The sequence below is a fragment of the Lentilactobacillus parabuchneri DSM 5707 = NBRC 107865 genome (assembly GCF_001435315.1).
Taxonomy (GTDB): Bacteria; Bacillota; Bacilli; order Lactobacillales; family Lactobacillaceae; genus Lentilactobacillus; species Lentilactobacillus parabuchneri.
On sequence record NZ_AZGK01000006.1, the window covers coordinates 1 to 115,343 of the forward strand.

Annotated in this window: 104 protein-coding genes and 1 other annotated feature; of the genes, 25 read left to right on the plus strand and 79 right to left on the minus strand. The window is 43.4% G+C overall.

Features of this window, described 5'->3' with window-relative positions:
- Positions 1-175: 175 nt before the first annotated feature.
- Positions 176-1,432, minus strand: coding sequence for a tyrosine--tRNA ligase (tyrS, locus tag FC51_RS06935; protein ID WP_057910754.1), 1,257 nt, complete (start codon positions 1,430-1,432; stop codon positions 176-178).
- A 303-nt stretch (positions 1,433-1,735) separates the two neighbouring features.
- The gene (locus FC51_RS06940) at positions 1,736-2,389 is read right to left on the minus strand and encodes a snapalysin family zinc-dependent metalloprotease (RefSeq protein WP_057910755.1); all 654 of its coding nucleotides are present in this window, start codon (positions 2,387-2,389) and stop codon (positions 1,736-1,738) included.
- A 230-nt stretch (positions 2,390-2,619) separates the two neighbouring features.
- Here FC51_RS06940 and FC51_RS06945 point away from each other — a divergent pair, with 230 nt between their 5' ends.
- Positions 2,620-2,829, plus strand: coding sequence for a hypothetical protein (locus FC51_RS06945; RefSeq protein ID WP_057910756.1), 210 nt, complete (start codon positions 2,620-2,622; stop codon positions 2,827-2,829).
- Between the two features lie 84 nt (positions 2,830-2,913).
- Here FC51_RS06945 and FC51_RS06950 read toward each other — a convergent pair whose 3' ends face one another.
- The gene (locus tag FC51_RS06950) at positions 2,914-3,354 is read right to left on the minus strand and encodes a MerR family transcriptional regulator (RefSeq protein ID WP_057910757.1); all 441 of its coding nucleotides are present in this window, start codon (positions 3,352-3,354) and stop codon (positions 2,914-2,916) included.
- Positions 3,355-3,473: 119 nt separating this feature from the next.
- On the opposite strand from FC51_RS06950, the gene FC51_RS06955 reads away from it, so the two are divergent.
- Positions 3,474-3,674, plus strand: coding sequence for a hypothetical protein (locus FC51_RS06955; protein WP_057910758.1), 201 nt, complete (start codon positions 3,474-3,476; stop codon positions 3,672-3,674).
- A gap of 94 nt (positions 3,675-3,768) precedes the next feature.
- Here FC51_RS06955 and FC51_RS06960 read toward each other — a convergent pair whose 3' ends face one another.
- From FC51_RS06960 to FC51_RS06975, 4 genes are all read right to left on the minus strand, one after another.
- On the minus strand, positions 3,769-4,635 hold the full coding sequence (locus FC51_RS06960) for an NAD(P)-dependent oxidoreductase (protein ID WP_057910759.1): 867 nt from the start codon (positions 4,633-4,635) through the stop codon (positions 3,769-3,771).
- 12 nt (positions 4,636-4,647) lie between these two features.
- On the minus strand, positions 4,648-5,631 hold the full coding sequence (gene rfbB / locus FC51_RS06965; protein WP_057910760.1) for a dTDP-glucose 4,6-dehydratase: 984 nt from the start codon (positions 5,629-5,631) through the stop codon (positions 4,648-4,650).
- Between the two features lie 140 nt (positions 5,632-5,771).
- Positions 5,772-6,278 (minus strand): hypothetical protein, encoded by a 507-nt coding sequence (locus tag FC51_RS06970; RefSeq protein ID WP_057910761.1) that lies wholly within the window; start codon positions 6,276-6,278, stop codon positions 5,772-5,774.
- Between the two features lie 272 nt (positions 6,279-6,550).
- Entirely contained in the window at positions 6,551-7,720 is a 1,170-nt protein-coding gene (locus tag FC51_RS06975; protein WP_057910762.1) for an iron-containing alcohol dehydrogenase, read from the minus strand.
- 607 nt (positions 7,721-8,327) lie between these two features.
- Between FC51_RS06975 and FC51_RS06980 the strand changes: the two genes are divergently transcribed.
- The gene (locus FC51_RS06980; RefSeq protein WP_057911248.1) at positions 8,328-9,458 is read left to right on the plus strand and encodes a trans-sulfuration enzyme family protein; all 1,131 of its coding nucleotides are present in this window, start codon (positions 8,328-8,330) and stop codon (positions 9,456-9,458) included.
- A 73-nt stretch (positions 9,459-9,531) separates the two neighbouring features.
- Here the strand turns inward: FC51_RS06980 and FC51_RS06985 are convergent, their stop codons facing one another.
- The 7 genes from FC51_RS06985 to trhA all read right to left on the minus strand — a co-directional run bounded on the left by FC51_RS06985 (position 9,532) and on the right by trhA (position 16,170).
- Positions 9,532-10,257: a DUF975 family protein gene (locus FC51_RS06985; protein WP_057910764.1), complete on the minus strand. Its 726-nt coding sequence runs from the start codon at positions 10,255-10,257 to the stop codon at positions 9,532-9,534.
- A 27-nt stretch (positions 10,258-10,284) separates the two neighbouring features.
- Entirely contained in the window at positions 10,285-10,989 is a 705-nt protein-coding gene (locus FC51_RS06990) for an MIP/aquaporin family protein (protein WP_057910765.1), read from the minus strand.
- Between the two features lie 35 nt (positions 10,990-11,024).
- On the minus strand, positions 11,025-12,212 hold the full coding sequence (locus tag FC51_RS06995) for an MFS transporter (RefSeq protein ID WP_057910766.1): 1,188 nt from the start codon (positions 12,210-12,212) through the stop codon (positions 11,025-11,027).
- A gap of 318 nt (positions 12,213-12,530) precedes the next feature.
- Positions 12,531-13,052, minus strand: a complete 522-nt coding sequence (locus FC51_RS07000; protein ID WP_057910767.1) for a hypothetical protein — start codon at positions 13,050-13,052, stop codon at positions 12,531-12,533.
- A 94-nt stretch (positions 13,053-13,146) separates the two neighbouring features.
- Positions 13,147-13,578 carry a hypothetical protein gene (locus FC51_RS07005; protein WP_057910768.1) on the minus strand — a complete coding sequence of 144 codons (432 nt, stop codon included), beginning with the start codon at positions 13,576-13,578 and terminating at the stop codon, positions 13,147-13,149.
- Positions 13,579-13,798: 220 nt separating this feature from the next.
- Entirely contained in the window at positions 13,799-15,079 is a 1,281-nt protein-coding gene (gene hisD / locus FC51_RS07010; protein WP_057910769.1) for a histidinol dehydrogenase, read from the minus strand.
- A gap of 440 nt (positions 15,080-15,519) precedes the next feature.
- Positions 15,520-16,170: a PAQR family membrane homeostasis protein TrhA gene (trhA, locus tag FC51_RS07015; RefSeq protein ID WP_057910770.1), complete on the minus strand. Its 651-nt coding sequence runs from the start codon at positions 16,168-16,170 to the stop codon at positions 15,520-15,522.
- Between the two features lie 134 nt (positions 16,171-16,304).
- Between trhA and FC51_RS07020 the strand changes: the two genes are divergently transcribed.
- From FC51_RS07020 to FC51_RS07030, 3 genes are all read left to right on the plus strand, one after another.
- A complete protein-coding gene (locus FC51_RS07020) occupies positions 16,305-16,778 on the plus strand; it encodes a DUF1836 domain-containing protein (protein WP_057910771.1) in 474 nt (157 codons plus the stop codon).
- A 73-nt stretch (positions 16,779-16,851) separates the two neighbouring features.
- Entirely contained in the window at positions 16,852-17,649 is a 798-nt protein-coding gene (locus tag FC51_RS07025; protein WP_057910772.1) for a DUF975 family protein, read from the plus strand.
- A 231-nt stretch (positions 17,650-17,880) separates the two neighbouring features.
- Positions 17,881-18,900 carry a sugar kinase gene (locus FC51_RS07030; RefSeq protein ID WP_057910773.1) on the plus strand — a complete coding sequence of 340 codons (1,020 nt, stop codon included), beginning with the start codon at positions 17,881-17,883 and terminating at the stop codon, positions 18,898-18,900.
- 92 nt (positions 18,901-18,992) lie between these two features.
- On the opposite strand, the gene uxuA (FC51_RS07035) is transcribed toward FC51_RS07030, so the two are convergent.
- A complete protein-coding gene (uxuA, locus tag FC51_RS07035; RefSeq protein WP_081037562.1) occupies positions 18,993-20,072 on the minus strand; it encodes a mannonate dehydratase in 1,080 nt (359 codons plus the stop codon).
- A gap of 170 nt (positions 20,073-20,242) precedes the next feature.
- Between uxuA (FC51_RS07035) and FC51_RS07040 the strand changes: the two genes are divergently transcribed.
- The 3 genes from FC51_RS07040 to FC51_RS07050 all read left to right on the plus strand — a co-directional run bounded on the left by FC51_RS07040 (position 20,243) and on the right by FC51_RS07050 (position 22,712).
- The gene (locus tag FC51_RS07040) at positions 20,243-20,908 is read left to right on the plus strand and encodes a GntR family transcriptional regulator (protein ID WP_057910775.1); all 666 of its coding nucleotides are present in this window, start codon (positions 20,243-20,245) and stop codon (positions 20,906-20,908) included.
- A 109-nt stretch (positions 20,909-21,017) separates the two neighbouring features.
- Positions 21,018-22,208 (plus strand): D-alanyl-D-alanine carboxypeptidase family protein, encoded by a 1,191-nt coding sequence (locus FC51_RS07045; RefSeq protein ID WP_057910776.1) that lies wholly within the window; start codon positions 21,018-21,020, stop codon positions 22,206-22,208.
- 243 nt (positions 22,209-22,451) lie between these two features.
- Positions 22,452-22,712, plus strand: a complete 261-nt coding sequence (locus tag FC51_RS07050) for a hypothetical protein (protein ID WP_057910777.1) — start codon at positions 22,452-22,454, stop codon at positions 22,710-22,712.
- 516 nt (positions 22,713-23,228) lie between these two features.
- Here the strand turns inward: FC51_RS07050 and FC51_RS07055 are convergent.
- The 3 genes from FC51_RS07055 to FC51_RS07065 form a co-directional block, all read right to left on the minus strand.
- On the minus strand, positions 23,229-23,963 hold the full coding sequence (locus tag FC51_RS07055) for a glucose 1-dehydrogenase (RefSeq protein WP_057911249.1): 735 nt from the start codon (positions 23,961-23,963) through the stop codon (positions 23,229-23,231).
- An 85-nt stretch (positions 23,964-24,048) separates the two neighbouring features.
- On the minus strand, positions 24,049-25,020 hold the full coding sequence (locus FC51_RS07060; RefSeq protein ID WP_057910780.1) for a quinone oxidoreductase family protein: 972 nt from the start codon (positions 25,018-25,020) through the stop codon (positions 24,049-24,051).
- Positions 25,021-25,263: 243 nt separating this feature from the next.
- Positions 25,264-25,506, minus strand: coding sequence for a hypothetical protein (locus FC51_RS07065; RefSeq protein ID WP_057910781.1), 243 nt, complete (start codon positions 25,504-25,506; stop codon positions 25,264-25,266).
- A gap of 234 nt (positions 25,507-25,740) precedes the next feature.
- Between FC51_RS07065 and FC51_RS07070 the strand changes: the two genes are divergently transcribed.
- Both FC51_RS07070 and FC51_RS07075 read left to right on the plus strand, forming a co-directional pair.
- On the plus strand, positions 25,741-26,607 hold the full coding sequence (locus tag FC51_RS07070; protein WP_057910782.1) for a DUF3737 family protein: 867 nt from the start codon (positions 25,741-25,743) through the stop codon (positions 26,605-26,607).
- Positions 26,607-27,779 (plus strand): MalY/PatB family protein, encoded by a 1,173-nt coding sequence (locus FC51_RS07075; protein WP_081037563.1) that lies wholly within the window; start codon positions 26,607-26,609, stop codon positions 27,777-27,779. The genes FC51_RS07070 and FC51_RS07075 overlap by 1 nt, the downstream gene beginning before the upstream one ends.
- A gap of 201 nt (positions 27,780-27,980) precedes the next feature.
- Here the strand turns inward: FC51_RS07075 and FC51_RS07080 are convergent, their stop codons facing one another.
- From FC51_RS07080 to FC51_RS07100, 5 genes are all read right to left on the minus strand, one after another.
- Entirely contained in the window at positions 27,981-28,799 is an 819-nt protein-coding gene (locus tag FC51_RS07080) for a sialate O-acetylesterase (RefSeq protein WP_057910784.1), read from the minus strand.
- A gap of 48 nt (positions 28,800-28,847) precedes the next feature.
- Complete coding sequence (locus FC51_RS07085) at positions 28,848-30,899, minus strand: glycosyl hydrolase 115 family protein (RefSeq protein WP_057910785.1); 2,052 nt, start codon at positions 30,897-30,899, stop codon at positions 28,848-28,850.
- A gap of 32 nt (positions 30,900-30,931) precedes the next feature.
- Positions 30,932-31,291 (minus strand): hypothetical protein, encoded by a 360-nt coding sequence (locus FC51_RS07090; RefSeq protein ID WP_057910786.1) that lies wholly within the window; start codon positions 31,289-31,291, stop codon positions 30,932-30,934.
- 126 nt (positions 31,292-31,417) lie between these two features.
- Positions 31,418-31,792, minus strand: coding sequence for a hypothetical protein (locus tag FC51_RS07095; protein WP_057910787.1), 375 nt, complete (start codon positions 31,790-31,792; stop codon positions 31,418-31,420).
- A gap of 44 nt (positions 31,793-31,836) precedes the next feature.
- Positions 31,837-33,432 (minus strand): MFS transporter, encoded by a 1,596-nt coding sequence (locus FC51_RS07100; RefSeq protein ID WP_057910788.1) that lies wholly within the window; start codon positions 33,430-33,432, stop codon positions 31,837-31,839.
- A 272-nt stretch (positions 33,433-33,704) separates the two neighbouring features.
- Between FC51_RS07100 and FC51_RS07105 the strand changes: the two genes are divergently transcribed.
- Positions 33,705-34,547, plus strand: coding sequence for an AraC family transcriptional regulator (locus FC51_RS07105; protein ID WP_057910789.1), 843 nt, complete (start codon positions 33,705-33,707; stop codon positions 34,545-34,547).
- 172 nt (positions 34,548-34,719) lie between these two features.
- On the opposite strand, the gene FC51_RS07110 is transcribed toward FC51_RS07105, so the two are convergent.
- The 3 genes from FC51_RS07110 to FC51_RS07120 form a co-directional block, all read right to left on the minus strand.
- On the minus strand, positions 34,720-35,280 hold the full coding sequence (locus tag FC51_RS07110) for a hypothetical protein (protein WP_057910790.1): 561 nt from the start codon (positions 35,278-35,280) through the stop codon (positions 34,720-34,722).
- A 95-nt stretch (positions 35,281-35,375) separates the two neighbouring features.
- Positions 35,376-36,314: a phosphoglycerate dehydrogenase gene (locus FC51_RS07115; RefSeq protein WP_057911250.1), complete on the minus strand. Its 939-nt coding sequence runs from the start codon at positions 36,312-36,314 to the stop codon at positions 35,376-35,378.
- Positions 36,315-36,336: 22 nt separating this feature from the next.
- Entirely contained in the window at positions 36,337-36,789 is a 453-nt protein-coding gene (locus FC51_RS07120) for an NUDIX hydrolase (protein ID WP_057909710.1), read from the minus strand.
- Positions 36,790-37,124: 335 nt separating this feature from the next.
- Between FC51_RS07120 and FC51_RS07125 the strand changes: the two genes are divergently transcribed.
- Entirely contained in the window at positions 37,125-37,475 is a 351-nt protein-coding gene (locus FC51_RS07125; protein ID WP_057909711.1) for a hypothetical protein, read from the plus strand.
- Between the two features lie 300 nt (positions 37,476-37,775).
- Here the strand turns inward: FC51_RS07125 and FC51_RS07130 are convergent, their stop codons facing one another.
- Entirely contained in the window at positions 37,776-39,233 is a 1,458-nt protein-coding gene (locus FC51_RS07130) for an MFS transporter (protein WP_057909712.1), read from the minus strand.
- Between the two features lie 94 nt (positions 39,234-39,327).
- On the opposite strand from FC51_RS07130, the gene FC51_RS07135 reads away from it, so the two are divergent.
- The gene (locus FC51_RS07135) at positions 39,328-39,825 is read left to right on the plus strand and encodes a GNAT family N-acetyltransferase (RefSeq protein ID WP_057909713.1); all 498 of its coding nucleotides are present in this window, start codon (positions 39,328-39,330) and stop codon (positions 39,823-39,825) included.
- A gap of 108 nt (positions 39,826-39,933) precedes the next feature.
- Positions 39,934-40,764 (plus strand): M57 family metalloprotease, encoded by an 831-nt coding sequence (locus tag FC51_RS07140; RefSeq protein WP_057909714.1) that lies wholly within the window; start codon positions 39,934-39,936, stop codon positions 40,762-40,764.
- Between the two features lie 454 nt (positions 40,765-41,218).
- On the opposite strand, the gene FC51_RS07150 is transcribed toward FC51_RS07140, so the two are convergent.
- From FC51_RS07150 to FC51_RS07165, 4 genes are all read right to left on the minus strand, one after another.
- Complete coding sequence (locus tag FC51_RS07150; protein ID WP_057909716.1) at positions 41,219-41,677, minus strand: hypothetical protein; 459 nt, start codon at positions 41,675-41,677, stop codon at positions 41,219-41,221.
- 200 nt (positions 41,678-41,877) lie between these two features.
- A complete protein-coding gene (locus tag FC51_RS07155) occupies positions 41,878-42,651 on the minus strand; it encodes a CPBP family intramembrane glutamic endopeptidase (RefSeq protein WP_057909717.1) in 774 nt (257 codons plus the stop codon).
- Between the two features lie 75 nt (positions 42,652-42,726).
- Positions 42,727-43,524 carry an alpha/beta hydrolase gene (locus FC51_RS07160; protein WP_057909718.1) on the minus strand — a complete coding sequence of 266 codons (798 nt, stop codon included), beginning with the start codon at positions 43,522-43,524 and terminating at the stop codon, positions 42,727-42,729.
- Between the two features lie 116 nt (positions 43,525-43,640).
- A complete protein-coding gene (locus tag FC51_RS07165; protein ID WP_057909719.1) occupies positions 43,641-44,591 on the minus strand; it encodes a sugar kinase in 951 nt (316 codons plus the stop codon).
- A gap of 155 nt (positions 44,592-44,746) precedes the next feature.
- Between FC51_RS07165 and FC51_RS07170 the strand changes: the two genes are divergently transcribed.
- Entirely contained in the window at positions 44,747-45,385 is a 639-nt protein-coding gene (locus FC51_RS07170; RefSeq protein WP_057909787.1) for a bifunctional 2-keto-4-hydroxyglutarate aldolase/2-keto-3-deoxy-6-phosphogluconate aldolase, read from the plus strand.
- A gap of 187 nt (positions 45,386-45,572) precedes the next feature.
- On the opposite strand, the gene uxuA (FC51_RS07175) is transcribed toward FC51_RS07170, so the two are convergent.
- Positions 45,573-46,649 carry a mannonate dehydratase gene (gene uxuA / locus FC51_RS07175; protein WP_057909720.1) on the minus strand — a complete coding sequence of 359 codons (1,077 nt, stop codon included), beginning with the start codon at positions 46,647-46,649 and terminating at the stop codon, positions 45,573-45,575.
- A 215-nt stretch (positions 46,650-46,864) separates the two neighbouring features.
- On the opposite strand from uxuA (FC51_RS07175), the gene FC51_RS07180 reads away from it, so the two are divergent.
- Positions 46,865-47,533: a GntR family transcriptional regulator gene (locus tag FC51_RS07180; protein WP_057909721.1), complete on the plus strand. Its 669-nt coding sequence runs from the start codon at positions 46,865-46,867 to the stop codon at positions 47,531-47,533.
- A 58-nt stretch (positions 47,534-47,591) separates the two neighbouring features.
- Here the strand turns inward: FC51_RS07180 and FC51_RS07185 are convergent, their stop codons facing one another.
- From FC51_RS07185 to FC51_RS07225, 9 genes are all read right to left on the minus strand, one after another.
- On the minus strand, positions 47,592-48,452 hold the full coding sequence (locus FC51_RS07185) for a DUF5776 domain-containing protein (protein WP_138491134.1): 861 nt from the start codon (positions 48,450-48,452) through the stop codon (positions 47,592-47,594).
- A 29-nt stretch (positions 48,453-48,481) separates the two neighbouring features.
- Positions 48,482-50,377: a CBM96 family carbohydrate-binding protein gene (locus FC51_RS07190; protein ID WP_057911251.1), complete on the minus strand. Its 1,896-nt coding sequence runs from the start codon at positions 50,375-50,377 to the stop codon at positions 48,482-48,484.
- Positions 50,378-50,561: 184 nt separating this feature from the next.
- Positions 50,562-52,448 carry a DUF2264 domain-containing protein gene (locus tag FC51_RS07195; RefSeq protein ID WP_057909724.1) on the minus strand — a complete coding sequence of 629 codons (1,887 nt, stop codon included), beginning with the start codon at positions 52,446-52,448 and terminating at the stop codon, positions 50,562-50,564.
- A gap of 190 nt (positions 52,449-52,638) precedes the next feature.
- On the minus strand, positions 52,639-53,595 hold the full coding sequence (locus FC51_RS07200) for a beta-galactosidase small subunit (RefSeq protein WP_057909725.1): 957 nt from the start codon (positions 53,593-53,595) through the stop codon (positions 52,639-52,641).
- Entirely contained in the window at positions 53,579-55,465 is a 1,887-nt protein-coding gene (locus tag FC51_RS07205; RefSeq protein WP_057909726.1) for a glycoside hydrolase family 2 TIM barrel-domain containing protein, read from the minus strand. Before FC51_RS07205 ends, FC51_RS07200 begins: the two co-directional genes overlap by 17 nt.
- A 322-nt stretch (positions 55,466-55,787) precedes the next feature.
- Positions 55,788-57,083, minus strand: coding sequence for an MFS transporter (locus FC51_RS07210; protein ID WP_057911252.1), 1,296 nt, complete (start codon positions 57,081-57,083; stop codon positions 55,788-55,790).
- Between the two features lie 578 nt (positions 57,084-57,661).
- Positions 57,662-58,525, minus strand: a complete 864-nt coding sequence (locus tag FC51_RS07215; RefSeq protein WP_057909728.1) for a tyrosine-protein phosphatase — start codon at positions 58,523-58,525, stop codon at positions 57,662-57,664.
- Positions 58,526-58,654: 129 nt separating this feature from the next.
- Positions 58,655-59,563, minus strand: a complete 909-nt coding sequence (locus FC51_RS07220; protein ID WP_057909729.1) for a magnesium transporter CorA family protein — start codon at positions 59,561-59,563, stop codon at positions 58,655-58,657.
- Between the two features lie 98 nt (positions 59,564-59,661).
- A complete protein-coding gene (locus FC51_RS07225) occupies positions 59,662-61,047 on the minus strand; it encodes an Nramp family divalent metal transporter (RefSeq protein ID WP_057909730.1) in 1,386 nt (461 codons plus the stop codon).
- A 252-nt stretch (positions 61,048-61,299) separates the two neighbouring features.
- Between FC51_RS07225 and FC51_RS07230 the strand changes: the two genes are divergently transcribed.
- Positions 61,300-61,941: a TetR/AcrR family transcriptional regulator gene (locus FC51_RS07230; protein WP_057909731.1), complete on the plus strand. Its 642-nt coding sequence runs from the start codon at positions 61,300-61,302 to the stop codon at positions 61,939-61,941.
- Positions 61,942-62,329: 388 nt separating this feature from the next.
- Positions 62,330-63,718: a uracil-xanthine permease family protein gene (locus FC51_RS07235; protein WP_057911253.1), complete on the plus strand. Its 1,389-nt coding sequence runs from the start codon at positions 62,330-62,332 to the stop codon at positions 63,716-63,718.
- A 53-nt stretch (positions 63,719-63,771) separates the two neighbouring features.
- On the opposite strand, the gene FC51_RS07240 is transcribed toward FC51_RS07235, so the two are convergent.
- On the minus strand, positions 63,772-64,269 hold the full coding sequence (locus FC51_RS07240; protein ID WP_057909733.1) for a DUF1440 domain-containing protein: 498 nt from the start codon (positions 64,267-64,269) through the stop codon (positions 63,772-63,774).
- A 235-nt stretch (positions 64,270-64,504) separates the two neighbouring features.
- On the opposite strand from FC51_RS07240, the gene FC51_RS07245 reads away from it, so the two are divergent.
- Entirely contained in the window at positions 64,505-64,711 is a 207-nt protein-coding gene (locus FC51_RS07245) for a cold-shock protein (protein WP_057909734.1), read from the plus strand.
- An 88-nt stretch (positions 64,712-64,799) separates the two neighbouring features.
- Here the strand turns inward: FC51_RS07245 and FC51_RS07250 are convergent, their stop codons facing one another.
- Positions 64,800-65,450 carry an endonuclease III domain-containing protein gene (locus FC51_RS07250; RefSeq protein WP_057909735.1) on the minus strand — a complete coding sequence of 217 codons (651 nt, stop codon included), beginning with the start codon at positions 65,448-65,450 and terminating at the stop codon, positions 64,800-64,802.
- Positions 65,451-65,599: 149 nt separating this feature from the next.
- On the opposite strand from FC51_RS07250, the gene FC51_RS07255 reads away from it, so the two are divergent.
- Positions 65,600-66,217: a sugar O-acetyltransferase gene (locus FC51_RS07255; RefSeq protein WP_057909736.1), complete on the plus strand. Its 618-nt coding sequence runs from the start codon at positions 65,600-65,602 to the stop codon at positions 66,215-66,217.
- Between the two features lie 169 nt (positions 66,218-66,386).
- Here FC51_RS07255 and yjeM read toward each other — a convergent pair whose 3' ends face one another.
- The 4 genes from yjeM to FC51_RS07275 all read right to left on the minus strand — a co-directional run bounded on the left by yjeM (position 66,387) and on the right by FC51_RS07275 (position 71,002).
- Complete coding sequence (gene yjeM, locus FC51_RS07260; protein ID WP_057909737.1) at positions 66,387-67,883, minus strand: glutamate/gamma-aminobutyrate family transporter YjeM; 1,497 nt, start codon at positions 67,881-67,883, stop codon at positions 66,387-66,389.
- A 248-nt stretch (positions 67,884-68,131) separates the two neighbouring features.
- A complete protein-coding gene (locus FC51_RS07265) occupies positions 68,132-68,821 on the minus strand; it encodes a 2,3-diphosphoglycerate-dependent phosphoglycerate mutase (protein WP_057909738.1) in 690 nt (229 codons plus the stop codon).
- A gap of 99 nt (positions 68,822-68,920) precedes the next feature.
- The gene (locus FC51_RS07270; protein ID WP_171031864.1) at positions 68,921-69,913 is read right to left on the minus strand and encodes an AI-2E family transporter; all 993 of its coding nucleotides are present in this window, start codon (positions 69,911-69,913) and stop codon (positions 68,921-68,923) included.
- Between the two features lie 186 nt (positions 69,914-70,099).
- Positions 70,100-71,002, minus strand: a complete 903-nt coding sequence (locus tag FC51_RS07275; RefSeq protein ID WP_057909740.1) for a hypothetical protein — start codon at positions 71,000-71,002, stop codon at positions 70,100-70,102.
- Positions 71,003-71,198: 196 nt separating this feature from the next.
- Here FC51_RS07275 and FC51_RS07280 point away from each other — a divergent pair, with 196 nt between their 5' ends.
- Positions 71,199-71,579, plus strand: a complete 381-nt coding sequence (locus FC51_RS07280) for a YueI family protein (RefSeq protein ID WP_057909741.1) — start codon at positions 71,199-71,201, stop codon at positions 71,577-71,579.
- Between the two features lie 513 nt (positions 71,580-72,092).
- On the opposite strand, the gene FC51_RS07285 is transcribed toward FC51_RS07280, so the two are convergent.
- The 25 genes from FC51_RS07285 to FC51_RS07400 all read right to left on the minus strand — a co-directional run bounded on the left by FC51_RS07285 (position 72,093) and on the right by FC51_RS07400 (position 100,050).
- Positions 72,093-72,425, minus strand: coding sequence for an AzlD domain-containing protein (locus tag FC51_RS07285; RefSeq protein WP_057909742.1), 333 nt, complete (start codon positions 72,423-72,425; stop codon positions 72,093-72,095).
- A gap of 11 nt (positions 72,426-72,436) precedes the next feature.
- On the minus strand, positions 72,437-73,228 hold the full coding sequence (locus tag FC51_RS07290) for an AzlC family ABC transporter permease (protein WP_057909743.1): 792 nt from the start codon (positions 73,226-73,228) through the stop codon (positions 72,437-72,439).
- Positions 73,229-73,354: 126 nt separating this feature from the next.
- Positions 73,355-74,611: a D-alanyl-D-alanine carboxypeptidase family protein gene (locus FC51_RS07295; RefSeq protein WP_057909744.1), complete on the minus strand. Its 1,257-nt coding sequence runs from the start codon at positions 74,609-74,611 to the stop codon at positions 73,355-73,357.
- Positions 74,612-74,623: 12 nt separating this feature from the next.
- A complete protein-coding gene (locus FC51_RS07300) occupies positions 74,624-75,790 on the minus strand; it encodes a sensor histidine kinase (RefSeq protein WP_057909745.1) in 1,167 nt (388 codons plus the stop codon).
- Positions 75,791-75,819: 29 nt separating this feature from the next.
- The gene (gene croR, locus FC51_RS07305; RefSeq protein WP_013727423.1) at positions 75,820-76,509 is read right to left on the minus strand and encodes a response regulator transcription factor CroR; all 690 of its coding nucleotides are present in this window, start codon (positions 76,507-76,509) and stop codon (positions 75,820-75,822) included.
- Between the two features lie 463 nt (positions 76,510-76,972).
- Positions 76,973-77,194, minus strand: a complete 222-nt coding sequence (locus FC51_RS07310) for a hypothetical protein (RefSeq protein WP_057909746.1) — start codon at positions 77,192-77,194, stop codon at positions 76,973-76,975.
- Between the two features lie 11 nt (positions 77,195-77,205).
- Complete coding sequence (locus FC51_RS07315) at positions 77,206-78,975, minus strand: oleate hydratase (RefSeq protein ID WP_057909747.1); 1,770 nt, start codon at positions 78,973-78,975, stop codon at positions 77,206-77,208.
- 182 nt (positions 78,976-79,157) lie between these two features.
- Complete coding sequence (locus tag FC51_RS07320; protein ID WP_057909748.1) at positions 79,158-80,591, minus strand: nicotinate phosphoribosyltransferase; 1,434 nt, start codon at positions 80,589-80,591, stop codon at positions 79,158-79,160.
- A gap of 113 nt (positions 80,592-80,704) precedes the next feature.
- Positions 80,705-81,478 carry an NUDIX hydrolase gene (locus FC51_RS07325; RefSeq protein ID WP_057909749.1) on the minus strand — a complete coding sequence of 258 codons (774 nt, stop codon included), beginning with the start codon at positions 81,476-81,478 and terminating at the stop codon, positions 80,705-80,707.
- A 108-nt stretch (positions 81,479-81,586) separates the two neighbouring features.
- On the minus strand, positions 81,587-82,336 hold the full coding sequence (locus tag FC51_RS07330; RefSeq protein ID WP_057909750.1) for a matrixin family metalloprotease: 750 nt from the start codon (positions 82,334-82,336) through the stop codon (positions 81,587-81,589).
- A gap of 300 nt (positions 82,337-82,636) precedes the next feature.
- Positions 82,637-83,788: an IMP dehydrogenase gene (guaB, locus tag FC51_RS07335; RefSeq protein WP_057909751.1), complete on the minus strand. Its 1,152-nt coding sequence runs from the start codon at positions 83,786-83,788 to the stop codon at positions 82,637-82,639.
- Between the two features lie 322 nt (positions 83,789-84,110).
- Complete coding sequence (locus FC51_RS07340; RefSeq protein WP_057909752.1) at positions 84,111-84,851, minus strand: DUF1129 family protein; 741 nt, start codon at positions 84,849-84,851, stop codon at positions 84,111-84,113.
- A gap of 27 nt (positions 84,852-84,878) precedes the next feature.
- A complete protein-coding gene (gene ychF / locus FC51_RS07345) occupies positions 84,879-85,979 on the minus strand; it encodes a redox-regulated ATPase YchF (RefSeq protein ID WP_057909753.1) in 1,101 nt (366 codons plus the stop codon).
- A gap of 23 nt (positions 85,980-86,002) precedes the next feature.
- Positions 86,003-86,188, minus strand: a complete 186-nt coding sequence (locus tag FC51_RS07350) for a DUF951 domain-containing protein (protein WP_057909754.1) — start codon at positions 86,186-86,188, stop codon at positions 86,003-86,005.
- A gap of 72 nt (positions 86,189-86,260) precedes the next feature.
- The gene (locus tag FC51_RS07355; RefSeq protein WP_057909755.1) at positions 86,261-87,145 is read right to left on the minus strand and encodes a ParB/RepB/Spo0J family partition protein; all 885 of its coding nucleotides are present in this window, start codon (positions 87,143-87,145) and stop codon (positions 86,261-86,263) included.
- Positions 87,135-87,902: a ParA family protein gene (locus FC51_RS07360; protein WP_057909756.1), complete on the minus strand. Its 768-nt coding sequence runs from the start codon at positions 87,900-87,902 to the stop codon at positions 87,135-87,137. The genes FC51_RS07355 and FC51_RS07360 overlap by 11 nt, the downstream gene beginning before the upstream one ends.
- A gap of 13 nt (positions 87,903-87,915) precedes the next feature.
- On the minus strand, positions 87,916-88,653 hold the full coding sequence (gene rsmG / locus FC51_RS07365) for a 16S rRNA (guanine(527)-N(7))-methyltransferase RsmG (RefSeq protein ID WP_057909757.1): 738 nt from the start codon (positions 88,651-88,653) through the stop codon (positions 87,916-87,918).
- Positions 88,654-89,020: 367 nt separating this feature from the next.
- On the minus strand, positions 89,021-89,152 hold the full coding sequence (locus FC51_RS12640; protein WP_257786595.1) for a hypothetical protein: 132 nt from the start codon (positions 89,150-89,152) through the stop codon (positions 89,021-89,023).
- A 125-nt stretch (positions 89,153-89,277) separates the two neighbouring features.
- Complete coding sequence (gene pepT, locus FC51_RS07370; RefSeq protein WP_057909758.1) at positions 89,278-90,564, minus strand: peptidase T; 1,287 nt, start codon at positions 90,562-90,564, stop codon at positions 89,278-89,280.
- Positions 90,565-90,573: 9 nt separating this feature from the next.
- Positions 90,574-92,223, minus strand: coding sequence for a peptide ABC transporter substrate-binding protein (locus tag FC51_RS07375; RefSeq protein ID WP_057909759.1), 1,650 nt, complete (start codon positions 92,221-92,223; stop codon positions 90,574-90,576).
- Between the two features lie 137 nt (positions 92,224-92,360).
- Positions 92,361-92,591 (minus strand) — a binding site (T-box leader).
- A 234-nt stretch (positions 92,592-92,825) separates the two neighbouring features.
- On the minus strand, positions 92,826-93,740 hold the full coding sequence (rihC, locus tag FC51_RS07380) for a ribonucleoside hydrolase RihC (protein WP_057909788.1): 915 nt from the start codon (positions 93,738-93,740) through the stop codon (positions 92,826-92,828).
- 92 nt (positions 93,741-93,832) lie between these two features.
- Positions 93,833-95,146 carry an NCS2 family permease gene (locus tag FC51_RS07385; RefSeq protein WP_057909760.1) on the minus strand — a complete coding sequence of 438 codons (1,314 nt, stop codon included), beginning with the start codon at positions 95,144-95,146 and terminating at the stop codon, positions 93,833-93,835.
- 29 nt (positions 95,147-95,175) lie between these two features.
- Positions 95,176-96,453 carry a NupC/NupG family nucleoside CNT transporter gene (locus FC51_RS07390; RefSeq protein WP_057909761.1) on the minus strand — a complete coding sequence of 426 codons (1,278 nt, stop codon included), beginning with the start codon at positions 96,451-96,453 and terminating at the stop codon, positions 95,176-95,178.
- A gap of 124 nt (positions 96,454-96,577) precedes the next feature.
- Positions 96,578-97,408, minus strand: a complete 831-nt coding sequence (locus tag FC51_RS07395) for an alkaline phosphatase family protein (RefSeq protein WP_057909762.1) — start codon at positions 97,406-97,408, stop codon at positions 96,578-96,580.
- Positions 97,409-99,012: 1,604 nt separating this feature from the next.
- Complete coding sequence (locus FC51_RS07400; protein WP_057909763.1) at positions 99,013-100,050, minus strand: prolipoprotein diacylglyceryl transferase; 1,038 nt, start codon at positions 100,048-100,050, stop codon at positions 99,013-99,015.
- A gap of 198 nt (positions 100,051-100,248) precedes the next feature.
- On the opposite strand from FC51_RS07400, the gene FC51_RS12545 reads away from it, so the two are divergent.
- Together FC51_RS12545 and FC51_RS12550 are read left to right on the plus strand one after the other, a co-directional pair.
- Positions 100,249-100,590 (plus strand): hypothetical protein, encoded by a 342-nt coding sequence (locus FC51_RS12545; protein WP_225355043.1) that lies wholly within the window; start codon positions 100,249-100,251, stop codon positions 100,588-100,590.
- A 117-nt stretch (positions 100,591-100,707) separates the two neighbouring features.
- Positions 100,708-101,454, plus strand: a complete 747-nt coding sequence (locus FC51_RS12550) for an SGNH/GDSL hydrolase family protein (RefSeq protein ID WP_225355042.1) — start codon at positions 100,708-100,710, stop codon at positions 101,452-101,454.
- A gap of 58 nt (positions 101,455-101,512) precedes the next feature.
- Here FC51_RS12550 and FC51_RS07410 read toward each other — a convergent pair whose 3' ends face one another.
- From FC51_RS07410 to FC51_RS12115, 6 genes are all read right to left on the minus strand, one after another.
- A complete protein-coding gene (locus FC51_RS07410) occupies positions 101,513-102,529 on the minus strand; it encodes a DUF5776 domain-containing protein (RefSeq protein WP_375710462.1) in 1,017 nt (338 codons plus the stop codon).
- 46 nt (positions 102,530-102,575) lie between these two features.
- Complete coding sequence (locus tag FC51_RS07415; RefSeq protein WP_057909765.1) at positions 102,576-103,403, minus strand: C39 family peptidase; 828 nt, start codon at positions 103,401-103,403, stop codon at positions 102,576-102,578.
- Positions 103,404-103,777: 374 nt separating this feature from the next.
- On the minus strand, positions 103,778-105,391 hold the full coding sequence (locus tag FC51_RS07420; protein ID WP_057909766.1) for a hypothetical protein: 1,614 nt from the start codon (positions 105,389-105,391) through the stop codon (positions 103,778-103,780).
- A 687-nt stretch (positions 105,392-106,078) separates the two neighbouring features.
- Positions 106,079-107,698 carry a hypothetical protein gene (locus FC51_RS07425; protein WP_057909767.1) on the minus strand — a complete coding sequence of 540 codons (1,620 nt, stop codon included), beginning with the start codon at positions 107,696-107,698 and terminating at the stop codon, positions 106,079-106,081.
- A 461-nt stretch (positions 107,699-108,159) separates the two neighbouring features.
- A complete protein-coding gene (locus FC51_RS07430) occupies positions 108,160-109,737 on the minus strand; it encodes a hypothetical protein (RefSeq protein ID WP_057909768.1) in 1,578 nt (525 codons plus the stop codon).
- 371 nt (positions 109,738-110,108) lie between these two features.
- On the minus strand, positions 110,109-111,977 hold the full coding sequence (locus FC51_RS12115; RefSeq protein WP_065203871.1) for a hypothetical protein: 1,869 nt from the start codon (positions 111,975-111,977) through the stop codon (positions 110,109-110,111).
- A 200-nt stretch (positions 111,978-112,177) separates the two neighbouring features.
- On the opposite strand from FC51_RS12115, the gene FC51_RS07440 reads away from it, so the two are divergent.
- On the plus strand, positions 112,178-113,044 hold the full coding sequence (locus tag FC51_RS07440; RefSeq protein WP_057909769.1) for a DNA/RNA non-specific endonuclease: 867 nt from the start codon (positions 112,178-112,180) through the stop codon (positions 113,042-113,044).
- Positions 113,045-113,348: 304 nt separating this feature from the next.
- Here the strand turns inward: FC51_RS07440 and FC51_RS07445 are convergent, their stop codons facing one another.
- Positions 113,349-115,277 carry a hypothetical protein gene (locus tag FC51_RS07445; RefSeq protein ID WP_057909770.1) on the minus strand — a complete coding sequence of 643 codons (1,929 nt, stop codon included), beginning with the start codon at positions 115,275-115,277 and terminating at the stop codon, positions 113,349-113,351.
- Positions 115,278-115,343: the final 66 nt, after the last annotated feature.

Consider the following 115,343-nt stretch of genomic DNA (forward strand, 5'->3'; position numbering starts at 1 on the left):
TCGCTTTTGACAACTATTTAATATTATCATGACACACAATCTGTGTCAACGACTTTTTTTAAAATATCATTGATTGAAAAAGTGATTCCTACGAAAGCCGCACTGAATAATATACCGGCTTTTTGAATCATTGTCAACAAAAAAAGACAGACCTTCGATCGGCCTGCCTCAAGTTCTATTTAACTCTTGCTAAAAAGTACTTCTTCTTACCCCGGCGAACGATGACAAATTTGCCGTCAAACTTATTCGCTGGATTAATCTCAAAGTTCACATCTTCAATTCGCTCTCCGTTAATCCGAATTGCGCCATTGGTAATGTCTTCTCTTGCTTGGCGACGGGACTTTTCAATCTTAGTCACATCGGCCAGCCATTCAACAATGTTTAACGGATCTGATGAAACATCCACTGACGGCATATTCTTAAATCCCTGTTCGATTTCATTGGTCGTTAGTTCTGCAACGTCCCCGGAGAATAACGCTTCGGAAATGTGTTCTGCCTGCTTGACTGCTTGCTTGCCGTGGACAAATTCAGTCAGTTCTTCAGCCAGCTTACGTTGTGCCTCACGCTTCTCTGGGTGAGTAGCCACTTTTTCCGCCAGCTCATCGATTTCATCTTTATCAAGAAAAGTAAAGTACTTCAGGTATTTGACAACGTCATGGTCATCTTGGTTAATCCAGAATTGGTAAAATTCATAAGGGGTCGTCTTTTCCGGATCCAGCCAAACATTGCCGCCTTCTGATTTACCAAACTTTGTACCATCCGCCTTTAGCAGTAGCGGAATCGTCAGTCCAAAGACCTTGGCTTCCTGTCCTTCCATCTTGTGGATGAGATCAATTCCCGAGGTGATATTTCCCCATTGATCAGCGCCGCCAAGCTGAATCTGAACGTCATTATGTCTGTACAAATGGAGAAAATCAATTGCCTGAAGAATCTGGTAAGTAAATTCCGTAAACGAAATTCCAACTTCCAATCGGCTGGCAACAATTTCCTTGTTCAACATGGTATTGATATTAAACAACTTACCGTAGTCACGAAGAAAATCCAACAGCGATAATTTGGAAAGCCACGTGTAGTTATTAACGATTTCAAACTTTCCGTCCTGTCCAAACAGTTTTTCCATCTGTGCCGTCAATTTGCGTTCATTACTGCGAACCTTATCCATTGACTGCAGGACCCGCTCCGACTTCTTACCGCTTGGATCACCAATTGAGCCAGTTCCACCACCAATCACAATCACTGGGTGGTGCCCAGCCAACTGGAACCGCTTAAGAATCATAAACGGAATTAAATGACCAATGTGCATACTGTCGCCAGTTGGATCAATCCCAACGTAAATCCCAGCTGATTGTTTGTTGACCAAGTCGGTTAACCCTTCATGATCAGTTTCCTGGTTGATGGCACCTCGCCACTTCAACTCATCCAAAATATTCATCAATAATTTCCTCCTAATAAAAAAGTCCCTAACAATTAAATTGCCAGGGACGAAGTTTTTCCGCGTTACCACCCAAGTTGTTGCCGATATGTCGACAACCTCTCGATTCATCGGTAACGGGATGATCCGTCTAACATTATTAAGACTCAACAGCTGTATGTTCGTTGGCCAAGCGCTCAGCTCACATTCCCGCTGAGTTTCTGAATTCTCACGTTGACCAACTACCGGACTGTCTCAACGTCCATGAAACAATAAGTTAATCATAGTGTCTGAACAATCGGTTGTCAATGGATTCTAAAGAAATTACAGGCGGCCATTGAGCATTTGTTGATAGTAAAGCCCAGTGTTAGAACGGTAGTGACGAAACTCTGTTTGAGACATACTTCTGGTTTTCTTTAACGACCACTTTGCGAGCTTCTTGTCAAACGGCTTAATACTCGTGGCGTAATTACCACCCATGATGGTTTGAGCTTTGAACAAACTGCGTAAAGACGCGTTTGGATATTCGTACAGGTCTTTGGTGCCAAAAGTATGACCCAGCTCGTGGATCACAACCGCACGCCGCTTTTGCTGATTGTATCGGCTCATCCATGACGTATTGAGTGCAATAACGCCGCTATTTATTTCTGCTACCCCAGCATAACTTGCCCCAAGCTTATTTGTTCCGGTAAATACTAATCGGGAACGGCTGATTGAATTGGTCCGTTGGAAAACTTTCTTACCGAGCGCGTTGTTCCATTTTTTGGTTGCGTAGGTTATTTCAGGTGTGTATTTTTTAGCGTCGGATTTAACATAGTACTTGATTGTTCCGTTGTAAGTCAGGTTCTTGCTGGTGTGCATCTCACTGGTAAATTTAATCGTCTGTGCGGAACTGGATTGGCCAAAAGCTGCGGCTAATCCGATGACAAAAATCAACGTGGTTAACACAAGAACAAAAACATGCTTAAACTTAAACATTCAATTCCCCCTAATTAAACGTCGTGTTCAAAATATTTAGTTGTAGGATGTTACGACAGCCATCCCCTCACTCATAATATATCATGACAGAAATAAGCGGCCAAATTTAAAGTCTCAAAAAAGTCATCAATTCTTCACACTAAATTCACAATGCAGTTAGTTGTATTTTAAAATGGAGCCATTAGAATTAAGTCGTAAACAAAATCATTATATAGAAGGAAAGTGACACCATGTTAAAAATTACTTACGAAAATGGCGGCGCAACTGAATCAATCGAGTACCAATCGGCCGCTGATTTTCTGGCTAACCAACGTCTGGAAGTTCCCGATTTGGAAGATTACTACAAAATCGTTGAGGTCACTTTGGATGGCAAACCCGTTGAGTTGACCGATAAAACAATTATTGGCTTATATAAGAAGTTTGATAACGAACAAGACTAATCTAAATGACGCAAAAAAGGTTGAGACATCTATGAGCAAAGATGTCTCAACCTTTTATTCATTTCTTAAAAATATTTGTGCAGATTACTCATCATGAACTTCTTCAATCTTAAACGCCGTTTTGCCGTCTTCAATCACACCATAAACGCGCTTTGTATGCGACTCGTCGAGATAGCCAAAATCAATCAGGCTTTTATCCGCGTCACTGGAAACCCCCTGAAGCTGCGATTTTAAAAATTGACGCAACACCGGCAGCTGCTGATCAAGTTGTTTCGCTTTATCAACGGCTGCCTGCAGGGTAAATCCCTGCTCCAAAAACCGGGATACGTGGAAAATAAAAAATAAGGTATGCATTGAATATTCTCTGGCAGCCCCTTTCTTCTGACTGAGAGAGTGAATGTAACCCTGCTCCTCCCAGTAGCGAAGCTGACGCCCAGAAACGCCGGTGATTTGTTGGACCTGGCCAATCCCAAATATTAATTTGTCTGTGTCGATGAAGGCATCGTTATTATTTTCTTCTGCCATTGTTGCCACCCTTTTTGATTTCTACAGTTAATTATATCAGTTCGGCCAAACGGGATTCAAAATATTCCGGTGATTTTCAAAATCATTTGTTATAATGCTTTTTGAAAGGTGTGAATGAAATGAGTTTTTCTCCAAAATTAATTGTTGCAGATGTATCACTAATCATATCGATTGCCCTTGGGCTCTTTATTCAAAAGGCATCGTTGGCCGATGACGTTAAAATCGGCTTGGTGATTCTTGCCGGCATCTTTTTGATGGTTTCAGTCGTTATCAATTTGGTTGTCGCAACTCAAAGACGAAAAGAAAAGCGGCAAAAATAACTGGCGGGCTCAACACACTTTGAGCCTGGAATTAAACCAAGACTTACCGTATGAGCGTGAGACATGAACCATTTAAATGTCTTAGGCTTATTTTTTATTGGCGTTCATAAACTTTCATCAACCCTTGGGTGCCAAGATCGCCCAACTTCATCTGGTCGACCATCTTCTGGTACAAATCACGGGCAACAGTCGTAGCTGGGAGCTCAATGCCCATTTCATCAGCAGTATCCAGTGCGATTCGAAGGTCCTTTAAGAAATGCTTAGCCGCAAAGCCCGGCTTAAAATCATTCCCCAGAATTCTTGGCCCATAGTTGGTCATGCTCCAGTTGGCCGCAGCCCCACCATTAATTGTTTCAATCATCTGTGTTAAATCCAAGCCGGCCTTTTTTGCATAAACCAGTGATTCAATCATCCCGGTCATCGTCCCTGCAACCATAATTTGGTTCGCCATCTTGGCGTTTTGTCCCTGACCAGCATCCCCAAATCGTTTAATCGATGTGCCCATTGCCTGCAATATCGCCGATGCACGGTCAAATGCTTCAGCGGTTCCGCCGACCATAATCGTCAAGGTTCCCTTTTGGGCACCGACATCGCCTCCGGAAACGGGGGCATCAAGAACACTAATTCCATTCGGTGACCCGGCTGCCGCAATTTTTTGCGCCAACTTTGGTGAACTGGTCGTCATATCAATTAACAGTTGGCCCCGATGAGCGGTTTCAAAAATACCATTTTGGCCAAAGTAGACTTCTTCAACATCCTTGGGAAAGCCAACGATTGTGATGACCGCATCGGTGGTTTTCGTTACTTCAGCCGGTGTATCCCGCCAGGCAGCGCCCGCCTTTAAGGCGTCGGCCGCGTGATCCTTGGTCCGATTATAAACGACCACTTCAAAGCCGGCCTTCAACAAATTCCTGATCATCCCAGTGCCCATGACACCAGTCCCAATAAATCCAATTTTCATGCTCTCACCCCATTATCGATTTTTAACTTGCCGCAACAACGGCCGCCACCACGTTTCATGATCGACGTACCAGGCAATTGTTTCATTCATCCCGACATCAAATTCAATCCGCGGTCGCCACCCCAACTCATTTCGAATTTTGTCATCATTAATTGAATATAATTGGTCATTGGCTGGACGGTCACGGACATATTCAATCCGTGATTCCGGTAACTGCAATTGTCGAATAATGCCTTCAACGATTTCGTTGTTTGTTTTGTATTGATGCGCAGCAATATTGTACACCTCGCCGGCCCGGCCCCTTTTCAAAACGGCCGCAATTGCCGCACAATTGTCTTGGACGTGCAGCCAATCGCGACTATTTTGGCCGTTTCCATAAATTGGTAAGGATTCTTCTTGGAGGCCGTGTGTGACCATCAGCGGAATTAATTTCTCAGGAAACTGATACGGTCCGTAATTATTTGCGGAACGGGTAATCGACACATTTAAATTGTATGTCTTAAAGTACGACAGTGCCAAAAGATCAGCGCTGGCTTTTGTCGCCGAATAAGGTGAGCTTGGATTCAACGGGGCCGATTCGCTAAATTGCTGGTGTGGCAAAGAGCTGCCATAAACTTCATCGGTTGAAATCTGGACGAACTTATCGACGTTGAATTTTTTAGCGGCAGCCAACAAGACGCCGACCCCATCAAAATTGCTGTGGATAAACGCCGCTGGATTTAAGATGGAACGATCCACGTGAGACTCTGCAGCAAAATTCACAACCGCATTAATGTTAAAACCGTCAAAGACCGCTTCCACAGCACTGCGATCGGCAATGTCCCCTTCGACAAATTGATAGTGGGGATCTGCTTTGATATCGTCAAGATTATTCAAATTCCCAGCGTAGGTTAATGCATCAAAGTTGATCACATGATCGCTTCGGTCTTGCTTCAGCAGATAGTGAATAAAGTTAGCACCAATAAACCCGGCACCACCCGTAACTAAAATATTCAAGCTGGACCTCCTTTTGAAACCCTTGTTAGACTCATTTTACAATATTTGGCAACTGATGATACGACAATATCGCAAAAGACAACTTAAATAAGGCTGGAAAATCGTTTTGATACCCCGATTTTCCAGCCTTATTTGGATTCTTAATCATCAATTGCGTCTTCATTCACCCAATATTTTGTCGCTTTATGACTTGCCGAGACCCGAATTCTGTAAAAGTCTTCACTTTCACGCTCGCCGTCATCGTCACGATAGTAGGCCTTCGCCTTTTTATCCACGTATACCCGTTTGCCGGTCTGAGCTTTAATCTTTTTCCAGCTGTACGTGCGATTCTTTTTCTTGCTTCCCGGCACATACCGGTATAATTTTTCTTCACGATAATCTTCATCCAGAACCGTTTTAAAATTGACCGTCCGATACTTGATGCTAAATACCTTTGAGGCCTGGAAATATAGCGGCCGAATTGCCCCTTTGCCGGCATTGGAATCAGCTGTGTATTCAATATCAATATTTTTGCCGATTTTGTTGGCCTGAGCCGACTGCGTGGTTGAAATGTCAGCATTATGGGTGTGAATGCTGGCAGAAATTCCCACCATCGTCAATGGAATTAGCAGAAGCATTGCCGTATCGGTGAAAACTGATTTTGTCATTGTATGCACCCTCCCGTGTTAATTAGTCATTCATCCCTCAATTTGTCGTTATCTTATCTACACCATAATTTTATCTTAATATCCGATTGAAGTTGTGAAGAAAGTGTGAAGATTTTTAGCAGATTTATCGGCGACCGAATTGACCGCTTCATTTGGATTGATCGCAACAAAAAACCGGCGACTGAGTTAAAAGCGTGCACTTTTGACTCAGTCGCCGGTTTGGTGATTTCATATGATCGAACTAAAAGATCTGCTTCAACTTGATCAGCAGTCTACTTCATGTCATATGCCTTTTGGAACAACTGAACTAATTCTTCTTTTGTTCCCTTACGAGGATTCGAGAAAGCATTTCCGTCCTTCAAAGCATTTTCTGCCATTAATTCAAAGTCTTCCGGCTTGGCACCAATTGCCTTGATACTACGTGGAATGTGGACATCATCAGCCATCTGGCGCATTGCTTTGATTGCCAATTCAGCTGCGTCTCTGGTGGACAAACCATCGGTATTTTCACCCATTGCCTTTGCTAATTCAGCAAATCGTTCTGGGCAGGCAACCAAGTTATATTCCTCAACAATTGGCAACAGCATTGCACAGCAGACACCATGCGGTGCGTCGTATTGACCACCCAATTGGTGAGCCATTGCGTGAACGTATCCTAAATCGGCATTGTTAAAGGCCATTCCACCTAACATTTCAGCCTCAACCATCTTGGTTCGAGCTTCCAGGTTATGACCATTGGCAACTGCTTCTCTCAAACTTTCTTCACACAATTTGATTGCTTCAATACATTGACCATCCGTAATTTCATTGCGGTTGGTTGAAACATATGGTTCGATCGACTGAACAAACGTGTCCATTCCAGTAGCAGCAGTCAATCCTGCGGGAACATCTAATTCCAGCATTGGGTCATTAAACGAAACCAACGGAACGTTTCGCCATGATACAACCACAAACTTTAATTTCGTCTTTTCATTGGTAATCACACAGTGACGGGTCAATTCTGATGCCGTTCCGGCAGTGGTGTTAACGGCCATCAGTGGTGGCAGTGGGTTTTCCAATGTTTCGATGCCGGCTAACTTCGTAATATCATCGCCGTTTGTTAAAATAATTCCGGTTCCTTTTCCGGCATCATGTGATGAACCGCCACCAACCGTAATAATACTGTCACAGTCGTTCTCTAAATAAACTTTTTTGGAAGCTTCAATATTTCGAATTTTTGGATTGGGTTCAACGCCATCATAGATTGCGTAAGGCACACCTGCTTCATCCAGTGATGCAAGGGTTTGGGCAACTGGGCCGTTATCCATCCCCCGAAGGAACTTGTCAGTCACAATCAAAGGCTTCTTCATATTGAGCATCTTGGCACGATCACCAATCTTCTTAATAACCCCTTTACCAAAGAAGTTAACACTTGGCATTAAAAAATCGAAATTTTCTTTCATGAGTTCTTCCTCCTACGAAGTAAATAATTTTCTAACCGCTTTCATCCTAACACCTTGTGAAAAATATGTAAATAGGGGCAACAACTATTTCGATAAAATACGTTTTACTAAAACGGTGGCTAATTCCTTGTAAACAAAAGGTTTTTACTAGAGTTTCATTTACATCAGTGATCAAACGCCAGATGAATCAATACACGAAACAGCCAAGATTGTGAATTTTTAAACCATATTTGTCCGATACGTCATTGATTTTTCCTGAAAATTATTCTACAATAAAATAAATTTTAATTTACTTAAGTGTTGATGAGAAGAGTAGTGTTTTTTTTGGCCTGCCAAAGAGAGCTTTGATTTGGTGAAACAAAGCCAGGCATAAAACATGAAGATGATCTCTGAACTCCGATGCGGTCAGTTGGCCAATTCGACGTCAGCAAGCGTTACTTTGCCGAGTATCCCACATTTTGGTGTGGCGTACTTATTGAGGCTGAAATTGTGAGATTTCAGTGAAGACAGGTGGTAACGTGCACAAAACCTTCACCCTGGATGATGTTGAAAGACATTATCTGGGATGAAGGTTTTTTTAATACATTTTTTAAAGGAGAGATTGATAATGACACAGAAACAATTTGACATTGATACGTTACTTGCACAGGCTGGAAACCGCGACAACAATGACCAGTACCACTCGGTTTCAACTCCGATTTACCTAACTTCCAACTTCCGCCACCGGGACTTGGAGGATGCCGAGACGTTTGATCCCCATCAACAATATTCTTATTCACGGCTTTCGACGCCAACTCGCAGTGTTCTACAAAAAATGCTGGCAGAACTTGAAGGCGGCGCCAATGCCTTTGCGGTCAGTTCAGGAATGGCAGCGATTCAATTGGTGTTCTCGCTTTTTAACTCTGGCGATGAAATCGTGACGTCAGACGATCTTTACGGTGGATCGTTTCGTTACTTCGATTATTTGGCCGAGCACTATGGTATTAAATTTAGTAAGTGGAACGGTCAAGATTACGATGAACTAACTAAATTGGTGAGTGCCAACACCAAATGCGTCTGGCTGGAGACCCCTTCCAACCCCACCATGAAAATTATCGATATTCAAAAAGTCAGCGATATTGCCCATCGTGCCAACCCCAACATCCTTGTTTGTGTGGACAACACGTTTTTGACGCCCGTTTACCAACAACCACTGCGTGAAGGTGCCGATATTGTGGTTCACAGCGCCACCAAGTACCTTTCAGGCCACAATGATATGTTAGCCGGCTGTGTGATCGCCAAATCAAAAGAAATTGCAGACACATTGGAATTTAACTTTAACACGACTGGCGTCACGCTGGATCCGTTTGATTCCTGGCTACTGTTACGAAGTCTGAAAACTTTATCGGTTAGAATGGCGCGACACACCAGCAACGCTAAATATGTCGCAGCGTGTTTGGCTAAACTGCCTCAAGTTGAAAAAGTCCTCTACCCTGGCGTTGGCGGCATGATCAGTTTTTATTTAAAGGACATGAAGCAAGTCGACAGACTCTTCAAGCATCTTAAAATTATTTCCTTTGCCGAAAGTCTGGGCGGAATTGAAAGTTTGTTGACCATTCCGTCACTTCAAACCCACAGTGACATGTCAAAAGAAGCCCGCTTAAAATTAGGGATCACCGACGAGCTACTCCGATTATCAACCGGGCTCGAAAATCCCAAGGACTTGGTTAATGATTTGACACAGGCATTGGGAGATTAGTCTGATTACGCAAAATACTAGATACTGTCAATCTAAAAAGGGGCTGAGCAAAACGATTCGTTTTGTCTCGGCCCTATTTTGGTGCACGTTCATTCAATGTTTGCTGTTGAGAAATTTTGACGTAGAAGTTGGCAAATGACAATTGGAAATAAGGCTGCAGCCATATGAGCAAGATGCCATACGTAAAGGAATTTAAGATGTACCAGCCAATAAAGCTGAGTTGCATCACGAAGTAATCCATTTTGTGTCCAGCCATCAACTGCCGGCTTCGAGTAATGGCTTCCAGATACCCAATCGGTTTGCCGGCATCAACGGAATCACGATAAATATTGAGCGCCTGCGAATAGGCAAATCCCTTAATGATGCCTGGAACAATCAATAAAATCGACCAAAGAAGGGTCAACACGGTTGTCAAAATTCCGATCACAATCGCGCCCATGAAATATTGTCCGTTATTTAAAATAGTAAATGATTTAGTAACCGGCTGGTCGAATTTGGTTTTGTTGCGAATGATGTCGATGCAGACAAACATCATTCCGGACAATAAGAGCCCCGTAATAATTGAAATAATCGTCGACAACAAATAGACATTCATGAGTTCATTGCTGCCCAAGCGAGCAGTCCCAGCCGCAATTTGATTGGCTTCGGTCATGATCTCATTTGGATCCAGCGGGTTCATCGTATAGGCCGCGGCATATCCAATCTGAATAATGATAACCGGTAAAAACAACAAAATAAAAAATGGAAAATGGCTTGAAACAATTCGTTTTGCTTCTAATTTAAGTCCAACGCGATCCATAGCTGCCTCCAAATGAATTAATAATGTCTATTTAAACATAACTTGAACAGCAGCCGCAAGAATTCCACCAACTAATGGACCAAACATCGGAACCCAGGCGTAATCCCACTCGCCGCCGCCTTTGTTTGGCACAGGAATGATGGTATAAGCAAACCGGGGGCCCCAATCACGAGCCGGGTTTAAGGCAAATCCGGTCGTGGTTCCAACGCCTAGGCCAACGACCATAATTAATAGGCCAACCACCAACGGTTTCAATCCCTGGGTAAAGTTGCCCAGATTTAATAGTGCAAATATAAAGATAAAGGTGGCTACAACTTCCGAGAGAAAATTTGAAAGTGGTGCCTTAATTGCCGGCCTCGTCGCAAAAATCCCGACGGTGTTGCCGTTTTCCGGGTTGGTTGTTTTAAAGTGCGGATAAAAAATCATCATGATCGTGGCGGCCCCCAGAAAGGCACCGATAAATTGGCCCAAAAGATACGGCAACACTTGGCCCCACGGAAATAGGCCAAAGATAGCGTAGGGAATGGTCACCGCCGGATTCAGATGCCCCAACGACCCCAATGATGACGCAACGTAGACACCCATTGTAACGGCCAGACCCCAAGCCAGACTGACAAACGTCCAGTCGGAGCCCTTTGCATACGTCCGATTCAGGTTAGTGCCGGCACAGGCGCCAGTCCCCAACACAATTAAGACATACGTTCCAAATAATTCGCCAATAAATCCATTCATATTCTCACCCACATTTTTTTGTATTCAATCACATTCTACAAAGAATTTTGATCAGATGAAAGCCCTTTCTGGGTCATGTGGTTTAACCAAAGTACCAATCCCAGTGAAACCAAAGCATAAACGGCCCCACCAGGCCCTACGCCGTTTAGGCTCAAGTGACTCACGATGATCCCACCAGTTGCCGATCCCAGTGCAATTCCAAAATTTGAAAAAATCGAGTTAAGTGATGATGCCAGAACGATTGACTGTGGATATTTCTTTTCAGCAATCGACAGGAAAAATAATTGAATTGGAGAATTGATGAGTGGCATGGTGAAAATAACTAGAAATAGCAGAACAGCTCCCAGCCAACTGTAATGAAATACCAAGGGCATTAAGGCCATCAGGATCAGTTGTGAAATGTAAACAAACGGCATTGCCCGCAGTCCGGGTCCTTCGCTAATGAGTCCACTAACTCGATTACCGATAATGTTGGAAATTCCAAATACGCCGAGTAAGATCGTTAACATCTGAACTGAAAAATGAAGTTGATTGGTGATAATGGGACGTAAGTACGTGTAGAAGACGTAAATGGCCGCCAAATTAAACATTGGCAGTAACATTCCCACTTGGATTTTGTGATCTTTGAGTAATGCTAATTGACCCGAAATCGTGCTTTCTTTTTGTTTGAAATCACGTGGCAGGCTGAAGAAGACCAACCCCATTGTCATGATCGATATAACAATAACCGTTAAGAACGAAATCCGCCAACCAAACTGAGTTGAAATCCAGGTACCAAGGGGAACGCCGACCACCGAGGCGATGGAGAAGCCTGAGAAAACCCACGAAAGCAACCAACCCCGTTTTGACATTGGGGCAATGTAGCCAGCAAATGTCAGGCCCAGTGAGATTGAAACGCCGGCAACCATCGCCGTGACAACCCGTGAAATTGCCAAGAAGACAAAGTTGGTAGCGACAAAGCTGAGTATGTTTCCGAATGTAAAGATGGCCATCATTACCATCAGATCCCAAAACAAATTGTATTTCCCAATCATAATGGTAATTAACGGTGTGCTAACCGCATAAACCATCGCAAAAATTGTGACAAGGTAGCCGACTGTGGCCACCGGCACGTTAAATTGTGTCCCAAGATCATCCAAGATTCCGACAATTAGGAATTCACTGAATCCCAAGATAAATGCAATAAGAACTAAGACAAAGCTTTGAAACTTGAATGTTTTCATTGATTTCTCATCCCCTTTATGTTTTATAAAATGCAGACTGTTTCATATTACAGGTTTTGAATCAATATTTCTATAAGTATTCGGTGTTTAATTGAATTAATTGACGATTTAACCCCGATGTAACATTGCCAAGTACCAGTGCACACAAAAAGACCCGCGAGTTTTATTTCGCGGGCCCTTTCTTAAATACATCAACTATTTTAATTCGTTCTCCACAGCTGATGCTTTAAGAGATATTCCTGAAGTCAAAAAGCATCACCTCCTTTTTTGATTGTCAATAGAATACAACCAACAACCAGAAAATGCAAGCCCTTTGAACTAATCATCGTAATCGGTCTCATGATCGTTTTGAAGAACGTCGTCATTGACCCAATATTGTTTGGAAGATTTTCCATTATCGAATTTGATTCGGTAAAAATCCTCGTGGTCGTACTCGTTATCATCGTGATCTTTGAACGTTGCGATCGCCTTTTTATCGACATGTACTTTCGTGTTGGTCGAAACGTTCAACCCATCCCAGTGGAAGATTTGATTCGAAGTGACGGTTCCCGGGACGTAACGATAAAGGTGTTCTTCTTGATACTCATGATCAAGAGTTGTCGTAAACTTCAAATTTTCGTAACGGACTTTAACCGCCTTTCGACCCGTCACCGTGGTCACCTTAGACGAGCTGGATGAAGCGTCAGAGGCAGAGGCACTGCTGGCCGTCGATGAACTGGACTGAGCAGTGTTTTGAGTACTGCTGGAACTGGATTTGTCGCTGTTAGAATTTGTGGAACAGCCAAATAAACTTACCGGCAGCACAACTAACAAACAGGCAGTCATTAATAATTTTTTCATGGGGAACCTCCTTTTTAGTCAGTAAGTTGAATATCTGTCTTTATTATAAATGATCAGGCAATCTTATCCTAACAAACTGATTCAAGAAGCTCCACTAATCAAGTACCTTATATGAATATCGGTGTTCGTATTTGTGACTCGGGAAAACGTGGTAAGTCCCGATTCCATGGTATTTAACCAAAACCTTTTTATACGATCCGTTGATCAGCTTCTTAGTGGTCTTATATTGTCCCAAGTCCTTAGAAGGCGATTTACTCTTATTAAAGAGGTACCATGAGCCCCATTTGTTAACCTGAAGTTTGCGGTCGGCTTTCTTTGAAGGGGTATAACTTCTACCATTATACGAAACGCGGTGCGGCGTAATCTTGATAACGTTAAACTTGCCGCTGCCACGGTACTCAAACCAAGTCCCACGAAGCGCCTTTGGAGTTGTTGCCGAACTTGCATGCGCCTGTGCTGGAAGAGCTGTTAATTGGACGCCAAAAATTACGACTAATGCGAGAATGAACAGTCTCATCTTTTTCATGTTTTTGCCTCCCTGTATGACTAAAAGTATATCATTGATTACCCCCACGTTATTTTTCTATCAGACTACAATTACTTTACAAAAAAAGCCTTTGACATATTGAGACTGCCAAGGCTTTACAATAGTGATCCACGCCGACTTTTAAGTAACAGCATTATCTGAATCACCAATATTTAACTGGTTTTGTAAACTGTATTACGGCATTAAGACAAACAATCCGCTAGTCATCAAACCGACTTTCGATTGCCCGGGCGTGAGCTTCTAGTCCTTCAACTCTTGCCAACGTGGTAATGGCATCCTTTTCTTCACGCAAAGCGGATCGGGTATATGAAACAAATTGGGTTCGTTTGACAAAATCCTGTACGCCAAGCGGTGAGAAGAAGCGTGCCGTGCCACCTGTTGGCAGAATGTGATTGGGGCCAGCAAGATAGTCGCCAAGCGGTTCGGATGCTGAAAATCCTAAGAAGACCGAACCGGCATTTTGAATTTGATTCAGATATTCAATGGCGTCGGGCAATTGGACCTCTAAATGTTCTGGTGCCACGGCGTTCATTAACGTAAAAGCATCATCAATATCGTCGACAACCGCAATGAAGCCTTCATTATCCATTGCTGCCTTGGCAATTTCCTTTCTCGGTAATAACGCGACTTGCCGATCCATTTCCTTGCTGACATCCTCGGCCAATTTCCGGTCGTCCGTCACGAGGATTGGTCGGGCAAGCTTGTCATGTTCAGCTTGAGAAAGCAAATCAGCGGCTACTTGGCTTGGAACTGCTTGGGATCCTGCAATCACACCAATTTCGGATGGGCCGGCGATCATGTCGATATCGACTTGTCCGAATACTTGTTTTTTGGCTGTCGCAACGAAGACATTACCAGGACCGGTAATTTTATCGACGCGGGGAATCGTTTCTGTCCCGTACGCTAAGCTGGCAATTGCTTGGGCGCCACCAACCATATAAATCTCGTCAACGCCGGCAATTTTGGCTGCTGCGAGGACTGCTTTGTTCAAACCGTCCTTTTGTGGTGGCGTCACCATCACGATCCGTGGAACGCCAGCAATCTTGGCTGGAATCACATTCATCAAAATTGAGGAAGGATAAGCAGCGGTGCCGCCTGGAACATACAACCCCACTGCTGCTAACGGCGCAATTTTTTCGCCGCGAATGACGCCTTTTTTCTTCGCATCGATGAAGCTGTCTTCAACTTCCATTTTGTGAAATGACACGATGTTTTCCTTGGCCAGATTAAGGGCATCAATGACTTTTTGATCGGTTTGCGCATAAGCGTCATCAATTTCTGCTTGAGAGACTTTCAAGTTATCGAGGTCAACGTTGTCAAACTTCTTTTCATAGGCTTTGACTGCTTGATCCCCATCCTTAATCACGTTGGCAATAATCTCACGGACAGATTTTTCAACGGCTTCCCGATTGGCGACGGCGTTCGTTCTGATAGCGACTTGTTTTAATAATTGGTCCAAAGAATCTTCAATAATTTGCATATGATCTACACTCCATTTCCGTTGACTAAAACACTTCATCTTGATTAGCTGACACCTATGAACAGCAATAAAAAAATCCCCAGACATTGCCTAAGCAATATCTGAGGACGATCGTTCGCGGTTCCACCTCACGTTTGCCGTTCCCTTACGAAAACGACCTTACGCTGCTCGCAACTCGTCGTCCACAAATGTGGAGAACAGTTGCAGTAGCCGTGGTAACGCTTGCTAGCGGGATAACCTACTTGGTTCAATTACCCAGTTCATAGATGTGTGTTCGCCGCTTGCCACCACTCCTTCTCACCGACGGAGTTCTCTTTATGTGAACCAAACGGTTACTTTTCTAATCGTAACTTCATGTTTATTATTATTTTTTAATTTGTTGATACTTGTAATTTACCACCATCAATAATTAAGTCAAGCCTTTTTAAAAATAAAGTGAATTAAATATTAAAGTAGATCGACAAAAACATGGTCAAAGTCCCACCCATAACGAAAAAGTGCCAGATTAAATGCATCCCCGGAATCCTCGGAATACTATAGATCAACGCACCGACTGTGAAGGTCACGCCACCGGCCACCAACAGCCAAAAGCCACTGGTGCTCAAATTAGCGTAAAGTTGCTTGCCTAAAAACATGCAAAGCCACCCCATTACGACATAAATCGTCGTTTCGGTCTTTTGAAATCGGCCGTGAAAGACAACGTGGCTGACAATTCCTGCAATTGCTAATGTCCAAACGCTGGCCAGCATCACGTTACCTGCCCAGTTATGCACAAAAATAATGCAGTACGGCGTGTACGTCCCGGCGATTAAAATAAAAATATTGCTATGATCCAGAATTTGGAAAATCCGCTTGGCGCGCGTAAAGACAAAGCAGTGCAGCAGCGTTGATGCCAGATACAGTGAAAGAACCGACAGACTGTAAATCACCAGGCTGGTAATCGCAATCCCCGAAAGGCCGTTATGGACCGCTTTAGTTAGCAGTAAGATTGAAAACCAAATGGCAACCAAAAACGACACCCCATGGGTCACGGCATTTAAGACCTCGTAAATAATCTGCTGGTGACGCATTTTTAATGTTTGCTGATTCATCATGACACCTCCTTAGCAACATAATAAGATAATGCAGTCTCAAAGTCAACGTAACATAGTTTTTAATACTACGTTCTTTATTTTTTGATTCACATATGTAATAATACAAGTACTTATATTGAAGGGGCAAGACAATGGCAAAAGAAAATTTCACCAAAAAATTAGCCGGCATGACAATGCCACATTTTTCTGACCTTCCCAACCTGGATTTGTACATGGACCAGGTTATCGATGAGGTCAATCAATACTTGGCACCGATCACCCACACAGACATTACCAAAGCAATGATCAACAGTTACGTCAAAAAAGGAATTGTGGATCGCCCAACCAAGAAACGGTATTCACGGGTTCACTTGGCAAAAATCCTGGTGGTGAGCCTGCTCAAACCGATTTTATCGCTGGATACCATCGATCAGGCAATGAAAATTGCCTTGAAGTTGGACGCACCCGACAAAGCGTATGATCAATTTATCGATCTGTTTAATCAAGAACTGACCGATGTCGATATTGATGACCTTTCAGCTAAACAGTATCAGGCGATGGCAATCCGCTCACTGCTCTACAAGTTAGTCGTTGATGATCTGATTACAAATAGCCAAAAAGCTTAACGACTTTTTATTAAATGAAAACACAGCGTTGCACTATAATGAATTTGTAACTAAATATATGGGGGTTGATATTATGAATCGAGCAGCATTAAAGTTGGACGCGAAAAGTTTATTAAACGCCCATTTCAAATTTTTCTTTTTGCTATTTTTACCGGTATTTATTCTTGAATTGGTTGGCGGCTTTATGTCGGCACCTAGAGAAGACTATTATGACGCGCAGTTAAATGCCAATATGCCGGTGTGGTCTGGCGAACAAACGCTGGGGACCATTCTGATCTACGTTGGTGCATTGGTCTCCATGGGTGTCTTCTTTGTCTGCGTCGACGCCATGCGCCAAAAATTGACTTACGACCACCCGTTCCAAAAATCAATGACCATCTTTAACAATGTTGATTATTTCTTAGGCAGCATTGTCATTTACATCTTAGAATTCATTTTCGTGATGTTGTGGATGATTCTCCTGATCGTTCCTGGAATCATCAAAGCAATGGCCTATTCGCAATCATTTTTCATTTATCGTGATGCCGTTGATTGCGGCGAAAAGATCAGCTACTTGGATGCAATCACCCGCAGTCGTAAACTCATGGACGGACACAAGTGGGAATACTTTGTAATGGCGTTGAGCTTCATTGGCTGGGGCCTGTTAGTGACAGTGACCTTAGGAATCGCTGCAATTTGGGTTCAACCATACATGGCACTCAGCTTTGCTAATTACTACCGTGAATTGGTTGATGAACACGAAGCAGAAGTCACACAAGAAGCCCAAACAATTAACAACACGCCAGTTATGGCTTCTGAAAATCAGCCAACCACGACTGAAGATTCGAGTGACCAATCAGATGATCATTCAAACGATGCCCCAAAAGAATAAGAAAACGGGATCGAGATTAGTTGACCTCAGAATTTAAACAATTACCGTGATGATTCCAGGATCTGGAATGGTCACGGTATTTTGTTATTGGCAAAAATTTTATCAAACCAACATTTGGTTAAAAAATGTGCGGGATGCTCGCCCGTTGCACCCCTTCCAACACCGTTTCGAACAACGCAGACAATATGGTATGATACAGTTACAAGTTTTTAACGATTGGAGATTTTCGTGATGCGGGTAACCACTTTTGGTGAAATCATGCTGCGGCTGACGGTCCCAGATAATAAGAAACTCATTCAAACAGACACCTTTCAGGCAAACTATGGGGGTGCCGAAGCCAACGTTGCGGTATCACTGGCTTTACTGGGCGATTCAGTAAATTTTGTGAGCAAGCTGCCGGAAAATGAATTAGGCAATGCAGTTATCCAAAAGCTCAAAAGTTTTGGCGTTGACACCTCGGCAATTTCTCGTGGTGGTAATCGGTTGGGTATCTATTTTCTCCAACCAGGAATCGGGAATCGGCCCAGCAAGGTCATTTATGATCGTGGCGAAAGTTCCTTTACTGCTTCGGACGATTCAGATTATCCCTGGAAACAACTATTAAATGAAACTGATTACTTCTATATTTCCGGAATCACACCAGCACTCTCCGACAAGCTCAAAGCCACACTTCTTTCAGCGGTTGAATTTTGTCGCAATCACGCCATCAAAGTGGTTTACGATGCCAACTTTAGAGGGAAATTGTGGACGCCGGCCCGAGCACAACAGTTCAATCGGCAGATTCTCCCCTTTGTCGATATCTGCCTGGTTCATGACGAAGATCTTGAGCAGGCTTTTGGCCTTCAGGCATTTAAAAGCACAAACCATCAAGCGATTGATCAAAAGGCATCCTTTAAACAGGCCATGTCCACGCTTACTGCTCATTACCCAAATATCTCAACGGTGGCAAGCGTTCTGCGAAATAGCCACTCCGTTCAAAGCAGTCAGTGGATGGGCGTGATGTTAACCGGCGACAGCTTTTATGAAAGCCCCATCTACAACGTGGCAATTTTACCGGAAGTCGCCGGCGGTGATGCGTTCGGCGCGGCAATTGTCCATGGCATTCTCAATCATTTCAAGCCTCAATACCAACTTGATTATGCGATTGCAGCCGCTGTTTTGAAGCTGACAATCCCGGGTGATTTCAATCTTTCTTCCGATGGAGAAATTAAAGCAGCCATGATTGACGATAATCAAACCATTAGTCGATAAAAAATGATCCAAACATCCTGGACCTGGATGCTTGGATCATTTTTGTTTTACGCCGGAAGCTGTTTTTCTGCGCCCAGTTCAGCTAGGCGGCATCATTTTTTGTTGTCCTTATTAATTGCCTCCCAAAGCCCATTGAGATAAGTCACACCCAAAGCCCGGTCGTATAGACCGTAACCGGGGCGACCATTTTCACCCCAAATGTTTCGGCCGTGATCTGGCCGGATATAGCCATCATAGTGATTATCAGCAAGTGCCTTCATAATCTCATACATATCAAGCGAACCCTCGGTCGACAAATGAGCCGACTCGTGAAATGCGGTCTTGTCCGCATTCATGAACCGGATATTTCGGGCATGGATAAACGGTGCCCGGTCTTTTTGAACAAATTCACGAATAATTGCCGGCACATCGTTAGCAGGATTCTCCCCCAAGCTGCCGGTACAAATCGTAAACCCATTGTAGCGTGATTCGTAGAGCTGCTCGATTTTCAGCATGTCGTCTCGGCTCTTATAAATCCGTGGCAAGCCAAACAACGGAAATGGTGGGTCATCGGGATGCATGGCCATTCTGACATCATATTTTTCACAGGTCGGCATAATGGCATCAAGGAAATATTTTAAATTAGCCAACAGCTTTTCGGCGTCAACGTTTCGGTACTCGTCAAACAAGTGTTGAATGCGTGCCAAACGATCCGGCTCCCAGCCCGGCATCTCAAAGCCCTTGGAACCATTCAGAATGCTTTGAATCATTTCGTTAGGATCATCGGGCAACTGATTCGGTTCATAAGCCATCGCATTGGTGCCATCCGGGAGTTGGTAGTGCAAATTGGTCCGCAGCCAATCAAAAACGGGCATAAAGTTGTAACAAATAACCTTTATGCCATATTCGGACAAGTTCTGAATGGTCTGTTTATAATTTTCGATATACTGATCGCGAGTGGGTAGGCCAATCTTGATATCATCATGAATATTAACCGATTCAATAACCTCAAATCCCAAGCCACTTGCTTGAACCTGCTGTTTTAACTGGGAAATTTTTGATTTTGGCCAAACGTCCCCCACGGCAACATCGTATAATGCGGTAACGGCCTGTGAAACCCCAGGAATCTGCTTAATTTCCGATAAATGAACCGGATCGTCTTCCTCGCCAAACCACCTAAAGCCCATCTTCATGGCATTTCGTCCCCTCATGTTTCTCAAATTCCACATTAATACATCATTTTTGGAACAAACCGTCAAAACCAGTCGTTCACGGTTTTACTAAGTTTTATGTTCTTGGAAATGATTAATATGGTAACATGTTCTTGGTATTTGTATTTTAAAATAAAGAAAGATGAGATGACATGGAAAGTTTACAGGACAAGGCTTATAACGCAATCTATTCAAAAATAATGAACTTGGACCTCTATCCAGGCCAACAGGTTTCTGATAAGCAGTTTGAAGAAGAAATCGGTGTGAGCAGAACGCCCGTCCGCGAAGCCATGTTACGGCTGCGGCGGGATGATATGTTGTATTCACTGCCTCAAAGCGGCACTTATGTCACTCGGATTGACTTAAAAAAATCGTTGGATGCCCGCTATGCCAGACAATTGTTGGAGTCAAACATTGCCGGATCGATTGGTGACCAATTAACCGACGACCAAATTCAGACGCTTTCTGACATTACATCCAAACAAACAACCGCCTCGAGCCGAGACCAGATTCAACGTTTCTTCCAAATGGATAACGCCTTTCATGAACAGATTTATCGGTTTGCGGACAAGGGCAACATTTGGAACTGGCTGTTAACCTTTAGTACTGATCTTAACCGTTACCGTTTATTACGGGTATACGATGCTAATTTACCAATGGATCGCCTGACGGATGAACATAAGGCCATTATTGCGGCCTTTGCGGCCCACAATGCCGATAAAGTCAGACAATTGGTATATAGCCATTTAAACTTAATGCTGAGCGAACAACAGTCCGTTTTGGATAAGTTTCCAAATTATTTCACGAATATTAAGTAGCCTCCACAGCGTTACTCCGATGGCACAATTCTTTTACAGTTCTGTTAAAAGGGCGTGTGAGCAGACGTTGAATGTTACACTTTTAACGTAATGAGGAGGAGATTCGTATATGAAACTTAATCAATTTTTGCGTACGGCACTCGTTGCCTGCGCGGCAGTCTTTACAATTGGAGTGAGCTTGTCGACACAAGCACCAACGGTTAGTGCCAGTTCAGCGACATACAAAACGGTTGCCACGACTAGCATTAAAAAAGCTCCCTACCACAAAAAGTCATCTGCCGGGGCGATTTACAATGCGTCACACACCAAGAAAGTCGCTAATCTAAAGACGTATCCCTACACAACCTGGTACGCAACTGCTAAAGTAACCCTGAAGCATGGAAGCTCCAAGGCCCTGTATTATAAGGTTAAGAATGCTTCAGGCAGCGTTTCCGGAATTGTTTGGAACAAGTACGTCACGCCCGGTAAATCACCATTTGGCTTAAAGTATGCCAAGTCAGCGGTTGCCCTTGACGTTAACACGAATAACAACGTTTGGACTAAGAATCCAAATACGGCTCGCCCGATCGCATCATTATCAAAATTAATGACGTTGTATCTGGTTCGCCAAAAGATTGCCCAGGGCAAAGGCACTTGGTCAAGCAAGGTCAATACCAGCAATGCCGGTCTGAAGCGATTGGGTAAATCGAACGTTTTTGGCGGTTTCAAATTTAACCACAACAGCTATACGGTCCGTCAATTATACTTAGCCGGTCTGATTGAGTCATCAAACAACGCGGCAATTGCGCTTGGCCAATGGGTTGCCGGTGGGTCGACACCTGCCTACAACAAAAAATTCATTGGGATGATGAATAATCAAGCCAGTGAATGGCATTTAAAGCATTCATCATTTGTCTCCGCATCCGGAATGGAACAAAATAGTTTGCAGCCTTATGGTTATAGCATTGGTGCTTCCAAGAATGCCAATTATGTTTCAGCCAGTGACATCGCACAGATTTCGCGTCACTTCATCGTAGACTATAACGATATTTTGACTGATGCCTCTGTTAAATCAATGAAGGTTGACGGCCAGACGCTTCACAATTACAACAACTTGTTACCTGGTCGAAAGTACTATCAAAAATCGCTCAAGGTTGATGGCTTGAAGACGGGTTACACTGACCCTGCAGGCTATTGCTTCGTTGGAACCGGTCGAAAATCCGGTCATGATCGCATCGTTACCGTTGTTTTGCATGATGAAAATGAATTTACAGAAACTCGTTCATTAATGAATTATGTTTATAACCAGAATTTAGCTTAACAATTCCACTTATTGATCAACAAAAGCCGGAAGAAAAGTGCAAAAACTTTTCTTCCGGTTTTTTGTCTTTTCTATTAGCCGGCCAAAGTTGGAAATTATTTGTCAGTCATTAAAACAGATCCCCGAAAGAATTCCGATACACCTGTACTGTCAGGATTGACTTCTCACATAAAAAATCATATTCTTAAATATGTTGGTTTCATTATACAAGATGTTGAATTTACGGGGAGAATTTACATAATCATGGAAAACGAAAGTAATTATGACTTATATCTACGGCTAACCCCAACAAGTTGGGCAACCGGCCTACTCGCGGCTGCGGCTCGCAACGAATTGACCAGACGGGCTGCTCACGGTGATGGCGAGGCCAAAATGCTATTGGAGATCCACAGACTAGAGCCTGCCAAGAAGCAGATTCATGGTCGGGTGATGAACCGAACAAACTTGTCACATCAAAAAGCAGGTCACAAGTTCATTTATACACTGCATTTTAGACTTGACTAGTATCAGATAAATGAGGCATTGGAAACGGCTTAACGGATTGGTTGCTGAGTTCTAATGCCTTTTTTGGTGGGATCTTGCGGCAATCTGTCGGCATTTAGTTTCCATGACATCAAACCAAAAGCACCAACGATCCGACAAAGTGATGATCGTTGGTGCTTTTTAATAATGATTACATTTAAATTCCATCTTAGATTGGAAAATGCTACCAAGCTTGCTCCGACGGCCGCAAACGCAGTGCAGCGCCTAGTCCTGTGGACGACGGCCATGAAATGCCAAGTAGCTAACCGGCTTGTTACGCACTCCCGAGAACCTCAATCTTAGATGTAGATTAGGTTAATGCTCTGCCGTTACTTGGAGAAAACGTGCTCCGACGGCCGCAAACGCAGTGCAACGCCTAGTCCTGTGGACGACGCAACTGACGCTGACTTCTAAGCCAGCTTTAATCGAAGCCCCAAACCCAGGGACTTCAATCAAAGCTGGCTTAGAAACCGCGTCACCCGTTGCTCGTCGCACTCTCTACATTGCCGTCATTCCGCCATCTATCACGAACTCTGATCCCGTTGAGTAGCTTGAATCATCTGATGCCAGGAAGAGAACCTTCTTCGAGACCTCTTCCGGTTCCGCAACTCTTTGTAGTGGGATCGATTTAGCGAATTGTTTAATCACTTCTTCGCTGTCTCCTTGGTGAATCATTGGTGTTGAAATGACACCTGGATGCACGGAGTTAACCCGAATATGGGATCCAGCCAACTGCAGCGCAGCCGCCTTTGTCATCCCACGAACCGCAAACTTCGTGTCCGTGTAGCCAATCGCACCACCTACCAAACCGTTCATTGATGAAATATTAACAATACTGCCGCTGCCGTTTTTCTTCATTGCTTCAGCCGCATACTTCATCCCCAAGAAGACCGAAAGTTGATTAATCTTGAAGATCTTCATGTAATCATCAGTGGTGATGTCAGCCAGCGATTTGTTAAAACTAATCCCTGCATTATTCACCAAAATGTCCAGCTTACCAAATTTGTCAACTGTTTCAGCGATCACTTTTTTCCAATCATCTTCACTGGAAACATCTTGCTTAATAAAAATCACGTTATCGCCTAAATCATCGGCCAACGCATTTCCCTTTTCAGCATTAATATCAGTAATGGCCACCTTAGCGCCCTCTTCAACGAAGAGTTTGGCGTGACTGGCACCCATTCCTTGTGATGCACCTGTAATAATGGCAACTTTATTATCTAACTTTCCCATAAGTGATACCTCCTATTGAAAACGGTTACTTACATCTACGCTTATAGTATAACTGATCCATTCTAAATAACTAAACATTATGATTTTAAAATTTTAGGAGAATCTTTTTCTTTTTTGCGTTTTCTTCAAGCTTCTGGTGGGCCCAGGCTGCTTGTGTATACGACTTCTCCAAAACGTCGTCTTCTAAGAGGTACCCGTCAGCCATCATCCGATTAATAAATTTCCCGGCTTCTTGAATTTGATCTAGCGAAGCGTTACTAATCACAAAACCATGAATAGTCTTTGATTGTGTGTAAAATTTACGAACGTTAAAGGTCGCCTTTTCGAGTTTGGGGGCAGTGATTAGACAAACCTGGCCTCCCAGTTTAAGCGCCCGGAGATTATCTGCCAGCGACACCTTTCCCGAGGTGTCAACCGCGTAATCGACCTGGCTGATAGTGGACTTTTCCAGCTGCTTGGACAGTGACTTGGTGTAGTCGAGACAGTCATCGCTACCCAATCGATCCAAGAGGTCAAAATCTTTTCGTTGAGAGGTTGTGACAACCTTCAATCCCAGAATATGGGCCATTTGGACAAACTTCGTCCCAACGTGGCCAGCTGCGCCTTCGATCAAAATCGCTGATCCTGATTGGACCTTAAAAATATTTTTGAGAACAATAGCCGCTGTCGCTGACGAGTGAATAGATGCGACCAGTTGAATGGGGTCAACGTTTTCGGGAACGTGAAACAAACGGTCTGCCGGAATCGCCGCAAATTCGCTGGTGACTCCCTGCCGTCCCTGGTAACCCATACTGTTGGTCCAAACCCAGTTTCCCTCAGAAAAGCCCGTCACATTGGCACCAGTTTCAACCACTTCACCAACGGCATCCCTGCCGATGACAAACGGAAAACTGGTGTCTGTTTCAAACGATCCTGAACGAACAAATGTATCCACATGATTAACCGAGACTGCGTTCACTTTTATCAAAACCTCATCTTCTGCAATCTGTGGTTTTGGTAGATCGCCAATAATAATATCCTTGGCACTTCCGTTTTGCGTAATATATGCTGCTTTCATAATCCTTCCTCCATTCCAGAGCTACCAGTACTTACAATTTAATTATAAGTCCATATCAATGCCAAGATAAGCATAGTGACGTTTGAATTCCCTTTTGTCCAGCCCGCTTTCCCGCAAATAAAAAGCACACCCCAGAAGCTATCTGGTTGTGTGCCATTAAAAGTAAGTCGTTCGCGCTCCCCGCAGTCAAAAGCTTGTATATTCCCGCATTGATGCATGCGGCCATATACAAACTCCCGAATGCTAGTGTTTGGACAGCCACTGAATTTTGAACCGCTGCTCACCGTCAATTGAATGAACGTTTTCAACATCCCCGTCAATCGGTGCATGCGTCATCAAAAAGTTGGGGTGTAAGTGCGCCGTAAAAGAAAATTTGTAAGCAAGGCCGCCCTTTTCCTTCATTGCAGTCATCACACCATAGGTCCCATCTGACAGCTTAACGATCTGTTCCTTTTTTTTTGAAGGGTCAATATAAATTGTTGTCATTTTCCACACCTCCAGTTCTATTATAGCAGTGGTTAAGGCATTCGAAAGAAGTCAAAATAATTTTTTTGGGCCTCAAACACTTTTTGAATCGATTAGACTTGACTTGAAGTGCGCTTCAACGTTTATAGTGGATATAGTCGTTGCCAGACAACTGGTAATGACTTGCAAAAAGCGCGTATACTGAAAATAAATTACTTCCAAAACGATCATTAACCAACTCACAAAGGAGTCACAATGAAAAAATATCAAAATCAATATTTCGAAGGTGAACGCTCATTATTCGCGGAAACAAACGCGGATATCGATGGCACCACCTTTGGGATGGGAGAATCCCCCCTCAAAGAAAGTCGAAACATCCATTTAACCGATTCAATCTTTACTTACAAATACCCGCTTTGGTACAGCACCCATATCAAAGTCGATCATTCCATTTTGGAAACCATGGCCCGATCTGGGATTTGGTACACCGATGATATCGAAATTAACGATAGTACAATTCAAGCACCCAAGATTCTTCGCCGCAGCAGCCGCATCACGCTGAACCATGACCACTTTTCCGACGCCGAAGAAACGCTTTGGAATTGTCGTGACATCAAGATGACCCATGTCCAGGCGAATGGCGATTATTTCGGGATGAACAGTGAAAATATCTACGTTGACCACATGAATCTGGTCGGTAATTACGTCTTTGACGGTGCCAAAAATGTCGAAGTTCACAATTCGACGTTTGTTTCCAAAGATGCTTTTTGGAACTGTGAAAATGTGACCATCTTCGATTCAACAATTAACGGTGAGTATCTGGCGTGGAACACCAAGAATATCACGTTCGTGAACTGTACGATTGAAAGCGATCAGGGGCTTTGCTACATCGATCATCTGACCATGCGAAACTGTCGCCTCCTCCGCACAGATTTGGCGTTTGAATATTGTTCCGACATTGATGCCGATATTAATTCGACCATCATGAGCGTCAAAAATCCAATCAGTGGCACGATCCACGCCCATGCAATCGACGACGTCATTTTAGATCCAACTAAGATTGACCCAAGTCAGACCAAAATTATCACTGATAACAAACTCAACAAAAAGGAGACGGCATAATGTACGATTTTACATCAATGATTCCCCGGCGAAATACCGACTCAATTAAATGGGATGTGCAACCCAATGAGCTGCCAATGTGGGTGGCTGATATGGACTTCAAAGTGGCACCGGAAATTCTTTCCGCAATGCGGCAAAAAGTCGACTTTGGCATCTTTGGTTATGAGGAACCTCACGACGACTACTTCGATGCAGTCGCAAATTGGTATGCCAGCGAACACCATGCCAGACCCGAAAGAGATTGGATGATCTTTTCAACCGGAGTTGTCCCAACCATTTCCTCTGCAGTTCGGCGGGTGACCAATGTTGGGGATAATGTGGTGGTCCAAGCACCTGTTTACAACATTTTTTATAATTCTATCATCAATAATGGCCGTCACGTCCTCTCCAGCGATTTGGCTTATGACGATACCGAGCACCAATATCACATCGACTATGCCGATTTGGAACAAAAATTAGCCGACCCATTAAGTACCATGATGATTTTATGTAATCCCCACAACCCCATTGGTAAGGTTTGGACGCGTGATCAGTTAATCAAAATTAATCAACTATGTCTCAAGCACCACGTGACGTTGTTGAGCGATGAAATCCATGGCGACTTGGTTTTTCAAGGAAATGACTACACACCAATGTTCTCGCTTCCTAGTGAGCTGATTCAAAACATAATTGTCTGTGTCTCGCCCAGCAAAACGTTTAACGTTGCTGCACTTCACGCCGCAACCGTGATTATTCCAAATGAAGATCTAAGAAATAAAGTCAGCCGCGGGATTAATACTGATGAGCTCGGTGAACCTAATTTACTGGCAATTCCTGGAACCATCGCTGCTTACACACAGGGCCACCAGTGGGTGCATGAATTACGTGAACAAATTCAAAAGAACGTATTGCTGGTGACGACATTTTGTGAGCAATCGATCCCAGAGGTCGCAATCGTCCATGGAACCGCTACCTACCTCATGTGGATTGATGTTAGCCAGCTTACCAATGACGCCACCAAACTTGAAACTTTCATCCGTCAAGAAACTGGATTGTTTGTGTCAGACGGCTCGGTTTACCGTGGAAATGGCCACTTATTCTTGAGAATGAACGTTGCCAGCCCGACTTCGATGGTTAAAGATGGGTTAAATCGCTTAAAAACCGGGATTGAGAAATTTAAGAACCTGCAATAAATAAACGCGATAATGTCAAAATGAGGTGCCCATCTTGTGGACACCTCATTTTTTGTTCTCAAATCCAAAGCTTAGGATTGTTGTTTAACTGTTATCATGCTTAGGCCATTCGCTATCCGCCACTGTGACGTTTCCGCAAACGTGAGAGAAAGGACTTAAATTCTGGGTTCAAAACGCCCTTTCCACGCTCGTTTGATGTCATTAATAAACGCGGTATTCACCGCCGTCAACTCGTGGTGCATCAATAATGTGTTCATTGATAAGCGAGTTATAAATTGCCTTGCCAAAGTAAACACTGGATTTCGGATCAAAATGGAATTGATCCAACAGGGTTCCGTTTTGCATGTCAACAACGTGAACGTCCGCATCCTCATTGGCAATTTTAAGCAAGCCTGCTTCGACTTTGGGATCATATTGCTCAGAGTTATGACTCACCGTTCCACAAAAGATTGGCAGGTCTGGTTTGCCCACAAATTTTCGGCAAGCTTCAAATACTGCTTTTAAATTTTGATAGTAATGATCAGCGGCTTCTTGAGAAAATGATGCCCGATCACCTTCACCCTGATGCCAAATCATTGCTTTGACGTCCAAATTCTGTTGGGCATTCTTCATGCAAGCCTCAATAATTTGCTTGAATTGAAGCAGCAATGAGTTGCTTGGACTATCCAGTTGATCAATTTCAGTCGTCCAGTGATTATGTCCTTGATGCCCGCCTTCACCGGTTGGCGCAACTGAAGTGCCACCTTCAGAGCATTTCATCACGTATAAATCATACTTGGCAACCTGGGTCAGGTAATAGTACGTAACCAGATCAAAGCCCCAACGGTTGTCCGACAAATCACTGACTTTCAGTGAGTCCTGAAAGACACCCTTTTCGTGATCCGGTGTGTAATTACTGCAGTAGTGACAATTGGTCAACGGCAAAGAAATCATTTTGGGTAACTCTGCCACTGGCACCCGGCCGTCAATATTGGATTGGCCGGCAGAAATAATCGTTAGTTTTTTTGATTCGTTTTTCAAAATTTGCTTCCTCTCTCAATTAAAATGGCACTTCAAACAAATTGTCAATCAAAGTTTATCAATCAGCTTTTCTCGTAATTTCTTTGCCAAATGGTCATCAGACATTTCTCGAGATGTCGTCCAAAGCGTCATCACTCTGGCTTCCCCTGGAGTCTTGATGTAGTTTCGTTCCCAAGCATCCTCATCTTCTGTATCACCCAAGGTTCTTAGATAATGTCTTAAGAACTTTAGTTTGATTGCCGTCAAAGGCATATCGTCATAGCCATCATTTTTGTAGAAATCATACCATTTCGTGGACTTATGATGATCCTGTGCAAAGACAATATCGCTCATGGCATGATATGCCTCATCAGCAAGCAAGAATGGCTTTAAATAATCATCATCTTTTTGAGCGGCCATTGATAAATTGTATGCCTGAATAACCAAATGCATCGCATTTAAGCCATTTGCTTGATAAAGGACGCTCAAGTACAGATCACCATACAATGTTTTGGCATCCTGCTCACTTAAATCCAACATGAGCTTCTTAATATCTAGAACCAGTGATTGCCATTCTGGCAGCTTTGGTTCGATCAAGCCATCGATTTTTTTGACGGCTTCAGGTAGTGAAACATCACCGACAACCCAGCCTGTATCAGACATCTTTTCGCGGTGACCAACCCAAGCCTTAATGATTCTTCTAATCATAAATGGTGCAAATTCGTCGCCAGCGGTTTCATCTGAGTGGGAGCCATACTGAACAATTGCTTGCCAATAACGCTTGTACAGACTAACAATTTCTGCTTGATGACTGCCATAGTAGTTCGCCACGTAATCATCTAAAATTTGATCATTTGTCCGTGCTTGATAGCCATCAATCCAAGATTTAGCGGCCTCTCTCAAGTAAAGAACATGTGGCTTAATGTTTCCGGTATTGACTAATTCAAGGGTATCAAAGTGTTTTTCGTGAGCCTTTGTCAGCTCTGATGAAACGAATTCCGGGCTATTGGATAATAATCCCAAGAAATTAGATGCCTGTAAATCATGGAACGCAACGTGATAATACAAGCCACGTTGACGATGATGTGGATTAGGAACATCAAGTAATGGCAATCTTGGATTATCCAGGTTTTGCCGTCTTGAAACCAACTTACCATAACCACTGTCAGCCCAAATTTCAATCACGTCATCTGGCACTTTAATTAAGTCTTTGCGATACAGACCAGCCAGTTCGCCATAGATGTTCAAAGCCATTGGGGCTTCAGGATCCAACTCCCTAACCATGTCATATTGCTCTTGAATAATGCCATTCACCACGTCAGCGATGGATTGGTCGTTCCATTCTCGACTATTGTCATCCTCACAGAACGGCTTGTCACCCTGGCCACGGAATCCCAGACTATAAATCGTTGGGGTCCCTTTTTGGTCCATGATGGCATCTCGCCAAAGTTTTCTGAATAGATCGGGATACTTAATAAATGATGCGGTTAGGTCTGGATATTCACGAGCAAACATCTTAGCACCCAATGGTTCGGCATGATGTTGTGCAATTGCTAACCCAAACGACTTGGCAGGATTTCGATTAATCTGTGAGCTAACATCAGTTCCCGGAACGATCACGTTACAGCCGACTCTTAAAGCAGTTTCAAACACTCGGTTCCAAACGTATCGATCGGAGTCATGATCCTTCCAGCCGCGGAGCAACAGCTCATCGTTCACGAACCAGCCACGGTACTTGGTGCGATAATCCGGAATATGAAGATCAAAATTTGTCCACTTGATCGATTTTTGAACTGACGGAACGGTATCCATCCAGTACCAAAAGTCATCAATCTTTAAAATGTTCCGAGAAACTGCTAAGGCGCCGTACATCACGCCGAGAGAAGTTTTTGCGGTAATGGTGATACGTGAATCAGTGGACTGATTAATTTGAAAGTCGTCACCCTCAACTGCCGCATGATCATCAACTGTTAAATAAATTTCGTTGTCGCTTTCTTTTTGGGTCGTCACTTTTTGAATATCTCGCTGCAAAATTTCCGTTGCGTTTTTAAGAATATTGTTGCGAAAATCTTCAGCTACGACTCGTGTTGCTTGCGAGATGATAAATTCTTTTTCAGGCAATTCGCTTCTTCCTTTCTAAGCTTACATTACGATCAGTTATCCTTATTGCTTGGAACCCCAGCGACTGTTTGAAACACATCAGCTAATGACATGTTTTGATCCGCAAATTTCTTATTCAAAATCAGGGTTCGAAAATCCTCAATGGACATCTTCTCTTTTTCTTTGGTTGGCAGCGTCATTGGTGCGTTACCTGATGTCTGATTCATACCGGTTGTCAACGAGATAATAATGCCATCACTGTTGTCAAGACGGACAACGTAATGTTCATAATATGACGGAATATCGTACGTTCCCGTTAATTCCTTGTGTGCTTTGAAATAATTGATAATAAACTCGTGGAAAGCTTTCTCGGATTTTAAGGATTCTTTCCATTCGTCATTAGATTCTGTCATTTGATTGACCTCTTTTTCGTCCATTTAATTCTCAGTGAACATGGTCGGTCCACTGACAAAAAGAAACACCACACTAACAACATTCGTAAATGCAATTAATCTGATGTTACTTTTTGACATCAAGCCTTAGTTATTATCGTCGTCACTCGCATCAGGGACACCAGCGACAGTTTGAAAGACGTCAGCCAATGACATGTCCTGGTCAGCGAACTTCTTGTGCAGAATTAAATTCCGGAAGTCTTCGATTGACATGCTTTCCCTTTGTTTAAATGGCAGTGGTGCTGATACATTACCGCTCCCACCAGTTTGGTTCATACCGGTTACCAGTGTAATGACAATGCCATCGTGACTGTCCAGTGTAACCGTGTAGTGCTCATAATACGACGGAATATCGTAAGAGCCGGTCAACTGCTTGTGTTCTTTGAAATAATTGGTAATCAAGTCTTTAAACGCATCCGGTGAGTTTAAAGCTTCTTTCCAGTCATTATTACTATTAGTCATAATTATTTACCCCCTTTTAGCTGTCTCAAATCATTCTTTAAAGCTTACGATAGCTTCTGGAATTTAGGATCATCATTCTTCTTCCAGAAATCAATGGAATCGTATTTCACACCAGTTAAGTCTTCACAAACTTCCTTGGTATGTGGGTCAACATCTTTCATGCTGCCACCCTTTTGAAGACGACCCAATTCTTGAGCCAATACCTTAAAGGTCTTCTTACTCAAGTGGAATCTAGCAGCAAAGAACATTGCCAGCAGAATCATGAAACCAACACCGCCAGAAACGATGAAGATGATCATGTTAGTGGCACTTGCCGGTTGGGCAACGGCACCACTTGCTGATTGACGGAAGTGGGCAAAATCAAGTAAGTAACCTGCCACAACTGAAGCCAAACCTTGACTAATTTGGTTAATGAAAGTCATAACTGAAGCGAACAAGCCGGCACGGTTTTTACCAGTTACCAACGTATCCAAATCAGGAATGAATGGGAAGACGTTCCATGGTGCGAAGTACAGGATGTACAAACCAACTTCGTAGAATGACATTCCGACAATCAACCAAACCATCATGTGGGCTGGGCGGGTAAAGGCAACGAATGCCCAGTTAGCGGCACTGATTAAAATCAGAGAGTAACCAAACAGGTAAAGTGAGCGGTAAGTAAATTTCGTAACCGCAAACCCAGCGATGATCGTAACTGGAATGGAAACGATACTCAATGATTGTAAGAATCCTGATGTACTTGTAGACATCTTCAAAACATAAACAATGTAGTAAACAAACACTGTTGAGAACAAGATAGTTGCAAAGTATGAACTTAAGTAGATCCCCATGTGAAGTCTGAAAGTCTTAATCTTAAATGTTGAGAAGTAGTTCTTCAATTCAGATTTCAAGTTTGGCTTTTCGCCATTATTTTCTTCAAGGGCTTCTGCTTCCAACTTCTTGGCTTCAGCCTTGGTAACAAAATGCTCCCAAGTGGTGTGATAAGTGATCAGAACCAGGAAGAATGTGGCAACTGAGAAGATAACCTGCATCAAGATATATGGTTCTGGAGAAGTCTTAGGGAAGAACTTGAATAATTGAGCTGGCACAAATTGGGTTAACATTCCACCTAATCCGGCAAGCACCATTCGAGTGGTCGACATCTTCGTACGCTCGTTGAAGTCCTTGGTCATTTCGTTTGGTAATGTCTCCCAAGGAATCTGTAGGGTTGACATCAAAACCGTCACGATCAGGTACGTAATTAAGTAGTACCAGAAGCTCATGCCGGCAACCCACATTGTGATCGCAACTAATACTGATGGTGCAGCGATCAAAATGAAAATGTGACGACGACCAAACATTCGTCCGAGCTTATACTTGTAAATATTATCGGAAATATTTCCCATGACCAGTGAAACAATGGCATCGGCCACCCGGCCAATCAGGAAGATGGTGGCACCTTGACCGGCACTCAACCCGGCAAATGTCGTGTAGAAGAACATCAGCCAAGCACCAACTAATCCCTGCATTGAAATACTGAAGAATGAGAAGACCCCAAACCCTAGTGATCGCCAAATTCCGATCTTCCCACGACTCTTATAAATTCGTTTGTTGGCATATTCATCCCAACCGTCGTGGACAACTTGTTTTTGATTATCCATCGTGAAACCTCCTAATAATATTTTCTAGTGTGTATCCGCTTACAAACAATCGTGCAAGAATTTGCTTACATGACCAATCATCTCCACTGGATTTTCATAAACAGTATTGATACTTTTATAAGGGGCTTATATACCAGAACAAAATAATGGCTAAATCAACCCATACTGTTTACTTAATACCCAAACTTTTGTACAATTTAAATTGTAAACGCTTAATAACGCATATTCTTTGCTTAAATTGACAAAAATATTGCAAAAAGGTAGGTGGTTGTATGATCATTGATTTACCGCTTGATGGAACGCTTCCAACGGATATTGTTTGCTCTCATAATCGTAATCGGCATCATGACAGTCCATTTCATCAGCATACCGATCACATTGAACTGATCTTATTTATTTCCGGAGATGTCATTTTTTACACGCCTCACAAGGCTTTTCCAGTTAAGCCGGGATACTTGGTTGCAATTCCAAATGGGATTTGGCATCGGGTGGTTACGACAACATTTGAGCCGTATGAACGAATCTTCCTGAATATCAATGTTGATTTAATCAAGCAGTTATCGACGCCAACTACTGATTTAATGAAATGTTTTCAAACCGATGGAAATAATGAAGTTAACATTTTCAATTTGAATAAAGATTTTTTTGATGATTACATTTCACTCTGTGACCAGCTGATTTCAACCATGGACCACAAAGGTTTTGGCAGTGATGTTAATGAACGAATTTTGCTGTCGCAGATATTACTGGTCGCAAATGAAGTCGTCCCCGTTCATCATCAGCCAAAAAACATTATCCCACCATTCTTGGAGAAGGTAACTTCCTTTATTGATAATAATTTGGAAAATGATCTGAGTTTATCAGCATTCAGCAAGGAATTCTTCATGAATCAAAACTATTTAGATCGCTATTTCAAGAAATACACTGGGCTATCGATTCATCGATACGTGATTGAGAAACGAATTGAGCTGGCCAAACAACTACTGCGTAGCGGCCACAATGTCACCACCGTTTGTGAGAAATCAGGCTTTGGAAACTACAGCAACTTTATTCGAACCTTCAACTCATGTGTCGGTATCTCTCCAGGTAAATACAAGAAAAAGTACCATGGATAAGTAAAAGACTGAGTCAAAAGTGTCAACTTTTGACTCAGTCTTTTGTTTGGTGCTTTTAGACGATCCAGCCAAAACGTGCTCCCCAGGGCAGAATCCTGCACCTAAACCAACGGCCAGCGAAATCAAACTCGATTTCACTGGCCGTTAATTTAGGCTCCGGCTTCTAACCGCCCTAGTCCGCACTCTTTATTTTTCCCACCGCAATCGGTAGCGTCGTATGTTGGTCATACTTGCCAACCGCGCCTTGAATCGTATCTGGTAGTTCCATCGATTCTGGGACGCCATGAATATAGATAACCCGCTTTTCCAAGTGGAGATCATCGTCATTAAAGACTTCTTTGAATTTGTGGCTGATTTCTGCCAATGGCACTTCCTTTTTATAATGGAAATGACCGTTAGCATCCGACGTTGGGTAGGTGTCCGTGGGGATATCCATCTTCTCAGGTTTGTCGTTAAATGGCACCATCGTGGTTCCCGAAACGGGTTCCGTCTCCGCCAAATCCACGTAGCCATCCCCATTAGTATCTTGGGCAATCGTTGCCGGTTGCGCGTCTTTACCGTCTGGGAACCCATGGAAATGCATCCAGTGCTGGGTATTTGGCGACGTGTGATCCATTGTAATTTCAACCATTAACGTCTCATCATCAACCGTAAATGTTGCTTCACCGGTTGGATGTGTTCCAATCTTGTCACCATTCAATGATGTAATCGCTGCAACGTACTTTTTAACCATGATTGACACTCCCTTTTATCTTTTTTAACCGCCTCAAATATAGCACGATTATAAGTTGTGCACAATCTAATTAGTGACATTCTACGATTTTATTTTTAAGGTCGGTTAACTGGCCATTGTGGTGCTTGACCGCTTAGTACCCGCACGACTTCACTGGCAGCGTCCGTTGCCATCCGAGAGAAGCTTTCAACCGTGCTTGACCCAATATGTGGCGTTAATAACACGTTATCGAGCTTGAATAACTCACTATCCAGCGGTAACGGTTCCTCATCAAACACGTCTAACGCGGCACCAGCAATCTCCTTTGATTTCAAAGCATCAATCAGCGCATCCTGATCGACCAGAGCGCCACGACCCAAATTGATTAGCACGCTGCTAGCTTTCATTTCGGCAAGCTGTTCTTTTCCAATCGTGTGATAAGTGGCCGGATTCGAAGCTAAATGCAGGGTTAAAACGTCTGATTCTTTTAATAAGGTCTCCAAATCCACAAACTGGCCATAACTGGATTCACGTGGCGTTCGATTGTGAATTAAAATCCGCATTCCCAAACTTCTGGCCTTTTTGGCAACCAACTGACCAATCTTGCCATACCCTAAAATACCAAGGGTCTTGCCTTCAAGGTCAAAGCCAAGGTGGGCCAGCGGATAGCCAAAGTTGCCATTCCGCATTTCAAGTGAGTCTTTCGTCAAATTTTTGGATACGTCTAAGATTTCAGCAATCGTCGTCTCTGCCACGGTGGCTGCATTGGCGTTCGGGGTGTTTGTTACCCAGACTCCATGCTTGGCACTGGCGTCAAGATCAACACTGTCATAGCCAACGCCGTGGCGGGCAATAATTTTTAAGTTGGGCATCTGAGAAATGACATCTTCTCCAATCGGATCAACAAATAAAATCATTCCGTCCACATCTTGGCCATATTTTAGAATATTTTCTTGATTGGCTCGAGGCACCTCGATCACTTCAAGACCATGGCCTTTTAAATAAGCTTTGCCATCTGATGATAATTGAGCGGGTACAAGTACTTTTTGAGTCATTTTACAGTTCCTCCTTTAGTCATTAAACATTCTTGGCAGCGTAAGCGAGCATGTCTTGGGTTTGCTGGTTCAATAATGGTGGCAATTTGTCAAAATCAAAGTAGTCCAACTCCAAGGTTTCATCAGTTGCAGTTGAAAGTGTCTGCCCGCCGACTTTCTTTACCAAAAAGAGTTGGGTAATTGTTTGAACCTCGTCACCGTTTGGGTAGGTAAAAATTCCCTGATCAAATATTTTAAGCGGCTTAACAATCTCAACGTCTACCCCACTGTCTTCTTTGTATTCCCGGACGCACGTTTCAGCAAACGTTTCGCCGAATTCCATATACCCGCCAGGCAAGCTCCAATTGTGGGTATCCGTTCTTAAATTCAGGAGAACTTGGTGCTGGTCGTTGAGTAGAATCCCGCCGGCTGTGTTTAAAATTAAAGGCATATGACCGACTAACGAACGAATGGTTTCAATGTATCCAACTGGCATTTAACCACCTCTTTCAAAAATTTGAATTCTGTTAGTGTTATCGTCTTACAAAACAGTGTTCAAATCAAGCAAGGAGGAATCCTTTTATGCTTAACTAACATATTAGTCATTAATTGGTATCATTGATGCCGATTTAATCAAGATATCGATTTCAATTATAAAATATCGTTAAATCCAGTGTTGCCAACGTTTTCATAAGTATTTTCACTTGTTTTATTTTAAAAAGTGTTTAGAATGATAATTGAAGTAAGGAAGCAATACAAGCCTCTAACATATTAGTTTTAATTCCTTACCAGACTCTCTGACACTGCTTTGACTTGAAAGGAAGCTTTAAAATGACAACTAAAGACTGGAAAGCATCACTTGAATCAAGCGACGCGTTTAACGATTTCATCACCGATTACTTCAAAGACCACAAGCAATTAACCGGAGATTACGAAACCCCATCGTATTATGAGTACTACACCGTAACGCTGAACAGTAAGAAAGGACTGGTCATCACAATGACTAGTGCTGTTACCAGCGTTCCTAACGCCGAGGTTCCAACCATCCCATTCAAAAACGTTGAGATCATTTCTGTCGAAGAATTTCGTCAACTCATTCTTCACAAGAAGTTCGCAGATATGCATACATCCCTGGCCGACGTCTTTCAAACAGTCGCAGGCGTTCCCGGTAATTCCAAATAAATTCCGGGATCAACTGATTGTCACATGTTTTCTGCCAGATCATATGAAATCCCCCCCGAAAAAGGCCGAGTCAAAAGTTAATACTTTTGGCCCGACCTTTTTTCGGTGGTGGCATCTTTTTACCTTTTGGAAACGTGCAGCGTCTAGTGTCTAAACGGTTTGAGTCGCACTTTACTTTGATGTGGATGGTCATTTTGGGTGCTTATTTTACCTTGTGGAAACGTGCTACGCGAACCAACTTCCTCCGCTTAATCCGATAACCATGAAATGCCTACTAGTTACCCGGTTCGCTCCGCACTCTTACTTTATAACCCTTCGATTCGGATCCAGCACATTTATCAACAGCACCACGACCAGCATCGTGACCACGCCCACAAACACCATATGAAGCGCTGTGAGGATGATTGGGTCGATTAGCGCCTGATTGACCGCAACCTTGGCACCCTTCGAACTGATCACACTATTGACCTGTGAGAAGGTCACATTTCCGTGCAGTTGAAGTCTGATCACCAAATTCAAAATGGCACCGTACGCGCCTGCCATCACAGTTTGCCCCAAGGACCGGCCCAACGTTAACACCGATGTCGCCGAGCCAACCATTTCGTTTGGAACCAAATGCTGGCTCAGAATCGTGTTCATGCTAACGACGATTCCCATGCCCATTCCATTGATCATTGCAATCACATAAAACGCCCACACCGGAAATGTCGGTCCAGCAAAGATCAGTGACACATAACTCACGAGCATTAAGCTAATTAAGGCAATCGCAATTTGTTTGGGAACAAACTTGGCAATTAATTTACCCACAAAAAACGACGCAATCAGCCACATAATCGAACTAGACGTAACCACCAGCCCGGCAGTGGTTGCCGACACCCGATAAAGCGATTGAAGCCAAATTGGAAAATACATCTGATAACCAATTAAAACACCGCTCAAAATGGTCGCGGTTAGGATCTGAATCGTAAACGTTTTTGATTTAAACATCGTCGGAGAAATTAAGGGATCAGAGAAACGATGCTCCTGCTTGATTAATAGCCAACCAGCAACCGCTGCGACAACTAACAGCATTGTTCCGAAGACCGGCATCGTATCCAGCGCTTGAATCCCAAGTAGCAGGCTAATCAATAAGACTGCTAACCAAAGAATCCCCAACCAATCGATGACAAGTTTGCTGTTTAATTCAATCGTTTCGTGATAACCCAGCCAAATTAAAATTGCAACAATGATTCCCAACGGCACATTAACGAAAAAGACCCAGTGCCACGAGAGCTGATCAACCAAAAAGCCGCCAATGAGTGGCCCGACCAACGCCGATAATCCCCAGGCGGTGTTATTTAACGCCAAGACGTTTGCCCGCTCCTTAAAGCTGAAAATATCGGCGATGATCGTAAATGTCAACGGCATCACGGCGCCAGCGCCGATCCCTTGAACGGATCTGGCTAAAATCAGGAAGAGAATTGATGGTGACAAACCACTTAACAATGACCCCAGTGAGAAAACAATCACACCCCAGAGAAATATATTCCGCCGCCCTAACGTATCCGCCATTTTGCCGTATATTGGCGTGGTGATGGCCGTTGTCAACAGGTAGGCACTCATAATCCAGCTTTGGTAAGCTAAGCCATGGAGTTCACTGATGATAGACGGCAGGGCCGTTGTGACAATCGTCACTTCAACTGACGTCATAAAAGTCGCAATAAATACTGCGGTCATAATGACCCAGCGCTTATTGTGAACTTGATTGGTTTGACTCATTTTTGACCAGTCTCCTTTCGTGATATGATGAGTTTATTCAATCTCTAAAATTGCACACAAGAAAATAATACCACACGTATTTGGAGGACAGCTGATGAATTTAGACTACCGATCCGCAGCATTAAGTGAACTGCCAGAAATCATGGCGATTGAAACAAGTGGTTTTTCTCCTGCTGAAGCTGCCACTGAAACGGCAATGGCCCAACGGATTAAAGAATATCCAGACACATTTATCGTTGCTAAAGCCGACCACCAAATAGTCGGCTACATTGTAGGCCCGGCTTCTCATCAACGCTATATTGACGATGACCTTTTTGAACATGCGCAGCCAAATGATCCAACGGCAGCCTACCAAACCGTGTTGAGCTTGGTCGTACACCCGGATTTTCGTGGTCACGGAATTGCCAGCCAGCTCCTGGAAAAACTCAAACGGGTTGCGACCGCTCAAAACCGGCAGGCAATCACTCTTACTTGTTTAAAAGATCTGATTGCCTTTTATGAACGAAACGGCTACAGAAACGAAGGCGTATCTGATTCCGGTCACGCTCACGAAATTTGGTATAACATGGTTTTAATGCTTCATAAATCATAAGGCTTCATTAAGTCCCTTATATTCCAAGCAAGTTTGCTTGAACGATGATTACCTGAATGCTATTATTCAAACGAAATGTTTTTTTATTCAGTTCTACTGGAGGTTCTTATGAAAAAAAGAAGTTTTGTTGTCACTGCATTAGCCAGTGTCACCGTTGCTTTGGCAATGCCGCTGGCCATCTCGACACCAGCTAGTCCGATTACCTATGCAAAATCAACCAAGAAGGTCGCTGGCAAAACCGTTGCCAAGGCCATTCGAAGTACCCCGGATTTAAACCCGACTGCGAGTGTTCGTAAATTTCCCGCTTCAGTTTATGACAAGTATTGGCAAGTCTTTGACCGCTGGTATAATGTCCAGCCGATGAGCCAACCCGGAACGTTTAAAAATCACACAGCAAAGGTTTACGTTGCCAACAAGGCCTTAAAGAGCTATACCTACGCTGCAATGCAGAATTGGAACAAGGCCCTCAAGGTGAAGGCTTTTAAGCTGGGAACGAAAGCAAATCATACGATTACCGTCGGCTTCAAGAACGCTGGTACCGGCGAAGGCAGCTGGGATGGTTACTACATTACCAACCGACTTTACATTAACTATAACTTCTTTGATAATACACAGTACCTGCCGGCCGTCTATAAGGCGGAAACGGGAACGCCACTGCCGACGGCCAGCCAGCAGCCGACAAGCGCAGAATACAAGTCGCTGTACGCAACTTACTGGAAATCAGTCTTGACCCATGAATTAGGCCATAGTTTGGGATTGGATCACACCCCGTATTCAAACGATATCATGGCTGCCGATTCAGGAACAAAGAGCGGCGATGCCAAGTATTCGTGGGATAATTTAAAGGTCGTCAACAATGATTTCGCGGAGTTCCAGAACCAATTGTCAACAAGAGATATTAACAGGGCAAAGCTGACAAAGGTGCTGGGGTATTGGTAAAGAGCAGAGTGCGAAGAAAGACGTTTTGACCCCAGAGTGTAAGTGAATTAAGCGAATATTCTGGTTTTGAATGTTTGCTTAATTTGCTTACACGGCCGGGGTCAGTCTTTCTGAGCACGTTTACGCCAAGTAAAATGAAAGCACAGAAAACAAGGATCCCCACCAAGCCACAGTGCGACGAAACCGGGGGCAGGGTCGTCGGAATACGTTTTCCAGGTTAAATGAAATACGAAATTTTTATCTACATCAAAACAGAGGAGCCAACCAGCGACAACTTTATTGTCAATGGTTGATTCCTCTGTTTTAATATCACGAATTGGTGTCAGAAGTTTACTAAGCACGCTAACTATTGACGTCCCCTAACTAATGGCATCTGAAATCGCCTCTCACACATTATCCATCAGTTGCTAAATTTTCTAGAGTTGTTGAATGAATCGGACTAATTTAATTTAATTTAATTAATGTTGCCCGTTTTCTTTGCATTCGACTTATTAGAAGATTTGATAACCTGTTTTTTCGATTGGGATTTTTTTGTTTTCTTGGTACTTAAGACGTAAACAGTTTTCATACCCTTTGCTTTTTTAGCACCAACTTTTTTGGCCAATTTCTGTCTGACTTGTTTTTTACTGGGTGCCTTTATACGCTTCAGTGTTTTCTTGAGCTCCTTTTGACTCATAACTTTCTTTTTAGTTTGAGTCGCATTAGGATCCGAAGCTTTTTTAATATTAGATATTGATTGAGTCTCTGACTGACCTTCTGCTTTACCGTGTCCCAGAACTACTTCCGGGTTATTAGCTCTAACAGTTTCGTCGATTGACTTGCTGGCATTGGCAGGCTGAGAAGAAAAGATCAACGCTCCTCCAACAACGATTGCAATTCCAAACGACTTCAAAAAAACGCGACGCTTAATCATAATAAAATCCCCCCTGTTTATGATGAGAAGGCTCAACAGATAATTCCTACTGATACCCCCATACTCAGGTTTAACCTTATGTACACAAGTTGTCAATACTTAAATGTTATCATATTATTCATAAAGGTTGATGGTATGTTATATATATGAAAAATACCTTTGCATTTATTACCAAGATCTTCAAAATATAAAGAAGATCTTTAAGATGTCTCTTCATCTCGTTTTACTTTAACAGCACTCCTGTCAAACCCAACCAAAAATACAACCGCAACCGCCAGCAAGACACCCCAAACCGCTAGAAAGATCGGCCATGACGTGATCGTACTAACCGCATGATCCACGGAAATACCTGGCTGCCAATCAATCAGTGCATGAATTAAAACAACCCATGTTAGTGAATTTGTCGTCAGCCGAATTGCCGCAAAGATTGCCCCGATGACAAATGCGTAAGTTGCCTGCTGCAATGTCTGTTGAAGGCCCTGCCCTGAAATCAGATTCATGAAGTGAAAGAGCCCAAAGAATACCCCGGAGGCCAACGCAGCTTCGGTAAATTTGTACTGTTGTTTTTTAAAAGCGTCTGCGAACGCAGATAATAACAAGCCACGGCAGAGAAATTCTTCAAACACCCCCGCTGAAAATGCCATCAACGTATCCGCAATCAGCGTCTGTGAATGAATCATCAACGCCGAATGTGCCAGGACGCTGATAACAATGAATAACCCACCCAAACAGATTCCAAAGATAAAGCCCCAGACTTTAGCAAACGTATTTAACTGGATCTTATTTGTGAAAATCTTAGTGGTTCCCAATACATAGTAGACAATGCCGGCAACCACGACGGCATAGATAATTCTGGCAATCCCCCGAAGAAGTGGACTCGCCCCCTGAACAGAAAAGTCCACGCCCATTAACAAGATAATAAATAGTGCCGCCAAAAGAAATTCTTTTGCCCAAGATAATCGATTTTTAACCATTGTAGTAACCCCGTTTCGTTATGTATGAAAATGACCGGAAGTTATCCGGCCATTAATGTCTAATATTAGTGTAACTCAATCGAGGGTATCCGCAAAGAACCGAATCACATCATCCCAAACGTCATCCAAATAGCCCTTGGCATGGCGACTGCCACTCAACATTCGGGTTCGATACGGAATCTGGTGAGCAGTTAAGGCCTGAGCCATATCCAAAACACCACTAGTTGGCACAAATTCGTTCAACGAGTTGGCCAAATACATCTGACCGGTTTGATCGGTTACCCGATGGACCGGTGTTGCTTCGGCATACTGATCGGTTCGCCCATTAAAGTAGTTGGTCACAAACCATTTATAAAACGGATCATTGGCACCCGTTTGGTTAATGTTGGCGCTGGCTGTGGAATTAAAGCCACTGGTGTCGCCTTCTGCAGCCACAACGTCTTGATGTTCACTGAGCCATTTATCGATATCCAAAATCCCGGAAAGAGACACAATCGGAATTCCATATTTAATCGCCAACTCAACGGTCATGTTGCCGCCGGCAGAGGAACCGAAGGCACCAATATGGTCATGGTTAAACGGCAGATCAGATTTTTTCAGCCACTCAAATAAGTGGTCCATATCTTCTAGAGGTGCCGGATAAAAAGCGTTTGGCGTAATTCGATAAGCCGGCGTTACAACCAAATAGCCGGCTTTTACAAAGCGAATCGAAGAATCCGCATCCTTGGATTTATTGCCCCGAAACCAGCCACCACCGTGAATATCAATGATGGCACCCTTACTCTCGGCTTTTTCGGCATCGTAATAAATGTCGGTTAATTGATGGTTAATTGGATCATATTCAACGTCTGTTTTGGTTACCAAATTTGTCATAAAATCCCTCCTCAAAACATATGACAGCTTCAATCACCAAAAGTATCTACCCAGTGGATTTATGAGTCAACGAAAGCGACTTTGACCATATTGATTAGCGGTTATTTGACCGATTATTATTTTGCTTGATAAGTTCTTAATTCTGCCTGGGTTGGGTAACCATCGTTGTCCCCCGGCGCCTGAACCGCCAGCGATCCAATTGCATTGCCACGTAAAGCCGCCTGCTTATTGCTTAAGCCTTCCAATAATCCCGTAATGACGCCGACCGCAAATCCATCACCGGCGCCGACTGTGTCGATCACTTTATCAACATGGTAACCGGCAACCATTGATCCTTGGCCACCTTTAACTTTCACGTAAGCGCCTTTTGACCCGACTTTAACAATGACCGTGTCAGTATAATGACTATTACCCAAGTAAAAATCGGCGATCTTTTCCGGATCCCGACTGCCCATCAAAATTTCGCCTTCGTTCACGCCGGGCAAAATAATGTTTGCTTCTGCAGCAAGGGCATTGATCGTTGAAACCATTTTTGCCTGTGATGACCAAAGCTGGGGTCTAAGATTTGGATCGAATGTTGTTCGGATGGTTGAATGTTGATGAACTAATTCAATGAGATGTTTAAAGGCAACCAGTGCCTGCTCGGAAATTCCTGGGAAGATGCCTGACAAGTGAACCATTTTAATACCATCAAAATCGATATTGTCGAGTGAAGCCTTATCAAAGTGAGCAGCTGCTGAATTTTTTCTGTAGTAAAAAATTCCAGGATCCCCCTTTGTTACCCGCTGCTTGAATTGCATCGCCGTCCAATAATCAGCGGTTGTATCAACATAATCCGTCCCAATATGATTTAAGCTGAGCTGTTGACTCACAAAAGCGCCAATTGGGTCCTCACCGAGGCGGGTAACGTACTCAGTGGAATGCCCTAATCTTGAAACGCCCACTGACACATTTACTTCGGCGCCCGCTAAGTACTTTTGAAAATGAGTTGCCTCGACTAAGGATTGATCTGCATCTTGCGACGCAAAAAGTCCAATTGGTTCACCAATGGTTAAAAATTCACTCATGTCTGCTCCTCCTATATAAGCGCTTACAATATTCCTCAAAAACAAGCCAAAGCATTGCAATCTCCCGAATAAAGTAATATATTAATATATGTAATTGATATATTAGTATTATAGTCCATGACAAGCAAATTTAAAAGGAGCTTTTAATAATGACTATGAATCGTGTTCAAAATCTTCAAAAGATTGTTGACGCCGGAATTATCGCCGTTGTTCGGGCAGATACTCCACAGAAGGCCGAAACCTTGAGTAAGGCAGCAATTAAAGGCGGTGTAATGGGAATTGAGTTAACCTTTACGGTTCCGCACGCTGACCAAGTGATCGCCAAGCTTACTGAAGAACTGCCTGATGGCGTGATTGGTGCAGGAACTGTTTTGGATGTCACTTCAGCACGATTGGCAATGATGGCTGGGGCCGGATACATCGTCAGTCCAACATTTGATGCAGATATTGCCAAGTTATGTAACCTCTACCAGGTTCCCTACTTACCAGGTTGTAGCTCGATGACGGAAATGCAACGCGCATTAGAAGGTGGATCAGACATTGTCAAATTATTCCCGGCAAGTGTTGCTGGCCCATCTATGATTAAAGCGGTAAAGGCACCGTTCCCACAAATAAACATCATGCCAACTGGCGGTGTCAGCCTGGAAAACCTCGACCAGTGGTTTGCTGCAGGTGCTGTTTGTGTTGGTGCTGGTGGCAACTTGGTTGGCCCCGGTGAGACTGGCGATTACGATCAGGTTACTGAAAATGCCAAGAAGTATATCCAGAAATTAAACGAAATTAGACATCAATAATCAATACGGCGAATTCAAAAAGCCGGCTCTCAGGTTTATCCCTGAAAGCTGGCTTTTTATGTCTCATCAACACACAGAAGCAAAACGTTATCTTTGCCCATTTGAACTCGAGAACGACCTAGCTGATTTGTACGTAAGTATCGACTTTCTACTCGTCATTGATCATGAAACAATGAGGAAATTTTCTTTATTTCTTTTCCAGTGCTTCCCACAATCCAAGTAGATAAGTGATGCCTAGTGCCCGATCATATAGCCCATATCCTGGACGACCGTCTTCTCCCCAAATATTTCGACCGTGATCGGGACGAATATAGCCATCGTAATTCGTATCATGAAGTGCCTTCATGATTTCATACATATCCAATGAGCCCTCGCTGGATGGATGAGCAGATTCATGAAAGTCCCCCTGTTGGTTAACGAATTTAATATTTCGAACGTGCATAAATGGGACCCGGTCCTTTGGCACGAACTCGCGGATAATTGCTGGGAGATCGTTGTTTTGGTTTTCACCAAGGCTGCCCGTGCAAATTGTAAAACCATTATAACGAGATTCGTAGAGCTTTTCGATCCGCAACATGTCTTCTTCATTCTTAAAAATTCGTGGCAAACCAAATAATGGCTTTGGCGGATCATCGGGATGCATCGCCATCCGGACATCATATTGCTCACAAACCGGAATGATGGCATCTAAGAAATACTTCAAGTTCTCAATAAGTTTGTCTTCATCAACATCTTGATAAGCGTCAAATAAGTCTTGTAGAGCAGAAAGTCGTTCAGGTTCCCACCCGGGTAATGAGAATCCATTGGAGCCGGACTTCATGTGGGCCATCAAGGCTTCCGGATCTTGCGGCAGTTTATCTTGCTCATACATCATCACATTTGAACCATCGGCTAACTGATGATGTAAGTCTGTCCGCAGCCAATCAAAGACTGGCATAAAGTTATAGCAGATCACCTTAATGCCCGCCTTAGAGAGATTCTTGATTGTCTGAATATAGTTCTGAATATACTTATCGCGCGTCGGCAATCCAATTTTAATATCATCATGAATATTGACTGATTCAATTACTTCCAGCTTCAAGCCAGCATCAGTCACCTGTTTCTTAAGCGCATCAATCTTGTCTTGGGGCCAAACATCCCCAACAGGAACATCAAATAACGCCCCAACCACTTGTTTTGTTTGGGGAATCTGCCTGATTTGAGAAAGCGAAATATCATCATCCTTTTCTCCGAACCAGCGGAATCCCATTTTCAATTGTGCCATTTCTTCCTCCTTGATAAAACGCCACTTTTTAGGTAAACCACAGACGCTTCATTAAATCTCGTAAATTGATATTCTAATATATCAATCAATTAAAATTTACCACCTCATGTAACCGTTGTCAATGGTATGGTATGATTCAATTAAACAATTTAAAAATCAGCCGTTTCTTAGTGGTACAATAAGAGAATCGAATACAACGAAGAACGAGGTTTGCCATGCAAAGTTTAAATGAAGTTGCTTACGAATCGATCTTAAATGACATCTTAAAATTAAAGTTTTTGCCCGGCGAAAAAATCCAGGACAAGACGCTCATGGAACAACTTAACATCAGCCGTACGCCCATCCGAGAGGCCATTTTGCGTTTAAAAAACGACGGCTTGATGATGACGGTTCCTCAAAGTGGCACTTACGTCACCAAAATCAGCCTCAGTAGTGCTTTAAATGCCCGCTTTGTTCGTCAAAGCGTCGAACGTAGCGTGGTTAGCGAGGCTGCCGGAAAAATGTCTAAATTAGATCTACTTGATAGCAGGACGATCATTAGCAAGCAACAGATTGCTGCCGAGGAACAAAACGCCGTTGACTTCTTTTACTTGGATAATGACTTTCATAAGTTATTTTATGCTGCCACGGATCGGCTCCAAGTCTGGGATTGGTTGGAAAACTTATCATTGCAACTGGACCGTTATCGATTTTTGCGTATTCAGCAGACCAACATGCCATTAGACGAGCTCATCAAACAACACACTGAAATATTGGATGCTGTTGAGGCTCACGACATCAAAGTCGCCGAGAAAAAAGCCTTCAATCATTTGAATCTCATGTTATCTGAAAAAGATAAGTTAATTGCGCAATTTCCTGATTATTTTGAAGCTGAACAAAAATAAGCTCAATATCAAAAACTCCTCAGCCCATTTTTGAGCCGAGGAGTTTTTTGTCACTCATTTATTTGTGAATCACCATTGTTTTGCTGGCAGAAATATAATGCCCATTCGTTAACTGATAGCGTGTCGTAAGCTTGTATTTAACAACCCGCTTAACGGTTAAGCGAGTGCCTTTTTTATAATGCGCTGTTTTGTGCTTCAGACTAGCTGAGGTGTATGCATTAATGCCCTTCTTTGAAATAACAGAAATATGCTTGTTTTTGGGCATTGTTTGGTAATAGGCGTTAGACACATACTTCGAACTCGCAGTGATATAGCCCACCTTGCCATTTTTTAAACTGCGGACTTTATATCTGAGTGCCCCGTTATTTGCACGAGCGTATCCGAGAACAAGAAACTTGGGTCGATTAGTGCGCTTAGCTTGGGGAAATTTAGCAATTCGTTGTGACTTTTTGAAGTTAGCGGATTTGTACATGTATAAGCCCTTAGTCGCATAAACGACTGTATGTGTTTTCTTGGCATAATTGGGCAATCCAGTACTTCCGTTTGATGTTGACGGTGATGAAGGATTCCAGTTGTTATTCGTCGTATCAGATGTCGTTGTCGAGTTGTCGGAATTACCGCCGTTATTGTTGTTACTTGGTGTTTGTGTCTTTTTTGAAACGTTGACAACTGAATACTTCGGCACCGTAATCGTGTAAGATCCATCCGTATTCTTCTTGTAGGTGACATTTCCATCAGTTGAAATCCATTTATTTGACTGTGGTGTTTGGTACTGACCATAGTTCACAGAAGTAACCTTGCCAAAGTTTTTAAGGGTAAATGTGGCATCGGAATCCAGTGTACTTGCTAACACAATATCATCCTGGTCCCGTTGAATCGCAATTCCCATACTCTTATTAGTATCAGTATGGTAAGTCACATTGGTATCGTTGAGCTTCTTGTTAAGTGTCAGGTTATCCCCACTTGCAGGGACGGCATTGAAGAATAGAAGCTGTTTCCCCCGGCACCATCTGCTTGTTTGGTTGCCAAATCATACCCAATCTTATTAACAAAGTGGTTGACGTCTCGAATGGACTCAATCGCTTTTCCGCCATTGTACTCATGGGGTGTGAACGTCCCGTCGGAATTTACGCCATCGTATAGGTCAAATCCATCACCACTCTTAAAGTCGTAGTAGTTTCTGGTTGCACCCCCGGCAAGCGCCGTAATCGTTCTTAATCCGGCATCAAGTGGACTGTAGTTCCCTTTAGCCCAGCTCCAGCTATTTGCGCCCATTCCATCTTCCATGACCATTGGAATATTGTCACCATTGGCATATGGTTTTGAGTGACCATAATTATATAAATGTTGATAATCATATTGATAAGGATCAAGACCGACCGCGTCAAGATTGGTTGAAGATGACGAACGCTTATTTTCATTTAAAGCGATGATGGCATCGCCGCCATCCGACGCAGCGTTATTGACTCGCGTCCATACCGGATAAGCTGAAGTTTTAACTGCAGCATCTAAATTATTGGTATAGTTCCACAAGGTCCAAGTGTTGAAGTCACTGCTACTCAAATTCATCTTGCTTTTCAATGACAAACTGGGCTCTGTGTAAGACATCTTAATTGTTGGCTCATTTGGCATTTGAGCACCGATTACCGTATCAGTTGAACCATTCGCCGCGTTATTTTCGGCAACGTGGTTAAAGACATTCGAAACAGACTGGGCCTCTTGCTTCTGCAAATTTGCATCATTCTTATCTAGCCCGAATACATATTGTCCTGTCGTTGAGGTTGGGGCAGCTTTCGTAATGCTCGATTTACCATCTGAATTTTTTGAGATTGTGTAGTCGTGCATGACATAGTATGGAACCCGGTGTTCTGTCGCTTCTTTGGTGGTATCACTTCCGAACCACAGTAATTCCAACTTAATATCCGCATCTCTGGCAGCTTTGATAACTTGATCCAAATAGCTGTAATCATAGTTACTCTTGCTGGATAAAGTCAGTTGCGGTGTTTCGTTCAATGATTTATTGAGAACTTTCTTACTGCCAATTTGTGAGCCACCACCCATTTCCAGTGTGGTTCCTTTTTGAGCTTGTAAAGCCAAAGTAACCTTACCGGCATTTTGACTGTTTACAAAATCAGTGACGTCAAAGTCATAATAATTTTCATCCTTAATCGGGTCGTAACTAGGTGAAACGGAGATCGCCTTATGGCTGGTATCGCCCTTGAACGGAATCGTCTTCCAGGTGGAATCGTTAGACCAGTTATCATCCTTGTTGAGACCATACACATTTAAATTGGCAGTGGTGTTTGCTTTTGCATAAATTCGCAATTTAGCACCGTCGAGACCGCCTGCCTTGAATTTGCTTGAGTCAAGATTACTTAAATCGTATTTGAGGTAAACAAGTGATTGATTCGTGCCATCATTCGTCAAAGTGAACGGTGTTGAAGATTCGCTGAAATTCTTAGCCGCATCATCGCCATTCTTAACATAAGCAACATCGGTCGGATTTAAAGACTTGTCTGGCTGGACGTCTGACCACAGAATTTGCGAGTTAACCACTGTGAAGCCGTCACTTTTTGCCTGCTTGAATGCATTACGAATATCGGTCATGTTATAACCATAATTGTCACGAAGCTTATCAATTCGAATCTGCACACCATTATAGAAAAATGGCTGGTTATTAACTTCTAAAACCTGCTTCTTATCAAACCCGGATGTTGCAACCTTCGATATTGGGTTGTTTCCTTGGTTGGTTGCCGCTTTAGATGGGAAACTGGAAGTTGCTCCCAGTCCCAGTACCCCAGTAAGTGCAAGTACTGATAACACAAGATCTTTCTTGAAATTCATTGCAATATCTCCTCGTAAAATAGTTTCCCCAAAATTGTGTATCCTTGTATTCACATGACCCTCATCATATCGTACTAATATATTAGAATACAAGTATTATAATTCCGTATGTAAGCGTTGTCAATGTGTATCAAAAAAATGGACCTCAGAAACATCTGAGATCCATTTACCCAAGTACGATGCTTTAAAATTCAGCCAACGTTACACTAGAGGTATGATTATTAGACGTAATCGTTAACTCGCGGCCATCCAATTTGACTTCTGGCACGACAATGTTGCCATCGGCATCCAGGCTCTCAAGCTCACGATCACCAAGGTACAGCGATACCAGAATGTACTTACCTGGCTCCAAGACGCCGGTTTGCAGCGGAATCTTAGTTTTGTTGAAATACAGGTTGGTATTTGGTTCTGGTGTTGATAACTCAGTTGTCAATTCCTTTGATAAGCCAACTAAACCGGTAATGCCAACTCTTGAATGATAGAAGACAGCGTTGTCCGCGCCAGTCTTCATTTCATATTCATCAGACGCCCCACTATCAGGCGCTGAGAAACTGCCCTCAGCCAAATGAAGGGGTCGACCAGTATTAACTTCATGAACTCTCACATGCCAAGGCATTGCCGGAATAACAAAGTTCTTGATTTCGACATCGTCATACGGCTGCCAATCTGAGTAGACATAGTTATCGTGGATTGCATAGTCGTCATACTTAAAGGCCGTTTGCCAGAAGTTCTCGGATTCGGCAACTGCCAGTGTATTATCATAAGCCCCCTGTTTGAGGAGAACTGAGCCCTTAGGCGTACTAAAGCCAAAGGTAGTTGAGTAGACGTACTTCTCATATTTTGCCTCGCCATGGGCATGCTCATGCGAGTGTTGCCCCGCCGTAAACGATTGAACTTCCAACCCATTTTGACTGTGGGCAATCAACATTCTCGGTTCCGGCTGCTTCTTTAACGGTTCAAACTTAAAGTCGTCACTTTCTTTTGTGGTCCAGAACGGATCATCATCTGGCAACGCATAGAAAATAAAGGTCTTTAAAGCCCAATAAGCGGATGCAGGGCCATTATAACCTTCCGCAAAGTTCATATTGGGATAGGCGTACCCAATCGGCATCAAGCCATCTGTCTGGAAAATATTCTGTTGGAACCACCAACGCAGGTTGTTCAACAGTAGGTGCTTAATGTCGCCCAGACTGTAGCCGTCAGGTAAATCAACGTGGGCATATGCATAAGCTGCCCAAAACGCGGCTTGAGCAAACCGATAGTCTAAACTCCGACCGTATGGAAGCGCAGCACCATCCGCAGCAAACCAGTTGGCATAGCTGGGAACAAACGCCTTCGCCCGCTGCTTTAACAACTGGCTTTGCTTGTCATCAGTGTCTGCCAAACCAACTGTTAAAATTGTGAAGAACTGGTAGGCAAACGGGATGTAGTTATCAATCTGGTTAACGTAACCATCATAGGACCAACCATGACCTAAATAGTGCTTATTGGTAATCGCATAGTCAGCATCAATTAACGCCGAGTTATCCATGTAGCCGGTATCGTCAATAAATTGGTTCACCATTGCTCTGAAAAACAACCAGTTGGTCTTGGGAATCACTTTGTGGTTAACCTGATCCATCCATTTGACGATTGTTTTTTGCTTAGGAACGGAAAGATTATCCCAGAAAGTTGCTTTGGTTTCGTATAGAAATGCCGTCAAGGCCCCCATTTCAACGAAGACTTGGTCATAATCGCTCAGATCACCACCCCAATAATCGGGTGAGTCGGGATCAGTTCCGGCAATAATGCCTTCTGTTACCAATTCGTACCAGTCAGGACGTTCGTAGATTCGTTTGGGATCACTGAAGAATGGGCCAAGTCCCCAAAGTAAACGCATAAAGCCTTCAACTTCAGTCTTATCTTGAAGGTAAACGGCACCACTGTCACTCATTCGAAAACGGCCTTTGCGTTTCTGCTGGGCCAAAACTTCCATTGCTGGGGCCAGGATATCGACCAAAGCCGCTTTAACATCCGCTTTGCTGCGCAACGGGTTATCCTTAATCTGCTCATTAAATAATTGACGTCTCAAATTTAAATTCACCTCATTAACTTGATTTTGAAAGCGCTTTTACAATACCTAGGATACTACTAATTTTACTAAAATACAATGTATCGTTAATTGAATTTACCAAAAATATAATATTTTTGGTAAATTAAAAAGAGCCACGCATAATTGCAATGACTCTTTTGGGTAATCTCATCCGTCTGTGATGGAGAAGCTACCAGCTAATCTTAAATTCAAAATCAATATCTTTCTCAGCCGGAATATGATACTTTGCTTCAACGTCTCGACCCCAGCTGTCAATACCACCAACACCTCTGACGGCTCCTAAAATCGAGACAACCGTCCGGCGTGTTAACGGCAGTTCTTCTTGGTGGGTGGCGTTTTCCAGCTCCTCTGCTGTGTATGGCAGACAGCTAAAAGCAAATGGCGCACCGGTTTTCTCAAATGTCAGACTAAACGGCGTCTCAGCATGGTCCGAATTATCCTTCGTCGAATTTCGAGTCACCGTTACCCAGTCAGTCTGCATGTGCACCCCACAGTCTTGTGGCACCATGTAGTTGGTGACAGGTAGCCCATCAACTTTATATTCACCTGGAATCCCTCCGGCCATTCGATCGGGATAGGTTTCTCCCGAAAGACCGGCGTACTCATAACCAGTGGCTGCAGTCGGCATGACAAACCGCATCCCAAACACCGGCAAATCAGGCAGTTGATCATTTCCAGTATAGTGAGCGTGAATGGTGATTTCACCATTCGAAGACACCACATAACTGACATCCACAGTCGTGCTTGGAATTGTCAGTGTCTGATAGTGATAAATCACTTCAACCTGATCGGCAAATTCGTGATTGGAATAATTGTTATTCAGCGGTGCGCTTGGAAAATCAATCAGTTTGTTGTTAATCTTAATGTCGACCTTGTCGGCGTTGGCAAACATATCGGCGCCATACCATTGAACCGATTTCTTCGAGAAGCCATTGCCCCGGTCATTATCGGTGGTTGCCCGCCAAAAAGTCGGCTTTGGCTCGCGGTACAGCCATTCACGGCCGTTAACGACCATCGATTCCATTCCGCCTCTCGTATAGTTAAAGATGTAGTGGAACTGATCGCCACCAACGCCAATGCCGCCATCGCCATATATCACGTGTAATTGTTTAGATGTGTTGACCATAGTAATATTTCACCTCCTGCATTGCTGGCTTTTCCGTCCGATCGGCAAACATCAGGCCGTCACCGGAAAATTCATAGTCGGACATTCGATCATCAAAGTCGCCGCCATAACGAAGCACTTTTTTGCCGGTGATTTCGTCGTTAACTTGAATGGCCTGATCGATAAAGTCCCAAATAAAGCCGCCGGCGTACATTGGATACTGATCGATCAAATCAATGTATGACTTCATGCCACCCAGCGAATTACCCATGTCATGCATGTACTCACAAAGTAAAAATGGTTTCTTGGGTTCATGATCCAAGTAGTCTTTGATTTCATCCGGCGAAGCATACATCCGACTTTCGACATCAGAGATCACGTCTTCATATTTTCGGTTTTGGACGACACCTTCATAATGAACCAAACGAGTTGAATCCACGCTCTTGTAATAGTCTTGCATGGCTTGAATATCGTCGCCTGCGTATGACTCGTTTCCTAAAGACCAGAATAAAATACTGGCGTGGTTTTTGAGCATTTCATAATTGTTGCGGGCACGATCGACCACGGCTGCTTTCCACTGCGGAACCGAACCGGGAACGTTATACGAAGGCTCAACGGCTCCAAGCTTTTGCCAGGTTCCGTGAGACTCCAAATTATTTTCGGCCATCACGTAAATCCCATTCATATCGCATAAGTGATACCACAACGTGTGATCAGGGTAATGACAGGTTCGAACAGCATTAATGTTGTTCTTCTTAAAGGTCCGAATATCTTCCTTCATATCCTCAACTGAAACCACCCGACCAGAATCACAGTCCCACTCGTGGCGGTTAACGCCGTTAATAATCAAGCGTTTCCCGTTAAATAAAATAACTTTATCTTTAATTTCAATCTTTCTAAAGCCAAATTTGTAAGGGACAATTTCCAAAACATTGCCGTTTTGATCATCAATTTCAATTGTCAACTGATACAGGTATGGATCGTGGTTGTCCCAAAGATGAATATTTTTAAATGAAATATCCTTGAGTGAAATCGACTTTTCAACGGGTTGGGTTTCAGTATAAAGTTTCTTGCCACCTTGATCTGTCACTTGAACTTTTGCGATCGCACCAGACTTATTAACCGTCATTTTGGTCTCAACATTGAGCGTTCCGTCATGGAAGTCATCCGAAACAGTCGGCTTAATTGATAAGTCCTCGATGTGTGCTTCAGGCTGCGCAATCAGCGAAACATCCCTAAAAATGCCAAAGAATCGAAACATGTCCTGATCTTCGATAAACGCAGCCGTACTCAACTTAAAGACTTCGACAGCCAAGATATTTTCACCGTCTTGAAGATATGGCGTTAAATCAAATTCCGATGGGGTAAAACTGTCTTCGGCATAACCCAGAAAATGTCCGTTTAACCAGACATACATCGCCTTTTCAACGCCATCAAAGTGAACCCGGACCTTCTTATCTTTGAACGCTGGGTTCAACATAAATTTCTTGAGGTATTGGCCAACCGGATTATCAACTGCTTGACTGAATTGACCTTCCTGTTTGTCATTTTGATTCAGTGCGTAAGCGGGGCGGCGGTAGACTTTGCCCTCCCAAGGATACATCGTATTGATATAGTGAAACTTGTCGTAGCCGGCAAATTCAATGTGTTCCGGTACTTTAATGTGATCAAAATCGTGACTGTCAAAGTCAGCTTTGTAAAAGTCCGGAATCCGATGCATTGGATCCTTTGCGAACGCAAACAGCCACTGACCATTCAAATTTTGCACGTAGCTGCTGGCATCATTTCTAACCTCATCGTCTGATTGGTAAAAATGATGGTCACTGTGCGCTGGAATCATTCCAACCCGAAATGTTTCCGGATCGTCTAACCATTTAATGTCTGGTTCCATGAATTTCTCACACTCCTATTCTTCAATCTAAACACTAATTATAATGTAAGCGCTTTATTATATTTTGTCAATAAACCTTTTAAACTTTCAATTAAACATTTAGTTGGTTTTACTAAATTTGCCCATAAAAAATCAGGCCCCAAACACGGGACCTGATTGTAGTAACGTCTTAGTTATTTTTCTTAGCCTTCTTAAGTAAAACTACCCAGCCGAAAAATATTCTAAGGTCGAAAAGCAAGCTGGTCAATTCTAAATTTTCGTTATCTAAATTTGAATTTAAGCGTTCTTTCCATAATGAAATGAACAACTTAATTAGCGGTAATTACTTAACCCGCTTAATCATGGCGATCGAAACACCACCAATGAATTCCATTGCGATCGCGAAAACAAAGATTGCACCGTACCCAAAGGCTTCGACAATAGCAGATGCAACCATGGCACCTAACATCTGGCCAAGCGTATTGGCCAAGTTAATGAGTCCTAGGTCTTTCCCGGCAGTATCCGATGATGGCAAAACGTCCATATTCAGCGCGCCATCAACTGAGTTATATAATCCATTACCAAATGCTGCGATAACGGCATAAGCAAACATTGCCCATGGTTCCCGGACGAACAGTGGGAATAATGCTGCGGCCCCTAAAGCAAAGGTTGCAATTACAACTGGGGCTTTAACACGGCCGAGTTTATCAGCAAGCGGGCCACCAACCAATGCAAAGAAAACACCAATGAACAACATGATCGAACTGAAGATTGAAATTGAGCCACCGGCTTGTTTCGTGTTTTGCCCAATATAATCAGTGAATAAAAATAGCAGAAACGTCGTTACGATGGTTGATCCAACAACCATGAAAAACTTGCCAAAAAGTGCTAAATAAAAGTCACGAGCATCGTGCGTTGGGAAAAAGAAATATTTCTTCAAACTGTCCTTGTCGAACTTAACTTTGGGTTCGTCCAATTTTCCCTTTTCTTGAATCAGTAACTCGTGGATAATGGCCAAGATAACCGTGCATCCAGCCATAAAATAAATACCGAACTTAACGTTGCCAAGAAATTGAGCAGCTAAGAGTGCGAACCCCTGCTGGGCGATGGTAAAACCAACCCCGTAGAAAGTCGAAACGGTCCCTCGCCATTTTGGCGCAACCCGATCGGAAATTTGCGGATAAATCGCGGCAGCAATTGCATTTTCAGCTGCGGCGGCGACAATCCAAATGGCAATGATCGCAACAATCGACTTCATGTTAGCGATGACAACCAAAGAAATAGCAATTGCAATGGTTCCTAACACAATGTAGGGCTTCCGTTTACCAAACCGAGTCCGGGTGACATCTGATAATGCCCCGAAAAGTAAATTAGTAACCGCACCAACGATAGAAGCAACTGTCGCAAGAATTCCGACGGCCCAAACCTTATGTGCCGGATCCAACTGTGCAAACAATTGTGGAATTAAAACACTTCGGGTCGATCCAATTGGACCATACCAGCAAAGTGGCGCTAAAAACATTGCGGATGAAATCATCCAGGGTAACTTCGGCTGTTCTTCATCCTTAATCTTAGCGTTAGTTACAACGCCAACTGATGTCTTAACTGCGTCTTTTTCTAAATCATCTTTTTTAGCCATGACATTCTCTCCCAAAATCAAAATTTTGTCTTAAACGTTTTTGAAATGTTCCTTACCACTTTGATTTTCTGTGCCCCACCTCCAGAATTCAAAACTCCAATGTAAAAGTGCTTACCCAACTTCGAACGGATAATAAACCGCTTACATTTGTCACCAAAATATGAAAGCATTCGAGGACGATTCGCTAAACCAACAAAATGTGATTTTCGTAATAAATAGCTGTTCTCTCAATGTTACCATGAATAATCACCACTCTTTTTGACCGTCAACACTTGAATACTTGTATATCAATGACTTTATAATAGCTCTCCAAGAAAACGCTGTCAATGAGTTTTTCTACTTTTTACTAAAATCTTTAAGGGGAATCGACTTAACTTGCAATTGTTGTTGTGATAGTCGGTGCATATACGGGCAACTCGAAAAATCAGGGAAGATAATGCAACATTTTTATCGGCATAATCTGGTATATCAGCAAGGAAAATAACGTTTATCTCTAATCACTCCGTATTTTTTTAGTAAATTAAAAGAACGATCACAAAGTTCTACTCTGCAATCGTCCTATTCAATCAATTCATTTATTATTTTAAATACATCCTGTGGAGATCAGCTTGCTGTTCGCGGGTTATATCAAGCCCATGCGTAATATATCCGGTCACTGAACCAAATCTTTTGTTCATCTCGTCAAAAGCCGATTTGAGATACGACAAATCAACACCACTATCTACCTTTGCGTGTTCAACCTCAGCATTGGATGCGCCATTCTCTTTCAAGTTGGTGATCCGCTGTTCAGTTTGGGCAGCCAAAAAATCATTTGAAGCCACGTAATCCGCAAAAATTGTCTTCGTATCAACACCCAAAACATACAGGATTAGTGCAGCGGCCACGCCGGTCCGATCTTTGCCGGAGGTACAATGCCACAAAACCGACTGCCCATATGGCTTGTTCAATAAAGTCATAAATAAGTCGTGGTAAACTTTTTGCGCTTGTCGAGACGTGACATAACTTCGGTAATGCTCGCGGTTATTTGCCATTGTAATGTGGTAATGATAAGTCTCATAGGTATCGACTGATTCATTTAGATATTCAACGCCCGGCAGCATGATATCCGGTCGCTCCGCAACTTCTTCCGGTCGCCGCAAATCAAAATCGATGCCAACGTGATAGGTATTAATTAATTGCTTCACATCTGATTGGGTCAACTGATTTAACCTAGCTGATCGTAGCAGCAAGTGGTCCTTGATAACCAAGCCGTCAGTAGTCTGATAGCCACCCATATCACGGACGTTGAAGGCACCTTGAAGATGAATTTCATGCTCCTTAACGGGCTTTAATGTCCTTAAAGCGGGTTGGCTGACGGAAAACGATTTTGCAGCTGTGTCAGCGGTCGGAACTGCCCCCTCAGAAATCGCTGAGGCAATCAAAGAATCGTGATTCTCTTTCATGTGAAACCCTCCTAACTTTCTCAATCTCGCACATTCCAATGTAACACTTTTAGTATAGAAGGGTAATATTTTTGCCTGGTATCGATTGTGTAAATGAAATGTAAAAAATTTTTTTGGGGGGGATTTGATTTACATCCGTCTTCTCATCTTGAGCATCACCAGCATTGCAATAATCAAAACAGCTGAAATCCCCACCGTAATCATCCAAGCACCCTGCATGGTGGCGAGCGGCAATTTGACATTCATCCCGTAAAAGCCCGTTATAATCGTTGGCACCGCCATTGTCAGCGACCAGATTGTCAAAAACTTCATCGTGTCGTTTAGATTATTATTCGCAATACTATTAAAGGTATGATCAATGCGATCGACCACTTGGGTTTCAATTTCAAACATCCGTTGAACCTGCTCACCTTCAATTTGAACATCTTCGAATAAATCCAGCTTATCTTGATTAGCACCGGCACCGAAATGGGTCTTAGGTAAACGGTTAAGCTCGCTCAGGTTGGTTTGCACCGCGCTTGATAAGAAGGTCAAAGTCTGCTGCAAATGGGACAGGGACACCAAATCAGTATTTTTTGTCTTGCGATTAAGCATTTTATCCAAATAATTGCGTTTCTTGGTAATCGCCCGAGAAATCGGGATAAAGCTGTCAACCACGGCAAACAACGTTTCCAAGATGAACGCATCCACAGTTTGCACCTCCGGATTATCCTTGGCAGAATAAAGGGCCGTATTGACTTCCGGAATGTGACTCTGGTTAAACGTAAATAAAACGCCCTTATGAAGCAGCATACCAAACGGTTGCGTGATATATCTCAACGCCGCGCGATCCAAGGCATATGGTGCCAGAAAAATAAATAACTGATCGTCTTCGTTGAGATCATAAACATAATTGGTACTTTCATCTTTATCGGTAACGTACTCAATAATATCTTCGTCAATGCCGTACTCATCTTCAAGCTTGACTCGCTCGTCACTTGTTAACTTGATGGTCTCAATCCATTTGGTACCGTTAATCATCTTTTCAGGTTTGATCATTGGGTAATCCCCCTGTTAGTTATTATTTCTATTTTAAAACAAATTAAAAAAAGCCGCAGACATTTTTCAATGCCCACGACTTCTTGTTAAAAATCATTTTAAAAGAATCCCATTGTTTGTAAGATCAAGTAAACGTTCAACACCACAAGGACAGTGGTTGCAACCCAAGCAGCGTACTTAACCCACGGCTTATTAACGAATTCGCCCATCAGTTCCTTGTTGCTGGTAAAGAGCACCAGCGGAATAATCGCAAATGGTAATGCAATGCTCAAGAATACTTGAGAAGCAGTCAACAAGTTTTCAATCTTCGCTTCATTACCATGATAGTAAATGGCGAAAATCAACACAGGCGTTACGGACAACAACCGAGTGATCAATCGCTGTGCCCAAAGCGGCATTCTTAAATGAATGAAGCCTTCCATAATGATCTGGCCTGAAAGTGTCCCGGTAATCGTTGAGCTTTGACCTGATGATAACAAGGCAACTGCGAACAGCATGCTCAAGATTGGGCTGGCAATCGCACCAACAACGTGGGAATTTTGCAACGCGTTAAACAAGTCCACAAATCGGCCAACTGAACTATTCGTGCCAAAGAATAAGGCGGCACCAAGTACCAGTAATAAGCTGTTAACGATGAACGCAAGTGATAATTGGATGTTCGAATCGATGGTTGAGAACTTGATTGCTTTAGCAACGTTCTTACGATTCTTTCGATCCACCCGTCTTGTTTGAGAAATTGAAGATCCCAGGAACAAATCATGGGGCATAACAGTCGCACCAACAATCCCCAGTGCCAAATAAAGCATAGACTTATTAGTGACAATCGAAGTCGATGGAATGTATCCTGCAAATAGCTCAGGCATATTGGGACCAGATAGAAATACTTCATATGAGAAGACCATCAAAATGACGGCGACCAAGGTTGCAACAATTGCCTCGATTTTTCGAAATCCGAGTCTCATTAATAAGAGAAGGATCAAGACATCGGCACTGGTAATCAAAATCCCAATCACCAGTGGAATCTTGAATAGCAACTCCAAGGCAATCCCTGAACCAATAATTTCGGCAACGTCCGTCGCCATAATCGCTAATTCTGTAATAATCCACAGGGCAAATCCGACTCGCTTGGAGGTCCGTTCACGGGTTAATTGGGCTAAATCTTTTCCAGTCACGATACCAAGTTTAGCTGCCATGGACTGCAACAACATCGCAATCAAACTTGAGATCAGGACTACGGATAATAAACTGTACTTGAACTGAGCACCACCAGCAATTGATGTGATCCAATTTCCTGGATCCATATACCCCACGGCAATGAGAATTCCCGGTCCGGTATAAGTCATCAAAGTCCGCCAGAAACCGGCATCTTCCGGAACAATGATACTGCCGTTGACCTCATCCAGGCTCTTGCTGTTTCCTTCTTCTTCTGTACTGCTGAAAAACTTCTTCTTAGGTTCTTTCGTAATTTCCACACTCTCTCGCATGTCGTTAGCCCTCTTTCATTGGTTTGAATTCGGGCAATTGTTTGAGTAGTTACTCACTCAATCACCAATTCATATTATACACACACTTTTTGTTAGGTCAACCAAAAAATATCAATCTTTTAAAGAAGCCGTTTTCAAAGTGTTTATGACATTTTTATCATGGAAAATTAATTAAGACTTTTAATTCAGCGGATTGAGTGTATACTTAATTTGAAATTTAAATCACACGAGTGACCATAAGGAGTCAATCCAATGTTGAAAGGTACCGAATTAAAGCTGTTTGCCGACACCCATGCCTTGGATGGCATGACTGACAAACAGGTCAAAATTTTGCTGGCTGCAATCGACGTTTTTGCCGCAAAAGGTTACGCCAACGCAAGTACAAAAGAGATTGCAACCGAAGCCGGCGTTGCTGAAGGAAATATCTTTAGTAAGTTCAAAAGCAAGCGTGGTCTTTTAAACACCATTATTCAGCCAGTAACTAAGGCGATTTTTCCTGCCGTCTTGACCGACTTCAAAGAACATCAACCACTGAACCCCAAGTTTATGACACTGCATTCATTTATTGAGGCATTGGTGACCGATCGTGTTCAATTCGTGCGGGATAATGCCGCTGTCTTAAAGATTTTTGTGTCCGAAGTTCTATATAGCAATGAGGTCCGCGTAGAATTGGTCAAACAATTTCCCGAATCATACTGGCACAATATCAATCAGACCTTGACGCAGTTAAAAGAAAACCACTTGATGATCAATTGGCCGAATACCGAGATTTTAAAATTGATGTGGGCAGTCGTCGGTGGAATGGTTGTCGGTTACTTACTATTTGATCAAACATTGGCATCCCAAGAAATCACCCATATTATTACTGCCCTAACAAAAGCTTTAGCAAGATGAGTTGTGTAAGTAGAAGCTAGAACGAAAGACGTCGTAAGTAAACATTATGGAATAAGGCCGAATCAAAAGCTGACACTTTTGCTCCGACCTTTTTTAATTTATTTCAAAAGAAAAAATGAGATAGTTATAAAAGTTGTCTTCATTAATCATTGCGAGCGGTTCCATTGTTGTTATGGTTGGACTGAAAAATTCTTGATGAAGATAAATGGACTTTCGGATTAAAACACGAACATTAGAAGTAAAAAATCTTAATTATTTACATATTGATTATTGAGAAGTGAGTGTTTATAATAAGTTCTGACTAGCGATACGAATTATCATATTTTATTTTTAAATATAGTTCGTGTTTCGCTTATTTAAAAACTTTTTCATCAAAAGGAGAGCAATAATGAAACGTAACCAAAACGGTTTGCTATATGGTCCAGAAGATAAAGTCCCTGTCTTTCAATCAGGTTTACTCGGACTTCAGCACGTCTTAGCCATGGATGTCTATGTGCCGCCCATTATTATTGCAGGCTTGCTGTCAATGAGCCTGGCACAAAAGACCGGCTTTCTTCAAGCCGCGTTTCTCGCTTGTGGAATCGGAACCATCTTACAGACCAAGTACTTCATGAAGCTGCCTGTATCGCAGGGACCATCATTTGTTCCCATTGGGGCTGTTGCTGGTGTTTACCTTGCCAACGGCGCCTCGCATGGCGGCATGGCAACTGTTTTGGGTTCACTGATTGTTGGCGCCATTCTGCTGATTCTTCTGGGCTTATCAGGAATCTACCAAAAAATTATCAATACACTGGTACCAGCCATCGTTGGTGGGACAATCATCACTTGCGTTGGATTGTCACTGCTTCCTTCAGCTTTGAACGATAATATCTTCAAAGCTGCTGGTAATATTAACCAAAATATTGAAATTGCGGCCATCACAGCTTTTGCGATGCTGGTTGCAATTACCATCGGGCTGCGGGTTCCTCAACTTCAACGGTTGTTCAAGGTCAGTTCAATTATTATTGCATTAGTTGTTGGGACAATTGCCGCATCTATGATGGGCCAGTTTGACTGGTCGGTTGTAAACGATGCATCTTGGATCAGCCTTCCCCAATTCACTTCTTTACATTACGGCATTCATTTTTCATTGCCTGCTATTTTAACGTTTATCGTCATTTACATGGTGCTAACGACTGAGACAACCGGTACTTGGTTTGCCATGAGCGCCGTGGTCGATGAAAAAATCAGTAAGAAACAGTGGAACCGCGGAATTATCGGTGAAGGCCTGAGCTGTCTGTTTGCTGCCCTTCTGGGAACCACACCAATGACCGGTTACTCCACTAACGCTGGCGTTGTGTCGATTACCGGAGTGGCCAGCCGGCGGGTCTTCGTCTCAGCTGGACTCTGGTTTATCGTTCTTGGCTTCTGCGGAAAATTATCGGCATTTCTTTCGGCTGTTCCCGCAGCGGTTATCGGTGGTATCTTCTCAATCATCTGTGTCATCATTATGTTAAACGGCTTAAATGTTATCAGAAACTTGGCAACCGATGAAAGTACCATCTATGTATTAGGGATTCCAATCGTCTTGACCATGGCTGTCATTCTTTTGCCAGCTAAGGTTGTTAGTGAGACTCCTCAAATCATTCAGTATCTGTTGGGTTCCCCTATTACGATTGCAGCATTAAGCGCCATTATCATTAACCTTGTGATGGGCAACAAGGCAACTTCCGAGGATCGAGTTGAAGACCCAAAAGTCGATAGCATCACAAAAGGCCCGGTTGTTGAAACCAAATAATAGTGTAAAATAAAAGGCCATCCGAATTTTTCTCGGATGACCTTTTTACGATCTTATTTTTTCGTTAATTTGTTATAAACTTCATCGGCAACCAAGTCGTTTGTCCACATCCAGATCACGTGGCCCAACGCCTCTGAAACATGTTCTTCTGCTGGTTGATTCTTGGCAGAAGGGACCGTTCCCATTGCAGGCATGATGCCCAAATGAAAGGCGCCCCAAACACCGAGACCAAACAGCGTACCATCCGCCAACTTAATGACCGGCACATAGTGACCTGCCAAGCTGTAAAACATCGCAAACGACGTCGAGAAGCCAAAATGGATGATATAGCTGACCCACGGCAACTGTTCTCCGGAGTATGTGTAGGTGGCGTGAGTCACATTGGCAGGAATACCCGCTTGTTCGAGTAACCGCTGAGGTGGATTGGTTTTATTGCGCTCAGGTGTCCGTGGTGGCAGCACATTTTCCCAGCCCAACTTGACTAAGCCTGAAATAACCCCTGCGACGCCCCCGGCAATCAAGGCGGCTTTCCAATTAACTGATTTGCTCATATTGATGATCCCCTTTCGGCACTATCGTTGATTCCATTATAATCCAACAACCGCCAGTTCACGTATAAAAAGAAATTCGATGCATCCATTTGCAATTTTCGAACTTACCTGTTAAAGTATAGATAATGTATTTAGCTTCGAAACAAGGTCCATCGTTCTAATAAGAATGACTCCTTACTTTTCAAGTTTCAAATGCAAAATTTATCGCGCTAAGCGCAACGGAGGTTTCATTCTTATGGAACAAGGTACTGTTAAATGGTTTAATGGAGACAAAGGTTACGGTTTTATCACTTTAGAAGACGGCAAGGACGTATTTGTTCACTTCTCAGCTATTAATGCTGACGGTTACAAGACCCTTGAAGAGGGCCAACATGTTACCCTTGACGTTGAAGACAGCGATCGTGGCCCACAAGCTGCTAACGTTTCAGTTGTTACCGACTAATTAAATCAAAAAATAAATAAGGACTCCTGTGAGGGTCTTTTATTTTTGGATAAAAAGTGCGTCCCAACGAATAGCTGGGACGCACTTTTTAGTTTATCGTTAACAGCTTTTTGTCAAAGTCTCCCAGGAAACTGTCCTTAAACTGCTGCTTATCCTTCAAATACTTTTTCCCGAACTCATCCAGCAACCCGTGAAACTCCTGGGCATCCTGATACGTGAACGATTCCGGCAGGATAATGCGTTTCTGCAGCTTGGAATACGTCTTCAGGCCTCTAAATCCCATATATGTAAATAACGTCCGGGTATACTTGTCCGCGATAAACGCCGGCCGATCAAAAACATACACCAGAAGTGAATCGGCCGTTTCTTCGCCAACCCCTGGCAGCGCCAACATCGTTTTTCTCAGACCATTTCCGTACTCGGCACTCATTTTGTCAAAATCGCAGTCAAATTGGTCGAACCAAGCTAAAACCGCCCGTAAACTACGACTCTTGTTGACATAAAAGCCGCTGGGGCGAATCAACGACTGCAACCGTTCAACTGATAGCTTTAGAATCTGTTTAATATCTAAATCAGTCTCATCCCTCAAATTAGTCAGTGCCATATCGACATTGTTCCAATTGGTATTTTGAACCAGAATTGCCCCAATCACAATTTCCATCTTGGAATCGGCGGGCCACCAATATTGCGGCCCCATTTGGCGGTACATTTCTTGATAGAGTGGAATCGGATTAATCATGTACCGGACCTCCTTTTTACGTACTCTTTTATTATACCAATGGCTTACTAATAGCCAAGGAATTGTGTCCGCATCACCTCCCCCTGCCTGGTAGCGCTACCATTTCCGATACAGTATACTAAAGTTATTATTATTTATAGGAGGATTTTATGACTGAACAGGAAAAAATGCTGGCCGGAAAAATTTATGACCCAACCGATCCATTACTGGCGGCACAACAACACAAAGCTCACCGGTTATCTAAACTATATAATGATACATTTGATGAAGATACCGATAAACAGGCCAAAATCATTGCTGAAATGCTTCCTAAGGCAGCCAAAGACATTTACCTTCAAGGACCTGTATTCTTTGATTACGGCATTTACACGACGATTGGTGACCATTTCTATGGCAATGCCAACCTGTCTGTCCTAGACGACTGTCCGGTCACGATTGGCAATAACGTGATGTTTGGCCCCAACGTGACGCTGGCAACGCCGATGCATCCTTTGAGATACCAAGATCGAAACATCAAAAGGCGGCCAAATGGTGACGAATACGACGATGAGTATGCCAAGCCCATCAATATCGGCAACAACTGCTGGATCGCCAGCAACGTCGTCGTCATCGGCGGCGTTACGATTGGCGATGGTTGTGTGATTGGTGCAGGCAGCGTGGTCACTCGAGACATCCCTGCCAACTCTTTGGCGGTCGGGAACCCTTGTCGCGTTGTTCGGCCAATAACGGATGCCGACGATATTCATTTGAAAACAGAGTTGTTTTAATTATCAAAAAGTAGGACAAACAGTATTTTATTTACAGAATTTAAGCCCAGCAATCATTTCTTCGTTATAGAATGATTGCTGGGCTTAAATTTTGGAGTTAGCCGATTGTTGCATGTATGAGGTAAATAATATAAAACAGCCAGACAAACTCCAACCACATTTTTTATTTCTATTTATTTGCTTGTTTTTTCAACTTGTGCGACTGATAAGTCAAGAACGCCCAAGCAACCAAGCCGAAGAAGATTGGTCCGATAATCGTCCAGAAGGCGTTGACGTAATCGTGCTGAAGAATTGGTTCGATCGCCGTAAAGCCAATACCGCCAATTAGCACAATCAAGACAATGATTGAAATCGTATCAGTCATCCATTGTTTGGTATAAATTTCAAAGGGGCGCTCCAATCCCTTCTTGCGTTTGAAGAATGGGAAGGCTGCCACCAAGAAAATGTATGGGAATGAAGTGGAAATATTTCCCATGTTGGTCAAAATGACATAGAACTGTTTGGCACTTGAACCACCAAAAGTCACAAAGAAAATCAGGACCGCCACGATAACGGCTTGCGTCCACATCGCGAATCCCGGCATTCCCTTTTTATTCAATTTGGTCATCTTTTCCGGCCAGAATTTAGGGTTCGAACCCATGATAAATGACTTGAGGGGTGAATAAATCAAAACAAAGAATGACCCCATGTAAGCCATAAACATACTTAAACCGGCAAACCGGGCAAAACTAGTCCCCAAAATCGTGCTGGTGGCCGCAGACAGGTGCAGGCTCTGGCCTAAAACAACGCCTAAATTGGCCATCAATACATAGGTAATATTCCCCAGGTTAACGTGACCATTGCCAAGAACCGAGTGCCAATTAGCCGTAATTCCCCAAAGAAAGATTGACAGCGAGTACATCACAGTGATGACCAGCGTTGAAATAATCAATCCTCTTGGAAATGTCTTCTCGGGCTGCTCCATGTTATCAGTCACACCACCAAGGGTTTCAGTTCCAGCGTATGCGAACACAGCGTAAACCATGAACGAAACAAGTGCAATTGGCGACTGAAAATCAGGATTGGGTGACTGAATGAAGCTATGCATCCCAGTTACGGGCTGTGCCAAATGACCTCCGTTTAAAATGAGAATTGTGATACTGGCGATCGCAAAGATAACCGTCAGTAAGGAGACAAAAATCCCACCAACTGAAGAAATCTTCGAAATTGAATCCATTCCGCGAACTGCAAACCAGGTAACCGTGATGATCCAAAAAATCGCTAATAACCCAATTGTCTTGGTTGAACTCAGCCCAAAGAAGCTCCAGGTCTGAGTCGTATCATGACCAAACAGGGTTGTCGCAAACGGAATCCAAACTTTGGAGGCCGTCGACATCATCCAGATAATCCATGATGACAGCCAGATAAACGTCCCAATAAAGGCCCACTCTTCGCCAATTGAACCGGCCAGCCAGGAATAAATCCCCCCATGGGCATCTTTGAAAGTTGAACCATATTCCGCAAACATCATTGCAGTTGGTAATAAGAATAAAATAGCAGCTAACACGTACCAAATAATACTGGCGTAACCCATTTGCTCATAGGCAACAGTGGTATTTGCAAAACCATAAATCGTGGTAAAAATCATTAAGATCAAACCCACTAAGGTGATTTTTTTCTTCGACATAATATAGATTCCCCAATTTTAGTATTTTAAAAATATGTAACGCTTTCACTTGCTCAAAAACAAACTAAAGAATAGCATTCAAATATTAAAATTGACCAACAATAATCACTGCCTATGTTAGATCTCCATTAAAATTAGTTCTAATTTGCCTTCTTGAAAAACTAAAGCTGACAAATGCTTCGCCACCCATAATAAAAACCCAATTGCCAGAAACAACTGGTAATTGGGCTTTCTTTGAATGATTCAATTTAGTTCAATTTAGTCTTGCTCAAAACATTCAACTTGTCATCAAAGTCATAGACAACTGGTTCGCCAGTCGCCATTTCAAGGTTGATAATGTCTTCGTCAGAAATGTTTTCGATATACTTGGAAAGGGCACGCAATGAATTACCATGAGCGGCGATAACCACGTTCTTGCCGTCAAGCAACTTAGGTGCAATTTGATCTTCCCAGAATGGCATAACTCGTTCGAGAGTCACTTTAAGGTTTTCACCACCAGGGATGATGTGTGGATCAAGGTTGGCATAACGACGGTCGTGAGCAGCAGAACCTTCGTCATCAGCCTTCAAAAGTGGTGGCAAAACATCGTATGAACGACGCCAGATATGAACCTGTTCGTCACCGTACTTTTCAGCGGCTTTCTTCTTGTTGTGGCCTTGCAAAGCGCCATAATGACGTTCGTTCAAACGCCATGATTTGATTTCTGGAATCCAAAGTTGGTCTGAGTATTCCAAAGCATAATGCAGAGTCTTGATTGCACGAGTCAATACAGAAGTGAACGCAAAGTCGAATTCGATGCCGGCTTGTTTGATCAGCTTACCAGCGTTGATGGCTTGCTTAACGCCTTCTTCGCTCAAATCAACATCAACCCAACCAGTAAATTGGTTAGATAAATTCCATTCACTTTGACCATGACGAATTAAAACAAGTTTTGCCAATATAATTACCTCTTTCTTTATCTCTATCAGATTGATTTTACACCAAACGGAAAAATTTTTCAGCCTAATTGTGAAACTTTTATAAAGTGAATCCGTTTTCTATGGTTCGCCCTGCTTGTCGGGAAGCTTACCAGACGTGCTGTCATGCTTCTTGACCCCCAAAATGTCAAGGAAGAATGTAAAGATCGGCACCCCACAGATCAGGCCCCAAATGCCAAAGAAATGTTCGCCGATCAGCAACACCACAAAGGTGTAAAAAATCGGTAGATTGGTCTTTGACGCCATAAAGTTGGGGTTGAGCACATAAGCCTCAAAGGCATGAACAATGATAATCGTGATTAACAAATAAAAGACATCGTTGAAGCCACCCACTGAGTAGCCAATCAGTGACAGTGGAATGAACGAGATAATCACACCGGCGACTGGAATCAAGCTCAAAATGAACACCAACAGTGCCAATGCCGCAAGTTGTGGCAGATGCATGAACGCCATCACGATCGTTGTTAAAACAGTGTTGCAGATTGCGATGAAGAATTGAGCTTCAATAACCACCCCGAAGGTTGCGACAAACTTTTTACCAAAGAAGTAAAGGTCTTGGAAGAACCAGCCAAAATCACTTTCTAAAAATAATCTTGAAAATCGTGTCATCGTTCGTTGCTCAATCGAGAAGAAAAAGCTCAAGATCATCGATAAGAAAAGGGTGATCCCCATGGTCCCAACTCCGGTGACGTATCTCCAAACCAATGACACCCCATTTTTCATTTGGGCCATAATATTGCTTTGCTTGATGAACTCGTTGACCCATGCCAAGGTTGTGTCATCAGGCAAATTTTTTGGGTTTGAATAGAAATTGATAATGTCTGTCGTCGTTCGAATCGTTTGTTCGGCAACTTTTGGAATGTACTTGGTAATCGCAAAATACAGGCCTAGGATGACCAACGCATAAAGAACCGTCACAATCACGCCGGCGGGAATTTTAATATGCCGACGAATCGCATTGGTCAATTTGACGACCAACAAACAGAAAATAAACGTTAATAAGACCGTGCTGATCATACTGCGCATCACGTAAATCACAAAAATAATCACCATCAGGACTGTGAATCTTCTTAGTGCAACGTTATTGATGAATCTCGTCCAAAGTGACAAATACCCAACCCCCTTGTTTGGTGCTTAATTAATTTAATTTTACACTTCGAAAGCGTTTCCCCACAAGCATTATTACCTTTGATAATAAAATCTCAGAGGTTGCTCGCCCCTGAGACTTGTGTAATCGTATTAATACCGTGATTTGACATATTGACCAATTGTTTCGCCTTTTTGATGTGCGCCCTTGATGATATTGCGAACATCTTGGTCACTCATGGCATTGGAGTCAACGCCGGCAGCGCTAATCTGTTGTCTAGCCGAATTGATTTGTGCCTGGGTGATCGGCTTGCCGTTCAAATCCTTTTGTTTTTGCGTTACTGTATATTCATTTGAGCCCTTATAAGCCGCCGCAGCTTTCTTCTCTGCCGAGGTCAGACTGGCACTCTTATTGGATGACACATTTGGATTATTGCTGGTGTTGCTGTCAGAATTTGACGAATCAAAATCATTCGAACTGCTGGATGAATTACCACTAATCGCATCGTTATTCTTATTCCGCAGATCTTCTGCCTTCTTCAAAATGTCAGCGTAGTATTTCTGATGAATTGATTTGTCAGAGAAAATCTTATCCAAAGTACTGTTAGATTCTGTGTACTTGCCCTCACCCGTTTGATCGAGCGCCTGGTCGTATATCTTGGTGTAATTGCCAAGGTTCTTTTGAATCCCCTTAATCTTGGTGATTTGCTGTTTGGCGCGATCGGCCAGCAGCTCACTGCCCTTTTTGACGTCAACAACTGATTGATATTCACCCTTCGCCTGGCCAAATTTACGCGAGTTAAACAGATCGTTGGCCGCAATAAATGATTGTGTTTGGTTCAACACTTTATTTGCCTGTTCATCATTTGGTTTACGTTTCAAGGCATTGGTAAACGATGTTTCGGCAGCTGTATAATTTTTATTCGAAATTTGAAGGCGGCCTCGCTTCATAGCCTGAGCGTAAATGTTCTCGTTTTGGCTATGACGGGCGTACGCGTAACCACCAACCGATGCACCGATCACAATGGCGATTACAATCCAGATCCATTTTTTCAAATTGAAGCCCTCCTAATAAAATTTGTTCGCTTTTATTATAACATTTTTCCATAAACGGCATTTCTGAACGCAATCAAATGCAGATAACTTGGAAAGATGACGGTTAACATTTATTATAGCAAATGATGGATACAGACTTTAGACCAAATTTTTGTTATCCTAAAGCTAAGAATTTAACTTTGAGAGGAGCTTACAAATGGCGGACAGTTCAGAAGAGTATATCAAGCAGCACATGTTCGGCAACCCACAGATTAAGCCGGACGAAAAACGCGCATTCCTGGGAAACTTCAGGGAACGGGTTGCGCTGGCCCTGACGATTGGCCAAATTCAACGACCGGACGTGGGCGAACTGGTAGGGAAGATTTTAAACGACTACCCGGAATATCGGTTGTATATCAACGGACGAATGGACCAGGAATTAATTGACCCGTTCATGGACATCGCCATTGAACACAATTACAAGTTCACGGTCCTGGTCCAAAATGGCATGAGGGTCGACCAACCGTTGAAGCCGGATGATTTCGGCTTGGTGGTGGCCAACCCACATGAGAAGATTAAGAGAAGGATTGTGTTTTAGAGAGTGCGGAGCAAACCGGGTAACTACTAGGCATTTCATGGCCGTCGGAGCATTAATTTGATAACTAGTTTTGACGCTGGGCTTGCGTCGAAGCTAGTTATCGGATTAAGCGGAGGAAGTTGGTTCGCGGAGCACATTTCGGCTAGGTAACAGAAAACACAGAACAAACATGGTATCAACCCAGAGTGCAACCAGACCCGGGTTGACCCAGGCCTTACATGTTGGGGTCAGGGTCGTCGGAGCACATTTCAACTCGGAAAGAAGAAACCACAAAACAAGCATCCTCATCAAACCAAAGTGCGACGAGACTCAGGCTTTACACGTTAGGGGGTCAGGTTCGCGCCAAGTAGGCTAGACCGCTGCACGTCATTTGCGGTCGTCGGAGCACATTTTTCAGCTAGATGAACCATTCGCCTCAACTATCCTACAAACCAACGCAAAAGAGCCAAGGCATTCAATTGCCTCGGCTCTTTTAAATTTTAAAAAATATGTAACGCAACTTTGACGGTTCTCTCAAACAACCAGCGCCAACAAGAATACCGCTATCAACCCCAGCACCACCGAAAGCGCCATTGAACGTGTCCAGTAGGCAATCGCGATGACAATCACTGCAGCGATCAATTCCGGTGCCCGGTTAACAATTGTCACCGTGTACACGGGTGAGATGAATAGGTCTTTAACGACCAGCGCAGTAAATAACGATATCGGCACATACCGCATCCATTCATTAAACCAGGCAGGAATTTTTCGGGTACGGAAAAACATAAGCGGAATTAAACGTGGTGCGAACGCCACGCAAAAACACCCTAAAATTAGCCAAACATGTTGTGTTGTGTTCCATTCCATAAAGATAGCTCCTAGTCATTCACGTCTTCTTCAGCATCTTCGGGTGACCCAGCCGGGTTCTTCATCGACTTTAGCCAGCCGCTCTTTGGATTGAACTTGCGAATGGTTGCCTCCACCGCAAACCCAATAAATGAGGCAGCCAGCGTTGATAGTACAAGCCCCAACGTTGATTTGGTAAGGACCATGAAAAAGGCGGCCAGAAATCCCGACAAAATACAGATGACGATAATCAATCCATTCTTTAACTGCACGACAATCATGTAGATAAATAACGCCGTTAAGGCAAAATGAACAATTGTCAGGTCAATATTAATCGCACTACCAATCAAACTCCCGATGATATTACTAATCGTCCAAAAGACCAGTGTCATGTGTTCAACGTGCAGCGCTTCTCGTGGCGTGAACTTTTTATCAGTCGAAAATTTCAAATAATTCAAAGCGTAGTTTTCATCGTTCATCGACGCCGCAAACAGCGCTGTGAAACCAAGCGACTCGCCATGCAGGTACTTCGAAAGACTGGATCCCAGCAATGCGTAACGAAGTTCTAGAAAAAACATCATCAAGATTACTGAAAGCATGGGCGCGTTGGTCGCAAGAAGTGATGCAATCAAAAATTGGGCACCCCCAGAAAAGACCATTATGGAAACCATAAGGGTGGTCCAAACGTTAAAGCCGGAAGCGTGTAGTAAAATACCACACGCCAGGCCAATCGGAATATAACTTAAATCGACAGGCAAAGAAGCATCTAGTATTCTTCGCCAGTATGGAAGCTTCGCCCTCGATTTTGCTACCGCTTTTCCCAAAAGGATTCCTCCATTTAAACCTTGTCACACATCCGGAAATGTGTGTAAAAATAATGTAAACACAATTCAGGTACAATTATATGGGATTTTCACAAATTAATAAACACCTATTGTCCAATTGGATCATTAAAAAAGTCGCAAGATCGCCCGCCATAAGAGAACGAACGGATTTGCTTTTTTTATCGACTTGTTAGCGACCATGACAATTTGAGCACCGGATTTTTCGATATATTGCAATCGGTTATTGCCAGCGCTTAGTTGAACCAACCCCACTTTAGTGCTTTTCTTAACTGGCGCCTGCACATCGGTCGGCTTTTTGACGTAATGACCATTAATTTGAGTTTGCGAAACCCCATTTTTGACCCAGACCCAATGCGTGGACTTGGTCACCGGCAAAACCGTCTCTTGTTTGCCGTCAGGGACCTTGGCCTTACCCACTCCCTTGATGGCTGTATTGGCCTTCAACTTAATGGGATGCTGCGTTGTGTAGACTGAGCGCATCAACTTTGCCGTCTGGATAAATCTGGCTGGATCAGAGGCACCCTTGTTGCGAGCGCCTAAAACAACTGTGATGATGCGATGTTTCCCACTTTGAGTGGCAGAGCCGACAAAGCACGCGCCAGCCTTATCAGAAGTACCGGTCTTTAGACCATCGACTTTGACGCCCTTGGCAATTGATTTGTCCGCCAACAGCTGATTGTGCCCTGTCATCTGAGTCCCATAAAACGTCCCCGACGATTGGTCCGTAATCTGCGTCACCCGCGGGAAATCCTGAAGCAGATGCTTGGCTAACAACGCGACATCACTTGCGGAGAGTAAGTTCTCAGCGTTCTTGCTGACGTTTTTAAGGGCCAGCTGGCCGGTGAGCTTGTTCGTCAACCCCGACGCATTATAAAAATGGCCATCCGTAATTCCGAGCTTCCTAGCCGTCCGGTTCATCATGGCAGCAAACTTTGTTGGCGTCCCGGCAACCTTTTGTCCCAATGCCAGCGCGGCCGCATTTGCGGATGCCACCAACGTTGCATTGACCAGCTGGCACACCGAATACGAGTGTCCCGATTTTAACGGAACATTGGTTAATTCGGCTGCCGTACTGAGCTTTGCCAATGCAGGTGTAATCTTGACCTTGTCGCTCCAAGCCAACTTCTTCTGGGCAATTTGCTGATGGACAATGTAGACCGTCATTAATTTTGAAATCGACGCAATGGCCATTGGCTTGTTGGCGTTTTTCTGATACAAAATCTGGCCGGAATCTGCGTCAATGGCAATTGCGGACTTCGCGTAAATCGTTGGTCGTTGACTGCGAGCTCCAGCATTGGTGGTTACTCCCAGAACGCAAAAAAAGCCCATTAAGGCTATTAATAATTGTAAACGTTGCTTCATAAAGGTCTCCTCTTATTGGGCAATGGCTTTTTGAATCGGATTTTTCAGCTGATCGCCGTGTTTAGCCGGCAAATGGATGGCGAATGTTGTAAGTCCCTGATCCGAGCTGACATTAATGTAGCCGCCATGCAGGTCAATGATACTTTGCGCAATCGCCAAACCAAGGCCAGAACCACCAGTATCCTTATTCCGAGAACTTTCAACACGGTAAAACCGCTCAAAAATCTGATTAAGAGATTTTTTCGGGATCTCCGGACCGTCATTGGCAACGTGAATCACAACTTCTCCCGGCTGCCCAGTCGCACAACTGAGGTAAATATGGTGGCCACCCTTGCCATATTTAATGGCATTTGAAATTAAGTTATTGAACACCCGGCCAAGCTTTTCCGCATCAGCTTCAATATACATCGGCTGATCAGTTTCCTGAGCCGAAATGGCCAAGCCACTTTTATCCGCTTCCAATTCAAAACTGGCCACAAGCTGTTCCATCATCTGATTAAGGTCAATCTTGCTGATCGACAATGGCGTGCCCGTTTGTTTAACTTTTGTATACTCAAACAAATTGTCAACCAGTGACTTCATTTGCTTGGCCTTGAGATAGGCGATATCCGCGTATTTCAGCAGGTCTTCTTGGCTATGGTACTGTTTATCACGAATCAGGCCAAGATAGCCCAAAATAGACGTCAGAGGTGTTCGCAGGTCGTGGCTGACGTTCGTAATCAACTCGTCCTTGGAGCTTTCAATCGCCCGCTCCTCGTCCATGGATTGAATAACACTGTCAACCAGCGCGTTGATGCTTTCTACAACTGATTGCGTATTGCCTTTCAATTTAAATGGAATTCGGTGATTCAAATGACCGTTGGCGATATAGTGCAGTTCACTGATGATATGTCTCAACTGCATTTGGTGATACCGCCTAATGAGCCGCCAGTAAACCACAGCGGCATCAAACAAGATCATCAACACGATAAAAATATTTTCCCAACTCCAAAGGTGAAGATGGTCAGGCCCGATGATAATTGAGCGCTTGATGATAAAAATGCCATCCCGCAATCCGGGGTTCGTTGAAATAGATTGGTTAATTAAAACAATGATTGAAAGGTTGAGCAGCAACAGTAAAATGACTGTCACAACCCCTTCCAAAAAGAGTTCGGTTTTTTCGCGGCCGGTCAGCTTCACGTTGCGTTCCCCCTTAATGACAATTGAAATTAATGTGATTCAATCTTGTAACCAACACCCCAAACGGTTTGAATGACTTTTTCACCGTTGGTTGCTTCTTCAATCTTATCCCGCAGATGACTGACGTGGACCATAACAGTTTTGGCAGAAACAATACTTTCCTGACGCCAAACCCGCTCAAAAATTTCGTCGGCGGAGAAAACCCGGTTGGGATGACTTGCCAACAAATACAGAATCCCAAATTCAAGTGCCGTCAGTTGAATCGGCGTGCCGGTAATGGTTTTAACTTCGTGAGAATCCTTGTTAATGGTGAGTGGTCCGATATCCAACACGTCAGGGGTATCGTTGGTCACATGTTCTTCGGTTCGTCGCAAAAGCGATTTAACCCGGGCCATTACTTCAAGCGGATTAAATGGTTTGGTAACGTAATCGTCAGCACCACTGATCAAGCCCTGGATTTTGTCCATGTCTTCAGTTTTAGCAGATAAGATGATGATCGGAATTTGAGAATCTTTTCGAACTTCCTTGACGACCTCGATTCCGTTCATGCCGGGCATCATAATGTCAAGAATCATCAAACCGATGTCGGATTCAGTCCGAAGACGGGTCAGTGCTTCTTGACCACTGTAAGCAGAAACTGGCTCGTAGCCTTCATTTCGAATATAAATTTCAAGCAGTTGAGCAATTTCTTTATCATCGTCGACAACTAAAATTTTCATCATTAATCAACCTCATTATCCTATTTATTTACTATTATTCTAACATTGTTATGCGCTCAAACTTATCAATTAGCATTCAAGTTTGATTCTACACTTTTTAACTAATTCGACAACTATCCTTGAAATGCTAATGTAAGGCGATTGCACAACGTTTACAAGGGTAACAGGGGAAGCTTAAAAAAGACTTAAGAGAGCGACGAGCAACGGGTGGTGCGGTTTCTAAGGATAAATGGACAAAAGCCCTGGGTTCGGGCTTTTGTCCATTTATCCTTAGAAGTTAGCACCAGTTGCGTCGGAGCTTATTTTAGAAGCCGAATCGCCCCTCAATCGAACATAACAAACGTATCCCCTTGCCCCCCAATTTTGAGGATCTTAGAACACAAGCCTTCCAACAAGCACCCCAACAAAAAAGGCCGAGCAACCGTGCCCGACCTCATCACTCTATTTCAAACAATTAAACAAACTAAAATTCATTTTTTAATCCTTCACCATCAGTCTTGGTTTCCCTCACAAAAGGGAGGTCGTCAATGTCTTCGAAGGGTTTGAATCGTGAACTTCCGCCATGACCGCCATGACTATGGTAGATATGGTGAGGCGTGTCAGCCAACATATCTCTTCCGTGCATGCCAACCGCAACGCCTAACCCAAACAAAGTAATGCCACCTAATACACTTCGGACTTTCATCATCACGCCTCCTAGATCAGCTTTTGATCTTTCAAGATTTCTTCCAGATAAGTGCCCCTTACATGGTCAATTAATTTTTGAACAACCATCTTTTCCGGAGCCGTCAGCGGTAATTCCATCAGCGATTTTTCGTCATTCAAGTAATAAATTGAGCTTAAAATTGATCGAACGTCAAACGATGACGCGTAAACCTCCGGAACACCCCTATCAACGTTGAACAGCTGATAAACAGCTTCCATTGCGGTTCGGACGGAATACTCGGTCGTAAACACTGTATCCCGCTTGGTTTCCGAAAAGTTACCGATGAACGCCAGGTTCTTTGAGCCTTCAGGAACAACCAACGGCCGGTCGCCCGCTCTTCTTGGCATGAAGTAAGTGGTGATGTAAGGCATGTGTACCGGAACCGTGTTGGCATCTTTGGCGATAGATTCAATCTGATCTTCCGGAACCCCAATGTGATACAAGAACTCTTCACAAATTTCAATGCCCGTGCAGTCCGCAATCTTCTTCTTAATGTAATTACCAGGCAAATCAGAGAATAATCCGTACGTCCAAACGACTAATTCATCTGGCTTTTGTTGGGCAAAGTGTGGCTGCCGACTGACCGTAAAGCCCATCAGCCAATTTGAATCACGAATCGAAACCGGACCACTAGTAATCAACTGCCCACTGTGGGGTGCTTTCTTGGTAATTCGTTGAATATAAGGCTCCACTCGATTGTCAGTGAAGGTCGTCGTAGCCGAAATCACCCAGTTAGCCGGTGGAATGTTCTGATAGAACTTCTTGGGATGACCAAATGCGGGATCCTGCTTGGCCAAATTTTCCCAAAGCTGCCAGGAAGCACCAACCGGATGTTCCTTTGGCGCCGGCTCATCGTTACTGCCATAGGTCGTGCTTTCAGTTATCGACCCGTTGGTAACGAAAACATAATCTTCTTCACTCAGTTCAATTGTCTTGGGCTCGCCTTTTTCAACGATATCCAAGCTGGTCGCGACCTTTTGGCCATTAGAACTGTCAACCACGATGTTATTGACGGTCGTGTCAAACTGGAAACTAACGCCCCGATCTTCCAAATACTTCACTAGTGGCTTGATGAGTGATTCGTACTGATTATATTTAGTGAACTTTAAGGACGACATGTTTGGCAAGGTTGCCACATGATGCACAAATCGCATGAGGTAACGGCGCATCTCAATTGCACTGGCCCACGGTTCGAAGGCAAACATGGTTGACCAGTCCAGCCAGAAATTGGATTTGAAAAATTCATCCGTGAACACATCGTTAATCTTCATATCGGCTAATTGGTCTTCGGGGGTCATAACGAGCTTTGTGATCTCTTCAATCGCCTTTCGCGACAACGTGAACTTGCCGTCAGTCGGAATCCGTTGACCACGCTTTTCAATGGCGCGGGCATGAGAAAAGCTCGGATCATCTTTATTCAACCAATAAAATTCGTCGAGCACAGAAATATCGGGATTTTCCAAGCTTGGGATCGAGCGAAACAGATCCCACAGAGTCTCAAAATGCGATTCCATTTCCCGGCCGCCACGGACAATATAGCCACGGTTGGTATCATAAATCCCGTCCATACTGCCACCTGGCAGACTCAGTTCTTCCAATACATGAATATTCTTCCCAGGTACTTGCGCATCCCGCACCATAAACACGGCAGCTGCCAAGGACGCCAATCCAGAGCCAATCAAATAAGCAGATTTGTTGTCCACTCCGGCAGGTTTCTTTGGCTTCGCAAACGCTTCGTAATTCCCGTTTGAATAGTACATATATGCTCCCTCCTTTATGCATACACCCTGTAACCGTTTACATTGGTATTATAAACCCAAATTATCAGGGAGGGTCTGCAGTAGCTTGCCCATTTATAAGAAAATAAGTCAGCTTTAGAAGGTCAAATGCCCTCAAAGCTGACTTATTTTCAATCAATGATCCAGTTAAATTTACAAAGCCATTATTCGTTTTCAGCGGCATCCTCCACCAAGCTTTCCTGAAGTGCGGCCAGCTTAGTCGTGACGTAAACCGGGAACTCGTCAGGATTGATCAAACGCTTAGTCGCTGCTGGGATTTGTGTCAACATCTGCTGACTGTACTTTTGAATATCAAATACCCCGGGCAACGTTGTCTGAAGCTTTGGACCATCCAAGGCTTGAACTTGAAGTGGCACGGCATCGAATTTTTCGATTCGCTGTTCCCGTTGCGTTGCCAATGGATTAGCCTTCACAACCGTAATTGGTTGGTCCAGTGACTCATCCGCCAAGGCAATCACGTCGGCAAAGGCGTTTTGCGTTCCTGGATAGTACAGTCGATAAACCTGCTTTAACCCTGGCAGGGTCAGCTTTTCACGACTGGCACTGACTTTGATCTTTGGAATCGTCTGGCCGTCCTTGATAACCGCAGCCAGTTTGTAGACGCCACTCAAAACAGGTGATGAGGCACTGGTGATTAATTTTTCACCAATTCCAAAGTTATCCAGTGGTGCGCCTTCGTGAAGCAGTGAAGCGACAACGTGCTCATCCAAAGCGTTTGAAGCCGTAATCTTCACTTCAGGTAGACCGGCATCATCCAGCATCTTCCGGGCCGCTTTGGAAAGTTGAGAAATATCTCCGGAGTCGATTCGAATGCCAACCGGTTGATGACCGGCTGCTTTGAGTTCCTTGAATACCTTGATGGCATTTGGGACACCGGACTTTAAGACATCGTAAGTATCAACCAGCAAGGCCGCGTTGTCCGGGTATACCTGGGCCCATTTTTCAAACGAGGTCAATTCATCCGGAAATGATTCAACCCACGCGTGGGCCATCGTTCCAGCGGACGGAATCCCAAACTTTTCCGCTGCCAATACATTTGAGGTACTCGTGCAACCACCAATAACGGCTGCCCGGGCGCCATATGTGGCACTATCTGGGCCCTGAGCCCGTCTGGCACCGAATTCCATTACAGGCCGATCACCAGCCGAGTAGGTAATCCTCCGGGCTTTAGTGGCAATCAACGACTGGTGGTTCAAAATGTTTAGCAGCAAGGTTTCAAATAATTGAGTCTGCAATAACGGCCCTCGGATCGTCAAAAGCGGTTCCCGCGGAAAGACGGGTGTCCCTTCCGGAATTGCGGAAACTTGACAATCGAATTTAAAATCCAACAGGTCATTCAAAAAATTATCCTGAAACAAGTTCAGAGATCGCAAGTAGTCAACGTCGCTTTGGTCAAAGTGAAAGTTTTGCAGGGACTTGATTGCCTGCTCCAAACCCGCAGTAATGACAAAACTACCGTTGTCCGGCACTTTTCTGAAGAAGATGTCAAAAACACCCTGTTCATCATTGATGGTCTGGCGGTACCCATTTGCCATTGAAAATTCGTACAAGTCCGTTAACATTGATAAATTATTCATAATAAAGTGTCCTCTTTCTAAAATTAAGGTCGACTTAACTTTTATTTATTAAAAATAAAAGTAACGCAAACTTTTATTCTACGTTACAACCACTTGGTCAAAATTTCAAGAAATTAAGCGATTAAATGTGCTAATTTATAGAGCCGTGCTGGCCGGCCAGGTCCTTTGACTTCCGAAGTGCCGAGGTCGGTAAACAAGTCTTGGTGACTCTTTTTGAAATTCGAATTGTCAATATCATCTACCGGGGTTTTCAAAAACGGGGAGTAAACCCGACGGGCATCCTTCAAAGTGAATTTTGATCCCAAAATAAGCAGAACATTTGGCTGATAATCCAGCTTATTGCGGATTCGATCACAAGCAACTTTGAGAATCCATTCGTGATCAAACGCCAGGTGCTTATCCGGATCGGATTGATTTTCTGTGACGTTCGCATAGTATGCGCGTTGAACGGGCGTCTGAGTGGTATTAAAAAGCCGCTGATCATTTTCAAATGAATAAGTGGTATCCGTGTACCCCATTGTAAACCAACGGGCATCAGAGGCCCCATAACCGGCTTTGAGTTGGGGCTTTTCCGGAAGAAATGTCATGTAAGCTAAAGAAAGTGCCCGATCTCCGGGTGTCCGTTGGGGATTGGTAAAGGTTGCCAATTGCTCGGTATGGCTGCCGGACAGATCCATGCCAATCTTTTCACGGACGAGTCGTAAGGCGGCTTCTTCGGCGCTTTCCTGAGCACGCATAAAAGTTTCCGGAAGCGCCCAGTACCCGTTGAATGGATGATTGTCGCGCTTAACCAACAAAATATTCACCCGGTTGGTGGTATGGTCAAAGCTCCAGATTAAATTTGTAATTGTAATAAACGGCCGTTCGAGAATCGTTTGTATCGCCAACGTATCTGCCTCCCACTGTGGTGCTTTGCGACTGCACTCACAAATTATGATACTCCTAATTATGCCAGAAAATCACGTCCAGAACCAATTTATGAATAAACTTTAGGCTTATTCACTTAAGTCGGCCATCATGGCCAAAATCCGGTTGGTTTGAATCGCAATTTCAATTAAAGTTGTGGGCCCCTTGAGGTGTTCTGAATCGTGGCTGGCAGTTGGACCAAGGGCCAAGCTTTTATCAAAAGAACGCTTAATTCTAACATCAAGAACCGGGTCATAGATGCGTTTTCGGCGACTTCCAATTGAAATTCTGTCCGGTGAAGAGGCGTATAACCGCTGAACAGCCACCGTATCAACTTTTTGAATGCTGTAAAACCGGTTTGCCGCATACATCACGCTCGCTCTTCCAGGGTTATGATTTAAGCCAATTGCGTGTCCCAGTTCATGCTCGGCCACGTTGACCCATTCAAAATTGGCATAGTGAAAACTTTTTAAGGTCTGATTGTTAATGTCACACTCGGCCTTGGCAATATATCCTTGATTATCGACGGTCAAATAAGTCATTCCGGTATAACTGCCGCCAATCGCTGACGTCACCTTGGCAGTTACTTGTGCGTCGGTGCCATTGGCAAGTTGAAACGTAAACACCCCGGTCCGGTTCCAAGCTTGAATCGCACTTAGCCAAATCGACCGATACTTTGCCGGTACCTTTGAAACGTCAATGGTCGCGGTATTCGATTGAAATCGGGCCGACCCATAAGGCGTAATCGGCGTACTGGCAGACGCAGAGACATCCCCGCAAGTTGCAAGGAAAACAAGTGCGAAGATGACCACCATTAAATTTTTCATCCACTTAGACATCGGCTCACTTCCCGAAGAATGACATTCAATGACTAATTTCGTCTATATTATATTACTTTTGTATTATCGTGACGACTATTTGGCTGGCGGACTTTGTTTCTTGGGTGATGTCAGTTTATCTAGTAAATGTGCTCCGACGCAACAGATGCTAACTTCTAAGAAGAATTTAAGCGAAGCCCCAAGTTCAGGGACTTCGCTTAAATCCTTCTTAGAAATCGCATCACCCGTTGCTCGTCGCACTCTCAAAATAAAAACAGGTCGATCACCTCATGGTCATCAACCTGCACATTTATATCTCAATTAATCTTCTGGTTTATAGTTGGGTGCTTCTTTAGTGATATTAACGTCGTGGGGATGGGATTCTCTCAAGCCGGCGTTGGTAATTTGAACGAATTGCGCGCTGTCGTTGAGATCCTTAACCGTCGCAGATCCAGTGTAGCCCATTCCTGAACGAAGGCCACCGACCATTTGGAAAACAATGTCATTGATGCTGCCCTTGTACTCGGTCTCACCTTCAATACCTTCAGGAACCAACTTGTTGGCCTCACTGACACCGCCTTGGAAGTAACGGTCGGCTGAACCATGTTGTTGTTCCATTGCGGCAACACTACCCATACCACGGTATGACTTGTATTTCTTACCGTGATCTTCAAATACCTCACCAGGGGCTTCATCAGTACCGGAGAAGACGCTCCCCAGCATAACGGCCGTTCCACCGGCAGCCAAAGCCTTCACAATATCGCCTGAGTACTGAATCCCACCGTCTGCGATAATTGCCTTACCCCATTTACGGGCAACGCTGGCAGCGTCATAAACGGCTGTAATTTGAGGAACCCCAACGCCGGCAACAACCCGGGTCGTACAGATTGAACCAGGTCCAATTCCAACTTTAACAACATCAACACCTGCTTGGAATAAGGCTTCTGTTCCAGCAGCAGTTGCAACGTTTCCAGCGATCAGAGTCGTATCTGGATAGTGGTCACGAATTTGAGCAATTTTTCGAAGAACACCTGCTGAATGGCCATGAGCAGTATCGATCACGATTGCATCGGTTCCGGCTTCAAGTAATGCGGAAGCCCGATCAAACGTATCGGTTGAAACACCAACGGCGGCAGCAACCAATAATGCCCCGTTTTTGTCAACGGCTGCTTTCGGTGTATCTGCAGTCTTCTTAACTGCCTTCACTTTGGCAACCTCGGCAGCTTGTGCTTCAATGCTGAGGTTCTTGTGAACAACACCAAGTCCACCAAGCTTTGCCAAAGCAATTGCCATCTTCGATTCGGTAACAGTGTCCATTCCGGCACTTAGAAAAGGAACATTCAACTTCAAGTTATCTGCCAATTGTACCGATAAATCCACATCATTTGGTAATACATCACTTGCTGCAGGAATTAACAGCACATCATCAAACGTTAACCCTTTTTTACCGAATTTTTCATCCCAACTAACCATCTATCTCGCTCCTTTTAAATGTTGATTGCCTAATAACTTATCATTTTCATTTTCAATAATCAACGCATCTTGATGGATTCTAATGCGTCTCTCATAAAAAATTGAAAAGCTGTTCGACAAACTGTTTATGAAATTGTATTGATTATACACGAACTTTTTGAATAAATAAAGGGACGTGCTTCATATTTTTTCGTCCTTTCTCAAATTTATTTCAAGTTATCAGATTAATGTTCGTGTTTTGCTGGCAAATCATCAAAAAAATAAGGCCGTTTCAAACATCATTTCGTTTGAAAAGCCTTATTATTCAATGCTTAAGGTGAATTTAGAAGACACCACCGGTAATATTGTAGTGGCGCTTGACGTAAAAACTACCAACTCCGGAAAGAACGCCCAAAACAATATAGACGTATGGGCTGAGTACCGGATTTAATACTGGTGGCAAAATTGATGAGACTGTAAAGATTCCCATCCAAACTGCCAGGAATAAAATCACCAGAATGATTCGAATCCAGATTGAGTAGCGATGTTGGATATTGGGTGCAAACATCATGGTGACAATCGGAATTCCCAGTCCAGCGACGGCAGCACTAATAAAGATCCCAGTTATGCCCATCATTGGCTGTGCGCCACCCTTGGTTGGCAGGAAGTAAATGATCCCATACATCAAGAAGAAGATGGTCAAAAATAAGATCGCGTTATAGCCCGCATTCTTCCAGTAGTCCCGCTTAGGGTCAGCCGGCCGTGCAGGTGGATGAACTGTATTTTCAACCTTTTGATCAACTGTCCCCCACATATTACGCGCTGTTTTGCCGGACTTCTGCCCTTCCAGCAGCTCTTGGACCATTGTTTGAACGGCCTCGTTCTTTTTATCAGCCGACAACTTAGTTGACCCAAGTGCCTGATTAAATTTAAACATATAGTCCGCATTTCGCTTGGTTAGCCCAATGTTATCAAATTGGGAATGGACGATTTTGGCCGCATGATCCCGATCCTGATGCACCTGAGCGTTTTTTTCGCGCGCTTTTGCGTTAGCGTTGCGCTTCGTTTCATCATTGCTACTCACTAGCTTCACTCCTCTTAAATTAACGTATTAGACGTTAAATCTGAACTCAACAATATCGCCATCTTGCATGACGTAGTCTTTTCCCTCAAGCCGCAGCTTACCGGCTTCCTTAACGGCAGCGGGTGTCTTTAGTTGGTCGAGGTCATCAAATGCCATCACTTCAGCACGGATAAATCCACGTTCGAAGTCTGAATGGATGATCCCAGCTGCTTGTGGTGCCTTAGTTCCTTCTTTAAAGGTCCAGGCACGTGTTTCTTTACCGCCTGCAGTGAAGAAGGTTTGCAGGCCCAAAAGCTTGTATGAGGCGCGGATAAGCCGATTTAAGCCGGGTTCCTTAACACCTTCGGCATCAAGAAACTCCGCTTTTTCATCATCATCCAACTGGGCGATTTCTTCTTCAGGGCCTGCAGCAACCGCAATCGCTTCGGCACCCTCTTTTTCGGCAAAAGCCTTGATTTCTGGGAAGTACTTTGAATTCTCGGGATCAGCCATATCGTCTTCGGCAATGTTGGCCACGTAAAGAACCGGCTTGCTGGTCAATAAGAATAGACCTTTAACGATTTTTTGCTCATCATCAGTAAATTCAATTTGGCGAACCGAACCGCCGTCTTCCAAGACCGGCTTAATCTTTTCAAGCACGGCCAATTCCGCTTTGGCTTCCTTGTCATTGCCCTTAGCTGCTCGTTGAACCTTGCCCAGACGCTTATTAACCGAATCAAGGTCAGCAATCCCCAATTCAAGGTTGATTGTTTCGATGTCGTCAAGTGGATCCACTTTCCCTGAAACCGTGGTGATGTTGTCGTCATCGAATGCCCGGACAACGTGGACAATCGCGTCAACTTGACGGATATTTTCCAAGAACTTGTTTCCAAGTCCCTCACCCTTGCTGGCACCCTTAACGATTCCAGCAATGTCGGTAAATTCAAAGGTCGTTGGAACCACCTTTTTGGCTGGGATTAATTCTTGAATCCGGTCGAGCCGCTTATCGGGAACTTCAACCATCCCAACATTTGGATCAATCGTGGCGAACGGATAGTTGGCCATTTCAGCTCCGGCCTTGGTAATGGCGTTAAATAATGTTGATTTACCAACGTTTGGCAAGCCAACGATTCCTGCAGTTAAAGACATAACAAACAACGCTTCTTTCTGATTTATTTTTCAGCTTTTTCAAGTATCTTTTTTAATTTATGGTCAAATTCACGGCGGGGCATCATCACGATGTGGCCGCAGCCGGTGCATTGGATCTTAATGTCGGCGCCCATCCGGATAATCTGCCAGCGATTGGTACCGCATGGATGGGGCTTTTTCATTTCAACGAGGTCGTTTAATTCATACATGTTAAGACTCCTTTCTGTATATAACAGCTATACAGACAACGTGCAGCGGTTGGATCAATTTGGGCCAGCGACTTAATCCAAGTCGACGCCAAACATTTCCAAGATTCGGTTCAAATCATCGGTTGAAGCATACTCGATTTCAATCTTTCCCTTCCCCTTCTTGCGAGAAGAGTTCACGATCGAAACCGGAGTGCCGAACTTCTCCTGAAGCTGGCCTTCAGAGGCCCTGACAAATGGGGACTTGCGCGGAGTCTTCTTCTTTTTGGCCGACTTGGTCCCATTAATCTTGGCAGCCGCTTCTTCCAACTGGCGCACCGTCAACGATTCTTTGACAGATTTACGGGCCAGCTTGATTAATTCCTGCTTGTTGTTAACGGACAGCAGCGTTCTGGCCTGACCCATCGACAACTGTTTGTCTTCCAACATCTTTTTAACTTCGGTTGGCAAGCCGAGGATCCGCAAATAATTTGCAATATATGGCCGACTCTTGCCTAATCTGGCCGCAACTTGCGCCTGAGTTAAATCCAAGCGACTCATCAGCATGTTATATGCTTCAGCCTCTTCAAGAGTGGTCAAATCCTCACGCTGTAAATTTTCCATCACAGCGATTTCCATCATCTGTTCTTCGTTTACGTTTCGAATGATGGCAGGGATGGTTTCTTGTTTGGCAATCTTTGACGCTCGCAATCGTCGTTCACCGGTCAACAGTTCAAATGCCTGTACTTCTGGATCGGGCTGGCGAACGATGATTGGCTGGAAGACGCCGGAATTTTTAATTGAGTGCGCTAAATCCTCCAGTGCTTTTTGGTCAAATCGATGCCGGGGTTGATACGGGTTGGGCTTGACGGAGCTGACCTTTAAGTCAACCACGTCTTCCTTACTGGTATCAACGTTATTGTCCTGAAACAATGCTTCAATTCCCTTGCCAAGGCCGGTTAATTTTTTCTTATTCGCCATGATTTGCCAGCACCTCTTTCGCCAAATTCATATACTTCTCGGCACCCTTTGACTTAGGGGCATAATCCATGATTGGCAGACCATAACTTGGTGCTTCCGATAAGCGGACGTTCCGCGGAATAATTGTGTCATAAACCTCATCTTTGAAGAACTTACGAACTTCGGTGTTCACCTGTTCACCCAAATTGGTACGGGCATCGAACATCGTTAACAGCACGCCTTCGATCTTCAAATTTGGATTGAAGTGCTTCTTAACCAACTGAATGGTATTTAACAATTGGCTTAACCCCTCCAAAGCATAGTACTCACTTTGGACCGGAATTAAGATTGAGTTACTGGCAGTGAAAGCATTGATGGTAATCAAACCAAGCGAAGGTGGACAATCAATCAAGACAAAATCGTATTGATCTTTGACGACATCCAGGGCCGCCTTTAATCGGGTCTCACGGGCCATTTGTGGTGTTAATTCGATCTCGGCGCCAGACAGTTGAATCGTTGCCGGCACAATGTCCAACCCATCATGGGCAGTGTGCACGATGGTTTCGGCAATCGGTTCTTCGTTGACCAAAACATCGTAAATATCTTTTTTAATGTCCGCTTTGGACACACCGACGCCACTGGTTGCGTTACCTTGCGCATCTGCATCGACCAAGAGAATCTTCTTGCCCAACGAGGCCATGCCTGCACCCAGGTTAACGGCAGTGGTGGTCTTGCCAACACCGCCCTTTTGATTGGCAAGTGCGATTACATATGTCATCTGTTATCCCCCCTTATCGTTTGATTTGATCCAATGGTTCTTTGCTTGGTGTTCCAGGCTTTCTCGGATACTTTTTGGGTGTATCTTTGACTTTATCAATCACAATAATGTGACGTTTCTCTTCAGAAATGGGCAGTGCAAATTCATCATCGGCCGAAATTTGTCCGCCTAGTAGTTGAATGGCACTTTTTGCGTCCTTTAACTCATCTTCTGCTTTGGCTGCCTTTAAAGCGACCATTTTGCCGCCGACTTTGACCAGTGGCAGGCACAGTTCACTCAAAACAGTCAGACGTGCGACTGCCCGAGCGGTTACGAGATCGTATTGTTGTCGGTGTTCGGAACGTTTGCCGCCAAACTCTTCGGCGCGCGCATGAAATAAGGAAACATCGGTTAATTGCAGTCTTTCGACAAGCTGTTGCAAGAAATTAATCCGTTTGTTTAAGGAATCAACGATCGTGACTTTGAGCTGTGGAAATAAGATTTTTAGCGGCAACGACGGAAATCCGGCGCCCGCACCGACATCACAAATGGTTAACGGCGCAGTTTTAATCTGTGAAACAAAAAAGGCCGGGGTGATGGAATCATAGAAATGTTTGAGATACACGTCGGACTTTTCTGTTATCGTGGTTAAATTAACGTGCTCGTTAACTTCCACTAACAGCTTAAAATAGGCATCGAATTGATCCATCTGCTGATCCGAGACTTCGATACCTTGATCTAAAAGCGCGTTTTTAAATTGATCGTTGTTCATGATTAACTTCTCCTGATGTGTGAAACAATCTGTTTCACGTCTTATTATACTTTACCCTAAAATGGCTTGACTGACAAGGCATTCACGGACATTAATTCACTACACACATTTTTCATTTTAACATGTTTAAGGGCACTCTGGATACTGGTGAACGGATTTGATTAAATGAACGGAATTTTTAATTTGAAGTTGATCACAATGATCCTGTGCGGTTAAAAATGCCGTTGTCAGATCAAGCTGCGTGACGACTCCTCAGCAAAAAAGCAACCAGCTGAATTGTCTGATTGCTTTTTTGCATATGCATAGATGATTGATTTTATTCTAGCCAAAGTTTTAATCATGATTCAACCACAATATAATCAACAATCTATTCGCCAAGGTACATATAAAGCATCGAAATCATGCCATAGATCCGAACTGTTGACTGCTTTTCTTCCGCTCGTTTTTCCTTAACCAATTCTTGATAAAGGGTTTGATTCTCATTCGAAGTGTTTTGCATCTCAGTAACCTCCCTCAATCTTCATGATACACCTAATAGGTACTGGTAAACGAATATTATTTGACTTTGACCCCAATAAAAAAGCAGCTGATATATATCATATATCGGCTGCTTAAATAAAATGTTCAATGTAACTTAATAGGTTTCTCGTCTCTCTTTCGAAATTGGCGTACATGTTCCTTAACAATTTCAGTCACAACTTGAGCAGCTAATGTCATTGCTTCGGTGCTGACATACTCATATGGGCCATGAAAATTATCGCCACCATTGAATAAATTAGGGGTTGGAATTCCTTTGGCTGTAATGGCATTTCCGTCAGTTCCACCTCTAAATGGTGTGATATTTGGCTTAATATTGAGTCGACGATAAACATCCAAGACCAAATTGACAATATATGGGTACTTTCTAATTGTGTCCCCAATATTTCGGTACTGTTCGTTGATTTGTAAGACAATTCTCGGCGAGTCAAACCGTGAGTTGATATCGTCGACAATCCTCTGAAGAAGAGCCAAGTTTGCGTGATACTTACGAGTATCAAACTCCCGAATAATTAAATTAATATGGGCTTTGGCAATTGTCGCATTCATATCGGTAACTAAGATAAAGCCTTGATGACCACTACTCTTTTCCGCCACTTCATCCTTCGGTAGAGCACTGATAATTTCATTTGCAAGTGTTACTGCATTGACCATCAAGCCAAAAGCATTTCCAGGATGAACTGCAGTGCCCTTAATGTCTATTTGGGCTTCAGAGGCGTTGAAGGTCTCAGCTTCAATTTGTCCAGGTTGTCCATTATCTAGTGTATAGGCAAATTCAGTTCCAAATTTTTCTGCGGGAAATCGTTTGGCCCCCCTACCGATTTCTTCGTCTGGACCAAATGCCACTTTAACTTCTCCGTGTTCCACTTCTGGATGCTCAAGAAAGTAGTTGAGTGCCCCGAAGATTGCAGCAACTCCCGCCTTGTCATCAGCCCCAAGTAATGTTGTACCATCAGTTGTAATCACTCTCTGACCAACATAATTTTTTAAAAGCGGAAATTCCTTAGGGCTTAAAATAATGTGCTCTTTTTTATTCAGCACGATATCTCTACCATCATAATCCTGATGGATTTGTGGTTTAACATTTTCAGCATTAAAATCGGCTGTATCCATATGAGCAATGAACCCGATGGGGCTCAGATCCTTGTCGGAATTGCTTGGCAATGTGCCAAGGACATATGAATTTTCAGGTTCATATTCAGCATCTTCTATTCCAATATTTTGAAGATCACTCAATATCGTCTTTGCAAGTTTGACCTGTCCAACCGTGGTTGGCACGGTATGGCTGTTCGCATCAGATCTTGTGTTCACCTTTGCATATTTGATAAATAATGTTTCGATCAATTTACTGTCAAAGTCACTTGTTTTACTCAATTTATCCACCTACTTTGCGATATACGTTGTTTTCCAGTCATAAGGAACTCCAGCTGGATTGTATACAACATTCTTAACATTCGTCCTGAGCAACTGTGACTTCGCCACTTGATAAAGCGGAATCGTTCCCTGGTCGTTCATTAAAGTCTTTTCAGCTTCAACCAAATTGTTCCAGCGTTTTACTGGTTGGTTTCCAAATTTATTTTCTGACTGGTCAAGTAGCTGATCGTACTTGGAACTGTCGTAGCCGCTGGTGTTGTAACTTGAGCCTTTTTCAAAAACATCCAAGAAATTGATTGGATCTGCAAATACTGATTGCCATGTTTGCACCGTAATTTGATAATCCTTGTCGGCCTGTTTAGAAATGAGTTGGACAAACGGAATTGATTGAACTTGAATCTTAACTCCGGGTAGTTTTTGTAAATCTGCTTGGATAAATTCAGCAGCATCTTTACTGCTATCAGTGTCAGAAGTCAATAAGGTAACATGCAGCTGATTAACTCCTGTTTGCTTATATCCCTTTTGTAACAATTTCTTGGCTCGGCTTAAATCATAAGTAACTGCACCTTTCACATACGCTTCTTTATCAAATGCCTCCCCGGTTTTTGGATTACTTCCCATTTTCGAAGGAACAAATCCCTTGAGGGGAACCGAACCATCTTGTAAAACATCCTTTGTCAACTGACTCCTGTTAATTGCTAAGGAAAAAGCTCGGCGGATATTGAAGTTTTTAAATGCCTTTACTTTGTTTTGGTTCAAGTCCAATCGGGTTGTTGCGGTTGGCAATCGCTTTACAAAGTTGGGATTGTGTTGATTGTTCTTAACTTGCTGCCCACTAAGCAATGTTGCATCAGTCTTCTTAGCAGTAAACAAGTTATAACTGGTCGTTGTGTCTTCTGAAACGAGCTCATTAATCTTATTCAGATGAACGGCTTTCTTATCCCAGTAGGAATCATTCTTTGTCAAAGTCCATGACTTACTGGTTCCACTCCATTTTGTAAGTTTGAATGGACCATCTGAAACCGTGTATTTAGATGCAGTTCCATACTTATTTCCAAGCTTGTTAACGACTTTCTGATTCATTGGGAAGAACAATGGCCATGCTAACAATTTTTTGAAATATGTAACTGGCTTGGTCAAAGTAACCTCTAGTTTATAATTGCCATCTGCTTTTATTCCAAGGGAGCTCACTGGTTTTTTACCAGAATTAATATCTTCAGCGTTCTTAACCTGGAAGAAATAAAAAGCATCCTGCGAAGCGGTTTTTGGAGCGACTGTTCGTTGCCACGAATAAACAAAATCCTTCGCAGTCACCGGATCACCATTAGTCCATTTGACACCTTTTCTAAGATTAAATGTGTAATGCCTTCCGTTATCTGTGATTATCGTATTCGTTGCCAATGCTCCTTTTGGCGTGCCATTCTTATCCAAACGATAAAGACCTTCCTGGGTGTTCATCAGTACATCGAAGCTCAAAGTATCAGTTGCTTTTGAAATATCCGCAGTTGCCAGTGCTGTATTCTCAGTCCAATTCAACGTCTGAGTCTTAGCATATTTACTGTTTCCCAAACTATCGGTTTGGGATGACTTCCCACATCCCGCTAAGATAAAGATTGCTCCAAGTACGGTTAAAACTACGCTTACTCTTTTCAAATTCATAAATTAGTCCCTCCGGATTCTTATACCAGTTTCATCAATCACAATTACATATAATTCCAACATCTGGTATTTCATAAGATCATCCCCTTTTTAAGTAAGAGAAAACAAAAATAGCGTCCCTCAGCCCACTTTCTGGACTAAGGGACGCTTTGCGCGCGTTACCACCCTATATTCGTGTATCAAAAATACACCTCGACAGTACCATATGAAATCGATACCCGGCAAAATAACGTTTGCTATCCGATCAACGGCATTCACCATTAACCTGCTCAGAGCTCATCTTCATTATTTTACAATCAGGCCTCTCACCCTGTAGCCTTTCTCTTTAGAGTGTAAAAAATAACTACTCTTCTCTTCATCGCATTTTCTCATGTAATTCTAATGTCAGTCTTATTATGCCAATGATTAGTAATTGTGTCAAGACATAAACTAAGTTTCGTTACACACAAATACCTCTGTACAGTTTTGATATTCTGAAAGGGAATGTTCCCTCGTCACATAATACAAGTAAAACTGAGTTGATGGCATACGATAACTCACTGATCATCAACAAAAAAGCAACCAGATCAAATATCCGGTTGCCACTCTAGAAATAATTTAATTTACAGATCAATCTTAGAAACTTCATCCAAGAACCACTTATTAAATGCGTCGGCGTCTATGTCCACGCAGACATTCGCATTGGTCTTGCCGTCGTGATAAGCACCACGGATGTCGCCGACCGTTTCGCCAATCGCTGGGCCATCTGTAATGATATCAATCCACATTTTCTTCGTGGTAATGGCTTCTGGGTGCAGCAGGTAGAAAATGGTGTTTACATCATGCATAGCGATCCCATTAGAGCTGTTATCACCATCATGAATGATAATGTCATGGAGCATCTTGCCGGTCTCATTCATGTGTTCGAGCTTGCTGAGTGAGTCCGGTGTCAACAAGGCCTTCATGGTGATGTCCAACCCAACCATGGTGATCGGAATACCTGAATTGTACATAATTCGAGCCGCATCCGGATCGGTGAAGACGTTGAATTCAGCTGCAGAGGTCATGTTGCCTTTGCCAAGAGACCCGCCCATCGCAACGATTCGTTCGATATGGTCCTTGACCTCTGGGTATTCACTGAACAGCAACGCAATGTTGGTGTATGACCCGGTTGGCACCAAGGTGATCTTTTCGTCACTGCTCATGATCGTGTCGTGCAGAGCTTCAACGGCCGTCTTGTCCAAAGGCTTTGGCAGGTCTTCAGGAAAATCATAGCCGGGCATCCCCGATTCACCATGAATTCTGGCAGCATCTTCAAATTCCTTGATCAATGGCTGTTTTGCCCCAGCAGCAACCGGCACCTGCTTGTTAAAGAAACGGACAATCTTTTGGGCATTCTTGGTTGTCTTATCAACCGTTACGTTTCCAGCAACACTGGTAATTAATTTCACGTCAATTTCAGGGTCGTTGAGCGCCATAGTTAAAGCAGCAGCGTCATCGATTCCTGGATCAGTATCCATAATAATTTTAATGGTCATCATAAAATCCTTTCCGTACAGTATTTTAAATATCAACCGCTTACAATTAGTTCTTAACAAGAAGCGAACCACAACGTTCGCCCCTGCTATCTCTATAATAAGGCACTGAGCACCAAATCACACAAAAATAAAAATCCAAGTACATAAGTTGCCATCGTCAATTCCCGTTGCCGCCCCGCCGCAATCTTTAACAGTGGGTACGCCACGAAGCCAAACGCCAAACCAGTTGAAATACTACTGGTAAATGGGATGAGGACAACGATCAAAAACGCAGGGAACCAATCGGAAAAATCATACATATTAATCCGACTTAACTGATTCATCATCAATGCCCCGGTAATGATAATGACGGGGGCAATCGCCGCCTGTGGCACAAAGGCCAGAAGCGGAATGAAGAACAGTGAAACGGCAAACATTAAACCGGCAACAATCGATGTCAACCCAGTCCGGCCACCACTTTCAATGGCCGAGGCACTTTCGGCAGCCGCCACCGTTGGGCTGGTACCAAGAATCCCGGATAAGAAGCTGGTGACAGAGCTGGCTTGAAATGCTTTCCGAAATTTTTGGGGATTTGGCATAATTCCTTCCAGCAATCCCATGGATTCAAAGACTAAAATCATTGTCATGGAGAAAACCGCGAGAATAAATGGAATGCTCAACACGTTACTGAGATCACCTTTGGCAACAATGTTGGCATACTTGCCAATATCTCCGATCCCAACTGACGGTGCCACTTGGTCCTTGATACCAAAAGCAATCCCAACAATCGATGTCACCAGAATCCCGATAAAAAAGCCACCGGTAATATTTCTGACGAATAAGAACAGTGTCAGTAACAGTCCAAACAATGCCAATAAAGTGGCTGGCTTGGTCAAATCGCCCAACGCCAGAATTGAATTCGTCCCCTGACGGATAAGCTGGGCCTTTTCAAGCCCAATTTCCACCAGGAATAAGCCGATTCCAGCGGTGATCCCCGCTTTTAAGGTGTCCGGGATTCCCTTTGCCAATACATCACTCAGCTTGGTAAACGCAATGATGACATAGATCACACTGGAAACAATTGAGATTCCCAGCGCTTCCTGCCAGGATAGGCCCATCGCGACAACCACCGTGTAGGTGAAAAACGCGTTGACCCCCATCCCCGGCGTCAGAATCACAGGTGCATTGGCCCAAAAGCCCATGATCAAACAGCCGATAAACGAAGAAATAATTGTCGCAAACACACTTAAATCAGTGGGAATACCGGCATCTTTTAAGATCATTGGATTCACAATGATGATGTAAGAAATCGCAAAAAAGCCAGTAATTCCGGCGATGATTTCACGTTTGACGATCGCTTTATCGCGTACAGCGTCACGAAGCCGCAGCTTATTGGCTACGGCTTCTTCTCTTTGTAACTTGTCCAAAAATAAAACCTAACTTTCTTGTTACGTGTTTACCAAACGAACAGACCAACGATTCCGGCAGACATCAAGGATACCAAGATACCTGAGAGAAGCATGGTTCCAACGTTTTTACTGATCAAATCATTCTTTTCCTTGTCAACCAAGCCCTTGAAGGCACCGATAATCATACCGGTGGTTGAGAAGTTGGCGAATGATGTGATGAAGACAGTTAATTGTGCTTGGTAGTGAGCTGGGAAGATGCTGGGGTTGTTGATCGTTCCGGCGATCTTTCCCATAACAACGAATTCATTGGTAACCAACTTCATACCCATGAATTGTGCGAACTGGAATGCGTGGCTAACATCCAGACCCATCAACCATGCAAATGGGAACATGATGATTCCTAGAATATGTTCCAATGACAGCCATGGGTTGAATAATGCCAAAATCTTGTCAATCAAAGCAGCCAAAGCAACGAAGGCGATAACGTTGGCAGCAATGATTAAGATCAAACGACCGGCACCAAGAATTGAGTCGCCAAGAAATGAGAAGTATGGTTCGCGTTTCCCATTTGCTTGAACATCGCCGGCTTCAACAGCGGCTTCGCTTGAACCTGAACCGCCCATTTTGGCAACCGTATCTTCTTCAGGCGTTACCTTAACGGGGTTCAACATACTGGTAATAATCAGGGCGTTTAAAACGTTCAATGGAACGGCAGTCAAAACAAATTGACCTGGAACCATTTGCGTATAAGCACCGATGATTGAAGCAGTGACACAAGACATGGACATCAGAGCCAAAGTCAAGTTACGCTTTGCGGACATTTGCTTTAATTGAAGTGATGAAACGGCAAGTGCTTCAGTGTTACCTAAGAACATCATTTCAACGGCAAAGAATGATTCGAACTTTGGAGCGCCGGTAACAAATGAAAGTGCACGGCCGACCCATTTGATAATCCATGGCAATACTCCGATATATGTAAGAGTATCAAACAATGGAACAATCATTAAGATTGGCAGTAAGGCACTGGTCACAAAGTTCATTGATTTGGCAGTTCCACCAAATTGTGGCGTTACCCAGTTTGGCAAGGCAAAATTAATTCCTTGATAGGCAACTTGAACCAACCAGTTGAATCCATCGGCAGCGGCCTTAACGGCGTCACGGCCCCAGGCAAAACTCGTCAAAATCCATGCAAGCACAAGGTTAATGACTAAAACGACCCCAACGGAACGCCAGTTGATACCTTTTTTGTTATTTGAAAACAAGTAGGCAATTCCAAGGTATACGGCAACACCCAGGATATTAACCAGCAAATATGATAATTGCATATTCTGAAATCCTCTTTTCTAAATTTGAATGACAATAATTGCTAAACAATAATAAAGCTTGTCAGCTATCCCCCTCTATGATGGATTGGTTTTAAAATTGAAACCCAGAATAATAAACGATGAATTAACTTAATTCATCTAAGAAGCTGTGGCCAACGGATTCGTCCGATGGCTCGACGCCAAATATTTGGGCTGTGGTTGCCCCAATATCGGCCAGTGTCCGGCGAATGCCAAGCGACTTTCCCTCAGGCTTGGCAGGCATGTAGGCAATCAGTGGTAAATACTCGCGAGTTGGGACAACGTCTACTGTTGGATCGTTGGCAAAGGTTGACGTAATCATCAGCAAATCTGTGCTGTACAACTCCCGCATCAAACGAGAAAGGTGCTGATCAACCACGTTTAAAACATCGATGCATCCCTTCCCATCAGCTTCCAAAGCCTTTTGCTGCAAATCCAACAGCCTAAAGTAAAGCAGACCGTTGTTTGGCGCAATAACCTGTTGGTGAAGCTCATTAAATCCAGCTTCATCCGAGTTAACCGGGATGATCTGAGCCATGTTTTGATTAGACAGATAGCTCAGATAATTGGTAATCAAGATCGAATTAACACCAAGAAGTGCGACAATCGAGTCAATGACATTGGTCGTCCGGATATCAGTCTGGTAATCAAACATTTCCCGCAGACCGCTCAATGCAACATTGTTCTGACTCTTGAGACGAATTTTGCCATAATAGCCAATTGGGGCCTCAACTGGTGGGAGGCCAACGACTGGATCGTTGGACCGAATATTCCCAAGTCCGAGGCGGCTCAGTGCCGGCAACGCAAAGTTGGGGTCGGCAAACCTGGCAATATGGCCAAGCGTGTCGGCGCCAACGGAGTTAAACCGATTGGCGTCACTGGCTTCCCCGATCCCCAGTCCAGCAAAGTCAATTACAATTACCCGACGAAAGTCCATCAGAAACTTCCTTTCCAGATTAAATAAAGCTTTAGAAAAAAATAATCTATGTGAATAGAATACCGCATTCAGGAAACACCTGTAAATAAAAATCGAGAAATGACAATAAGTAATACGGTTTACTATACTGATTGCGCTTTCATTATATCAAAGCAGATCGGGTACGTAAATAGGAAATTTGGAAGAGTGTGACGAGACCCGGTTAGACTCCGGAGCACAAGTTAAAAGGCTTAGTGATGAACGAATCGTTCGTCGCTGAGCCTTTTGGCTTGTGTAGTAGGAGTCTGGGTCGTCGGAACACGTTTTCCACTAGGTAAGAGAGGAAACACAAAACGACAATTTACACCAAATTTGAAAGAGTGTGACGAGCAACGGGTGATGCGGTTTCTAAGGTAACTTTGGTTTAAACCCCGTTTTTGGGTTTGAAACAAAGTTACCTTAGAAGTTAGCATCAGTTGCGTCGGAACACGTTTCCACTAGGCAAAAGAGGAAACGCAAAGCGAAAATTTACACCGAGTTTGAAAGAGTGTGACGAGTGACGAGCAACGCGTGATGCGGTTTCTAAGGTAACTTTGGTTTAAACCCTGCCTTTGGGTTTGATTCAAAGTTAGCTTAGAAGTTAGCATCAGGCCCGTCGTCCACAGGACTTTTGTGGTCGTCTCCGAGTAGGCTAGACACTGCACTTCGTTTGTGGTCGTCGGAACACGTTCCACTAGGTAAAAAAAGAAAACACAAAAAAATAGGATTTAAACTCGCTTTGAAACTGCAAGTCTAAATCCTATACGGAAGGGAACTTTGGGGTTAATACCCACTTTACTAATAACTTAATGTCTTATCGCCTCAATCTAACTATTTGTTGATCCAACTGCCGCAAACTTTAATCATTTTCACGTTTTTACTTTATTGATAAATTTGCCGTGTGACCAACATTCGGTGCTGCGTGAAACTATACTACTTGGAACAACTGCTTGGAACATTAAATCTTGGTACGTGGTACTTGAAACTGTGAATCATTGGAACTTTCATCAACTTGATATCACATCAATTTGATATTCGATTGAATCTCTCAGATCCACTACAAGTGACCTCTGTACATAACCCTTTTCAATTACTCCATCAGGTTTTCAATAGCGAATCATCGAACTCATATCTGAACATTTGTGATTCATAACATTATATTCAAACACTTAATCACCTGAATTAACCTTCTGTTATTTTAACCTGTAACAATTTGAAACTCTTTGAATCGTTGAAACAATCGGCTAAATAAAACATCTATCGAACTTCCATGCTTCTAAATGAATCGTGAACCTCAAACTCTTAAAACTTAAAATAAACAACTATGCGTTCTACACGTGAAACATTTGAAAATAATCCTGTGACATTACAACATATGAATCTAGGATCAGAGAACATTCAAAGCAGGTTGGAAACCCCTGGCACTTCGAACTTCCTTTCCCTTCCTTGACTATATAATATCATATCTGGAAGCGTTTGCAAGTATTATATCTGCTTTTTCTAAATTTATTTCGGAACGTTACATTGACAACTATTTGGGCATTAAAAAAGCATGCCCAACTCATCGGTTGTCATGCTTTTTGAGCTTATTTAAATAAAAACTTCAATGGATCAAACGCAATAAATGTGATGCCGGCAACTGCGATAATCGCAATCGTAATCACAATTGGCAGTGTCTCTGAAATTGCTGTGGAATCATGCTCTGAGTATTTGACGTGTTTAACCGGGGTTGTCAAAGTGACCTTGTGACCACTGGTCGTTGTAATTTTACCAGGGGTCTTAGCTGATCTCAGCACGTGCTTATAAATCGAATTGGAAAACGCGTTGAACGTCAACAACTTAGTCTTGTTCTTACCTGCAACGACGGTTTGTTTTGTCACCTTGGGATCGCTTTTTTTAACGGTCTCGGCAAACGTCCCACCAGAAATATCATTTGGACTCGGCTTGCGCTCAATGACCGACTGATCAGGGGGAATCAATCCATCATCAGGTTCGGTTGCGGCTGAGGATGCGGTTTGAGAAGTTGCTTGGTCTGACGTCTCTGAATCAGTTGCTGGAACAACCTTGTCTACAACCGTCTTGACGGCTTTATCGACAGCCGAGTCATCGGCAACCGACGTATCCGTATTAACGTCTGTGATTGGTTCCGTTGGCGTGTCAGAATCCGCTGAGGTGTCTTTTGCATCGGTGTCTTTAGTATCTGTTTCATTTGCAGAAGATTGGTCCGAACTAGACGCTGTACTTCCTGTCATCTGAGCTGAATCTTTGTCAGTGTTCGATGTGTCGGCCGTCTGATCAGTTGAGGCATCGGTGTTTGAATCATCTTTATTAGTACTAGGATCCACCTGATTGTTCTTCGCATCCCCATATGATGTTGTGACATCTTTTTCATCATTTCCGGAAGATGTGGTGGTAGCCTTTGAATCTTGCACTTGGGCAGCAACACTATCCCCCGAAGTGCTGTCCGCTGCAGTAGGCTTCACTGTCACGGAAGATTCAACTGTCTTTGCCGTCGATTGTATTGTATCCGTTGTATCTGCATTAGCCTGTGAACTAACCCCAAAGCTGCCAAAGACCAACAGCGAGAATAACAGTGTTAACCTGTATTTTGATTTCGTATTCATTTGTCGACTCCCCCACAATTACTCGCTTATCAAATGATACTGATTAAATAATACTTACTAGATGTAATCATAATTGATTTAGTAAAATTTAGCAAGACGCCAGCAAAGACTTTACCCGAGTGTAAGCGGCATGTAAGGGTTTCGTAACAATAGCATGCTAAAGTAATATATGATTCAATAATATGAGGAGATAATGATATGAATAAACGATATTACATAGCGATCGTTGCGACTGCCGCATTGGGGATGGCAGTTTCGATGGCGCCGGCTAGTGCCGCGACGACGACTCCAACGACACCAACATCAACGTCTTCATCAAGTACGTCCACTAAAACAACTAAAAGTACCAAAGATAAGACACAAGAGGAAACACCGGCAGCGACTCTCGTTTCCTCGGAAAGCTACGACCAGCCACTTCCCTATCATTTAAAGGGTGGCTACGTTTACACGACTTCCGGCTTAAATAAAACCTTGGGCGCTGCTAAAGACTTTGCCAAAATAACCTGGTATGCTTATAAGAAAGCTGTCATTGACCGTTAGGCCCAGGGCAAAGGCAACTCTGTTTGGTACTACGTCAAGAGTGGTTCCGGCAAACAATCAGGCTGGGTCTGGCGCGGCAATCTACAGGATATTTCGGAAGGAACCTTTAATATCGCAATGAAAAATAGTGACTACTTCAAATCAGACAAAATCATTACCATGGGTGACTCAATCACCGCCGGCTATGATGGCTACGAAACCCTCGACGCCGGCTACCCAACTTGGTTAGCCCGATACTTGAACGCCAAAGTTGATAACGCTGCATATAACGGCGCCTTTCTCTGTGATGCCGGCGATATGTCGACGCCAGGCGACCTCGGCACGACCGTCAACGATACCAATTTTGCCAAATATAACGTGGCAACGATTGCTTATGGAACCAACGACTACGGCCACACCGATTCAACTCTGGACCAAATCAAGGTCACCTTGGATACCAACATCAAGAAAATGAAGGCTGAAAATAAGAATTTGATTATTTACGGTATTTTGCCATTAACCCGTTATGACAATAATCAAAATTCCGATGATGTGACTGGCCAAGGTGGTTACACCATGAACGAGTTGCGCAGCGCCGAAGCAGAAGTTTATCAAGCAAACGACGTCCCATACCTTAATTGGCAGGATGTTGATCCCAACTTGATCACCGATGCCAACCATATCGACCGCTTCAACGACGGCCGTCTACATCCTGCTGCCAAGACTTATCAGTTGATGGCCAGAGATATTGCCAAATTCATGATCAGCAATTTCCCACAAGATCAAATCAAGAAGACAACTTCAACCAAGAAAACAACCAAGTCGACTACAAAAACCACAGCGACTAAGAAAACCACTGCAACAAAAGCAACAAGTAACTATTAATTTCTATAAGAAAAGACATGTCCTGAAACTGAGGACATGTCTTTTCTTATCAACATTTTTAAATAAATGGCCGAACAATTCCAGCGATATCTGAGCGTTGACTGTTTCGAATCGGCTGGACCATGATTCTTGGCGGCCAGCTTTCAATCACCCGATTGTGTCCTAAATAAATGGCCACGTGCCAAATCACGTGCGTGCCCGGTTGATAATAAAATACCAGGTCACCGCGTTGGCGTTTGGCATACGCAATGTGCTTGAACTTCTTAGCTGCCCATAAATTTCGTGAGTTCCATTCGTTTCCTGGGTAGGCATGATGAATCGAACTGGTTGGTAAGGGATTGATACCACCCGCATAAAGCGCCTGCATCACCAAGCCGGAACAATCCGTCCCATACTTTGGACTCGATGACGATCCAACAAGATAGGGATTCCCCATGTAGCGATAAGCTTGATGAATCATCGCCGCAATATGCGCCTGACGCCCATTCCATGCATGGGCCTTCAGTGGTGCAATGTAGCGATCAATACTTGTCCAGGCGTTTTTTGAGAAGCCCATTTTCAACCAAGTCTGTTCGTTGACGTTTCCCGTCACTTTTAAATGGTGGCGGCGTTGAAATCTTTTAACAGCATTGTAGGTTGCCTGGTTGTATTTGTCATAGCCGGTAAAGGTCCCCATTTTGCGCATAATGTACCAAGTTTTAATCCCTTCAAAATGCCGTTTAACCGTGTAGCCGACTTGTCCGTGAGGCTTAATTTGATGATATTGAACCTGATAATATTGTTTCGGATTCTGGTAGCCGGAAGTCTTGACGACAAATCGTTTGTTTGCGGTCACGTATTTGCCGGTATTGGTCTTTAAAACAGGCGCGTGCCCATCTAACGTGACGACTTTGGTAATTTTGGCAAAGTGGTCGGCACTGACCTTCTGATCCGGATGAAGTTTTGCGGGATCTCGGTAATAGGTAACTGCCCGCTTTGTTTTGATAATTTTGGGATTGGTTGTGTAGTAGTCCGTGCTGGCCTGGGTCGTCATGCCGGTCAGCGCAAACACTAAAATAAATGTGGCGCTGATCATGGCAACTAGTTGCTTGTAATTTTTCATTTCAACATTCTCCTATTTGTTAATAACTCAGGGCTCGATAGCCATCCCTTGATCGATGGTACTGCATGGTTGAAATTTTCATGCTGGTCTTTTTCTTCGTCCACGGGTCGTTATAGTAAAAGCGGGTTTTGGAAAATCCAGATATGGTGATGGCGTGATTGACAAAGCCGTCGACATTATTCAACCAAACGACGACCGGCCGTTGGTTGGTAATTTGTTGCTTAATGGCGGCAGTGGTTGCGCCCGTCATATTTTTGGCGCTGCCGACTTGACGTTTGACTACCTTCATCAACCCACGTGGGTACACATACCAGCCGGTTGGGCTGTACGGACTACCGACAAATCCTTTGTTGGGGTTGCGGCTGCGAGGGACCTGCTTAGCCAACTGCATCTTAGTGACTTTCGACCCGGCAAAATTGAGCATCATCGTGGTTGCCACAATTTCACACCCCGTTGGCAGTTCAGGCCTTTGCGCGATCAGTGGAACATTCAACCAGCGATAGGAATTGTCCGTCGCGTTCTCGTGGACCCAGCCTGTAAACTGGTGATAGGTAAACTTCAACCACGTGGCATTACCAACATTTTCCTGTTGAGTAATATGAACTTTTTGATGCCGAAATTCATTGGCGTGGGCAATTGGCTGAATATTTTCAGCAGACGTTTTCCAACCACCAGACTTATACACACCGTAATTATGTTTCGGTGTGCTTTTAATTCGTGTGTAAAAATTGCTGTCCTTTAGGCTGGTAACATCCTGATAATTGGTATCCGCGCTCGCGGAGGGGCCGCTTACCCCCATCAAAATCCCCAGGACGATAAACGCGATCAAACAAGTTAGACGCTTCATGAGCAATCCTTTCTATGTATAAGATAAATTTTATTATACTATCTTTTTGTCAATTTTTACATGACACTTTACTAAAATTGATATCCCATTCTTGATTTTATATAACAACCAGTGCGAAATTAATCATAAGTAAAAAACACGCGACCCGAAATTAATCGGATCGCGTGTTTATTTTTAATCGCCTGAAAGACATATGCTTGAAGTATGCCTTCCACCCAGCGATTTATTCGTTACCTGTGTGCAACTACAAATCATATTGACGGAACTAGTGATTCCATAAAGCGGACGGCCAAATCACTTTGGTCGACATTACATATTAAGTTTGTAGAGCTGGAATTGGTAAAAATATGAATCATGTTAAAGCTTATCAAAGATTACTTAGCAATGTAATCAGTGTTGGCATTAGCATTAGTTTCTTGTGCGGGAAGTGGCAATGTAGTAGTGAATCTCTGCATTACAACTTTAACAGTAGCACCCTTAGTCTGCAAATCGGCGTTATTAGCCTTAGTTGCTTGACCATCAAATACGTAGAAGTAACGTTGAGTACCATTGTTAAGTGATTGACCAAAGAATCCAGTCTTAGGAAGACCAGTAGTTTTCCCAGTTGTTGGATCAGTCAATTGACCTGCGGATGCAGTATAAGAATTTGTAGCATCCTTAAATTGATTAATGAACTGGGCGTTAGCATTATTACCTAAATCGTAATCATCAAAGTATTTAGATACATTGAATGTTGATGGTGTCGTCTTAGTATCAGGAAGTGCTTTTGATTGTTGGTCAGCAGTCATTGCTGGATAACCATAAGCAAAATCACTTGCTGAAAGAGCTGCGATTGAAGAACCTGAAGTTGTTTCATAGTAGAAAGCAACCTTTGTTTGTGCAGCAGTTGGCGTAACATCAACAGTCAAAGTATCGCCAAACTTAGCACCAGTAATAACTGGACTAATGGTCAAATTAGAAGCATTGCTGGCAACTGACTTACCATCAGTAGTCTTAAATGTATAACCCGAAGGTGCACCGGTGTTTACGAGGTATTGAGTCAGGCTGTAACCAGCATTGTTAACCAAAGCATTGACAGCATTACCTTGCTTGGTACCAGTAGAAGCGGTAGTCCAAGTATTAGTCTTATCTAAGACCTTACCAGTAGTCGCATCACGATAAGCGATCTTGACACTAGTATCAGCGTTAAACGTATCAACTGGTGTTGCTGGAGTAGCTTGCTTCAAGCCGCTGTAAAGAATCCAGCCATTAGCTTTGCTGTTGGCAGCATCGGTCGCTTCGATCTTAACCCACAAGTCGCCTTCACGGGTCCGAGTTGTTTCATCGGTAACCTTGAATGTTGCGTCCTTGTATGGTGTTGAGTCGGTAATGACACGGCCCTTCTTGTATTGAGTCCATGCAGGATAAGTGTATGTGACTTCAGTGCCGTCATTTGTGGTACCAGGATTTGCGATCTTGTAAGTTGCGGCCTTTTGAGTTGCACTCAAGCCAGTTGTTTGACCTTGGGTGTTAATTGAGGCACTTGAATTTACAGATGAGCTGGTATCAGCATTTGCAGCTGGTGCAGTGGTAGTGTTGTACTGTTCAACACCGCCGCCAAATACACCAGAAGTCTTACCACCATAGATCCAGCCACGGTATGCGCCATCAAATGACACAATCTTGTAGTAAACTGATCCACGGTTTGTTGTTGCAACACGGTAGGCACGAACGTTGTGTTGTGAGCTCTTTGAGTTTGCGAAACTGCTTAATACAGCCTTGCTTGCCTTAACTCGGGCACCACGTAATGTACCTGCTTTAGTATACAAAGCGCTCTTACCGGTGAAGTTAACGTTGCGAGACGTTGCATCCCCACCAAGTGCTTTGTTAGAAGTAACTTTCGCATATGACTTTGCGCTTGCTTGAGTAGCATTTGCAGTACCGACTGCGGCAACAAGGCCAAGTGCGGCAACCCCTACGAAAAGTGACTTTTTCAAAGTATTTTTCAAATTACATTCCTCCAATATGTTAAAGATTAGGACAAGTATAACGCACTCAGATATAAAAGCGATCTTAAGCTTTTAATAAGTTAGAGTGCTTAACCAACCTTTTTTAGTATAGCATCTTTTAAGGGTCGTCCACAAAGGTTTGCAATTAAAAAACGGTCCGAAATTAATCGGACCGTTAGTAAAACCTTTATTCATGAAGAAATGAGCTTGAAGCATTTCGTCACTGTTGCATAAGCCGCTTGATTGCTTATGCAACGACAAAATTTTCATCATATTGGATTGGAGATAATGATTAACACAAAAGGAGGGCAGACAATGACTTTGTCTGAATCCCCCCTCTTGGACTCGTTTGAAGAATATCATATTGAATCTTTGCATACGATGCTGGCGTATGCGGACGTACATCGTGCTTTGTAGTTTTTTGCTTTTACCTAGTGGAAAACGTGCTTCGACGACCACAAACGAAGTGCAGTGTCTAGTCCTGTGGACGACGCAACTGATGCTAGTCGCACTTGCGTGGTTTTACCTTAGCAAAAATGTAACTTTGGTTTTTTTGCTTTTACCTAGTGGAAAACGTGCTCCGACGCAACTGACACTGCGATCTAAGCCACTTTGATTCAAATCCAAACCCAGGATTTCAATCAAAGCGACCTTAGCTCTCCGTGTCAAACCGTTGCTAGTCGCACTCTACTTTGACACATAATCCGTATTCGCATTCAAATCAGAGTTTAAGCTGTTTGGCGTTGTGTTGGTTGTGTATCGATCAAACACAAGGGTCACGCTTGAACCGTTTGCCAAAGTTGATGCATTGGCTGCAAGAGTCTTGGTTGGGTTGTATACGTAGAAGTAATGTGCAGTGGCAGTCGATGTCGACTTAGTTGAGTCAATTTGACCAAAGAAGCCGGTTAAGCCCGTCGTCGTTACTTCGTTACCATTAATATCCCAAATATCACTGTTTCTGTAAATAGTTTGAACACTATTAGATGAACTGGTGCTGTTCAATGCCTTGGTAAATTTACCGTTGGCACCAAAGTAATCAGAAACCGTAAACGTTCCGTTAGTAGCGCCGCCAGCTGGCAGTGCATCTTCTTGTGCAGAAGCCGTCAATGCTGGGAAGCCATATAAGAAGTCACTCGATGATAATGATGAGTTGGCCGTTCCAGTGGTTCCGGCAACATCAAACTTAACTTTGGTTTGTGAAGCAACAGGTGTTACATCAACCGTCAAAGTTGAGCCGAATTTAGCGCTGGAAAGTGCAGGCGTAACCGTCACGTTACTTCCATCTGATGCAAGATCTTTACTATCAGTGGTATCAATCTTATATCCAGAAGGTGCGCCTTCACTGTAAATGTACTTACCAATAGTTAAGCCCTTTGCGTTCGTGTAGCTGGCTGCACTGCCGCCCTCCTTGGTACCAGTAGCTGAAGTAGTCCAAGTGTTGGTGGTGCTCAATGTCTTACCAGTTGAAGTATCACGATAAGCAATCTTGACACTGGTGTCAGCGTCAAAAGTGGTTGTTGGTGTCGTTGAAACAGTCTTCAAACCACTGTATTTAATCCAGCCATTTGCTTTGCTGTTAGCTGAATCAGTTGCTTCGATTTTAACCCAGAGGTCGCCTTCACGAGTCCGAGTTGTTTCGTCTGTAACCTTGAAGGTCGCGTCCTTGTATGGGGTCGAGTCGGTAATCACACGGCCTTGCTTATATTGTGTCCAGGCAGGATACGTATAAGTAACTTCCGTGCCATCATTAGCGGTTCCTGGTGTGGCAATCTTGTAAGTAGCCGCCTTTTGTGCAGCAGTCAAAGCAGTCGTTTGAGTTGCTTGTGCAGAGTCGGTTGAGTATGAAGATGCAGATGATGACGTGCTGCTTGCGGCAGCTGGGTCAGTCGTTGTGTTATAGGACTTCACCCCGCCAGCAAATGCAGTCGTTGACTTACCACCGTAAATCCAGCCGCGATACGTGCCGTCGTATGAAACGATCTTGTAGTAGACGGATCCTCGATTGGTTGTGGCCACTCGATAAGCACGCCAGTTCTTCTTACTGCTGGTTGAATCAGCTAAATTAGCCAGCGTGTTCTTAGTCGCAACCGTTTTAGCACCTTTCAAAGTTCCAGCCTTTGTGTAGAGCGCATTGGTTCCGTTCACGTTGACATTTCGTGAAGTCGCAGCCGTGGTTAACGCCTTATTGGATGTGACCTTCGCGTATGACTTGGCACTTGCTGAAGTCGCATTAGCAGTCCCGGCAATCGCAACAAAACTCAAAGCCGCAATTCCTGTATAAATCGATCTTTTTAGATTTTTATTCAATTTCTATTCCTCCTTAACAAAGAATACATTTAGTATAACCTGTTATAGGAACATTGACATTACGGTACTCATACAAATTTCTTAAGTTGTTTCAGCAATGTGACATGAATAAAACAATCCAACAAAAGTGCATAGATATTCTTAAATTGTTGTATATTTAAGGTCCAGTTAAGGTGCCCAATGTAGAGTCTAAATCTTTTTATCGAAAAAGGCGGATCGAATTTAATCGACCCGCCTTTAAAGACTACCTTTATAAAAGCAGCAAGTTTGAAGTACTGCTTTCACTCGCATAAACCGCTTGATTGAATATGCGACTACAAATCATTTATATATTGGATGAAACTTTGGAAAACTAAAGGAGGTCGGGCAAGCTCCCTTGTCCGAACCCCCTTTATTTACTTGTAGAGCTGTGCTGTTATGCAACTTGAAACAAATGTGCTTTTAGGAAAGTGTTATCTATATTATTGTGCAATGTAATCAGTGTTTGCCTTAGTGTCCTTAGTTGCTTCACCAGGTAATTGAGTATTAGTGGTGTAACGTTGGAGAACAACTTTAACGGTTGCACCCTTTGATTGGGAAGCAGCGTTGTTAGCAAGTGTGTCCTTTGAGTTAAATACATAGAAGTAACGTTGGTTACCGTTGTTCAATGATTGGCCAAAGAAACCAACTTTTGTCGTCCCGTTCTTTGCGGTACCGGCAACGTTTGCTAAAGTTCCTTTATTGGCAGTGGCGTGATTAACAGCCTCATTGAAGGCCTTAGCAAATTTACCATTACTGCTTCCGGCTTCACCGAATAACGTCGTCAAATCAAATGAGGTATCAGTTGACTTGCCAAGTGCAGTAACCTGAGCGTCAGGGGTCAATGCGGGGTAACCGAATGCAAAGTCGCTTGACTTCAAAGCGGTCAATGCGCCACCTTCAGCATCTTCAGAGTAGAAGGATACTTTTAAAGCAGCCTTGGCAGCTGGTGTGACATCAACCGTTAAGGTGTCGCCAAATTTAGCAGTGGCGACATCTGGCGTGATGTTCTTGTTGCTGGCAAAGGAATATCCTGATGGTGCCTCTAATTGCTTGTTGATATAGTCAGCCAAGCTGTACCCACCATTGTTAACCAAGCTGGCAACCGAATCGCCCTGCTTAGTTCCAGTTGAAGCCGTCGTCCAAGTGGCCGTCTTGTCTAAAGTCTTTCCGGTTGTTGTATCACGGAAAGCAACCTTAACACTCTTGCTGGCATCAAAGTCAGTTGAAGGTGTAGTTGACGTCTTGGCTAAGCCGCTGTACTTGATCCAACCATTTGCTTTGCTGTTCTTTGAGTCGGTTGCTTCAATCTTAACCCATAAGTCACCTTCACGGGTCCGAGTGGTTTCGTCGGTAACCTTGAAAGTTGCGTCCTTATATGGGGTTGAGTCGGTGATTACCCGACCCTTTTTGTATTGGGTCCATGCAGGGAATGTGTAAGTGACTTGAGTGCCGTCATTTGAAGTTCCTACAGTGGCAATTTTGTAAGTTGCAGCTTTTTGATCAGCAGTTAAGCCATTAGTTTGGACGGTTGTGCTGGATGAAGCTGATGATGCTGATGAACCTGAAGTCGTCGTATCAGTGGTTGCTGCAGGAGCAGTCGTTGTGCTGTATGATTCAACACCACCACCAAATGTGGATGCTGACTTGCCGCCATAAATCCAGCCACGGTATTGGCCGTCAAATGAAACGACTTTGTAGTAGACTGAACCGCGGTTAGTCGTTGCGACACGGTAAGCACGTACATTGTGTTCAGAAGATTGGCTGTCGCCAAAAGTTCCTAAAGTAGTTTTACCTGCAACAACTTTAGCGCCTTTTACTGTACCTGCTTTAGTGTATAAAGCAGCGTTTCCAGTAAAGTTAACGTTACGAGTTGTGGCATCACCAGATAAAGCCTTGTTAGAGGTTACCTTGGCGTATGTTTTTGCACTTGCTTGTGTGGCATTAACAGTTCCAGCAACAGCAACGAAGCTTAGAGCAGTAAGTCCCACAAAAAGTGACTTTTTCAAAGTGTTCTTCAAATTCTATTCCTCCAATTGTGTAACAAATAGTCATCTAGTTTGAGCGCGCTAAACGAGAAGTGAAATCATATTACTAAAAATTAGCAAAGCAGAGCAATTAATTTAGTAATTTTTCACTGCTAAAAGATTATCACAGATGTGAAGGAAAATGTATAAATTGAGGAAATGTTCATAGAAAAGTCACATTTATACGGACAAATAAATACGTCTTATCCCTTTATCATCAATGGGTAAGACGTATTACTTATTAAAATTGCGAATTTTAAATGTGCATATTTTGTGTATAAAGTGTGAAGATTTTGTGAAGATTGGGGTTTTAGTAAAGTTGTAACGTTGTACTTGCTTTAAGACGGTGGTTTAACCGTGTCAAGTTAATTCTGAGCTGGTTGTTTAGGCTGCTGTTGTGGTGCCGACATAATATAATAAACTGTTGTCTCATCACCAAATTTCCCGGCGTTCACTTTTGATTGGTCTAAACTAAATGTTACATAATAATATGATACGGTAGCACCTTTTCCTTTTCCCAAACTAGTCAATTGTGGATACAGTGGGGATGTAAGTGTATTAAAGTTATCAATTAAATAACCACTCAAATCACCCTTTGTAAATTCGGCACCAGACTTGCCTTTGAAGCCATCGATAGCCGTTAAATTTGATTGAAATTTCTTAACGGCAGCATTTTTAAAATCATCATTAATTTTTGAAAGTGCTTTCTTACCCTTATCGTTTGTATTTGTCAATTGCTTTAAAATATCGGTAATATCAGATACTTTAGATGAATGTAGGTCTGCAGCACTCATGGAAACTTCATTGCCGTCCTTTGTTACTATAAGATCAACTGAAGTGTCATCATAATCCGCATTAATTGGTGACAAAGCTTGGGCATCCTTCACATCCGTGTCATTACTTGCGATCGACATTGGAATAATTTTACTGGACACATCCTGATCGACAACTGTCGGATTGACAACGACGTTCACTTGGCCACCAAATACCCCCGTTGAAATTGACTGAATCTGAGTCGCATTTAAGCCACTTTTGGCCAGTGAAAATGTTGAATTGGTTAAAAGGCTGGAGATCTTTGTGGTAATATCACTTTTTTCTCCATCACTTAGGGTTCCGATAACCGACCCTTTCGTCGCGCCATTTCTTACCCAATCAAAACTTTTAATCAGCTTACCGTCAGTTGTTGTCAAATTAATTCGTACAGCATTATCAGCAACTTTGTCCGCTAAATTAACTGTGATCGTAACCGTACTACCAAAAGTAGTTTGGGCTAGCTGAGTTATCTGACTTAGTGTCAATGCAGCTAAATTGTAGTCCGTTCCACTGAGCAGACTTTGAATTTTAGTTGTAACTGCTGACTGGTCAGTTGAATCCAATGACCATTGACCATTGACGTTAGTACCGAAGATTGCACCTTTTAAGCCACCTACACGTGGATAATCAAATGAACTTACTGCTTTTCCTGAAGCATCCACCAAATTAACGCGAATGGCGTTATCTGGAACTTGATTTACAGTCGGAACCTGACTCAACCCGCTAAGCAAAATCCAGCCTGTTGCCGGAGAGTTAACATTATTTGGGTCATAAATGTGGACCCACTGATCGTTTTCACGCGTCCGAATGCCGACTTGGTTGATTCTAAAGTTGGTGTTGGCATACATACTTGAATCAGTGATTGCCCGGCCAACCTTGTATTGCGTCCATGATGGTTCCTTATAAGTCACGGACTTACCATCATTTCGAGTACCTGGTGTTGTAATTCGATACATCGCGTTCTGTTGATCGGCGCTCAACGCTGACATCCCTTGATTGATAAATGTTGAATAGCGTTTCAAGCCGCCACCAAAGTAGCCGGTACTTTTCCCACTATAAATCCAACCACGGTACATCCCATCAAATGTGACGACTTTATAATAAACAGAGCCCCGACTGGTAACGGCCACTCGATAAGCACGGACGTTACTTCTAGAATCGCTGGAAATAGCCAACCCCCTCAAAGTTGACTTGGTTGCAACGACCCTTGCGCCTTTCAAAGTACCGACTTTGGTATACAAAGCTTTCTTCCCGGTAAAGCTAACATTACGACTGCTCTCCGGGATTGTTAACTTGTCATTGCTGGCGATTTTGGCATACGTTTTTGCACTCGTGTCCTGCGCGTGCTGTACCCCTACTCCAACGGTGAATCCTAACACTGCGACGCTCAAAAAGATGGATCTCTTTACCCTCAAATTCATGAAATACTCCTCAAAAATATTATTTGTGACTCCTACGATTTTACATTAGTTGAGGGTGGTATTCCATCTATTTTAAGAATTAATTCACAAAAATGCCCGGGACCATAGATATACGAAATTTCAGATTATTATCTCCAACCAATTAATGATAAAATAAAAAATGTGCATTAGATCACAGCAATTATTTGAGGAGTGAAGTTATGAAGAAGATCATCTACTGTTTCTTGTTAACGGTCATGATGGTTGGCGGCGTCAGCTACTCGCAACCAACGACAACGTCAGCAGCCACATACGTTTACACGACCCGAACCGGGAAACATTATTTCTATCATCGGCACAACCGGGGATTGAATCGCGCCAAGAAAGTTTATCGCGTTAAGCTTTCAACTGCCAGGAAACGTGGATTGACATTGGCAAAGACCGACTACAATCCACACAAGAAAACGACCACTCGAAAGAAGGCCAACCGCGCCCGGAAGAAGGCGGCAAGCACAAGCAGTAAGCCGATTCGAGTCAATGGTAAGCAAATTGTGATCATTAATCACAATCGGCCGAAGTTTTCCAAGAGTACCCTTTCCCGTCGACACGGTGCTTGGCAGAAGTACGGCAATCTTGATTTCTTGAATCGGGCGACAACCGCCAATGCATTGCTAAACAAGAAATTAATGCCAACTGGGGAAAGAGAGCCGCTCTACTTTGACCCAACCGGCTGGCACAACAAGCGCATCAAGGGTGGCTGGCTGTATAACCGCTGTCATCTAATCGGCTATCAGTTGACCGGGCAAAACAATAATCCGAAGAACCTGATCACCGGAACCCGGTCGCTGAACACGCCAAGTATGCTGCGGTACGAAAATCAAGTTGCCTATTACCTCCGCGGAAGCTACAAGCACTACATCCGTTACCAGGTAAGACCTGTATTTAAAGGCAACGATTTGCTGGCAAGCGGCGTTCAAATGCAGGGTAAATCAATTGGCAGCAACAAAGTTCACTTCAACATTTATATCAAAAACATTCAAGCAGGCGTCAAAATTAATTACAAGACTGGTACCAGTCGCGTCGGTTAATTGACATTGAATGAAAACAGGGCATCCCTTGGTTAGGGTGCCCTGTTGTTTTGTCTTATTTTCATTGATATGAATCATGTTCCCTTTTGCTGAACTATTAGTTAATGAATTCTCTCAATCTTGTTGACTCATATATATTAAGTCGGATCTGTTGGACTCGGGGATTTTTGTTATACCGAATTGATTTAGTAAAGTTTCTTCACATTCATCTGTGTTGTGGCACGTTAACATGTCGCCAAGTACAGTAAAAAGTAAGGCCATTTCATATGACCTTACTTTTTGAATATTAACATCCAAGTTCATTCTATTTACTTAATCCATCATACGTATAATATGCTTTAACAGGATTCCCATACGTTCCACTATCAGCCTTATATGCACTGAATGTATATTGAACCCACTCGTTAGTGTCTTTAACTGGGGCTTTTTCAATGTCTCCATCTGGACTAAAGACTGGTATTTTAACTGACTTTAATGTCTTTAACGCAGAATTATTTACATATCCTGTTGCAGTGTCTTCAGTAAACGCAGCTCCGGGAGTTCCACTAAATTCGTCAAAGTTCAAACCAGTCGAAATGAATTGTGATTTAGCTTGATCAACAAATTTTTCGGAGATACCGTCATAAGCGGCCTTCCGAACTGCATCATCCTTAATACCACTTAAGAAGTTAGTTAACAAATCTTTCCCATTAGGGTCTGCTAATTGAGCTGCCGTCACGTTAAAGGTCCGATTCGTCGGCGTTGCAGCTCCAGTAACAGTTGGGTTTTCAACAAATTTGTCTTGGGTTACTTCGCTCGGAATTGAATACCCATTTGGAGTGTTACTATACACCCCGGAAACTCCTTTAAGGGCCGTAAGTGTCTTATCGTCTGAATCCTTTTGCTTACCATATGGGGTAATGGTACTTATCCCATTCGACACCGGCACCACATTCAGATAAACCTGCCCACCATATTGTCCGCGGGCAATCGTATCGATTTGGCTGGTACTCAGTGTGTTACCGCCGGAAAGCTGGTAGCCTGAGTTTGCCAGTGCTGTCGTGATTTGGCTTTGAATGGTTGCTTTGTCGCCATCGCTTAACGTCCAGTTGGTGCTGCCGCTGACCGCAGATCCGACCGTTGTTCCCTTGGTTGCGCCGCCTTTAACAAAATCAATTGTCTTCAGCGATGTGCCATCAGGTTTACGGAAATTAATTCGCAGTGCGTTGTCAGCAATGTTAGTCACGGCATTCACCGAGATATTCACAGAACTACCAAAATTAGTCTGGGCAATCTGGGCAATTTGAGCAGTCGTCAACATATCCAACGTGTAACTGGTTCCGTTCAATGCATCCCGAATTTGATTCAAGATACTTGCCCGGTCAGACATACTGATTGTCCAGTTACCGTTATCGCTGTACCCAAAGTTAGTTCCCTTCTTGGCACCATCACGAGTGACTGTGATGGATTTAATCACCTTACTATTGTCCTTTGGATCGACCAAATTAATTTGGATTGCGTTGTCGGCAACCGGTGCTTCAGTCTGCTTCAAGCCGCTGTATAAAATCCAGCCGTTCGCAGGCGAATTGGCGTTTGTGGTATCCGTGATGTGAACCCATTGGTCGCCTTCACGCGTCCGTGTTCCCACTTGATCAATCTTAAATGTGCTGTTGGCATATGGGCTGGAATCCGTAATCGCCCGGCCAACCTTGTATTGCGTCCATGCCGGCTGTTTGTAGGTCACAGTCTTGCCGTCATTAGCAGTCCCAGGGCTGGCAATCTTGTATGTGGCCTTCTGTTGCGCATCAGTCAAGCTGGACAGGTTCTGGTTTTTAAATGTGTCAAATGCGGTGATCCCGCCGCCAAATACTGATTGAACCTTACCACCGTAAATCCAGCCACGATAGGCACCGTCGTAAGTGACTACCTTATAATAAACCGATCCACGATTAGTTGTCGCTACCCGATAAGCCCGCACGTTATTCTGTGAGCTTTTGGAATTAGCGATCTTCTTCACGGTGGTTGTCGATGCGACCTTCTTGGCACCTCTTAATGTACCTGCCTTAGTGTAGAGGGCATTTGAGCCGGTAAAGTTAACGTTCCGACTGGTTGGGGTGCTGGTCATCTTGTGATTTGACGTTACCCGCGCATAACTCTTGGCGTTTGCTGATTGGGCTGTGGCGGTTCCCGCAGCTGCAACAAATCCTAAAGCAACTAATGACACGAATAATGATTTCTTGAGATTAGACGTCATAAAAGTACTCCTCCTTTACAAAACTTAACAAATATCTACTCCTTGGGTACATTTTCATTATAAAGG

What these genes read in the sequence shown, in the direction of transcription:
- FC51_RS07310 (WP_057909746.1), bottom strand. Translation starts at nt 77,194, where the DNA reads ATGAAAGTCCGAAGTGTATTAGGTGGCATTACTTTGTTTGGGTTAGGC.
- FC51_RS07000 (WP_057910767.1), bottom strand. Translation starts at nt 13,052, where the DNA reads ATGAAAAAATTATTAATGACTGCCTGTTTGTTAGTTGTGCTGCCGGTA.
- FC51_RS07225 (WP_057909730.1), bottom strand. Translation starts at nt 61,047, where the DNA reads ATGCGAGAGAGTGTGGAAATTACGAAAGAACCTAAGAAGAAGTTTTTC.
- FC51_RS12115 (WP_065203871.1), bottom strand. Translation starts at nt 111,977, where the DNA reads ATGAATTTGAGGGTAAAGAGATCCATCTTTTTGAGCGTCGCAGTGTTA.
- FC51_RS12640 (WP_257786595.1), bottom strand. Translation starts at nt 89,152, where the DNA reads ATGCAAAACACTTCGAATGAGAATCAAACCCTTTATCAAGAATTGGTT.
- FC51_RS06960 (WP_057910759.1), bottom strand. Translation starts at nt 4,635, where the DNA reads ATGAAAATTGGATTTATTGGGACTGGTGTCATGGGCACTGGGATGATC.
- FC51_RS07315 (WP_057909747.1), bottom strand. Translation starts at nt 78,975, where the DNA reads ATGTACTATTCAAACGGGAATTACGAAGCGTTTGCGAAGCCAAAGAAA.
- FC51_RS07180 (WP_057909721.1), top strand. Translation starts at nt 46,865, where the DNA reads ATGCAAAGTTTAAATGAAGTTGCTTACGAATCGATCTTAAATGACATC.
- FC51_RS07090 (WP_057910786.1), bottom strand. Translation starts at nt 31,291, where the DNA reads ATGACAGAATCTAATGACGAATGGAAAGAATCCTTAAAATCCGAGAAA.
- uxuA (WP_057909720.1), bottom strand. Translation starts at nt 46,649, where the DNA reads ATGGCACAATTGAAAATGGGATTCCGCTGGTTCGGAGAAAAGGATGAT.
- FC51_RS07320 (WP_057909748.1), bottom strand. Translation starts at nt 80,591, where the DNA reads ATGAATAATTTATCAATGTTAACGGACTTGTACGAATTTTCAATGGCA.
- FC51_RS07070 (WP_057910782.1), top strand. Translation starts at nt 25,741, where the DNA reads ATGAAAAAATATCAAAATCAATATTTCGAAGGTGAACGCTCATTATTC.
- FC51_RS07005 (WP_057910768.1), bottom strand. Translation starts at nt 13,578, where the DNA reads ATGAAAAAGATGAGACTGTTCATTCTCGCATTAGTCGTAATTTTTGGC.
- FC51_RS07205 (WP_057909726.1), bottom strand. Translation starts at nt 55,465, where the DNA reads ATGGAACCAGACATTAAATGGTTAGACGATCCGGAAACATTTCGGGTT.
- FC51_RS07135 (WP_057909713.1), top strand. Translation starts at nt 39,328, where the DNA reads ATGAATTTAGACTACCGATCCGCAGCATTAAGTGAACTGCCAGAAATC.
- ychF (WP_057909753.1), bottom strand. Translation starts at nt 85,979, where the DNA reads ATGTCTTTAACTGCAGGAATCGTTGGCTTGCCAAACGTTGGTAAATCA.
- FC51_RS07130 (WP_057909712.1), bottom strand. Translation starts at nt 39,233, where the DNA reads ATGAGTCAAACCAATCAAGTTCACAATAAGCGCTGGGTCATTATGACC.
- FC51_RS07150 (WP_057909716.1), bottom strand. Translation starts at nt 41,677, where the DNA reads ATGATTAAGCGTCGCGTTTTTTTGAAGTCGTTTGGAATTGCAATCGTT.
- FC51_RS07095 (WP_057910787.1), bottom strand. Translation starts at nt 31,792, where the DNA reads ATGACTAATAGTAATAATGACTGGAAAGAAGCTTTAAACTCACCGGAT.
- FC51_RS07155 (WP_057909717.1), bottom strand. Translation starts at nt 42,651, where the DNA reads ATGGTTAAAAATCGATTATCTTGGGCAAAAGAATTTCTTTTGGCGGCA.
- FC51_RS07360 (WP_057909756.1), bottom strand. Translation starts at nt 87,902, where the DNA reads ATGACATATGTAATCGCACTTGCCAATCAAAAGGGCGGTGTTGGCAAG.
- FC51_RS07050 (WP_057910777.1), top strand. Translation starts at nt 22,452, where the DNA reads ATGGAAAACGAAAGTAATTATGACTTATATCTACGGCTAACCCCAACA.
- croR (WP_013727423.1), bottom strand. Translation starts at nt 76,509, where the DNA reads ATGAAAATTTTAGTTGTCGACGATGATAAAGAAATTGCTCAACTGCTT.
- FC51_RS06970 (WP_057910761.1), bottom strand. Translation starts at nt 6,278, where the DNA reads ATGACAAAATCAGTTTTCACCGATACGGCAATGCTTCTGCTAATTCCA.
- FC51_RS06995 (WP_057910766.1), bottom strand. Translation starts at nt 12,212, where the DNA reads ATGAAAACATTCAAGTTTCAAAGCTTTGTCTTAGTTCTTATTGCATTT.
- FC51_RS06955 (WP_057910758.1), top strand. Translation starts at nt 3,474, where the DNA reads ATGAGTTTTTCTCCAAAATTAATTGTTGCAGATGTATCACTAATCATA.
- FC51_RS07390 (WP_057909761.1), bottom strand. Translation starts at nt 96,453, where the DNA reads ATGCAATTATCATATTTGCTGGTTAATATCCTGGGTGTTGCCGTATAC.
- rsmG (WP_057909757.1), bottom strand. Translation starts at nt 88,653, where the DNA reads ATGAACAACGATCAATTTAAAAACGCGCTTTTAGATCAAGGTATCGAA.
- FC51_RS07060 (WP_057910780.1), bottom strand. Translation starts at nt 25,020, where the DNA reads ATGAAAGCAGCATATATTACGCAAAACGGAAGTGCCAAGGATATTATT.
- yjeM (WP_057909737.1), bottom strand. Translation starts at nt 67,883, where the DNA reads ATGTCGAAGAAAAAAATCACCTTAGTGGGTTTGATCTTAATGATTTTT.
- FC51_RS07045 (WP_057910776.1), top strand. Translation starts at nt 21,018, where the DNA reads ATGAAACTTAATCAATTTTTGCGTACGGCACTCGTTGCCTGCGCGGCA.
- FC51_RS07330 (WP_057909750.1), bottom strand. Translation starts at nt 82,336, where the DNA reads ATGTCTAAGTGGATGAAAAATTTAATGGTGGTCATCTTCGCACTTGTT.
- FC51_RS07255 (WP_057909736.1), top strand. Translation starts at nt 65,600, where the DNA reads ATGACTGAACAGGAAAAAATGCTGGCCGGAAAAATTTATGACCCAACC.
- FC51_RS07200 (WP_057909725.1), bottom strand. Translation starts at nt 53,595, where the DNA reads ATGGTCAACACATCTAAACAATTACACGTGATATATGGCGATGGCGGC.
- trhA (WP_057910770.1), bottom strand. Translation starts at nt 16,170, where the DNA reads ATGAATCAGCAAACATTAAAAATGCGTCACCAGCAGATTATTTACGAG.
- FC51_RS07375 (WP_057909759.1), bottom strand. Translation starts at nt 92,223, where the DNA reads ATGAATTTGAAAAGAGTAAGCGTAGTTTTAACCGTACTTGGAGCAATC.
- FC51_RS07055 (WP_057911249.1), bottom strand. Translation starts at nt 23,963, where the DNA reads ATGGGAAAGTTAGATAATAAAGTTGCCATTATTACAGGTGCATCACAA.
- FC51_RS07160 (WP_057909718.1), bottom strand. Translation starts at nt 43,524, where the DNA reads ATGACAAATTTGGTAACCAAAACAGACGTTGAATATGATCCAATTAAC.
- FC51_RS07440 (WP_057909769.1), top strand. Translation starts at nt 112,178, where the DNA reads ATGAAGAAGATCATCTACTGTTTCTTGTTAACGGTCATGATGGTTGGC.
- rihC (WP_057909788.1), bottom strand. Translation starts at nt 93,740, where the DNA reads ATGACCATTAAAATTATTATGGATACTGATCCAGGAATCGATGACGCT.
- FC51_RS07125 (WP_057909711.1), top strand. Translation starts at nt 37,125, where the DNA reads ATGACAACTAAAGACTGGAAAGCATCACTTGAATCAAGCGACGCGTTT.
- FC51_RS07415 (WP_057909765.1), bottom strand. Translation starts at nt 103,403, where the DNA reads ATGAAGCGTCTAACTTGTTTGATCGCGTTTATCGTCCTGGGGATTTTG.
- FC51_RS07350 (WP_057909754.1), bottom strand. Translation starts at nt 86,188, where the DNA reads ATGTATGAATTAAACGACCTCGTTGAAATGAAAAAGCCCCATCCATGC.
- FC51_RS07115 (WP_057911250.1), bottom strand. Translation starts at nt 36,314, where the DNA reads ATGACTCAAAAAGTACTTGTACCCGCTCAATTATCATCAGATGGCAAA.
- FC51_RS07240 (WP_057909733.1), bottom strand. Translation starts at nt 64,269, where the DNA reads ATGAGCAAATCAGTTAATTGGAAAGCCGCCTTGATTGCCGGGGGCGTC.
- FC51_RS07165 (WP_057909719.1), bottom strand. Translation starts at nt 44,591, where the DNA reads ATGAGTGAATTTTTAACCATTGGTGAACCAATTGGACTTTTTGCGTCG.
- FC51_RS07280 (WP_057909741.1), top strand. Translation starts at nt 71,199, where the DNA reads ATGGCGGACAGTTCAGAAGAGTATATCAAGCAGCACATGTTCGGCAAC.
- FC51_RS07410 (WP_375710462.1), bottom strand. Translation starts at nt 102,529, where the DNA reads ATGATCAGCGCCACATTTATTTTAGTGTTTGCGCTGACCGGCATGACG.
- FC51_RS06940 (WP_057910755.1), bottom strand. Translation starts at nt 2,389, where the DNA reads ATGTTTAAGTTTAAGCATGTTTTTGTTCTTGTGTTAACCACGTTGATT.
- FC51_RS07230 (WP_057909731.1), top strand. Translation starts at nt 61,300, where the DNA reads ATGTTGAAAGGTACCGAATTAAAGCTGTTTGCCGACACCCATGCCTTG.
- uxuA (WP_081037562.1), bottom strand. Translation starts at nt 20,072, where the DNA reads ATGAAGATGGGCTTTAGGTGGTTTGGCGAGGAAGACGATCCGGTTCAT.
- tyrS (WP_057910754.1), bottom strand. Translation starts at nt 1,432, where the DNA reads ATGAATATTTTGGATGAGTTGAAGTGGCGAGGTGCCATCAACCAGGAA.
- FC51_RS07140 (WP_057909714.1), top strand. Translation starts at nt 39,934, where the DNA reads ATGAAAAAAAGAAGTTTTGTTGTCACTGCATTAGCCAGTGTCACCGTT.
- FC51_RS07250 (WP_057909735.1), bottom strand. Translation starts at nt 65,450, where the DNA reads ATGATTAATCCGATTCCACTCTATCAAGAAATGTACCGCCAAATGGGG.
- guaB (WP_057909751.1), bottom strand. Translation starts at nt 83,788, where the DNA reads ATGGTTAGTTGGGATGAAAAATTCGGTAAAAAAGGGTTAACGTTTGAT.
- FC51_RS07020 (WP_057910771.1), top strand. Translation starts at nt 16,305, where the DNA reads ATGGCAAAAGAAAATTTCACCAAAAAATTAGCCGGCATGACAATGCCA.
- FC51_RS07270 (WP_171031864.1), bottom strand. Translation starts at nt 69,913, where the DNA reads ATGGTGATTATTTTTGTGATTTACGTGATGCGCAGTATGATCAGCACG.
- FC51_RS07215 (WP_057909728.1), bottom strand. Translation starts at nt 58,525, where the DNA reads ATGAAAGAGAATCACGATTCTTTGATTGCCTCAGCGATTTCTGAGGGG.
- FC51_RS07075 (WP_081037563.1), top strand. Translation starts at nt 26,607, where the DNA reads ATGTACGATTTTACATCAATGATTCCCCGGCGAAATACCGACTCAATT.
- FC51_RS06990 (WP_057910765.1), bottom strand. Translation starts at nt 10,989, where the DNA reads ATGAATGGATTTATTGGCGAATTATTTGGAACGTATGTCTTAATTGTG.
- FC51_RS07030 (WP_057910773.1), top strand. Translation starts at nt 17,881, where the DNA reads ATGCGGGTAACCACTTTTGGTGAAATCATGCTGCGGCTGACGGTCCCA.
- FC51_RS07025 (WP_057910772.1), top strand. Translation starts at nt 16,852, where the DNA reads ATGAATCGAGCAGCATTAAAGTTGGACGCGAAAAGTTTATTAAACGCC.
- FC51_RS07395 (WP_057909762.1), bottom strand. Translation starts at nt 97,408, where the DNA reads ATGGACTTTCGTCGGGTAATTGTAATTGACTTTGCTGGACTGGGGATC.
- FC51_RS12545 (WP_225355043.1), top strand. Translation starts at nt 100,249, where the DNA reads ATGAATAAACGATATTACATAGCGATCGTTGCGACTGCCGCATTGGGG.
- FC51_RS07110 (WP_057910790.1), bottom strand. Translation starts at nt 35,280, where the DNA reads ATGGTTAAAAAGTACGTTGCAGCGATTACATCATTGAATGGTGACAAG.
- FC51_RS07220 (WP_057909729.1), bottom strand. Translation starts at nt 59,563, where the DNA reads ATGATCAAACCTGAAAAGATGATTAACGGTACCAAATGGATTGAGACC.
- FC51_RS06945 (WP_057910756.1), top strand. Translation starts at nt 2,620, where the DNA reads ATGTTAAAAATTACTTACGAAAATGGCGGCGCAACTGAATCAATCGAG.
- FC51_RS07105 (WP_057910789.1), top strand. Translation starts at nt 33,705, where the DNA reads ATGATCATTGATTTACCGCTTGATGGAACGCTTCCAACGGATATTGTT.
- FC51_RS06950 (WP_057910757.1), bottom strand. Translation starts at nt 3,354, where the DNA reads ATGGCAGAAGAAAATAATAACGATGCCTTCATCGACACAGACAAATTA.
- FC51_RS07295 (WP_057909744.1), bottom strand. Translation starts at nt 74,611, where the DNA reads ATGAAGCAACGTTTACAATTATTAATAGCCTTAATGGGCTTTTTTTGC.
- FC51_RS07170 (WP_057909787.1), top strand. Translation starts at nt 44,747, where the DNA reads ATGAATCGTGTTCAAAATCTTCAAAAGATTGTTGACGCCGGAATTATC.
- FC51_RS07400 (WP_057909763.1), bottom strand. Translation starts at nt 100,050, where the DNA reads ATGAATACGAAATCAAAATACAGGTTAACACTGTTATTCTCGCTGTTG.
- FC51_RS07040 (WP_057910775.1), top strand. Translation starts at nt 20,243, where the DNA reads ATGGAAAGTTTACAGGACAAGGCTTATAACGCAATCTATTCAAAAATA.
- FC51_RS07210 (WP_057911252.1), bottom strand. Translation starts at nt 57,083, where the DNA reads ATGGCTAAAAAAGATGATTTAGAAAAAGACGCAGTTAAGACATCAGTT.
- hisD (WP_057910769.1), bottom strand. Translation starts at nt 15,079, where the DNA reads ATGCAAATTATTGAAGATTCTTTGGACCAATTATTAAAACAAGTCGCT.
- FC51_RS07190 (WP_057911251.1), bottom strand. Translation starts at nt 50,377, where the DNA reads ATGAATTTCAAGAAAGATCTTGTGTTATCAGTACTTGCACTTACTGGG.
- FC51_RS07445 (WP_057909770.1), bottom strand. Translation starts at nt 115,277, where the DNA reads ATGACGTCTAATCTCAAGAAATCATTATTCGTGTCATTAGTTGCTTTA.
- FC51_RS06980 (WP_057911248.1), top strand. Translation starts at nt 8,328, where the DNA reads ATGACACAGAAACAATTTGACATTGATACGTTACTTGCACAGGCTGGA.
- FC51_RS07355 (WP_057909755.1), bottom strand. Translation starts at nt 87,145, where the DNA reads ATGGCGAATAAGAAAAAATTAACCGGCCTTGGCAAGGGAATTGAAGCA.
- FC51_RS12550 (WP_225355042.1), top strand. Translation starts at nt 100,708, where the DNA reads ATGAAAAATAGTGACTACTTCAAATCAGACAAAATCATTACCATGGGT.
- FC51_RS07235 (WP_057911253.1), top strand. Translation starts at nt 62,330, where the DNA reads ATGAAACGTAACCAAAACGGTTTGCTATATGGTCCAGAAGATAAAGTC.
- FC51_RS06985 (WP_057910764.1), bottom strand. Translation starts at nt 10,257, where the DNA reads ATGGATCGCGTTGGACTTAAATTAGAAGCAAAACGAATTGTTTCAAGC.
- FC51_RS07100 (WP_057910788.1), bottom strand. Translation starts at nt 33,432, where the DNA reads ATGGATAATCAAAAACAAGTTGTCCACGACGGTTGGGATGAATATGCC.
- FC51_RS07120 (WP_057909710.1), bottom strand. Translation starts at nt 36,789, where the DNA reads ATGCCAGTTGGATACATTGAAACCATTCGTTCGTTAGTCGGTCATATG.
- FC51_RS07065 (WP_057910781.1), bottom strand. Translation starts at nt 25,506, where the DNA reads ATGACAACAATTTATATTGACCCTTCAAAAAAAAAGGAACAGATCGTT.
- FC51_RS07245 (WP_057909734.1), top strand. Translation starts at nt 64,505, where the DNA reads ATGGAACAAGGTACTGTTAAATGGTTTAATGGAGACAAAGGTTACGGT.
- FC51_RS06975 (WP_057910762.1), bottom strand. Translation starts at nt 7,720, where the DNA reads ATGAAAGAAAATTTCGATTTTTTAATGCCAAGTGTTAACTTCTTTGGT.
- FC51_RS07285 (WP_057909742.1), bottom strand. Translation starts at nt 72,425, where the DNA reads ATGGAATGGAACACAACACAACATGTTTGGCTAATTTTAGGGTGTTTT.